This is a genomic window from Parabacteroides sp. MSK.9.14 (assembly GCF_019041495.1).
GTDB classification, from domain to species: domain Bacteria; phylum Bacteroidota; class Bacteroidia; order Bacteroidales; family Tannerellaceae; genus Parabacteroides; species Parabacteroides merdae.
Genome location: NZ_JAHPXO010000006.1, coordinates 1 through 115,343, shown reverse-complemented (window position 1 = coordinate 115,343; position 115,343 = coordinate 1). Strand labels below are relative to the sequence as shown.

Below are 115,343 nucleotides of genomic sequence, written 5' to 3'. Positions count from 1 at the left end.
TCTGTTTGGTCCCGGAAGCGTATTCCACACGTCCGTTTGCGCAGTGGGGGCCTTCTTCGTCAACTCCTTCGGCATTGGGAGCGATGATCTCACCCGTGATTTCGCCTGTGATTTCAAGCACTTTGTCGAACGAGTCCATTGCATCGGCATAATCCTGCGGTGCATAGTCGAACTCTTCTTTATCTCTGTAATTGCGTTCTTTCAGTTCGCAAATACGTTCCATCATCGGATTGTTCAAGTGATACTTGAGTTCCGGAATGTCTGTATAATAATTTGCCATCTCTTTACTTGCTGTTCTGTTTGTAATACTTAATCATCTTCGGAATCACCTCCTCAACAGTGCCGTTGATCACGTAGTCGGCAATCGTGTTGATCGGAGCGTTCTCGTCGTTGTTGATAGAGATGATGATACCTGCATCCTGCATACCTGCGATATGCTGGATCTGTCCGGAGATACCGCAAGCGATATACAATTTCGGACGGACCGTCACACCTGTCTGGCCGATCTGGCGGTCATGGTCACAGAAACCGGCATCAACGGCTGCACGGCTGGCGCCTACTTCGGCATGAAGTTCCTTTGCCAGTTCGAACAACATATCGAAACTTTCCTTGGAACCCATTCCGTAACCGCCGGCTACTACGATCGGAGCACCTTTCAGGTTGTGTTTGGCCTTTTCTATGTGGCGGTCGATGACCTTTACGACATAATCCGTTTCCGGAACATATTTGGCGACGTCGTGTTTTACCACTTCGCCTTTATAACCGGCGTCCAGAATTTCTTTTTTCATCACACCTTCGCGAACAGTCGCCATCTGAGGACGGTGTTCCGGATTGATGATCGTCGCTACGATGTTACCGCCGAAAGCGGGACGGATCTGGTATAACAGGTTTTCGTATGTTTTACCAGCTCTTTTGTCTTCGTGCGAGCCGATTTCGAGGGATGTACAGTCTGCTGTCAGACCGCTTGTCAGTGCAGAAGAAACACGGGGGCCTAAGTCACGGCCGATAACCGTTGCTCCCATCAGGCAGATCTGCGGTTTTTCTTCTTTGAACAGATTGATCAAAACAGAAGAATGAGGAAGGGAAGTGTACGGGAACAGACCGGGAGCGTCAAAAATATGCACCTTGTCCACGCCATAAGGCATCACCTGCTTTTCAATCCCTTCCAGTCCGGAACCGGCCACAATGGCTTCGAGTTGGCAGTTCAACTGGTTGGCTAACTTGCGACCTTTGGTCAGCAGTTCGAGGCTTACATCGGCAATCGTTGTACCTTCAAGCTCACAATATACAAATACATTATTCATATTGTTCAATCTTTTTTACCGTATGAATTGTCAATTATCAATTGTCAATTATCCGATAGTGTGGTTAGCTAACAGTTCAACAATCAAATCTTCCACATCCTTGTCTGAGCTGGTCAGCGTCTTGCTTTCCTTTGCCTGGAACACGATGTTCTGAATCGCTTTGACTTTTGTCGGCGAACCGGACAAACCGCATTGTGCGAGATCTCCGTTTACATCGGCAACACTCCATTCCGGAATATTCAGGTACGGGCGCTTTTCATACAGTTCGGGGTATGGCAGTGCCGATACGCCTTCCGGATGGCAGGCGGGAGCAGGAACTTTTTCCTGCGCGCCCAATGCCCGTTTGTATTTCATCACCAACTTGGCATTACGCGGACGGCAGGGGGCAGCCGAACCGTTGACCGTAATCACGATAGGCAGCGGACCTTCCACTGTTTCGACACCACCGTCGATATGCCGTTTCACTGTGATACTGCGATTCTTTTCGTCTACGTTCAGGATTTCTTCGGCATATGTGACCTGTGTTAATCCTAACTTTTCAGCGACTTGAGGACCTACCTGTGCTGTATCGCCGTCAATAGCCTGGCGTCCTCCGATGATAATATCGTAGTCACCTATTTTCTTGATTGCTGTGGCAAGCGCATAAGACGTTGCCAAAGTGTCGGCACCGGCAAATGCACGGTCGGTTAGCAGATAACCACCGTCTGCTCCCCGGTATAAACCTTCACGAATAATTTCAGCTGCACGCCCCGGACCCATTGTTAACAAGGTTACCGTAGTTCCCGGATAGGCGTCTTTCAAGCGGAGGGCTTGTTCTAATGCGTTCAGATCTTCCGGGTTGAAGATTGCGGGAAGTGCGGCTCGGTTGATAGTTCCGTCCTCTTTCATCGCATCCTTTCCCACATTGCGTGTGTCCGGAACCTGTTTCGCCAATACAATAATTTTTAAACTCATATTATAGGAATATTAGATTTCTATATTGGATATTTGTTCGAATTAACCTTCTGAATACTGACCTGCAAAAGTAATCAAACATTCTTTATATCAAAGAACTTTCGTCTGGAATCTGCACACTTTAGGTTTTTTTGAGCATATCCTTTCTTTTTACTTACCACCTTACTAATCACCATAATTTAGGCACGGATTACACGGAAAACACGGAAAGAAAATAAATTTATCCGTGTCAATCCGTGAAATCCGTGCCTGAAAGATCGTGATAAAGGTGCTTTGGCACCGTTTTGTCAAGTCGAAATCGAGTAATAGGTTTGCGCCGGTTTATATTAAATTTCGCATGCACAAAGTGTTGGAATCAGGTTGCGGTCGCCATACGCATTGTCTACGCGGGCTACATTCACCCAGAATTTGCTGTCGTGCAACCATTCCAGCGGGAAGGCGGCCTTGCTGCGCGGATACTCGTGTTTCCATTCGTCGGCCGTTACTTCATATTCGGGATGAGGAGCGTTCTTTAATACGTTGTCTTCCTTTGAAGCCTTGCCTTCTTCCACTTCCTTGATTTCGTTCCAGATACATTCCAGCACCTCGACGAAACGATCCAGTTCGGCTTTGCTTTCGCTTTCGGTCGGTTCGACCATCAGAGTGCCGTGAACAGGGAAGGAAAGAGTTGGAGCGTGGTAGCCGAAGTCCATCAGGCGCTTGGCGATATCGCCTTCATCGATGCCCGAACGTTCTTTTACCGTGCGGCATTCCAGGATCAGTTCGTGACCGACGCGACCTGTAGCACCTGTGTAAACGATTCCGTAAGTGTCTTTGAATTTGGCTGCCAGATAATTCGCATTCAAGATCGCGGTCTTGGTGACCGTTTCCAACCCTTCTGTTCCCAACATGCGGATATAAGCATATGTGATCGGCAGAATGCCCGCGCTACCGTAAGGTGCGGCGGAGACTGTGTTCAGGTCGCTGCCCCATAATATCGGATGCTGTGGCAGGAACGGGACGAGATGTGCGGCAACGCAGATCGGACCGACACCGGGACCGCCTCCTCCGTGAGGAGAAGAAAAGGTCTTATGCAGGTTTAGGTGGCAGACGTCTGCACCGATAGTACCCGGATTGGTCAGACCGACTTGTGCATTCATGTTGGCGCCGTCCATATACAGCTGACCACCGCAAGCGTGAACAATGTCGCACATTTCCTTGATGTCCACCTCGAAGATACCGTGAGTAGACGGATAGGTGATCATGCTGGCTGCTAAGTTGTCCTTGTTGGCTTCGGCTTTAGCCCGGAAATCTTCCAAGTCGATATTTCCTTTGTCGTCACATTTCACCGTAACGGTCGTAAAACCGCATTGAACCGCACTTGCCGGGTTCGTACCGTGGGCAGAGGCAGGAAGCAGGACGATGTTGCGATGTCCCTGCCCGATGCTTTCCAGATAAGCCCGGATTACGCGCAGACCTGTATATTCGCCGGCTGCTCCGGAATTAGGTTGCAGCGTACAGCCTTTGAATCCGGTGATCTCACACAAGTAAGCCGATAAGTTTTCAATCAGTTCCGTGTAGCCTTCGACCTGGTCTTCCGGTGCATACGGATGTATATTCATGAATTCCGGACGGCTGAGTGGAAGCATGGTCGATGCCGGATTCAGTTTCATCGTACAAGAACCTAAAGAGATCATGGATTGGGCCAATGAAACATCCTTTCGTCCCAGGCGGGTGATATAACGCATCAGTTCCGTTTCGGTATGATATTTTTTGAATACGTCTTCTTGCAGGAATTCGGAAGTACGGGCGAATTTCGGATCGAAATAAGTTTTCTCAGGAACGGCTTCTTTCAGCATGTAGTCCTTTCCGGCTGCCCCTGCGAAGATATACAGCAATACGCCGATATCGGTCGGTCCGGTCGTTTCGTCCAAGCTGATGCCGATCTGTCCGGCATCGAAGTAACGCAAGTTCACCTTACATTCCAATGCGATCTCGCGGAGTGCATTGATGGATACATGTTCCGGCAACTGGATTTTCAGTGTGTCGAAATAGTTTTTGTTCAATTGTTTGTAGCCTAGTTTTTCCAACTCGCCTGTTAGGAAACCTGCAGAAGCGTGGATACGACCTGCGATGTTCTTCAAGCCTTCGGCACCGTGGTAAACGGCGTAGAAACCAGCCATCGTGGCTAGCAAGGCTTGGGCGGTACAGATATTGGAGGTTGCCTTTTCACGTTTGATATGTTGTTCGCGTGTTTGCAAAGCCAAGCGGTAAGCCGTGTGTCCATAGGCATCTTTGGAAATGCCGATGATACGTCCGGGGATGGAACGCTTGTATTCGTCTTTCGTGGCGAAGAATGCAGCGGACGGACCACCGTAGAACATCGGGATACCGAAACGTTGGCTGCTTCCGAACACGACATCTGCGCCCCATTCTCCCGGAGGAGTCAGCAGGACAAGACTCATCAGGTCGGCAGCAACGGCGACACGTGCTCCACCGGCATTGGCACGTACGATGAATTCTTTATAATCTTCGATCGAACCGTCGGCATTCGGATACTGGACGATAGCCCCGAATACATCCGGTGTGAATTCAAATGTTTTGTAATCACCCACAACGACCTTGATGCCTTGCGGGATCATGCGAGTGTTGATAACGGCCAGTGTAGAGGCGAATACGTTTTCGTCGACAAACAACGTATTGGCTTCTGCTTTCACCTGTGCACGGCTACGGCTACCGTAGAACATGGTTGCCGCTTCGGCTGCTGCTGTCGCTTCGTCCAGCAGGGAACAGTTGGCTAGCGGCAGGCCGGTCAGTTCAGCGATAACAGTCTGGAAATTCAACAAAGCTTCCAGACGTCCTTGTGAAACTTCTGCCTGGTACGGAGTGTAGGAAGTGTACCAAACCGGATTTTCAAATACGTTACGTTGGATAGGAGCCGGACATACTGTGTCATACCAACCCATTCCGATATAAGAAGTGAAGACTTCGTTTTTGGATGCCAACTCCGAGATGTGTTCTGCGAACTCACGTTCCGTCATGGGTTCGGGAAGGTTAAGCGGTTCTTTCAAACGGATGTCGGACGGGATGGTCTGATCGATCAGTTCGTCAACCGACTTGACGCCGATGGCTTGCAGCATGGAAGGAATGTCTTCTGCCGAGATACCAACGTGGCGGTTTACAAATTTATTTGTGTCCATAATATTGTGATTTATGATTTATGAATTAATTCTTAATTGTCAGTTACAAATAGGGATTGTTGAACTTCTCATCGATGACTCTTGTTTCCGGTCCATGCCCCGGATAGATTACTGTCTCGTCGGGAAGTGAAAGGAGTTTGTCGTGGATGGCGGCAACCAATACCTCCTGGTTGCCACCCCAAAGGTCGGTACGGCCGATACTTCCGGCAAACAGTGCATCGCCGACGATCGCAAAGCCGTTCTTTTTGTTATAGAAAGCGACGCTGCCGGGTGAATGTCCGGGAACTGTCAGCACTTGAAGTTCGGATGTGCCGAACTTAATGATCTCGCCTCCTACGATATATTTTTCAACCGGGACGTTCTCGACATGCTGACGGAGTCCGAACAACTTGGCCTGTTCGTCCGGAGAGGGTAGTTTCTCGACATCCTGCTTGTTCGCTTCGGGTTTCAAACCGTATGTCTTATATATAAAACCGTTTCCAAATACGTGATCCACGTGCAGATGAGTACAGAGCAAATGCTTTAATGTCAACTTGTTTTCGAGGATAAAGTCGGTTAACTCCTTTTCCTCTTCCTTGCGACAGCAACCACAATCGATCAGTACGGCCTCGCGTGTATCATCATACAGCAGGAATGTGTTTTCCTGGAAATAATTGAACTCAAACGATTTTATTGTAATCATAACGGTACGTAAACAACTTTTTTAGTTTGGAAAAATTCTTCTTTAAAATGGTCACTCAGGTTGAGGCTGACAGCTTGCTTGTGGAATGGCAATATTTCATGCTGCAACTCTCCTCCTTTCAGACAAATCAAACCGTTAGGAAGTGCATTTTGTTGTTCCTTCTTTATATTCTTACGGGCGATTTTTACCAGATCGGCCAGTGGCATGACGGCACGACTCACGACAAAGTCGAATAATTGTTTTTCCTCTTCGGCACGACAATGGCGGAAAGTGACGTTTTTCAGACCGATCGCTTCGGCTACAGCTTGTCCGACCTTGATTTTTTTTCCGATACTGTCTACCAAATGAAACTGTACTTCAGGGAGCAGGATCGCAAGTGGTATGCCGGGAAAACCGCCTCCCGTACCAATATCCATAATTGTCGATCCTTCTCTGAATTTCAGCATTTTCAAGATACCTAACGAATGAAGTACGTGGTGCAGGTACAGGTTCTCTATATCTTTGCGTGAAATTACATTGATTTTGGAATTCCAGTCTGAATACAAATCAAACAGGGCGTCTATCTGTCGCTTTTGCGCATCGGTTAGCGTTGGAAAGTAAGACTTTAGAACCCCCAATTGACAATTGACAATTGACAATTGGGAGGATATTGTTGCACTGTTATCCATAAATTATATGTATGGGATTATTGTTATATTTTATTTGTCAATTGTCAATTAGTTTCGCAATTGGACTGTCTTTTTTCAATAGATATAGGATTTCCGCATAGGGTAAGAATACGTTTGTTTCCCTTACCACGTAAGCGGCGATCTCATATTCATTAAAGGTATACGTGATGCCGTCCTCGTCGACCAGGAAATTACCGTTCGGAAAAATTTCTTCGACACTGAAGAAACCGATGTTTTCCAAATCTTTCGGATTCTCCACCTTGTTTTGTTTGGCGATATGATCGATCAATATCTGTGCGAGGCTGTCCTGGAAGTTCTCGATGAAAATATCTTCTTCTGTGATTGCATTGCCTGTTTTCAAGTTGATCACGTGATTGTTGTAGGCATGCGAACCGTGTGCACCGCCTGTATAGTTTTCGAAACTTACAGTATAGCTCAGAATGTCATTCTGGTTGTAGACGATTTCATCCGATGACATTTCGAAATAAGAGAACCAGGCTCCGACCGGCAGATCGTCCTTCTTTTCCAACTCTGCCTTGAAATCGGCTTCCAGTTCTTTATAGTTGTTCAGATAGTCTTCCGTGTACTTGGCGACCGCCTCTTCTGGAGACAGGTTCTCATAATTCTCGCCGAAGTAGGAGAGGACAAAGTCATTCTGTATCTTTTTCAGAATCTCTTTATCGGAAAATTTGGCAGGATAGGTGAAGTTCAATTGCAAGTTGCAATTGGGATTATCGGGATTATTCAGCAGATGATAGGTCCTATCCACCCGGATAGAATCGAATTTAATATCATTATCGGCCGTTTGCTTCGTGTTAGTATTGCAACCGGTTACGAACATTCCTAAAAAGAAAAGCGCTATCAGGCTTTTACTAATTTGTGTACTCATCGGAATCATAGATTTTAGATAATACTTTTAGATGCAAATGTAAGCTATTATCTTGTAATAAACGAATGGCTGGTTTCTTTTTTCAGCCTCGGAGGCATCAAAAGGGTGAGGAGATAGCAGTGCTGGTGTTGTTTCCTGCCTATGTAACGGTCGTTCCCTACCTATGAAACTACTGTTTCCTGCCCATGAAACGGGAGTACCATGCCAGTGGAACTCTTGTGCCAATAAAATGTAACAGGCTTGGCACTGCGTTCTGGCTTATCATCCGGAAAAGGAATTCTGCTTGGCGAAGGTTGAGTTGTAATAAATGTTTTAAACGAAAATAAACGCTAATTAGGCAACCTTTTGAGAAAAAGGTTGCCTAATTCTATTTGTGAAACGAACAAATCCCCTATATTTGCAGAGTGTGTACGCACACCTCTTTGAACCATGTAAAAAATAACAGGTAACAAATGGCTTATTCTAACTATTATGCGGCTTCTGGGCTTTTCCATGGATCTATGTCGTCGGTAATGGGAACGCAGTTTGACATCTTGATGGTCGGCAGTGATCCCCGCCTTCTTGGTACGGTCTGGGAAAAGGTCGAATCGGAAGTGCAGCGATTAGATAAAATGCTGAACCGGTTCGATCCGGAGAGTGAGGTTTCATTTGTTAACCGGGAAGCCGGGCACTACCCGGTGACGGTGGGGGAAGAGCTTTGGAATATATTGTTGAACTGCAAGCGTTACAATGAGCTGACGGAAGGATATTACGATATAACTTTGCAGGGATTCGACCAGGTATTGCTGACGGAAGAAGATAAAAGCATTTTTTTCTTTTCTGAATCTTTACACATTGATCTCGGCGGGTACGGGAAAGGATATGCGCTTGCTAAAATACGGGAACTGTTGGAAGAAAACGGGATTGGTAAGGCGCTTGTCAATTTCGGAAATAGTTCGGTTCTGGCGGTCGGTACGCATCCGTGCGGCGAATATTGGCCGGTGGGTCTTGACAATCCGTTTACGAAAGAGCGGATTGCCGATTTGAAGTTGAGTGATAGTTCGTTATCGATATCGGGAAATATGCCTTCCCATCCGCGCCATATCGTGAACCCGCATACGGGAACATTCGTGGAGGATAAGAAAATGGTGTCGGTGGTGGCGAAAGATCCGGTGGTGGCGGAGATTCTGACAACTGCCTTTATGATCTGCGGCGACGAGCGTGTTCCGGTAATCGCGTCTCAATTTGATATTTATGAAAAACATGTATATAAGTTATGAAAAATGATGAGAATTCAGTCAATTTAAGCCGGCGGGACTTCTTCAAGGAGTTGGGAATGATTGGTGGAGGCGGTGTGCTGCTTTCCGCGTTTCCCTGGTTGCAGTCCTGTAGTGCCGACGATAAGGTGCAGATCGCAAAGGAAAAGGTGCGGATCGGATTTATCGGTACAGGTTCGCGTGGACAGTACCATTTGAATAACCTGAAGACGATTCCGTATGCCGATGTGGTTGCCTTGTGTGATAATTATCCTCCCCACCTGAAAGAGGCTTCGGCTCTCTATCCGAAAGCCAAGACATATGACGATTACCGGAAGCTTTTGGATGATAGAGATATACAAGCTGTCATGATCGCCACTCCGCTGTACGAACATGCGCATATCACAATAGACGCCTTGCATGCCGGAAAGCATGTCTTCTGCGAGAAATCGATGGCGATGACGTGTGCTGACTGTCTGGATATGTATAATGTGTTTAAGGAATCCGGCAAGGTGATGTTTATCGGCCAGCAGCGCTTGTATGATCCGAAATATATAAAGGCGATGGAAATGATCCATGCCGGCTTGTTGGGAGAGATAAATTCGATACGGGCGTATTGGTTCCGTAATAACGACTGGCGCCGTCCGGTCCCTTCTCCCGATTTGGAACGTAAGATCAACTGGCGTTTATATAAGGAATATTCATGCGGCTTGGTAACAGAATTGGCAACTCATCAGCTGCAGGTTGGAAACTGGGCGCTCCGGATGCTTCCCGAAAAGGTGGCCGGCATGGGGGATATCGTCTATTGGAAGGATGGTCGCGAAGTGTATGACAGTATCAATTTGATTTACCATTATCCGAACGGCGTGAAGATGACCTATGAGTCAATGATTGCCAACAAGTTTTATGGCCTTGAAGAAGAGATTATGGGAAGCAAGGGCACGATGGAACCGGAAAAAGGTAAATATTATTTTGAAGATGTCGAACCTGCTCCTGGTATCATGCAGTTGATCAACCAGATTGAACATAAGATCTTCGATAATGTTTCATTTGCCGGTCCGAGCTGGGTTCCTGAAACTGCATCGGTAAACAAGGGACATCTGATCATGGACAATGTCACAACGATCAGTGGACAGTCATCGGTAGGAGCTGCTGGCGACGGTTCTATCGAGTTGGTTACTGCTTTCTGCGAAGCGGCTATTACTGGAAAACCGGCTCCTAACCTGGTGGAAGAAGCTTACTATTCCTCTGTTTTGGGTTTGTTGGGCTTGCAGGCGATTGATGAAGGACGGGTGATTACTTTCCCGGATGAATATAAAATACCGTATCTAAATTTTGCATGATTATGAAAGAGATCGTATTATCTGTAAAGAGACAAAAAACGGAAATCAAGATATTCTGTGTCTGTATCGCGCTCGCTTATCTGATGAACATTATCTCAATCATAGCATACGGTACAAGCTGGTCCGAGCTTTGGACACAATCGTTGTGGATGCTACTCATTACGTGTGGCTTTTACGGATTGTCGGTTGTACTCCGTTTGCTGTATTATGGACTGAGCCAGTTAAGAAAGTGATTGTTGCTTTTCTTTAGAAAGAGAAGTAACCAAAGGATTTAATATCGTTCTATTGTTTTTTCATCAGGAGAAAGTGATAGAACGATTTTTATATGTTTTTGATTGATTTCTTATCATGTTTTTCTGTCATAATCCTTTCCTTTGCCCAATAAATCTGATAAGCATGAAAAAGACGATTTTATTTTTCTCAATTCTGTTGGCGTCGTGTGCAGGTAAGCAGACGCAAGAGATCCGGACAATGGAACGTTTGTCCACTGCATCTCATAATGATTACTATGTAAGTAACCGGGCTCCGTTGCAACCGTTGCAATTTATTAAGCTGCCCGCCGGAAGTATCGAGCCAGAAGGCTGGATCAGGCGACAGATCGAATTACAGAAGGATGGACTTTGTGGTCATTTGGGGGAGATTAGTGCCTGGCTGCAAAAGGAAAACAATGCCTGGTTGAAAAACGGAGGTGAATGGGGGTGGGAAGAAGTGCCCTACTGGTTGCGAGGGTATGGTAATATGGCGTATGCCTTGAGAGACGAAACTTTGTTGAAGGAAACGAAATTCTGGATAGAGGCCATCTTGTCAAGTCAGCGGGCGGATGGTAATTTCGGGCCGGTGCATTTGAATAACGGCAAGCAGGATTTTTGGCCGAACATGATCGTCCTTTGGATCATGCAATCTTATCATGAATATACGAACGATAACCGGGTGATTGACTTCATGACCCGCTATTGTCATTATCTGCAAACGGTTCCCGATGACGCTTTCCTGTCGAGTTATTGGGAAAATAGCCGCGGGGGGGATAATCTTTGGAGTGTGGTCTGGCTGTATAACCGCACGGGTGACGAGTCACTTCTTCCGTTGGCCGAAAAGATTCACAGGAATACGGCGGATTGGACAAAATCGACTCAGCTTCCTAACTGGCACAATGTGAATGTCGCCCAGTGTTTTCGCGAACCTGCCACTTATTTCCTGTTTACAAAAGATTCGGCGATGTTGGCTGCCAGCTATAATGTCCAGAGTTTGGTACGCCGTGCTTTCGGCCAAGTTCCTGGTGGAATGTTTGGGGCGGATGAGAATGCCCGTATCGGTTTCTTCGATCCTCGACAGGGTACGGAGACTTGTGGTTTTGTGGAGCAGATGGCTTCCGACGAGATCATGCTTTTGATCAGTGGCGATCCTTATTGGGCTGATCACCTCGAAGATGTCGCGTTCAACAGTTATCCAGCTTCTTTGATGCCTGATTACCGGGCGCTTCGTTATCTGACTTGTCCGAATATGGCGATCAGTGATTCTCGCAATCATCATCCGGGATTGGATAATTCCGGTCCGTTTTTGGCCATGAACCCGTTCAGCAGTCGTTGCTGTCAGCACAATCATGGTTTCGGCTGGCCTTATTATGTCGAACATTTGGTGTTGGCGACGCCGGATAACGGGGTAGCCGCCGTTTTATACAATTCTTGTAAGGCAAATGTAAAGGTGGGCGATGGAACGGAAATCACCTTACGTGAACAGACGAATTATCCGTTTGAGGAAATGACACGTTTTACGGTTGGAACGTCCGAAAACGTATCTTTCCCCTTCTATCTCCGCATCCCGTCCTGGTGTAAAAATGCATCTGTCTTGATCAACGGAAAAAAACAGCAAACAAAGCTTGCTCCCGGAACATACGCTTGTATCGAACGGGAATGGAAAGATGGCGATGAGGTAGTCCTGAACCTTCCGATGGAATATGCCGTTCGTCAGTGGCAGGTAAATAAGAATAGTGTCAGTGTCGATTACGGTCCGCTAACCCTGTCCTTGAAAATAGAGGAAGAATACAAGCAAATGCCCAGCACCGAGACTGCTGTTTGGGATTCCAAATGGCAGGAAGGAGCGGATGCCTCCGCATGGCCGACATTCGAGATTCTGCCTGCAAGCCCGTGGAATTATGCCTTGAGAGTCCAGTCACCTATCACGTTGCAACGCAGAAACTGGCCGTCGGACAACAATCCTTTCACTCTCTCTTCCGTCCCGATGGAATTTAAGGCTCAGGGACGTTTGGTGCCGGAGTGGAAAATTGACGAATACGGATTATGCGGAGTCCTTCCATACGAAAACGCCCGCAAGTCCGACTGCCTGGATGAAATCACCTTGGTCCCTATGGGAGCGGCAAGGTTGAGGATTTCTGCTTTCCCAGTGGCAGAGCGGTGAGAATTAAAAAATAATGATCGGTCTCTATTTTTAATTCTCAATTTTTAAGTGCTTCATATATTCTGATGGAGTCTTTCCGTACTGCTTCTGGAAGCAGGTGGAGAAGTAGGCAGGTGACGAAAAGCCGACTTGGAAAGCGATCTCGCTGATGCGGTTCTCTCCGTTCTGCATCAGCAGGATCGCCTTCTTTAAGCGGGCAATGCGGATGAAGTCGTTAGGAGAAAGACCGGACAGACCCTTAACTTTGCGGTAGAGGCTGGAAGTGCTCATTCCCATCGTATCGGCAAGCATCTCAACGGAGAGTGCTTCATTGCTGAGGTGTTCTTCCAAATAATCGTTCAGTTTGCGAAGGAAAATATCATCCACCTGCGAAACGGCGAGAGAGGCTACCGGGGCGAACGGCTTCTCCAAATAGGTTTTGTTCAGTAGCTTACGGCTTTTCAAAAGGTTGCCCACTTGGGCCGTCAGCAGTTCGATAGAGAACGGTTTCTCCATATAGGCATCGGCTCCAGAGTTCAGTCCCTTCAGGCGTGATTGCAGGTTGTGTTGTGCTGTCAGCAGGATAAACGGGATATGGCTGACATTGACATCGTTTTTCATTTCGTTGCAAAGTTCGAAGCCGTCCATGATCGGCATCATGACATCGCTGATGATTAGGTTGACCGTGTTTTTACGGACCAGATCAAGAGCTACTTTCCCGTTTTCCGCTTCTAGCACTTGATATGTTTCCGCCAGTTCGCGGGCGATGAAATGGCGCATATCATTTTGGTCTTCGACAATTAAGATAACCGATTTGCCCGTTTCGGCCAATGTGACTATTTCCGCTTTCTCTTTTCCAGCAGTGGTCTGGAAACTGTCTTCCTGCTGTTCTGGGAGCATCAGGACAAACTGGTTCAAGCCGTCCGGCGTTTGTCGATAGAACAGTCTGCCGCAGTGGAATTCGGTCAAAGAGTGGGCCAGCGACAAACCGATACCGCTTCCTTGCTGGTTTTCTGTCTCTTTGAGGCGGTAGAACGGATTGAATATATTTTCGATTTCACTGTCGGGTATCAGATGCCCGTCGTTGGTGACGAGCAGGGTGAACATGCGCTCTTCACCTGAAGGAGGGAGTAATTCGAGCGATATCCGGCTGTCCGAGTACTTCAGTGCATTGCTGACCAGGTTGCTGACGATCTTCGAGAATGCTTCTCGGTCCAGACAGGCCTCGAAAGGTAGATCCGGCAGCTTGACTGTGAAATTCTTGTTTCCCTGTTCGAAAGCCGGACGGAACGGATGCAGGATCGTTTCCAGCCAGAGGACGACATCGGTCTTGACATAGTTCAGTTTGAACCCGCGGCTTTCCGTCTTGCGGAAGTCCAATAGTTGGTTACTTAGGTCTAACAGTCGCCCAGTGTTTTTCTCGATGATTCGTAGGTTCTCCTGTGTGGCGGGCGTTCCATCCCCTGAACGAAGGATTTTTTCCAGCGGGGCTTTTATCAGGGTAAGAGGTGTCCGTATTTCATGCGTGATAAAGGTAAAGAACTGTATTTTTGCATTATAAAGTTCTTTTTCCTTCTTACTTTCGAATATTTCACGGTTGATGCGGTGTTTTTCTTCCAGTTTGGCTTTTTTATAGTTATACCAGAGTACGATCAGCAGGCATAAGATCGTGAAATAAATGAGTAATGCCCATCCGGTAGCCCAGAATGGCGGTGTCACCGTGATCCGAAGAGTCGTCTCGTTATCTTGCCAAACCCCGCTGCTATTGGTCGATTTTACCCGGAAAACATAGTCGCCGGGTGACAGGTTGGCAAAGGTCACGTCTTTATTCTGCTTCATATAGATCCAGTCTTTGTCACTCCCTTCCAAACGGTAGGCATACTGGATCGCGTCTGGAGATGTATAGCTCAATGCCACATACGAAAGGGTAAAAGTGGAGCGGTTATGCGGAAGTTTCAATTCTCCGTTTTTCATAATCTGGTTGACATTATATTTAGGGGCACCGATGCGGTCGTCCTGCACATCTATGCGAGTGATACATACCGACGGTGAATAAACATCCTCTTTGAAATCGCGCGGATTAAAGGCGATCATTCCGTTTATCGTTCCCATATACATGATCCCATCCGGCATCTTGTAGGCAGAACAATAGTTGAATTGCGTTTCGGGCAAGCCATCCGTGTACGAGAAAGTCTTCATCACATATGTTTCCGGGTTAAAACGAACCAGCCCGTTGGCCGTTGCAATCCAGAAAAGATGTTCGTCGTCTTCTAAAATACGGTGTACGATATTGCTGGGCAGTCCGTTTTCAACCGTGATGCGGTTGAATGAATCCGATATCTCGTTGTAGAGGGAGAAACCATAGGTCGTTGCCACCCAAATCCGTTTTTTCGAATCTTCGAATATGGATGTCACGTTGTTGTCGCCGATGGTCTGTGACCGCTCGCGGTTGGATGTATAGTGCGCTAACTTCTTGTCAGTTTTAGAATAGCGATAAGCGCCGGAGGTGGTCGCAACCCAGATATCCCCTTTGCTGTCTTTGTAGATTTGACGTACCATCGACTTAATCTCTGTTTTCCAAGGGGTGAAACATTCTTCTTTTTTATGGAAGAGGACAAGCCCTTCGGAGGTCCCGATCAGGATTTCGTCTTCGGAGAGTTTGCAAAAGCAGAGTATGAAGTCTGCCGGAAGCAGGTTGTCGGTATTGTTCCGGGTATATCGTTTGATGATTTTCCCGGAAGGGATGTCCAGAAGGTCGATTCCGGTGTTGAATGTCCCTACCCACAACCGGCTGCCGTCGGCAAGCAGGCCGTGGATATTGGTTGCCGAAAGCGGGTGGACTGGGTTGGTACGGGAGAAGTTCGTGATCTTGCCGGTAGTCGGGTTATAGCGGTTGATCCCGTTATCTTCCGTTCCTAACCAGAGGTTGCCGTATCGGTCCGGACAGATTTCACGTACGGCATTTCCCGGCATTCCCGGATGGGTTTTCCCTCCGATAAAATATTTAAACGGGACATATTCTTTGGGCAGGTAGTTGATTCCTCCGAAAAAGGTGGTAACCCATATCCCTCCTTCACGGTCTTTTGTGATCGAATAGGCTGCATTGTCGGAGATCGTATATTCGTTTGTCAACGATTTTTGCAGGTGCGTGATGCTCCGGTCTGCCATATTCAGGATGTAGACACCGGACTCGGATGCGATCCAGTACGTATTCTCACTACACTGCTTGATGTCGCGAACCTGTATATCTGGGATGACTGTTTCCGTTTTCCGGTTGTGCCGGTCGTAAAACTTGAGTCCTGCCCGGTCTGTCCCGACCAGTATTCCCCAATCCGGCACGAGGCAAAGCTTGGTGAGGTTGATCGGATTTTCTTTTTCCTTTTCAGTCAGTATCGGGATACGGGCGAATTTGTCTGCCTCCGGTTTGTAGAAAAACAGGTCGCTGCGTCCGGCGAGGATCGGCTCGCTCTCTTCGTTCATCGTGATGTCTATCATGCTTATCTGCTCCCCTTCGGGGTAGAAATGCGGACTGCTTTCGCCTGAAAGGGCATAGCGGGCGATCCGGTTGTAGCTCATCAGCCACAAATTCCCTTTTTTATCTTCTCTGATTTGTTGGAAATATTCTGGGGCGTTGTTGCTGTCGGAAAAGGTCAGGGGATGGAAAGCATCTGTTTGATAGTCGTAATAGCAGGTGTGGGAATAGGTGCAGACCCATATCCTACCGGTCGAATCTTCGAAAAGGCTGATGATCCTGTCGTTCGGCAGACTTTCCGGCTCGTACGAGTTGTAGCGGTATATCCGGAACTGATGTCCGTCGAAACGGTTCAATCCGTCGTCCGTCCCGAACCACATGAATCCTTTTTTATCCTGTAGGGCACAATAAACCGTGTTGTGCGACAATCCCTGTTTGTTGGTATAGTGGCGGAAATAAAGGTCGTGCGACCAGCCGGACCGGGGGAGGAGGAGCGAAAGCGTGCCCAGTAGAATGATAAGGAATGTTCTCATGCCCTGCGAGTGTTTTTTTTGTAAAGTACAAATGTAAAGGAATTTTGCAAAACACTCAATATCGAGGTACAAATTCGGTTTATGGGTGGTAGTAACTTGGCGTCGTAAATAGTTCAATGCGGCAAACGTAGGGGACTTTCGGTACGATCCGTCCCGCCCTGTCCGGACGGACGTGGGGCGGGATGGAGAGCCGGATCATCTTACCGGAAATTCCGTAATCCGGAGGGTCGTGCATCCGTAAGGGATCAGTTCGATCGTCTCCTCGTCGCCAAAGTCTTTGCCTTGCTGCGTGTAGTAGGGTACCGGACCTGCCGAGCCTCTGACTTGCGTCCAGCCGTTCAGTCGCATTGCCTTCGTTTTGATGCGTATGGGGGCGTTCTCGACATTCCATGGATAGGGGGTGGTAATGTCTGATTTTTCTACCGTGAAAGCATCCTTGATCCGGTCGGGCGAGAAGGAACGGGCCGGCAGGGCGTAGTTCCAGGGACTGTCAGACGTCACCTCGTAATACCATTTGCCGTACACGTCGGACTTATCGCTTTCAAACGCTTTCTTTTCCCATTTCTCGTTCATCTTCAGGGCATAGACCAGCGGTCCCCGTTCGACAACAGCGCTGTTTTCATACCAGCGGCTGACGGTCACCTCCATCGGCAGTTCGAGGGATAGGATATCGCCCTCTTTCCATTCCCGGTTGATACGTGTGACGGTTCCGGGATAGGCATCGACCGTCAGCGGTTTGCCGTTGAGCTTGACCACCGGTTGCTTGCACCAGCCCGGTATGCGCAGGTGGAAGGGGAAGAAGACCTTTTTCACTTTCTTGTCCGTAAACGAAACATGGTAGCGTACTGTCTCCTCGAAAGGATAGGCCGTTTCCTCTTTCAGGTTCACCTCGATTCCTCCTGCCACTCGTGCCGTTACTTGCGAGGGGGCGAAGAGCAGGGAGGCGAGTCCGTTGTCGGCAGTCGCGTACCAGAGGTTCTGGACGAATTTGGGCCAGCCTTGGTGAAGATTGGACGTGCAACAGGGATAGCCGGTCAGCTCGCCGAAAAGCAGGTCGGTGTCGTCGTGCGGGGTGGAGAACTCCCTCCACTCGCGGGTGACGGCGATCTGGTTGGTCTGCTGGTAATACTGGCGGGCGGAGTAGTCGTCGGTCACTTGAGTGGGCAAGGCGTTGTATGCCACGCGCTCCAGGTAGTCGGCCCATTGCATGTCCCCTGTGACCTCCAGTATCGTTTCCAGTGAGTACATCATCTCTACGGCGGTACAGAGCTCTGAGCCTGTCGTCGGTTTGCCGAAGCGCAGCAGTTCGTCTCCTCCCCAAAGGCCGGTAGGCAATCCGATGGTGTGACGGATGTCGTTGACCGCTTGGCGGGTGGCTTGGATTTGCTTGGAGTCTTTGCCTTGCTGGTAATAAACGATCGGTTCCTTGAAACCTTGTGCGAGGTTCACACAGTGCAGGCTGTGTTGGCGTCTGAGATGATTTTGATTTAAAAAGATATCTGTCCAGTTGAACGTCTGTTTATGGATTAACTCGCCTAAATCCAACAGGAATTTGTCGCCGGTGATGTTGTACAGCCAATAGACGACCATCAGGTTATCCCCTCCGCGCTGTTCGCCCCAGAAGGTCCATTTGCCTAACGGGTTTTTGGGCAGTTCGTCCAGTTGGTATCGGAAATATCGGGTCATGAAGTCGATCACGCGCCGGTCCTGCGTAGCCGTGTAGTATTGTTGCATGACTTTCAGCATGACCATTTTGGGCCACCAGTCTTGCGCGTTGTTGCGTTGCAGACCGGGTTCGTAGTCGCGGTCGGTATCGGGGCCGAAGTAGCCGTTGGGCTTTTGTGATGCCAAGGTCCATTCGATCCAAGGTTGTACCTTTTCGATCAGGGCTTGGTCGTTCAGGAGATAAGCCAACGGCAGAAGTCCGTCGATCCAGTACGGACCCCGTTCCCACACGTCACCGTCACCGCCGAGCCATCCGTTTCGGGGACCCATTACTTTCGTGTAGACCTTATCCAAGTGGCCGGTCATTCCGTCGCGCATACGGGTCAGTTGGTCGTGCATCCACCCTTCGGCGCGGATGGTTCCGAGAGGCAGTTGGATGTAGTCTTTTTGCAAGAGCGGGTGTCGGTTGTTCCGGTAACTTTCGGCTGCGGGTTCTTCGCCGGCGGCCGAGACAGTCGCCACCGTGAGGGTGGCGACTGCTGTCAGGAAAATTTTTTTCAATTTGTTCATGGTGATAGGATGATGTTATGTTATTCTTGATAATCGATCCATACTTTCATCTTGCCTGCTTTGCGGTTGTCCCAGGCATAGTAAGGAATGAAATGTAGTGTTTGTCCATTCGATATGGCTTTGATTGAGCGGATGCCACCCAGGTTGTCCGGTTCGTCTTTGACCTCGAATGAGGAGGTGGGCGTCAGTGCGAGGTCGGCAAAGCCTTTCGCGTTGTCCGTCTCTTCGAGGCAGTAGACCAGCGGTCCGCGTTGCAGGGCGCGCTTGCCCGTGTTTTGCCGCACGCGCGGGTCGGCTGATACTTTTTCGACCGGCATGTCCATGTTGAGCACGATCAAGTCGCCGGTTTTCCATTCCTTGATGACGGTATATCCCTTGTCGGTCGTACTGTCGACTTTGTTCCCGTTGACCGACAGGGTGTATGACTTGCACCATCCGGGGATACGGATGCGCAACTCCTTGCCGAGCGGTTGTTCGGAGGTGACGGTCAGCTTGACCAGCCCGTCCCAAGGGTAGTCCGTTTCTTGTTTCATGACGACCTTTTTCCCGTCGATCGTGACTTCGGTGGTGTTTCCGATGAAGAGGTTTACCCACAAGGCCTTGTCCGATGTCCCATAGATATAGTTCCCGATGGAAGGCAGGAAGCGCGAGATCTGGCTCGGACAGCAGGCGCACCCGTACCAGGCCTGGCGGTGATGGTCTCCGTTCGATTCCAGCGGATTGACGTAGAAGAAGCGGTCTCCAGCCAGTGAGACGCCAGCTAGCGCACCGTTGTACATGGAACGTTCCAGTACGTCTATGTATTTCGAATCGCCTGTGAACTGGTTCATGCGTTGGTTCCAGTAGACCATCCCGACGGAAGCGCATGTCTCGCAGTAGGCATCGAGGTTCGGCAGGTCATAGTCTTCGGTAAAGCCTTCGTTGTGCCGTGAAGAGCCGATCCCGCCGGTCACGTACATGTTACGTAGTACTACGTCGTCCCAGAGGCGGTTCAAAGCCTCGACATAAGCGATGTCTTTTTTCAAGGCTGCCACATCGGCCATCCCGCAGTACAGGTACATGCAACGGACGGCATGCCCCGAAATGTCGGTCAGTTCTCTTACCGGGATAACATCCTGGTAGTAGGCTGGGTCCCATTTCCCTTCGCCACCCATGCTCCCGTGTCCGTGTCCGCGTTCTTCGAGCAGCCAGTTGGCGAAGTCGAGATATTTTTCCTGACCGGTTGTCCGGTATATTTTCACCAAAGCCAATTCGATCTCCTCATGTCCCGGCACCCAATGGCGCTTGCCGGGACCGAACAGTTCCATCATGTGGTCTGCCATACGGATGCTCACATCGAGCAGTTTCCGTTTTCCGGTTGCCTGGTAATAGGCGACGGCGGCTTCCATCATGTGGCCGGCACAATACATCTCATGCTTGTCCATGTTGTTCCAACGTTTGTCTTGTCCGGTCAGTGTGTAGAATGTATTGATATATCCGTCCGGTTGTTGGGCTGCCGCGATCTTGTCGATCCATTCGTCCGCTTTCTTTTCCAGTTCGGGGTCCGGGTTGTTGATCAGGCTGTAGGCGATACCTTCCAACGCTTTATATACGTCCGAATCGTCGAAGAAGATACCGGAATGCTTCCCTGTCCCTCTGGCTGCATTTTCAAAATTTTGCATTCTTCCGGTTTGGTTCTCTATTTGGTCGATACAGACAGGGAGTGTAGCCGATGTGTGCTTGGCGAGACGTGGCGACCAGAAGTTGTCCCGGATGTGCACGTGCGAGAAGTCTATCTGGTCGATTATTTTCAAAGGCGGGGTTTCTATTTGGTCTTGTCCGCCGCATCCCCATAGTGCCATACAGGCAAAGAGTAGTACAAAATACTGTTTCATGGTTTTAAAATTTAATGTTATAATTTGCAACTTATTTTTGTCAAAGTAGGAGAGGTGGCTGTCTTTGTCCCGTTGATGAAAATCGACAGTCCGGCTCCTCGTTTATATTTATCACCTGTCTTATCATAAAGCACGCATATTGTTTTGCCACGATAAGTCAGATTGTCCAGGCAAAAGTAATCCCAATATCCTTCCGGTATCAACGGGTTGACATCGAGTTCCTCTTCTTCACTTGGCCGGATTCCGATTAACCCGTTGATGACGAGGTCGCAGAATAAAGAATGATTATAATCTTTTCCGCGTTCTTCGGGTTTTTGGTGACGTGTTGACAACATTGTCCTGGATATCCAATCGCCAGTAAAAGGATTCAGGTTTTCGTCAATCCATGGTGTTAGTATGCCATTCGCGTCTTTCTTATACAGGCTTCGTGCATAAATCGAGAATAAAGTTATGAAATCTCGTGAATCTACAAAAGATTGCGTTTGATTATTTAACAAATTAGCCAATCCGACCAATGTCATCGAGGTCGCGTATGGCCAAGAAGGACCGTTCCACTGGCATTCATGTCCTTCGTAAGCAACTTTGAATTGAGGATGGCATTGTTCGGCAGTTGTTGGCCCGTAAGGAGCGAGAAAATGTCGTGTGTTCATCAGGAATTTCCAGGCGACGGCATAGTCCGCGGAAGCCAGGTCGAATGCCCAAGGCGTATATCCGTGTAGTTCGCGTACGTCTTTTAAAGAAGCGTTTTTTTCAACAGACAGTACTTTTAGAAATTCCGCTTTGGGGTCCCATAAATATTTGAACATGTTTTCTTTGATCCGGCAGGCTTCGGTTTCGAGTGCTTGTGCTTGGTTGTCGTTTTTCCAATGTGCGATTTTGGATAAGGTGGCGGCTTCGGCTGCCATATATGAGTTGATGGTTACCCGAAAACCGTGTCCGCCGATCGAAACTTCCATGCCGTCTTCTCCGTCTTTTTGCCAGAACAATCCTTTTTCAGCTATGAATTTTTTTTTCTTCCACTCTGAATAGTTTTGTAAAAGTTCCGGATATAACTCTTTCAGCAATTGATAATTCCCCGTGATCTGACAATATTGGTAGATTGCATGGGCAACGGGAAAACTGTAGGAATGCGTGTCACCTCCTCCCTTCAGCCAATAGTACGCATAGTCTTTGAGGAAACCGGAATACTTCAGCCACCTGCCTTCCCGAAAGTGGAACCAGGCAGGGCAACAGATGCCGTTGTGCTTTCCGGCCCACGGGACATCCGGAAGGAATTCGGTTACGATGAACCCGTCCGGTGTCTTTTTCAAATGTTTCCGGAAAGTCCACCAGCGGAAATAATAGATTTCCTCTATGTTTTTGTCCGGACATTCGAATAGCGGTATATTGCCGGATAAGAATTCTTTTGCCTGTCCGTTTGAAATATGTTGCACATACAATTCCTTGTCTTGCATGTTGAACCGGTCGATATACGAGCCTATCATGGCGGGATCAAGGACCTGCCCTGTGGTTGTATATGGAAAAGCCGTGACTGTGAGAAGAAAGTATAGGAGAAGGATTACAAGTTTGTTCATAAGGACATTTTTTATTTGCAGGGAAGCTTGCTTCCCTGCGAGGTTTGTAAGTTGATTACGTTTGTTATTTATAATGGGGGTTTTGTTCCAAGTTGGGATTGGAGGTCAAAACTTTTTCGGGTATCGGGAAGACGGATCGGTAATCACCTTGTGGTTTATGCGAGAGCCAGCTTTTTTTCGTGTAAACACCGAATCGGATGGCGTCTCGTCTGCGGTGCATTTCCCATGCGAATTCCCAACCCAGTTCGTCATACATTCTACCGAATCGGATGAGGTCCGTGTTCCCTTTGTCTGTAACGGTGTAGTGTTCCACATAGCCATATTGATATGAACTGTTTTCTTGTAACTGTGCATCGGTTACTATCGCTAATTCGGGATTGTCTTTGAATGCCCGTTTGCGGACTTCCGTGACCAAGAGGCCGGCTCCTGGTTTTCCCGAACGCAATAAGCATTCCGCTTTCATCAGGAGTACTTCTGCGTATCGGAACAGAGGCACATCCGTTTCGGATGAGGATTGCTCGCCTTTTACGATTTCGAATTTGTTCATGCGAAAACCTTCCATCTCACTGGTGTAATTCCCGTCCGGAAGATCTTTCGTATAGACAAGCGGTTCTCCCATTTTGTCGTATGTCCCGTATAGAGGACTTCCGTCTGCAGCTCGTTGTTCGCCCATCAGCCAGCTATCGGCCAGACGGGAATCTTCGGGATCATACGTGTCGATGAATTGAGTGACCCCCATAGCTGAACCGCATCCCCAAGGAGTCGCTTCGGTTTCGTATTTCTTTTTCAGTTCCCCGTGCCAGGAAAACATGTGGATCGAATTACCCCCGGCGATATTTGCATCGAACGGGATGGTGAAAATGACCTCTTTGGATGTTTCCACGCCTGTAGAACGGAAGGGGTCTTTGTAGTTGTCGGACAATGCGAACCTGTTGCTGTTTATGATGTCATCACACTGTTGGATACAGTCGTCCCAGTGTTCTTCGCCTGTATATACCTTGGTATTCAGGTATATGTTTGCCAACAGCGTCTTTGCCGCCCATTTGTTCATCCGTCCGTAAAAATTTCCGCCTTGTTCTTCACTTAAAGAAGGGATGATTTCTTTCAGTTCTTTTACTATGAAGTCGAAGATCTCTTTACGGTTACTTTTGGAGGGTAGTTCCATCGTGGTTGTCGTGACTAACGGAGCGTCTCCGAAATTGTCGCAGATTTGCCAATAATAATAGGCTCTCATGGCCCGTAATTCCGCTAATCCCATTGTTTTGTCCGCTTCGGAAGATGCCGGTAAAATACCGTTTTCTATTTGTTCTATCACTTTGTTGCATAATAAGGCGCCTTGATAGAAGTTGGACCATATTTCTGAGACGTGTCCTTGTTCGGAGTTCCATGTTTGGTAGTGCATACGTCGATAGACTCCGCCATCATCCCTGCCGGAAGCGTTAGGGGGCATGACGATGGCGTCGGCACTGACCTCTTGTGTCGTGAAATATCCTCCATGACTGGGGAAACTTCTGAGTTGGCTATATACGCTGGCAATAGATGGTGAGAAATCGTCGACCGTGTAATTGTAGGTTTGTTCGGTTATTTTGGAATATACTTTTTCATCCAAGTCATTGCTACAGGAAACGATTGTTCCGGAACAACATAACGCTAAAAAAAATTTTGTATAAGTATTCATGATAATTACGTTACGATTAAAATTTGACAGATATTCCTAATGTGTAAGTCCGTGTAGAAGGATAACGGTTCTTATTGTCGACTCCTGGTGCCAAGCCGCTTATGCTTACTTCCGGATCAATGCCGGAGTAGCCTGTGATAGTGGCGAGGTTGGAAATCGTGCCATAGATTCTCAAGCGTTTTATCCAAGAATTGAATTTAAATGTATATCCTAAGGTCACGTTGTCGATTTTCCAATAATTGCCTTTTTCGATATAATAGCTGACATATTGTAATTCTTGGTCGGCCGCTAAAGGAACTTTCCCGTATTTCGTATCGAATGCCGCATTCAGCACGTTCCCTCTTGACAACATGACCGGCGATTCATATTGCAGGCGTGGCATGTTCAGGATGTCGAAACCGAAAGCACCGCGCATGGTCATGTTGAAATCGAAGTTTTTCCAATTTAGGGTGTTGTTCCAGTTCAAGTAATGTTTAGGCAGGCCGTTCCCGATGATCTGTTTGTCTGTCGGTTGTAGTTGTGATATCGGTTTCGGACTGCCGTCGGCTCCTTCTATGATCCAGTGTCCGTTCTCATCGATATCGATACTTTTGTATCCCCAGAAATTACCAATCGGTTGTCCTTCCTGAATGCGGTGGGTTGTCGTTTGTAAGGGTTCTCCCGTAGAACCTTGATCCGAGTAACCGCTGGAGACAAACTGATCGTTGGAAAGTGACAAAAGTTCGTTTTTGTTTGTCGAGTAATTCATGGATGTCGTCCATTGGAAATCTTTTGTTTGGACAGGGATGACCGTGATACCGGCTTCTATTCCTTGGTTGCGCATCGATCCGGCGTTTGCTACCATACGGGAGAACAGGTAAGGAGGAGATGGCACGTCATAGTCCCATAACAAATCTTCTGTTTTGCGATTGTAGTAATCGATATTACCTGTGATGCGATCTTCCCAAAAACCGAAGTCGACACCGATGTTGATCTCTTTTTTCTTTTCCCATCTCAATTCGGGGTTCGCATTTGAATCCGGTCTGATGGTTTTGATCCATTGATTGTTATAATAAACATAAGTTCCGAAGTTCAGCGTGTTCAGTGACATATACGGATCACTTGGAACCGTTCCCGTGACACCATATCCGGCACGTAGTTTCAAGATGGACAAGACATCGGTGTCTTCCAGGAACTGTTCTCCTTTGATGTTCCAGGCAGCAGAAACAGATGGGAAGTTGCCCCATTTGTGATCGGCTCCGAATTTGGTGGAACCTTCGTGACGGAGACTGGCTGCAAACATATATTTCCCTTTATAGCTGTAGTTCAGACGGCCGAAGTAACCGATCAGTTTGCTTTCATTGGCCGTCGAGTATTCCGTTCCGCGTCCGTCTTTCAGTGCCTGCCCTGTGCCCATATTATTATAGGTATAGTCATTGGAGGGAAAATTGAAATTCTGCATGTAAAAATTCTGGTAATGCGTCTTTTGCCAACTATATCCTCCTAAGAGTGTAAACGAATGGTCTTCAAAAATGGTTTTCCTCCATTGTACGGTCAGTTCCGACAAATCTTCATTTGAGCGCGTGGAACCACGGGAAGCATATCCGTTTTTGCCGTCTTTCCAAGTGGATTTGTGTTGCTGGGTCTCGTAATATCCTCTGACTTGGTTATAGGTATTGGAAGAAAACAGATATTTGATATCTAATCCTTCGATTGGTGTATAAGTGATATTGGCGAACATGCGCAGGTTGGTTGCTTGGTTTTCTCCTTCCACTTCGTTCAGGAGGGATACAGGGTTGAAGTATTCGTTTTTAGTGCTTTCCGAATAATTGCCGTTTTTGTCGTACACAGGAGTGGTCGGATTGTATATCAAAGCGTTTCTATATACTTCGCTGTTGTAGCCCCCACCATCGGAACCGGAAAAATAGGTTTGTTTGTAACCGCTCAGGCTTGCGTTCAGTTTCAATTTGTTATTGAACATGCGATGAGTGATTTCTACACGCGGGTAGAACATCTGGTTGTTTGTACGTTTGATCAGGCCGTTCAGACCACGGTATTCGAAGCTGGCCACATAATTGGTCGTACGGCTGCCACCGCGCAGGCTGATGTTGTAAATCTGTGTGAACGGTGTACGGGTCACTTCGTCCAGCCAGTCGGTTGATGCACCGTCGTCTTGGGCTCCCGGCCATCCTTCCTGTACGCGTCGGCGATATTCGTCTGCTTTCATGAACGGCAAGGTCTTTGTGATTTGCTGGGTGGAAAGATAAGCATTGACATCTACTTCCGTAGGCATTTCTCCATTGGCATTCTTGGTGGTAATCAATATGACGCCGTTTGTTCCTCTGGTTCCGTAGATCGCGGCGGCGGAACCGTCTTTCAGGACGTCGATCTGTTCGATGTCATCGGGTGAGACGGAGTTCAGGTCGCCGGGTATCCCGTCGATGAGCACCAAAGGGCTGGAGCTGGCTTTCAAGGTGGTGATTCCACGTAAGGCGATCTGCGAGGTGGAAGTCGGGTTGGCATCCGGCGTAATGATACTTAGGCCAGGAACTTTCCCTTTGATCAGTTGTGCGGCATCCGTAGTCGGTGTTTTTACGAAATTATCGGATTTGATTGTGGAAATGGAACTGGCCACTTCCCCTTTCTTTTGCGTACCGTATCCGACAACTACCACTTCATCGATCTTTTGGGTGTCTTCGATCAGTATGACGTCGGCCGTTTTGTTGTTATCGATAACGATTTCTTTTGTCAGGTAGCCGATGTAAGAAATTTGCAAGATGGCTTTTGGTGGAACTTCCAAGGTGTATTTCCCATTGATATCCGTGACTGTTCCGATAGAAGTCCCTTTTATGATCACGTTCGCACCAATGACGGGTTCTCCGTTGTTGTCGGTTACTGTACCTGTGATGGTCCGGCTTTGTTGGCCGATAAGAGATGTCCTGCCCTTATCGTTCTTTTTCAACAGGAGGATGTACCGGTTGTCGAATTCGTAGGTGATATCAGTATCTTTGAAAGCTTCTTCAAGATAGGATATCATTTTCCCGGATGTGTTTTGGACAGTAATGTAACGTTCTATGTCTACTTCACGACTTTTGAAAACGACCAGATAATCGGTTTGATTTTCAATTTGAGTGATCAACTGGCCGACTGATATCACGCTCTGTTCCAGTTTTATGATTGTGTTTTGTGTTTCCGAATTAAGCGCTATCGTCTGAAAAGTACAGGCGAAAAGCATGAAGGACGGTAACAAAGTTTTCATTTTCATATCTTTTCTAAGTAATAAAGTGAATACTAAATGAATTTTGTAGATAAAGGCTTGTCTGTTGATAACGGATGTTTCCGATATCAATCATTGTTTTTACAGATGTGTTTCCATAGGCATTTTTTTTAGATATTAAACATTCGATTAACTAAGTGTAATGATATTGTTTTCTTCATCCTTTTGTATCTTGAATTTGTGTATTTTTTGTAACATTCTGAGAATATCGTCGATGCTGTCTCGTTGTCGGAATTTTCCAGTATATTTCTCTTGATTGATGGACGGGTTTCTTATGATTATCCGGACATCATAATAGAGTTGCAATTTGTTCAGTATATCAACAAGCAACTCGTCTTTAAAACTGTAAATTCCTTCTTTCCATAAAAAATAGTCATGATGAGAAATCGTGTCCACCTTTATGGTTCCGTTTTTTATGCTTATTTGCTCGTTGGGGCTCAATATGATACTTTCATTTTCTTTCCCTGTAAAATAGATTTGGAGCGAACCTTCTATCAGGCTGGTTCTCACATCGTTGTTTTTTCGGTAGCTGCAAATGTTGAATTGTGTGCCCAATACTTTCGTTTCTATGCCTTGCGATGAGACGATGAACGGTTTGTGTTTGTCTTGAGCTACAATAAAGAATGCTTCTCCGTCTATGGCGACTCTTCGTTCTTTTTTGTCAAAAATGGCAGGATAGGTGAGAGTTGTGTGGGAGTTCAGCCATACAGTAGTTCCATCCTGAAGTGTCAGTTTGATGCGCTGTCCGGCAGGTACGTGCAGTTTGTTTTCGATATTCTCCTGTAAAATTTCGGAATGCTGGTTCACGCCGGCCTGATAAGCGAATATAATGAGTAAAGTGATGATAGCTGCATATTTGAATAGGTAGAATGAAATCTGTCGTATGTGTTTCGCTCTCATTTTACACAAGAACTGGGTGTAGCTGTCTCGAGTAGTCTTTTTCCCGCAGGCGGCATCGGAAAATGATAATAGTGCGTATGTATTTTTGAATTTGATGAATTGTTTTTTCAATTCGTTATCAGATTCAACCTGTTTTAAGAAATCCAGTCTTTCGTCTGCATTCAGTTCTTCTTGAAAATATTTTTCGATTTGTCTTTCCATGCGAATGAAATGTTACATGCTGTAAACACTTACTCCGGAAAAATGTACCAAAAGAAAATCATTTTTTTACGTTGGATTTCGGATTCATCGTCTCGTCCCCAGACTGTCACTCGTAAACATCTCCGCGATTCTATGTGCAATGAAAAAGGAAAAGCCATAAAGGAAGATAGTCCTTTAGTTCGTTCCTAAGCTTTTTATAGGCGATGCTGATTTGATTTCTGACCGTGTTGGTTGAGAGGTTTAGTTCGGTGGCGATCTGTTCTTGCTTTTTCCCTTCCAGTTTGTTCATGATAAAGATTTCCTTGCATTTGGTCGGCAGGCTGTCTAAGGCCCGGTTAATTAAATCTTCAATATCTTGGTCGGAGAAAATATGTTGCTCGAAGGCTTCTAAAGAATCTAAATTCATACGAAGGGTCATGTTATATTCTTCTTGCATATTGTTGATGGTTTCCAGGGCAATCGTTTTATGTCGCAGGTGGTTGAGGCATTTGTTCTTGATGATGGTGAACAGATAAGCGATCCGGATTGTTTGACAAGTAAACATTTCTCGTTTTTCCCAAAGTTCCGCGAACATGTCTTGCACGATATTTTCCGCATCTTGTTCCGATATCACATATTCTTGTGCAAAGCGTTTCATTTTTGGAAAGTAGGAAAGGTAGATGTTTTCGAATAAACGATCTTCTTTTTGTTGGGCGGACATTATTGTCATATATTTATTGTGGCCTTTCAAACAGCCGGAAAAGGCATAATTGTTAAAAAAGAAGTGGGCTGCTGTTCTTTTTCCTGTTAGGTGTCGCCAAACCCCTGTACACGCACGAACAAGCAACCCACTTGATATAGCAGGTCACCTGTGCCTTGCGTGTTGTTAAAAAATTGGCGACTTTAACAGAAAAAAGGCACTTCTGAAATATTCCTTATACAGTCTCTCCAGACATTGCAAATGTAGGTAAATTTTTTGTTTTCCGTGAAAAAGATTAAATAAGCTTCGTATATTTGTACCCGAATTGAAAATAAAAAAGAACGTCGGAATCCGGATGAATACGAATAGTGATGACATATTATTGCTGAAATTGATTAAACAAGGAGATCAGATCGCTTTTCGGCATTTGTTTTATCAGTATGCGGATTCTTTGGAACGTTTTATTACTTATTACATCCATGACCGGGAAAAATCGCAAGACTTGGTTCTGGATATTTTTACCTATATATGGGAAAACCGGCAGAACTTTGAGATAAAACTGACCTTGAAAGCCTATTTGTTCCAGGCGGCACGCAATAAGTCTTTTACCTATATCCGGGACAAGAAGATTCCGGTTTATCTGGAAGAAATGGAGGGTATGGAGATTGTGCAAAACTATGATTCGGAATTGGAGTTGCAGGAACTTCATCATCTGATAGAAGAAGCGGTGTCGCTTTTGCCGGATAAATGCCGCGAAATATTCCGGAAAAGCCGGGAGGAAAATTTGACCAATAAGGAAATAGCCGGACAGCTCCATATCTCGGAGAAGACGGTGGAGGGGCAAATCACGATTGCTTTAAAGAAAATCAGAATTCATTTGGGCGATTCTTATTCTTATTTGTGGTAAAAACGGGCTGGGCAACCGTACCAGAATCATAAAGCGTCCATCCGTTTTCGCCACCGACCCATACAGACTAATTACATACATGTTTTTGCAAAAACAACTATCATACTATCATATCCGCCTGTATATCGGTTTAAACCAATATGTTATGGTATGATAGTTGCCGTTTTGTACTATCTTCATCTATCATAACTATCATGGTGTAAAACGATAATGTCTTGTGTATCAATCATACGATAAAAACAGTGACCGTCCGGAAACAGGTGCAAAACATGTTAAAACGGCTTCTTTTTTCATCAAGACAGGCTTTTCTTTTGTCAAAAACCGTTTGCAAAACCGCTTGAGACCCGGGTGTACCCGCCACGGAGACCCGGGCGCGGGAGAGGTGCAGACCCGGGTCTGCACGAAGCCCAGACGGGTCTGCAGAGAAGTTTATCAGCCATGTTGGAGGTACTTTTATGCCTTGTTTTTGCATCTTATTCGGCGAAAAAGGTCGTTTTATATTTAAATGACCCCGTTTTGTCGATGGTTATTTTTGCATATATAAACATAAATATCATATTATCAGCTATATAAATGAATAGTCATGTAAAAAGTGTGATAGATGTATGATAGTAGAATGATAGTAAAAAACAGCAACTGTCATTTTTTAACGTATTGTGAAACAGTAGTTAACAACCGGATATGATAGTATGATAGTTGGTTTGCGAAATTTTCATAAAAGAAAAGATGTGGTTCCGGATAGCAACTTTTGGTGCGGTTGCCCTGTAAAAACGGGGATTCTTTTAGGGGAGAAAGTGCTTTTTGGAGTCTATATATCCAAGAGGGTGGTACAGAAGATGGGTTCTTGGCTACCGCATGATATATAATAGATAAGATGAAGAAGGCTAAATCATTCTTTTTTTGGGGAACTGTTTGCTGCTGTCTGTTCTGCTTTTTGCAGATATGGTATCCGTTTTATTTTTATTATGTCGAACAATTGCAGGTTTTTCCTCTCACTTGGGCTTGTTTTGAGGAAACATGCCGACAACCTGGCGGGTTGGCTTGCTGGTTGGGTGGTTTCCTTTTGCAATTCTATCATCTTCCTTTGGGTGGTGCGTTGGTTTCGACCGGTTTGTTTTTGGGGATCGGTGTGCTGATGCAACGGATCTGCCGGCAAACGACATCGCCTGTCTTTTGTTATTTACCGGCTCTTTGCCCGATTCTGGCTTTGCTCCCTTTGCATGTCGATGTGAATTACCGGTTGCAGGGGACGGTTGCTTATTGTTGCATGCTTGGGGCTTTTGTACTCTATGTGCGTATTGTCGTACCGTGGAAACGGGTATTGGCGGGTTGGCTGTTGATGGCTGTTTTGTTTGTCTTGGCAGGGCCGGTGGCAACCTTGTTCGTTGCCGGAGTCGTGGTCCGGGAGATGTTGGTGCGGGAGAAGGGATGGCAAGGATGTCTGGCACTTCCGTTCGGGATTGTCCTGATGCTTTGGTGGTCTTATCATTTCTTTTGGCAGCCGGAATACCGAATGATCGTTTTGCCGGATTTTTATTATGAGCCTTTGTTGAAGGCGAATAAGCTCTATTGGGCTTGGTTGGCTTTTCTTTCGGGGCTTTTAATGACTTGCTTCCCGATCGGAAAAGGCAGAGGCGTGTTGGATCGGACTGCTTGGTGGTGGACCACAGTCCAGCTGTTGCCTTTGGTTGCCTTTTTGGGGTGGATGAAAAAAAAAGAGAATTGTATTTGGTTGAAAAACATGGAGTTGTGTTATTATGTGCGGGGAGAACAATGGGATAAGGTCGTTGCCGGATATAAGGCGGCAGTATCGGACATGCGGACTTTGAGCTTGCTGAACTTGGCTTTGGCGTGCCAGGGCGAATTGGGAGATAAACTGTTCCATTATCCGCAGCAAGGCAAAGGCGGATTATTGCCAGAATGGAACAGTACGGTTCCGGGGGCAATCGTGTTGTCGGATATTTGCTACCAAATGGGGGATCTCTCTTCCGCTCAAAAGTTTGCATTTGAAGGATATGTCTCCTCTGTAGATGGAAACCCGCGTCTTTTGCAACGTTTGGTACAGACGAATATCCTGACCGGAGCTTATGCGGTAGCGGAAAAATACATCCGGATATTAGAGCAGACTTTGTTTTACAAAGAATGGGCTGCTGAATGGCGGAAGTATCTGTATCGGGATGATCTTGTGGAAGAAGAACCGTCGTTGGGCGGGAAAAGGCGGGCGTGGGGAAAAGGCGGACAGTATGCCGTGTCTGCAGATTTGTTGGAAGTGTGGGAACGGTTGGCAGTGAACAATCCGGACCGGTCGGTCGCTTTCCAATACTTGTTGAGTTTTCATTTGTTGGGCAAGACTTTGAATCGTTTTGACGAGTTGCATCGGAAGTATTACCGGACGAAGGTGTGGCCTTCCCTTTCCATCCACCAACAGGAAGCCGTGATAGCGCTTTATCAAAAGACTCCCCGATTGTGGCCCGAAAAAGGGGTCGGAATGAAAGTCGAGTTGCGCTACGGTGCGTTCGATCAGGATATGAACACGAAGCATGGCTATGTCAATTTTCGGGATGTCATGGCCGGTTCGTATGGAGATACCTATTGGTTTTATTTGATGTTTAAGAAATAAAGGTACGCGATGAAACGATTTTATTGCTTTTTGGTGGCGGCAATTTTGTTTTGTGCTTGTTCGGAGGATTGGAAAAATGGGAAACGGTTAGGTGAGAAGCCTGTTCTATTTCCTGATTATGCGCAAACCACTATCCCGTACAATATAGCTCCGTTGAACTTCACGGTCCGCGCGGACGGATGTCGTGTGTCGGTCTTGTTGGAAGCAGGAGTGGTAAAATTCAAGGTGGAGGCCCCCGACGGGAAAGTCAGGATTCCGGAAAAGAAATGGAAGAGGCTTTTGCAGGAGGCAAAAGATGATTCCGTTCGGGTTACGGTGGCGCGTAAGAAGGGCGATCGGTGGGAGATTTGGCAACCCGTATCGTTGAATGTGGCGGCAGATCCGGTTGATCCTTATTTGGTATATCGCTTGATAGAACCTGGCTATGCATTATGGAACAAAATGGGAATTTACCAACGTGGAATGGAGTCTTTTGATGAAACGACTGTTTATGAGAACAAGATGACGGACTATAATTGCGTGAATTGCCATTCTTTCTGCGGCCATGATCCGGACAAGATGCTGTTCCACTTGCGTGCCAAGTTGGCCGGGACTGTATTGGTTGATGGAGACGAGGTCGAGTTATTGGATACGAAAACAGATAAGACGATATCAGCTTTTACCTATCCTTATTGGCATCCTTCGGGTCGTTACATCGCTTTTTCCATCAATAGGACGACCCAGCAGTTGCATTCCACTCAGCGGACGGAGGTTTATGACACGGCATCGGATGTGATCGTTTACGATGTGGAGCGCCATACGTTTTTGTCTGTGCCCGGACTCGCTTCGCAGTCAAGTTTTGATACGTTTCCCTCTTTTTCTCCGGATGGTAAGAGTTTGTTTTATTGCACTGCTCCGGCTTGCTTGATGCCTGATTCCATTGGAAAATTGGCTTATAGCTTGTGCTGCATCTCGTTCGACCCTGAATCCGGAACGTTCGGTTCGCAGGTGGATACGCTGTTTGATGCTCGTGCGAATGGAAAAAGCGTTTCTTTTCCAAGAGTTTCTCCGGATGGTCGGTTCATGCTTTGTACTTTGTCTGGTTATGGCACTTTCCCGATCTGGCATAAGGATGCCGACCTGTATATGATCGACTTGAAGTCCGGAGTCGGTTCCTATCCGGAAACGCTCAACAGCAATGATACGGAAAGTTACCATTCGTGGTCGTCCAACGGAAGATGGGTTGTGTTCAGCAGCAGGCGTTTGGATGGATTGTACACGCGTCCTTTCATTGCGTATGTCGGGAAGGATGGCAAAACCGGTAAACCGTTTTTGCTCCCTCAAAAGGAGGCGGACTACTATGCCGGCTTGATGAAATCGTATAATATTCCCGAGTTTGTCACCGGTAAAGTGACTAATCGTTCTTATCAGATTCGCCGTTTGGCAGAACAGGGCGGAATATCCGTTTCTTGTTCAACTTTTTGATTTTTTTACAATAAGTCATTCTTCCTGTTTGCAGGATATTGTCATGGCTTGGAATCGGGGAATTGGAAAAAAATCGATTTGTTTTTAGGGGATGCCTTCATTTTTCGAGTCTCACGTTTCATAAATGGTACGAAGAGACAAAAATATACCGTGGGAAGTGATTATCCGGAAATTCAAGTGTGAGATTTCGGAGAAGGAACAGGCAGAATTGGATGTATGGCTTGCCGATGTGGAAAACCATGCCCGATTCCAAAGTTGGCAATCCCTTTGGTTGTCCATCATGGAAGAAAACATGCGGTATGTTTCCAATGTCGATGCCTTATGGAAAAGGATGGAGGAGCGTATGAGAAAGGCAGAGCCGCGAATGTTCAAGTTGTCTTTGCGTTCTTTTCGTTTGTATATTGCTGCGGTTGCGGTTTTATTTTTCCTGTTGTTCTCTTTTGCCGGTTATATGACGGCCGAATGGTACAAGGCAAGCGATGCCGTATTGGCTTATTCTTCCTTGAATGGAAAATCCCGGATATGTTTGCCGGACAGTACTTTCGTTTGGCTGAATGCCGGATCGACGTTAGAATATTTTGTTTCCCGTTGGACTAAAGAGCGTAACGTCCGTTTGGATGGAGAGGCTTATTTCGAGGTGGCGGCAGATCCGGACCGTCTTTTTGTAGTGGAAGGCGGCGGTGTGGTCGTAAAGGTGCACGGGACGGTTTTTAACATGAAGGCGCGGGAAAAGCAGGACCATGTGGATGTCAGCCTATTGTCAGGGTTGGTCGTTGTTGAAAATCACGGTGTGTCGAGAAGCCTGAATCCGGGCGAAACAGCCGTGTGTAAAAAAAGTGTTCCCAGCATAGAAAAGAAAACCACGGATGTTTCTATCTCTTGCCTTTGGGCAAAAGAATCCTTGCGTTTCGAGAAAAAGACGATTTATGAACTGACCGGATATCTGTCGGAATGGTATGGCATGGATATCCGTTTGGACCCGTCGTTGCCGACCGATCAAGCCTATACCTTTACGATCACACATGAATCGTTGGAGGAGGTGCTTTGCCTGATTGCGAAGATAACCCCGATAGAATATGTTTTTGATGAAGATAATACGGTGAGAATAACAAGAAAATAGTAACAATTAAATCAGGAATGCCTATGAAACACACGTAAAAAAGTAATTCGAAGTTGTAACAATTAAATCAGTAATTTATTAAATCTTAAAAAGGTTATGAAGAAACGAAAGTTCTTTAGTAACAGTGGCATTTTGAAATGGAAGATGCCATTATTGATAAGCATTTTATTTTGGATGAGTTTGTCCGGGACGGCCGAAGCGGAAGTTCAGCTTCGTTCCATCTCGCTCCGGTTGGAAAATGTTTCGTTGAGCGAGGCGCTTTCACGGATCGAAGAGGCAAGCGGTTATTCATTTTTCTATGATGAGAATAAGATTGATTTGTCTCGTCAAGTAAGCGTGAATGCTCAAAACAAGGCTGTTAAGGATATTTTGAAAAATATCCTGTTTTCGACGGGAATGACATTTGAAATATCGAACAACCAAATTGTCTTGGTTCCGGAAAAGAAAGCAGCCGCAAAGGAAGTTTCCGTGGCTGTCGTACAGCAACAAACACATATAGTAAAAGGGATCGTAGTCGACAATTTGGGTGAACCGGTACCGGGAGCCAATGTCGTTGAAAAAGGGACGACCAACGGTATCATTACAGATATGGATGGTGCTTTTTCCTTGACTGTGGCTCCTGATGCCGTGTTGGAAATTTCTTATATCGGTTATGTCACGCAGTCTGTTTCGGTCAAAGGAAAATCTACTTTGAATATAACTTTGCGTGAAGATTCGCAGGCGCTGGAAGAAGTGGTGGTGACCGGTTTCGGTCTGTCGCAGAAAAAGGCGACGCTGACGGGTGCCGTCACGGCCGTCGGTTCGGAAGACATCAGCCGTTCGGTTGCCTCCACGGCTTCGGGTGCACTGGTCGGTAAGATCGCCGGTTTGAACACGCGCCAGACGGATGGCCGTCCGGGGGCTACGACCAGTATCCAGATCCGTAACATGGGTGATCCGTTGTATGTGATCGACGGTGTGCAATCGGATGCAGGCCAATTCAATAATATCGACTTCAATGATATCGAGAGCATTTCTGTATTGAAAGATGCTTCTGCCGCTATTTACGGTGTGCGTGCGGCAAATGGTGTTGTTGTTGTCAATACGAAAAAAGGTAAACGGAACACTAAGAATACGGTTTCTCTGAACGCATACTACGGTTGGCAGAATCCGTCTACTTTCCCGAAACCGGCGGATGCGGCGACCTATATCACCAATTATATCCAGTCTGAAACGGTTCAAGGAAAGACCGACTATACATATAGTAAGGAAGACTATCAGAAATGGTTGGCGGGAAAAGAAAAAGGATATGTGCCGTTTGACTGGTATGACTTCATCTGGGAAACCAATCCTCAGTATTATCTGAATGCCAATATCTCCGGTGGTTCGGATAAGACGAACTATTATGTTTCTGTCGGTCACATGAGCCAAGACGCGATGATTGTAAATTATGGTGGATTTAAACGTACCAATGTTCAGATGAACATAGACACGCAAATTACTTCTCGTTTGAAAGTGGGAGCTTCCATGAATGGCCGTATAGAAGAAAGGAAAAATCCGGGTGTTCCGGAGGCAGATGATTATTGGATGCCTCGTTTTGGGACATATCGAAATTTGCCGACAAAGCGTCCTTTTGCAAATGACAATCCTAAATATCCGACATTGACTTCTTCTAATGCCGCGACGAATTTCGGATGGTTGAATTATGAATTGTCCGGAGAATATAAAGAAACTTGGCGTGTGGCGCAATTACAAGCCACGGCGGAGTATGATATTTTCGATGGTTTGAAGGCAAAGGCTTTGGTCGGATATTATCTGGCATATCAGCAGATGAATAATCAGGAATATACGTATAAATTGTATGGCTATGATGAAGCGACGGATACTTATCCGGTGATTTTCGAGAATAATAATCCTTGGAGAGAAAGACGTGTGGGACACAACGAAGAATTGATGTCGAATATTCAACTGTCTTACAATAAAAGGTTTGGAGATCATAATGTGGCCGCTGTTGCCGGGGTTGAATCGATTAAGCGAGATACGCCGACTTCCTGGCTGCATGCTATTCCGACGGCTAATGCGTTACATCTGATTGATTATGAGACGATGGATACATATAATGATGAGGGTAATGAAACGGAGGCACGTTTGGGGTGGATGTTCCGTGGCAACTATGATTATGCCAATAAATATCTGGTTGAATTTTCGGCTCGTTATGATGGATCTTGGAAATTTCCGCCTGATCATCGTTGGGGATTCTTCCCTTCCGCTTCTGTCGGTTGGCGTATTTCGGAAGAAAATTTCTGGAAGGAATCCAAGCTATCGAATATTTTCAGCGATTTGAAAATCCGTGGATCATACGGTATGGTGGGTGACGATAACGTTTCCGGATATGCGGCGTTCGATTATATGAGCGGTTATAACTATAAGAATGGCGGTTCTGTTATTGATGGGAAATATACGATAGGTTCGGTTCCGCGCGGACTTCCGGTGACGACATTGTCTTGGATCAAGGCTAAGATTCTGGATGTCGGCTTTGATGTTGCTTTTTTGGATAATCGCTTGACGGGGCAGTTCGACTTTTTCCGCCGTCAGCGTGACGGGCTTCCTGCATCTCGTTATGATGTCCTGTTGCCATCGGAAGTCGGTTTCAGCCTACCGAAAGAAAACTTGAATTCGGATGTGCACATGGGGTATGATGCGGCTGTTCGGTGGACAGACCGGGTAGAGGACTTCACATATTCTATCGGCGGTAATATTACGTATTCCCGTTTCTATGATTGGGAACAGTATAAACCGCGTTTCTCCAATTCTTGGGATGTGTATCGCAATTCGTTGAACCATCGTTTCGGTTATCTGAACTGGGGATTGGAAGCAATCGGACAGTTCAATAGTTGGGAAGAGATCGCCACTTATCCGATCGACAATGACCGTCAGGGTAATAAGACGCTTCGTCCGGGTGACATCAAATATAAGGATGTGAATGGTGACGGTGTGATTAATAGTTTGGATGAACGTCCGATTGGATATCGGGAAGATTCCACTCCGATTCTTAATTTCGGTTTGAATTTTTCATTCGGTTGGAAAGGATTTGATTTGGCGTTCGATTTTACCGGTGGCGCGATGGGATCCTGGTATCAGCAATGGGAACAACGTAACCCGTTCCATGATGGTGGTAACAACCCGCAATATTATATGGAAGACACATGGCGTTTGTCTGATATTTGGGATGCAGACAGTGAATTGATACCGGGAAAATATCCGATGTTGTTGATTGGAAATAGTTCGCACAGTAATTATTGGAACAGTACCTTCTGGAAAAAGAATGTCCGGTATGTCAAATTACGTAATTTGGAGTTAGGATACACGCTCCCGAAACATATTGTGGAAAAAGCGTTGATCTCGGATCTGCGCTTTTATGTGGCGGGGACCAACTTGTTGACATTTACCAATGCTCCGGGTATTGATCCTGAATCGACGGAAGGAAATGGTTTGGGATATCCGACAACACGTATTATAAATATTGGTGTAAACCTTAAATTTTAGGTAGAAATGAAGAAGATATATATAATGTCGGCCTTGGCAGTTTGTTTGTTCTCGGCAACGGCTTGTAGTGATTTTTTGGATCGTGAGCCAGATAAGATCATGACGGATGACCAGATTTTTGGTGATGCGGTGATGATTAAATCTGTTTTAGCGAATTATTATGGTCGCGTAACATGGGGACAACACATAAATGATAGCTATTCCATGACTTATATTGATGATGCGGCAAAAATGGATGGAGGACCGGATCAACGCTCTACGTTCGAAGATGATCTTTGGCGAGTGTATGATTATACGTTCATCCGTAATGTGAATCAGTTTTTAAAAGGGTTGCGTGAAACGGAAGTCCTGAAAGATTCTGAGAAAGCTCCATTAGAAGGGGAGGCGCGTTTTTTACGTGCTTGGTGTTATTTCAATATGTGCCGTGGTTTGGGCGGTATGCCGATAATCGGAGATGAGGTGTTTGATTATCAATCTGGTATGGATATAACTACGATGCAGTTCCCACGTTCGACGGAAGCAGAGATGTATGATTATATCATAAGTGAATGCCAGGCTGTTTATAATTTATTGCCGGCGGAGAAACAGATAAATTCTGCTCGTGCAAATAGGTGGACGGCTAAGATGTTGGAAGCGCGTGCCGCTGTCTATGCTGCTTCGATCGCTAATTATAATAATAAAATGTCAACTCCGATTAGAACAGAGGGAGGGGAAGTTGGGATTCCGGCTGATAAGGCATCTGATTATTATAAAACGGCTTTGGCTGCCGCAGAGAATGTGATTAAAGACAGTCCTTATATTCTGCAGGATCGGCGTCCGGACAATAAGGGATTAAACTTTTATGAGGCGACATCCGTAAAAGACAATAATACAGAAGTTATTTGGGCACGGGATTATAAATATCCGGGGCAGACTGTTGAGTTTACGAAATATAATATTCCTAAGTCTCATGCGGAGGATATTGACAATAGTTATGGCGGTCCTGTTTTAAATCTGGTTGAAGCCTATGAATTGCTTGATACGGATACCCCTGGGACGGATAGTAAGGTCGTGACTTCTGAAAATGGGACATTTAAGTTTTATGATTCGTCTGATGCTCCATTCAAAGACCGTGATCCTCGTTTATGGGGAACTATCCTTTATCCGGGTGCGGAATTGAAAAGTGTTCCGGTCGTATTGCAGGCAGGTCAGTTGGTAAAGAATAATGGAGAATGGGAGCTGATAGCTGGTGATTTGGACTCTAAAGACGCCAATGGAAATGCTTTGACTGCATTGAACGGTCCGAAAGAGTCTAATGAACAGTATGTTAATAAGACAGGTTTTTATTATCGTAAATTTATTGATGAAACTCCTGGAGCATCGACGCGTGGTCGTAATTCCGAAATGTGGATGCCTCGTTTCCGTATGTCTGAAGCCTATATGATTGCGGCCGAAGCGTCTTTCGAACTGGAAAACGGACGTGCAGCCGAATTTATCAATGCCGTGCGTAATCGTGCAGGTGTGAAGCCGTTGGAAACTGTTACATTTGAGAATATCGTGCATGAATATCGCGTTGAATTTGCTTTCGAAGACCATCGTTATTGGGATATGAAGCGTTGGCGTTTGGCTGATAAAGTCTGGAATGGAAACAACAATGATCCGCAGGCTCGTCACCGTCGCCTCTGGCCGTATCGTGTGGTTGCACCGGGTGACCCGAATGACGGCAAGTGGGTGTTTGTGGAAGACTTCTTGTTCATGTCTCCGAATGCACGTTATTTCCGGATGCAGAATTATTACAACTTCCTCGATTTGGGCTGGGTTAACAATAATCCTAAGTTGGTAAAGAACCCGTATCAATAATTAAAAATGCATGAGTATGAAGATTATATCTAATATTTTTTCGGTAATTTTACTGCTGGTATTGTTTTCCGGCTGTGGAAAAGATAATTTTGATGCGCCGGAATCCAAACTGGTTGGTAGAGTTACTTATCAGGGACAGGCTTTGAACTTGCGTGGAACCGGCGAAGCAGTCCAGTTGCAGTTGTATCAGGATGGTTATGAGAAGAATGATCCGATTTCTGTTTTTGTAGGACAAGATGGTACTTTCTCCGCTCTTTTGTTTGATGGTGAATATCGTTTGACGACAAGAGACGGGAACGGACCGTGGGTGAATAATCATGAGTCCGTAACCGTGAATTTGAAAGGACATACGGAAGTGAATCTGGAAGTTACTCCGTATTTTATGATTTCGAACGAACAATTGTCTGTTACGGGATCGGCAATGAACGCGTCGTTTATGATTAACAGGATTGTGCCGGATGCGAAGATCAGTCGGGTGATGTTGTTATTAAGCAAGACGCAATTTGCGGATGATGTCAACAACTTGTACCGTCAGGACTTCTCGGATGTCGTTCCCGGTAGCGTGAATCTTTCTGCCGATATTAGCGGTAATACCGAAATAGTAAAGGCAAAAGCCCTTTACGCTCGTGTCGGTGTTTTGGCTAACGGAGCGGATCAGGCTATCTATTCGCCAGTGGTTCGGTTGAAGTGATAAGGTTATTGCCGGATAGGATGCTTGAAAAACGGTTATCCTATCCGGTTTTGCGTATCAAGCTGATTTCATGTAGTTTTGATTGATATTTGAAAGTAAATGATTGATAATTGAAAATGTGATAGAAGGCGAAAGAATACCTTTGCACATGATTTATTATCAAGTCAGTTTGTGTTTAATTATATATATATTTATTAGAAATGAAGAAGGCCTTTCTGATACTATTGATTTGTTGCCAAGGGATACTGCTGAACGTGTCCTGCGGTTCAGGGAGTTTGTTTGAGCCGGATAAAAGGAACGCATTGCGCGCTCCTTCTTATCCGCTTATTTCCGTAGATCCATATACCAGCGTTTGGTCGTTTGCAGATGAATTGAATGCTGATGTGACCCGCCATTGGACCGGCAAGGAACAGGCCTTGTTGGGGGTAGTGGATGTGGATGGTGTTTCTTATCGTTTCATGGGAAAGGAAACACCGGAAGAGGGAGCATCGGTTCGTTTTGCGACTGCTGCCCGACAGTTGTCTGTGAATGTCCTTCCCACGCAAACTTATTATACATTTGAATGTGGTCCGGTTTTGCTCGATGTCGTTTTTACGGCTCCGTTATTGCTGGATGATTTGGATCGGATGTCCATGCCGGTCAATTATATTTCTTGGCAGGTTCGTTCGGCAGATCAAAAGAAGCATGAGGTACGGGTGAGTGTCGAAGCTTTTTCATCTTTGGCCGTCAACACGGAGGATCAGGCGGTCATGGTTGAGAGGGAGGTGGAAAACGGTATTTCTTATTTGAAGACAGGAACGGCTGAGCAGGCTGTTTTGTTACGCAAAGGGGATGATGTCCGTATTGACTGGGGTTATTTCTATTTGGCGGCACAAGTGGAAAAGGAGACGGTGATGGAGGTTGGCGATCGGAAACAACTTGTCTACAGCCATATTTTGGAGGCAGTGTCTTCTTCTCCGAAGGCCGGGTTCCTGATGGTGGGCTATGACGACTTGTATGCCATCCAGTATTTCAAGGATAACCGGATGGCGTATTGGAAACATAACGGTAAGAAAAATATCCGGCAGGCATTTGAAGAATCAGCGAAGGAATATCGTTCGGTTATGGAGCGCTGCCGTCATTTCGACACTCGTCTGATGGAAGACGCGGAAAAAGCCGGTGGAAAAGAATATGCAGAACTTTGTGCCATTGCTTACCGCCAGGCGGTGGCGGCCCACAAACTTATAGAAGATAAAGACGGGAATCTGTTGTTTCTTTCCAAGGAGAATTTTAGCAATGGTTCGATCGGTACGGTTGATGTGACGTATCCGTCTGCCCCCTTGTTCTTACTTTATAATCCGGAATTATTGAAAGGAATGCTGAATCCGATTTTCCATTACAGCGAAAGCGGACGATGGAACAAGCCTTTTGCCGCCCATGATGTCGGAACCTATCCTCATGCCAACGGGCAGACATATCCTTTCGATATGCCGGTCGAAGAATGTGGGAATATGTTGATTCTGACAACTGCCATCGCTCTGCGCGAAGGTAATGCGGATTATGCTCGTGAACATTGGAAGACGTTGGGTGTTTGGGCTAATTATTTGCTGAAAGAGGGACTTGATCCGGAAAATCAGTTGTGTACGGATGATTTTGCCGGACACCTGGCCCATAATGCAAACCTTTCGATAAAGGCGATCATAGGGATTGCCGGATATGGAAAGTTGGCCGAGATGTTGGGAGATAAGGAACAGGCTGTCAGGTATGTTTCAGCCGCTCGCGAGATGGCAGAGAAATGGGAGCGGATGGCTGATGATGGAGATCATTACCGGCTGACATTCGACCGGGAAAATACTTGGAGCCAGAAGTATAATCTGGTTTGGGATAGAGTTTTGGGCTTGCATATCTTTCCGGACAGGATCGCCCGGAAGGAGGTCGCTTTCTATTTGAGTCGGCAACAGCCGTTCGGCCTTCCGCTTGACAGCCGCAAGACCTATACCAAGATTGATTGGATTTTATGGACAGCGTGCTTGGCAGATACGCAGGAGGATTTCTCCCGTTTGTTATCACCCGCCTATAAATATGTGAATGAAACCGAACCTCGCGTACCCCTGACCGACTGGTATGAGGCTACCGACGGCCGGTCCATCAACATGCGTGCCCGTTCGGTAGTGGGGGGCTTTTTTATGAAGATGCTGGAAAAGCAGATGTATAAACCCTCTTTTCGTCCTGAGCCGGCGGAAGAACCAGTGGTGGAAGCCAAGAGCACTTATCGGAATCCGGTGATCGATTACAGTTTGCCTGATCCGACCATCATCAAAGCGGATGATGGCTATTTCTACTTGTATGCAACCGAAGATATCCGCAATACGCCGATCCATCGTTCACGCAACTTGGTGGACTGGGAGGAGATCGGAACGGCTTTCACGGAAGAAACACGTCCGACCTTCGAGCCGAAAGGAGGCTTATGGGCACCGGATATCAATTATATTAACGGACAATATGTATTGTATTATTCCATGTCCGTCTGGGGAGGTGAGTGGACCTGTGGGATCGGAGTTGCTACATCCGACAAACCGGAAGGGCCGTTCATTGACAAGGGACCGTTGTTCCGAAGCAAGACAATTCAAGTTCAAAATTCTATAGACCAATTTTTCATGGAGGATAACGGGAAAAAATACCTGTTTTGGGGTAGTTTCCGCGGTATCTATGGGATAGAGTTGTCGGGAGACGGCCTATCTGTTCGGGACGGAGCCAAAAAGAAACAGGTTGCCGGAACCGCCTACGAAGGTACTTACATCCATAAAAGGGGCGATTATTATTATTTGTTTGCCTCGATAGGGAGTTGTTGTGAGGGATTGAAAAGTACCTATACTACAGTTGTAGGCCGTTCTGACAGCCTGTTCGGCCCGTACACCGACAAACAGGGACGACCGATGATGGAAAATCATCACGAAGTTCTGATTCATGGAAATGATGCTTTTGTCGGTACAGGGCATAACTCGGAAATCGTTACGGACGACCGTGGGAACGACTGGGTTCTCTATCATGCCGTGAGCCGTGAACATCCTACCGGACGAGTCCTGATGTTGGATCGGATCCGTTGGAGAGATGGCTGGCCGGAAGTTGAAGGGGCAAGTCCTTCTTTAGAAGCGGAAGCTCCGGAGTTTATTAATTGAAAATTATAATCATTCACAAATCATAAAGTATAAATCATGAAAAAGACCTTATTTGTATGTTGTGCATTGGCACTGGCCTTGGGTGCACAGGCTCAATGGAAACCGGTAGGAGATAAGATCAAGACACCGTGGTCGGAACAGGTAAATCCGGCGAATGTCCTTCCTGAATATCCCCGTCCTCAGTTGGAACGTGGCGATTGGCAAAATCTGAACGGGGAATGGGAATATGCCATCAAACCGGTTGGCGATGTAGAACCGGCAACATTCGATGGTAAGATTTTGGTTCCTTTTGCTGTCGAATCCTCTCTGTCTGGCGTACAGAAAGAAGTTGGCGAAAACAGCGAATTATGGTATAAGCGTACTTTTTCCGTTCCTTCAGCCTGGAAAAATAAGGACATCATGTTAAATTTCGGTGCGGTGGATTGGAAAGCGGACGTGTTTGTAAACGACATCCTGATCGGTTCTCATAAAGGCGGTTTCACTCCGTTCTCCTTCAACATCACTCCGTATCTGACAGGAAAGAACAACCAGAAGCTGGTTGTCCGTGTATGGGATCCTAGTGATAAGGGATATCAACCGCGCGGTAAACAAACTTCCCGTCCGGAAGGCATTTGGTACACACCAGTAACCGGTATCTGGCAGACAGTATGGTTGGAACCGGTAGCTGCTGCCCATGTGACTTCGGTAAAGTCTATTTCCAATATTGACAATAATACGTTGAATGTGACGGTCGGAACTTCCTGCGACTGCAATTCCGGTATCGTAACCGTGAAGGTGTTGGACAAAGGCCAGGTTGTGGCTACGGCCAAAGGTGTTCAAGGAAAGGAATTGCGTTTGTCCGTACAAAACCCGACACTTTGGAGCCCGTCCAATCCTTATTTGTATGATATGACGGTTTCTTTGTCGAAAGACGGAAAGGTGCTGGATGAAGTAAAATCATATACGGCTTTCCGTAAGATTTCTTCTAAACGCGATGCTGCCGGCATTATGCGCATGCAGTTGAATAATCAGGATTTATTCCAGTTCGGCCCGCTGGACCAGGGATGGTGGCCTGACGGACTTTATACGGCTCCGACAGATGAAGCATTGTTGTTCGACATCAAGAAAACAAAAGACTGGGGCTTCAATATGATCCGTAAGCACGTGAAAGTGGAACCGGCACGCTGGTATTATCATTGCGATAAGGAAGGTATCTTGGTATGGCAGGATATGCCGAGCGGCGATCATGGCTCTTATATTTGGGATCACCATGTATATAACGGTGGAAAAGACAATGAACGTACACCTGAATCCAAGGCCAACTATTATCGTGAATGGAAAGAGATCATGGACCTTTGCATATCCAATCCTTCCGTAGTCGTTTGGGTTCCTTTCAACGAAGCATGGGGACAGTTTGAAACGGAAAAAGCGGCTGAATGGACAAAGACTTACGATCCTTCCCGTCTGGTGAACCCGGCAAGCGGCGGCAACCATCGTCCTTGCGGTGATATCTTGGATCTGCATAACTATCCGGCTCCCGATATGTTCCTGTTCGATCCGAAACGTGTGAATGTGTTGGGTGAATACGGTGGAATCGGCCTTCCGGTAGAAAACCATTTGTGGTGGAACAAACGCAACTGGGGATATGTGCAGTTTAAGAACAGCGACGAAGTGACGGCTGAATATGTCAAATACGCCAATATCCTGAAAGATTATGTGAAACGTGGTTTCTCTGCCGCTGTCTATACGCAGACAACTGATGTGGAAGGTGAAGTGAACGGTCTGATGACATACGACCGCAAAGTGATCAAGATCGACGAAGCTGCTGTAAAGAAAGCCAATCAGTCAGTTATTAACGAATTAAAGTAAAAGCATGAAACGGATTAGCATAGCTTTTTTATCTCTTTTTCTGTGCGTGGCCTCTGTCTGGTCTATGCCGCGTCCCGAATATCCCCGTCCGCAGTTCGAGCGGGCGGGTTGGGTCAACCTGAATGGGGAATGGACCTGCTCGTTTGATTTCGGCGGTTCAGGAATGGAACGCGAGTTTTATAAATCGAAAGGTTTTGACAAGAAGATCACTGTTCCCTTCTGCCCGGAAAGTAAATTGTCCGGTATCGGATATATGGACTTTATCAATCATTTCTGGTATCAGCGTCCGATCACGATCCCGCAGGAATGGAACGGAAAGAACATTCTGCTTAATTTCGGTGCGGTCTACTATAAATCGGAAGTCTATATCGACGGAGTTTTGGCTAACCGCCATTTCGGTGGGACTTCCTCGTTTGCCGTGGATATTACTTCTCTGGTAAAGCCAGGCCAGACACATAGTCTGGTTGTTTATGTGGAGAGCGACGTCCGTGGGGCCAAACAAGCAGCCGGCAAACAGAATCTGCAATACGCCTCTTATGGCTGCAACTACACCCGTACGACCGGTATCTGGCAGACGGTCTGGATGGAAGCGGTCCATCCGGAAGGATTGCAATCGGTTCAGCTTCTGACGGATATCGACCAGCAGCAATTGGTGGTTCGTCCCCGTTTCTATAAGGAAGCAGGTGGAAAATTGCAGGTGACATTGAAAGACAACGGCAAGGTGGTTGCCAGCCGGACGGTTTCGGCAAGCTCTCTGTCTTCTGTGGTCCTTCCGGTCAAGAAGATGAAAACTTGGAGTCCGGAAAGTCCTTTTCTCTACGATTTGGAGTACAAAGTATTGGATAAGAATGGAAATATAATTGATGAGGTCAATGGTTATGCCGGTATGCGCAAAGTGCATATCGAAGGCAATAAGATTTATCTGAACAATAAGCCTTACTACCAGCGCCTGGTGCTCGACCAAGGTTTCTATCCCGACGGCATCTGGACGGCTCCGAGTGACGAGGCGTTGAAACGGGATATCGAACTCTCTATGGAGGCGGGTTTCAATGGAGCACGCCTGCATCAGAAGGTTTTCGAAGAACGTTTCTATTATTGGGCGGATAAGATGGGTTATCTGACTTGGGGGGAAGCTTCCAGCTGGGGGATGGATTGTAACGATACGGAAACGGCTCGTAATTTCATTACCGAATGGAGTGAGATTGTGCAGCGCGACCGTAACCATCCGTCACTCCTGATCTGGACGCCGACCAACGAGGAGTTCTGGCCCGACCGTGTGCAATATCCGCGTTTGATGCACGACCTCTACAACCTGACGAAAATGATCGATCCGACGCGTCCTTTCCATGGGGCAAGCGGTGGAACGCATATCGCAACCGATATCTGGACCGTTCATAATTACGAACAGGACCCCGCCAAGTTGAAGGAGAAACTGTATAACGGTGGCAAACTGATGGAAGCTCCGAAATGGGAAATCCATCTGATGCCGATGAATATCGGTTACAACGGCCTGAAATATACCGACCAGTATGCTTTCCCGGAATACAAGAAGGACATGCCTTACTTGGTGGATGAGTTTGGCGGTATCAAATGGAATCCGTCGCAGCAGATGGAGAGCGCCCAGAATACATCCTGGGGATATGGCGAACCGCCTCGTTCCCTGGAAGAGTTCTATGCTCGTCTGGAAGGCCAGGTGGATGCTGTGCTCTCTCTCTCAAATGATATTTGGGGCTATTGCTATACGCAGCTTACGGATGTGGAACAGGAGCAAAACGGTATTTATTATTACGACCGTACCCCTAAGTTCGACATGAAGCGTATCCACACCATTTTCAGTAAGACACCAGAATCAAAATAATAACGGACTAAAAATCAATTAGGGGGCAGGGAATATCCTTGTCCCCTAATTTTTTTTGTGCCTATTCGGAGCGTTGTTTCTCAAAGTGGTAAGGAAAATGCAAAATGATCCTATCCGGACTCTGCCCGTTCTCAAGAAGCAACTGATCCGGAACATACCATAAACTATCTCGGAAGTCATAGTAAACTAATTCAAGGCATATAGCATATTATTTATATGTAGTACTACTTATCACGAATACGTAGTACTATCTATCATCAATTGGTAGTACTACATATGGGCAATTGGTAGTGACTGCCAATAGATACTTTGCTATATGTTATCATTTAGTTCTTGAGGTGTTTGGAGTTAGTTGATGGCATGAAACGAGTTAGTGTACCGGTTATCTGCAGACCGATGTCATTTTAGTCATTTGTCCAGCCATGTTTTGATACGTTTGTTCATTGGCTTTTCAAAATAGTAGTAGGAAAGCAAACATATTATAATCGGTTTTCTTTCTCCTTGGTTTTATAGGCTTTTCTTAACACTCTGCGGGGGAGGAGCCGTATTGTTTAAATCAATTATAATCTGTAACTTTGCCGGATAAACAGAATTTGTAATGAAATATAATACAGAAGAAAAGAAATTGGTTATGCCCGAATATGGACGCAATATACAGAATATGGTGGACTATTGCATTACCATTCAGGACAGGGAAGAACGTAAACGCTGTGCAGACACAATAATCAACATCATGGGAAACATGTTTCCCCATTTACGCGATGTAAACGACTTCAAACATATTCTCTGGGATCACCTGGCTATCATGGCCGACTTCAAATTGGATATCGATTATCCGTACGAGATCGTAAAGAAAGAAGACCTTTACTCACGTCCTCCGCGTATACCTTATAACAATTCGCGTATACGTTATCGTCATTACGGCAAGACGCTTGAGAAAATGATCCAGAAAGCAACCGAATTCGAACCGGGTGTGGAAAAGGACCAGTTGATTAAATTGCTGGCTACCCAAATGAAGAAATCGTTCCTTACCTGGAACAAGGAATCCGTAGACGATCGGAAGATATTCAAAGACCTCGACGAATTGTCGGAAGGTCAGATCATCTTGGATGAAGAGGTACATAAGCTGGCGGAAAGCCGTGATATACTCGCTCGCAACAATACGAACAACAAGAAAAACTATTCACGTAAAGGCCGATGAGTTCATTTGTCATAGAAGGCGGTTACCGGTTGTCCGGTGAGATTGTTCCGCAGGGCGCAAAGAATGAAGCCTTGCAGGTCATTTGTGCAACATTGCTTACGCCGGAAAAAGTGACAATCCATAATGTACCGGATATCCTGGATGTGAATAACCTGATACAACTCCTGCGCGACATGCAGGTGAAGGTGGAGCATCCGGCTGCCGATACCTATACATTTCAGGCCGATGCTGTCGACTTGAACTATCTGGAAACGGACGAGTTTTTGCGTAAAAGCGGTTCCTTGCGCGGTTCGGTGATGATAGTCGGTCCTCTGGTTGCCCGTTTTGGCAAGGCTTTGATCCCTAAGCCGGGAGGCGATAAGATCGGACGCCGTCGTCTGGATACTCACTTTGTCGGTATTCAGAAGCTGGGGGCTTGCTTCAGTTATGATCCTGACCGCCAGCTCTACGAAATAGAGGCGAAGAAGCTGAAAGGCGCCTATATGCTGCTTGATGAAGCTTCAGTGACCGGTACGGCCAATATCTTGATGGCGGCCGTGCTTGCAGAAGGAAAAACAACGATTTATAATGCCGCTTGCGAACCTTATCTGCAACAACTTTCTTCCATGCTGAATCGTATGGGAGCCCGTATTTCGGGTGTCGGCTCCAATTTGCTGACAATAGAAGGGGTTGAGGCGTTGGGTGGCACTACACATACGATCTTGCCGGATATGATCGAAGTAGGCAGTTTTATCGGAATGGCTGCTATGACCGGTTCCGACATCACGATCAAAAATACAGGCTATGATATGTTGGGGATTATTCCCGATTCATTCCGTCGTCTGGGAATTACGGTCGAACAAATCGGTGACGATATCCATGTCCCGACACACGATTCTTATCAGATCGAGACGTTTATCGACGGCTCTATTATGACGATTGCCGATGCTCCCTGGCCGGGACTGACGCCGGACTTGCTGAGTGTCTTCCTCGTTGTGGCGACGCAGGCTGTCGGCAGTGTGCTGATCCATCAGAAGATGTTCGAAAGCCGTCTCTTCTTTGTCGACAAACTGATCGACATGGGAGCGCAGATCATTCTTTGCGATCCGCACAGGGCGACTGTGATTGGGTTGGGCAATCGTTTCAAACTGCGTGGTTCCAATATGGTTTCTCCGGATATTCGTGCCGGCATTGCTTTGCTGATTGCGGCGATGAGTGCCGAAGGTACCAGCCATATCCATAATATCGACCAGATAGACCGTGGATATCAGAATATTGACAAACGGTTGAACGGCATCGGGGCGCGTATTACCCGACTTTAAACATTCTTGTCATGATTAAGAAAGAAGATGTTTTCAAGATAGGACAGTTTGCCAAACCTCACGGCATAAAGGGGGAGATCGCGCTGGTTACAAACAGCGATGTTTTTGACGATTCGGACGATCCGTATATTATATGTGAGATGGATGGGATCCTGGTCCCTTTTTTCATCGAGGAGTATCGCTATAAGACGGATACCGTTATCCTTCTGAAGTTGAAGAATGTGGACGATGAGAAAGCGGCCCGTGAATTTTCCAACCGCGAAGTCTTTTATTCGCTCGATGAAGTGGACAGGGATGACTTGGTGGGAGATATGACATGGGATAGCTTTATCGGTTATCGGGTCATAGACGAACATCATGGCGAAATTGGCGAGATTACTGATGTCGACGAGTCAACCATCAATGTCCTTTTGCAGATCGACCATAACGGCGAAGAACTGTTGTTGCCTGCTGCCAAGGAACTGATCTTGTCTGCCGATCATGAGAATAAGACGCTGGCCGTTTCCATCCCGGAAGGTCTGTTGGATTTATGAAATTGACGAATACACATGGCACAAAAGCAAAGACGAACAAATAAGAAATCATTCTGGCACCGGATTAGGTTTAAATACAAACTGTCTTTCTTCAATGAAGGAACGCTGGAGGAAGTATGGTCTTTCCGGTTGTCACAGCTTTCCGCATTTGCGATGTTGGCCTTGTTTGCTTTCTTGCTGATCGCTTTTACTGCCTTTATCATTATTAAGACACCGATACGGAACTATCTGCCGGGTTATCTGGATGTGGAAGTTCGTAAGGAGATCATGCAGAATGCCTTGCGTGCCGATTCGTTGGAAAGGATGATCCAGATACAATCTCTTTATCTGAATAATGTGGCAGGTATTCTGTCGGGGACGATGCCGATCGATTCGATTCGAGAGATCGATTCGCTGGCACGAGTGAACCCTGACTATGAGATTCCTCAAACAAAGGAGGAAAAGAAGTTTGTAAAGGATTTTGAAGAGGCGGAGAAATACAACTTGGCTGTCCTGGACCCGAATCCGGTTCCTACTGACGGTGTCTTTTTCTACAAGCCTGTAGATGGAGTGGTTTCTTCTCATTATAATGCCAATATCCGGCATTATGGTGTCGACTTGGTTGCAGCCCCGAAGGAAAGCGTGCTGGCTACGTTGGATGGCACGGTGGTCTTTGCTGGCTTCGATCCGAACTCCGGGAATGTGATACAGGTGCAGCATAGGAATGGTTTTTTATCTATTTATAAACATAACGAATTATTGCTGAAAGAGGTGGGCGACCGCGTCGTCGCGGGAGAGGCCATTGCTCTGGTAGGCAATACGGGGAAATTGTCGACCGGTCCCCATCTCCATTTCGAGTTGTGGTATAAAGGTGGCCCAGTCAATCCCGAAGAATATATAGCATTTTAATACGCATGAAAAGAAACTTGGCCATATTAGGTTCTACAGGTTCTATCGGAACGCAGGCTTTGGAAGTAGTCAGCGAACATCCTGACCTTTTTGAAGTATATGCTCTTACTGCCAATAATCAGGTGGATCTGCTGATTAATCAGGCACGTAAATATATGCCTGAAGTGGTGGTAATCGCCAACGAGCAGAAATATCCCGAACTGAAGGAGGCATTGGAAGACCTTCCCATCAAGGTATGGGCGGGTTCGGATGCCATTGCCCAGGTCGTCCAGTCGGAACCGATCGATATGGTGCTGACGGCAATGGTGGGATATGCGGGGCTGAAACCGACGATCGCAGCGATCAAAGCCGGTAAGGTGATCGCGTTGGCAAACAAAGAGACGTTGGTGGTGGCCGGCGAACTGATCACAGCTTTGGCTGTCGAGCACAAAGTGCCGATCCTGCCTGTAGACTCTGAACATTCTGCCATTTTCCAGTGTTTAGCGGGAGAGTGGGAGAACCCAGTGGAAAAGATATTGCTGACGGCTTCCGGCGGTCCTTTCCGTACCAAGACAATGGAGGAACTGGCTGTCGTGACCAAGGCACAGGCGTTGAAGCATCCCAACTGGAGTATGGGGGCGAAAATCACGATCGACTCGGCGTCGATGATGAACAAGGGGTTCGAGATGATAGAGGCGAAGTGGCTGTTCGGGGTTACGCCGGAACAGATACAGGTCGTGGTGCATCCGCAGTCGGTGATCCATTCGATGGTTCAGTTTGAAGATGGTGCGGTGATCGCCCAGTTGGGGATTCCCGACATGAAACTTCCGATCAGCTATGCTTTCTCATATCCCAAGCGGTTGCACAGTAAAGCACCCCGTTTGGACTTCACTCAATATGCGACGCTTACTTTCGAGGAGCCGGATATGGAACGTTTCCGTAACTTGGCGTTTGCGTTCGATGCAGTCAGGAAAGGTGGTAATATGCCTTGTATCTTGAATGCTGCCAACGAAGTAGTGGTCGCTGCTTTCCTGCGTGACGAGATCGGCTTCTTGCAGATGAGCGACGTGATTGAAAAAACAATGGCGAAAGCCACTTTCATCTCTGTCCCTACCTACGAAGATTATGTGGCGACGGATGCGGAGGCGAGAAAAATTGCGGAGCAATTTTTTAATTGATAGTTAGGAGAGAAAATATTATAAAGAAAGATAATAGATAATAATTAAGAACAAGACGATTGAGGATGGACAAGGGACAAGAAGAAGTATGAAGGTATTTAATTGTCAATTGTTCATTGTCAATTGTCAAGAGACAAAGTATGGAGACATTTTTAGTTAAGGCTCTACAGCTCATTTTGAGTTTATCGATATTGGTGTTGGTCCACGAATTCGGACATTTTATCTTTGCCCGTATCTTTAAGGTTCGGGTGGAGAAATTTTACCTTTTCTTTGACCCGTGGTTCTCGATTTTCAAGTTTAAGCCTAAAAACAGTGATACGGAGTATGGTGTCGGCTGGCTTCCTTTGGGAGGTTATTGCAAGATATCCGGTATGATCGATGAGAGTATGGACAAGGAGGCGATGGCACAGCCGCCGAAACCTTATGAGTTCCGTTCTAAGCCTGCCGGACAACGGTTGATGATCATGGTTGCCGGTGTGTTGTTTAACTTTTTGTTGGCGCTGTTTATTTATTCGATGGTGTTGTTCACTTGGGGGGATACGTTCCTGCCGTTGAAAAATGTGAAGGCGGGTATGGATTATAGTGAGACTTTCCATAACGTTGGATTCCAGGATGGCGATATCTTGCTGAAAGCGGACGATACGGAGTTGGAGCGTTTCGGAGAGGATTGTTTCCGCCGTGTACTCAATGCACAGACCGTAACGGTTTTGCGTGGTGGTGTTGAAACGGTAATTCCCATCCCTGAAGATATGGCACAGCGCGTTATGCGGGATAAGAAAGGATTTGCCTCCTATCGTTTCCCGATGGTCGTGCGCGAATTGGGTAAGACGGAAAGTGGCGAATCACCTGCCGCAGTTGCCGGTTTGCAACCGGGAGACAGTATCGTTTCTATTAATGGCATCGTAACCCCTTCTTTCTATGAGGTAGGTGAAGTGCTTGCACAAAATAAGGATAAGGATGTATTGGTCGGTTTTTATCGTGCCGGTATCCCGCAGACATTGACACTGCATACGGATACGGCTGGGAAAATGGGTATTTATTCTGTTTCGCCTTTTGATATGTATCAGACGGTGACTCGTAAATATGGTTTCTTCGAATCTTTCCCTGCCGGTGTTATGTTAGGTGTGAACACTCTGAAAGGGTATGTCAGCGACATGAAATATGTCTTTACGAAAGAAGGAGCTTCCAGCCTGGGAGGGTTCGGTACGATCGGCAGTCTGTTCCCGGCGGAATGGGATTGGCATTCGTTCTGGATGAAAACGGCTTTCCTTTCTATCATCCTCGCCTTTATGAATATTCTGCCGATTCCGGCTTTGGACGGCGGGCATGTGATGTTCCTGCTCTATGAAGTGATTGCACGCCGCAAGCCGAGTGACAAATTCCTCGAATATGCACAAGTTACCGGGATGTTCCTGTTGTTTGCTTTACTGATCTATGCGAACGGAAACGACATTTTCAGGTTCTTCTTCAAGTAGTGAAGTAAATGATATATGAATAAACAGCCGCTTATCATTCTTTTAACAGAGATGGATAAGCGGCTGTTCTTGTAAAGAGACGTTTGTTTAAGCTGAGGCATCATTCAAAACACCGGTGTTTTGAAAAGGAGGGGTAGAGGGAGCTTAGAACAGGCTGCTGATATCTATGTCTGCCACTCCTGCCGTTGCTTCCGGAAGTGTGATAAGGGCAGTTTCTGGAAATTCCTTTTCCAGATATTGGGTGAGGTATTCCAGGGTGTTGGCGGTTATCAGTTCGTCTGTAGGCGGATAAAGATTGTAAACAACCGTTCGGACCGGAATTCCGTATTGTTTGCAGGCGTAGAGACTTAATAATGTATGGTTGATGCTACCTAATTTGCCGGATGTCACCAGGATAACCGGGTATCCTTGCTCTTTTACATAATCGATGGCGAGCGAATGAAAATCGTTCGGAACCATCAATCCGCCCGCACCTTCCAGCAAGACGTACTCATATTTCTCTTGTAGGCGGCGGGTTGCCTCGGTGATGACGGACAGATCGATTGTCTTCCCGTCTTTCTCCGCAGCCATGTGGGGAGAGCAGGGATAGGTGAAGATGTAGGGGCAAGTTAATCCGGCTTTATCCTCTTCGGTGAAAGGGATTCCCTGTATTTTCCGGTGCATTTCGATATCTTCCGAGACTTCTGTGCAACCCGTTTGAATCATTTTCTGGGTGATGACTTTTTTCCCTTTTTCAGCCAATGCGCATGCAATCATGCCGGTGGCGAAAGTTTTACCGATATTGGTATCGATTCCTGTAATAAATAAGACTGTTCCTTTCATATCCTTTTTTATTTTTTGGTTGCTAATATATAAAACGGGCGGTATGTGAGTGTCACTTGACCGTCGGTTGTCGCGAACTGTTCCACATATTGCCGGCAGAATGATTCCTGCCGGCCTTTTGTCCAACAGCCGTTTCCGGTCGCTGTGACGCCCGTTGCTTTGAGGTGTCTCAGTACGTCCAGTGGGGTTTTGAAGGTAAGGACGATCGTATCCTCTTCCTGATGCAGCAGATTGAAATCTGCTGTGGATAGCCATCCTACAAGTGTATCGGAGGTTGGGTACACAAGTCCTTTTCCTGTCAGTTTTTTGATCTCATGCAGGTTGCCGGGGACAAAAGTGCTGAACAGGAGTAATCCTTGCTGCATCAGCAGTCCCGACAGTTTATGGAGAAATGTTTCCGGTTCTTTCATCCACTGGAAAACAGAGGCGGATGCAATCAGGTCAAACTTGCCGGGAAAGGATAGTGTTTCGGCATCCCCAGCTATGAAGCGGGGAGGAGAACCTGGGAAGAGCTGCTCTATCTTTTCCTGGCAGTCCTCGCAAAGATCATTCAGTATCCATTCGTCAATATGGCATTGTTGTTTCAGCACTCCGGTGAATCCGCCCGTGCCACAGCCAATTTCCAGCATCCGTTTGTAACGGATATTCGCCTGATGAGGGAGGAGAGAAGCGAGTTTCCGACTGATACGGTGTTGGGCATCGGCATGGTTGTCGTAGCTGGACAAAGCACGTGTAAAGCGGATATGTATCTGTTTAGCTTCTATTGCTTCCATATTTCGTTCCATTGTTTCCATAAATAAAAAGGATAGTGCGGAGCTTCTATCTCGGTTATAGGACAACGGCCTTGCCAGAAGGCACGCAGATTCTCGGTAGGAAAGATCCGGTCTTTGGAGGAGATGAGAGCCTGTGTCCATCCGTTAAACAAGGCGGAAGCTGGTGATGCTTTCTTTATTTCGGCGTACAGGTACTCCAATTCTTCCCGGATGTCGGCGAGCGGACGAGGCGGTATCTGCTCGTAGGCTTGCAGAATATCCCGTTTGCCGCACATGCGCCGGTTGAAGCGTCGCATGCCTTCTTCGGTTACGTTATCCAATGTTCCCCGGAAGATCGTTTCCGGGATACCCCACCGGTCATGAACGGGGCAGGGAGTCCCGTTGACGGCAATGGCTTCGGTGAAAGATACAGGCTTTTTACCAAACATGACCGAAGCGGCCCATACACCTAATGACCAAGCTACCAGTCGGATTTTCCGGTATCCGGAAAGGGCTTCTCCTTCAAAATCCATTCCCCGGTAGTCATAGCAAATCCAAAGATCCGTATCCGGTTCCGTTTCCAGCTGCCGGAATACTTCAGGAGAAGCTGCCCAGCCTGAAAAGATGAGAAGAAGTTGGCTGTTGCCTGTTTTTGTTTGTTTATATATGTTCATGCTTTTGATTTATGAATTTTGATTTATGAATGGTGAATTATATTTGTGTGTTTTGATATAAATCATAATTCATTAATCATAAATCGGATCTCCTCTTCAGTTATGTCGGCTGTTAATGAGAAGCGTATCCGCGCTGTCCCTTTGGGGACTGTGGGAGGGCGGACGGGGAGGCAGTAAAAGCCTTTCCGTTGCAGGTAGAGGCTTGTCTGGATACAGTCTTCGTTTTCTCCAATAATGAAGGGAATGATGTGGCTTGCCGATATTTCTCCCCCTTTCCCTTTCAAGGCCTCTGAAAGCAAGTGGCTGGTAACGGCCAGACGATGCCGTTCGTCGGTAAAGCTGGGAAGTCTCTCAAACAGAAACTTTGTCCAGGCGATTTGAGCAGGTGGGAGTGCCGTGCTGAATATCAGAGGGCGCATCGTATTGATCAGATATTCCCTAACCGTCTGGCTGCACAACAGATAGGCTCCCATTGATCCCAAAGCCTTTCCGAAGGTACCGACCAAGAGATCTATATCGCGGATGCAATCCTGCTCTTCGGCGACCCCCAAGCCGTTTTCCCCTCTTACACCGATAGCATGCGCCTCGTCTACATAAAGCCATACATTCGGATATCTTTTCTTTAAGGATACCAGCCGGCCGAGATCGGCGATATCTCCATCCATGCTGAAAATACTTTCCGTGACGATAATAATTTGCTCGTATACATGTACGTATTTAGCCAATAGCTGTTCCAGATGCTCATAATCGTTGTGACGGTAACGTTGGTAAGGTGCGCCGCTCAGCAGAATCCCGTCGATGATACTCGCATGTACCAGTTTGTCCGCCAGGATCAACGACTGTTTATCCGTCAAGGCGGGAAGTATTCCGGTATTGGCATGGTAACCGCTGTTGAACAGCAGGGCGGCTTCGCGTCCGAAGCGGTTGGCCATCAGTTCTTCCAGCTCGGTATAGACCATGAAATTCCCAGTCAGTAACCGGGATGAAGAAGAAGAGAACGGCAGGCCGCTTTCCTGCAACTGTTCGATAAACTCGTCCCGCAGATCCTGCCGGGACGAGAGTCCGAGGTAGTCGTTGGAAGATAGGTTGAGCATTGTCTGCCCCTCTTTTTCGATCCATTTGCCACGATGGACGATATCAGGAAGACTGCGCAGATTACCGGAAGCCCTTAGTTTCTCCAATATGTCGTTATAATCTTTCATCTTATTTTGAATCTAATACGGTTAACAGCCCTTTTGTTAATTTAGACAATTCCTCTTTTTGAATGATAAAGGGTGGCATCAGGTAAACCAACTTACCGAACGGGCGGACCCAGATGCCCTTTTCGATAAAACGTTTTTGTAAGACGGCCATATTTACCGGTTCTTTCATCTCGATCACACCGATGGCTCCCAACACACGTACTTCTTGTACGTCGGGGAAAGATGCGGCAGGAGCCAGCTCTTCCCGAAGCTGTGACTCTATGGCCTTCACCTTTTCCTGCCATCCGCTTTCCAACAGGAGCGAGACCGATGCCGATGCGATTGCACAGGCCAACGGGTTTCCCATGAAAGTGGGCCCGTGCATGAAACACCCTGCCTCACCACTACAAATCATATCGGCTACGGGTGTACTGGTGACGGTTGCCGACAGTGTCATGTAACCTCCCGTCAATGCCTTGCCGATGCACATGATGTCCGGTTCCACCCCGGCCCATTCCCAGGCGAAAAGTCGCCCGGTCCGTCCGAATCCCGTTGCGATTTCATCAAAGATCAGCAATACTTGATACCGGTCACACAGTTCACGTGCCGCTATCAGGAATGTGGGTGAATAGAAGTACATGCCACCTGCTCCTTGGACGACAGGCTCGAGGATCAGGGCTGCGATCTCTTCTGCATGCTTCTCTAACAAGTCTTTTAAAGGTTCAATCGCCTTTTCGTCCCATTTTTCCTCGAATCTGACGGAAGGCTGGGGTATAAAGTATTGTACAGGCAGGCTTCCGGAAAAGATCCCATGCATGCCGGTAACCGGATCGCAGACAGACATTGCGTGCCAGGTATCTCCATGATAGCCGCTTCGGATGGTCGCGAAAGCATATTTTTTTTGTTTCCCTTGTGACTGCCAATATTGGATGGCCATCTTCATGGCGACTTCTACTGCAACGGAACCGCTGTCGGCAAAGAATATCTTTTGCATAGAAGGAGGCAGCAACGGGAACAACTTGGCTGCCAGTTCTACAGCCGGTTCGTGGGTAAAGCCTCCGAACATGATGTGGCTCATCTTGTCCAGCTGTGCCTTGGCCGCAGCATTCAACACCGGATGATTATAACCATGCACGGCCGCCCACCATGATGACATGCCGTCGATCAGCTTTCGGCCGTCTTTCAGGGTGATCATAACCCCTTCTGCTCGTTCGACCGGATAGACCGGAAGCGGATCGATTGTCGATGTATACGGATGCCAGATGTGTTCCCGGTCAAAGTGTAGTAATTCTTCTGTCGTCATCTTTCCCAATCTGTATTTTCGGTTAATGAATATCCTTCGGAGGTGAAAAGAGCTTTGTCTTCCGTTACCCGGCTTCCGATCGTTGTCAGCAGGTCGCCGATGATCGCCGAATTGATACCTATATAAAGAGCCTTGCGCTGTATCTTTTCACTTAGTTGTGCCCGTCCGCCTGAGAAACGCAGGTAAGCATTCGGATTGATGAAACGAAACAAGGCGATCGTAGTCAGGAACTCTTCGTCCGTCAGAGGTTGTGCCTTTTCCAACGGTGTGCCGGGTATTGGTTGCAGGAGGTTCAGCGGGATAGAGAGAATCCTTTCCTTTTGAAGCAATAAAGCCATCTCGATACGTTGCTCTACCGTTTCACCCATCCCGATTATCCCACCTGAACAGATACGGAAACCTATTTCCCGTGCCGTCCGGATCGTTTCTAGTTTCTGTTCCGGCGTGTGGGTCGTACAAAGGGTGCGGAAGTAGGAGGGGGCTGTTTCTATATTGCAATGGTAATTTTCCGTTCCGCTGTCGTAAAGGGCTTGCAGTTGCTCACGGTTTAGGAGTCCCATCGAGGCGCAACATTTGATATCGCAGGTTCGCTTGATATGGCGTACGGTCTCTGTAATCTTTACCATATCTTTGTCCGAAACCTTCTTACCGCTGGTGACAAGTGCAAAACGTCTGATCCCTTGCTTATGGTTATGTCTCGCATGGCGGATACATTCTTCTGCCGGCAACAGCGGGTAAAGCGTCACGTTTGTTTTATAATGTCCGGACTGTGCACACCATTTACAGTCTTCGCTGCAATTTCCGCTTTTGGCATTGATGATGGAACAAGTGTCGAACTTGTTTCCCATGAAGTGACGGGTGATCTGATGAGCTGCTTCGTAGAGGGCTTCCTTATCCGGAACGGCAGCCAGTTCTTTTGCTTGTTCTTCGTTGATCATGCCACCGGAAAGAACGTGTTGTTTGAGTGTTTCAATCATGTATTTGGGTATTTGTATAAACGAAAATCGCGGAAGTCCTTCAGTTTATAACTGGGACCTTCCGCGATTTCGGAAATGTTATCTTTTATTATGTGTGCATACGATGCCGCAGGTCGGTTTGCGATCTGGACAGGACATAAGGCTTGCAGGAGCAGGGACAGGGTGATGTCTTTTGAACAGTCTGGATGAGATGTATTCTCCTTTTCTTCAGTCTCCCCATCGTTTACCTTGTCGAAAGTGAGCACGGACGTATGTACGGAACCGTTTTTTGCCTGGAACCGTTCAGATACGTTTGCCGACAACTGCCCGATCGTAACGGCATGTTGTATACTGATGAAAGCAGCATACCTCTTCCGGCTCCATCTTCTGAAGCGGAGAGCAACAGGTTTATATGTATACTGCTTCCTCATGGTTTATGCTACCTTTTCTAATTTTTTCATGACAGAGAAAATGAATACGGCAGAAACGAGACATACGCCGACCAATACACCCCATACGATCCACAGAGGCATATCTCCCCAAATCCACGCTGCTACGGCTGTCAAATAGTTTCCGATAGCTGTTGCAACGAACCAACCTCCCATCATCATACCTTTGTATTTGGGAGGAGCCACCTTCGAAACAAAGGAAATACCCATAGGCGAAAGTAATAACTCACCGAATGTAAGAACCAAATAAGTGGAAATTAACCAATTGGGTGAAACGAAAGAGGCAGTACCGGCTTGGATTGCTTCGGATTGTGCTTCGGGAGTCAATAGGCCGAATGATGAAAACATCATTAAGATGAATCCGCATGCTGCCACCAGCATGCCGAGACCGATTTTACGCGGTGCCGACGGTTCTTTGCCTTTTCTGGATAATGCCCCGAAAATAGCCATGGAAACAGGAGTTAAAGCAACCACAAAGAATGGGTTGAATTGCTGGAAAATAGGAGCATCTACGGGAACCGAACCATTGAGTGAACTATAGCGGTATCCTAAGAATGCAAATGCAAGTAGAATGACGATACCGGATATTGCTTTGCCTTTTCCTGTAGAAGACTGGAATAAGGAAAATAGACCATAGACGATAAAGATTATGGCAACCAGATTCCATACATCGAACATCATGCTTTCCAAGCCAGTTGAACTTTTGGCCGTGAACTCATCGGCAAAATAAGTCAGGGTAAGTCCGTTTTGGTGGAATGCCATCCAAAAAAAGATGACAACTGCAAACACTAAACACAGAGCTATGATACGGTCTTTTGTTTCTCTCGGAGAGAGTTCTTCCACTTTGGCCGTTTCCTTTCCTGCGCTTGTTTGTTTGATATTTCCTTCCACATGCTTGAATGTACGGCGAGAGGAATAATAGATAGCCATGGATATGATCAGAGAGACGCAGGCCACTCCGAAAGCAAAATGATAAGAGTCGTTTACACTAACCCCTAAATTTTGCTGGGCGTATTCCATGATCTTTACGGCTGCTGTAGGAGCAAACAATGCACCGATATTGATCGCCATATAGAAGATACTGAAGGCGGAATCGCGTTTGGATGCATATTCGGGAGAGTCGTATAAGTTACCGACCATTACTTGCAAGTTCCCTTTGAATAGTCCGGTTCCCGTACTGATTACCAACAAGGCGGAAAACATACAGGCCAAAGCCAATGTCCCACTGCCTAATGGCAATGCGAGCAGAACATATCCGGCAAACATGGCGATGATACCGATTGTCACCATCTTGCCATACCCGAATTTATCAGCTAAGATACCGCCGATGAATGGTAAAAAATAGACTAAAGCAAGGAATGTGGAGTAGATCGTACCTGCCATACCTGGCGATAGACCAAAGTTTGCTTTTAAGAAAAGTACAAAAATTGCGAGCATGGTGTAATAACCAAAACGCTCGCCGGTGTTCGCTAAGGCTAACGCATATAAACCTTTAGGCTGTCCTTCAAACATAGAATTAATTTGTTAGATGATTATTGAATGATTTGTTTTATTGCACCTGTTTCCGGATAGAAATAAACTTTTACCGGAGCTTTTTTATCTTCAAACATGATGGGGGCAAGTCCTTCCCGTGTACCGAACTGGGTAATTTGTGCTTCGCCTTTATAAAGTGTTTTTTTGTTCATGCTGATTTCGATGCTGGCTTTACCTGGTACATTATATATAATGCCCTTCAGTGATTTTTCTTTCTTTTCAGCCTCTTTCGGGTCTAAAACAGGAGCGCGGTCGATGGCTTTTAAGTTCATATACACAGGTGCTCCGCCCAAATCGTCGGCATCTACGATTCCCAATTGGGGGGAGAAGCGGAATAATACTTCTTTATCGAGATTGTCGAAAGGTACAATAGTCACTTCGTAGTCACTGACTTCCTTTGCCCGGATACCTGTGAACAAGTTGGTTAGCGCTTTTTCCTGCTCTTCCAGTTGTTGGATGACCAGCTTCATCGCTTCGCCATCGGGTGGCAGGTTATCGGCATCACCCGTAAGAATGTTCATGCGGCTCTCGCGGATACGGTAGATTTGTTTGGCTGCCACTTCTGCCTGCTTGGCTGTAGATCCTGCCATAAGCAACTCTTCTGACAAAACAGAGGCATCGGTTACTTTTGTCGGAGCCTGATTTTTCTTTCTTGCCGCTTCCAGTGCTGATTCATCGGGGGTATATTCGGCATTGATGGAACAAAGCAGTCCGTCTTCTGTCAAATAAGCATATGGGGCAACTGTTCCCGCTTTAAATTCAACGATGAATGTATTGTCTGCATCGGGTACACCTTTGTTGACCAAGCTGATCTTTCCTAATTCGTAATAGACCTTATCTTCTGTGATAGCGTCTTTTACTCCTAAATATTTTTCTGCGTATTTATAATAGGGACCTGCTTTGCAAGTTACTTTCGTAACTTCTGCATCTACAACCAGAGATGTTTTAGGAAGTGAATAAGTTATACCGAAATTATTTGCCTTGACGGCATTTTTCTTTACAACTTTAGTCTGAGCCATAATGGGTAAACTAAGGAGCAGACTGGCTATAATGATTAAATTCTTCATATTCTAATCTAAGTTTAATCTCTACTAAATGATTGTACAAAACTATGAAATATTTTGTTAGTAACCAACCGGAAAAGCCTCTTTTCCTCATTTATAGATCAGAGAAGAGATAAAGAACGGTCCCAAAGGCGGCGGAAAAGGAGATCGAGATATTAGGCTTGGTTAAATCACCGCCCGGGACTGTTCTTGTATATTAATTAAAATAAGATTTGTTTTAGTGATCGACAAAGGTAAATTTCTCTTCATTATTAAGCACATATTTTTGTTGACAAAAATGTGACAAGTTGTACTTCCTTAGAAATCAGATATGAATTTGTCGAACTTTTCTGTGTTTTGAGGCTCTCCTGTGAACTTTTTATATAATCTTCTGCGACATTGAGACACCCCTGAACTTGTGATATGCATAATGAAGGCAATCTTTTTTATGGGTAATTGCATCTTTACTAAATAACAAATATGTATTTCTTCTATGGAGATTTGTGGGTAAAGTTTTATAAGTCGATTGGTGAAATCTGGATATGTTGCATCAATCAATTGATGTAGTTCTTCCCATTCATTTGGACCAAGTTGTATGTCATTCTCCCTATGAATCCTAATATATAAAGATGAGTTATGAAAATCTTTATCCAACAAAAGAAATGTTCCCTGTTTTTCGAAAATTTGCCTGTTTTCCATTTCAAGCATTAATTTTCTCGCTTCATATAGTTGTTTTTCGACTTCACCCATTTCTTCTTGTTTAGATCGGAGCATTTCTGTTAATTGAGAAATTTGTTTTTCATTGTCTTCTATGTATTGTTGACTGCGTTTGTATTGCTCTTCTTTTAAATGGGCAAATCTCTTTTTTCTATTTTGTTCTTTTTTGAAAAATATGAAACTTAAAATGAAGATGATACTGAAAACGATAATCACTTGATATATCAAAATCATTCTTTGGGTTGCTTCTTTTTCGTATTTACTTTTTTTATTAACAATCCTTTGGTAGTTAAACATACTTTGTGTTAGACGCGTATTTTCAAAATGTAAACTATCTACTATGGAATTGCGTGTTTGTTCATATAGATTGGAATATTTGATGAGATCGTTGATGTTTTTTTCTTTCTGAGCTATTTGAGCCAAGTGGTACAAACTACCAGCACGTGTATGAATATTGGAACTCTTTACACAATGATTAAGATAAAATTTAGCAGAATCTAACTGGTTGGTGGCAATGTGCAGTTCTCCTTTTGACAAATATAAGGAATAGAGTGTTTTTTCATTACCGATTAAAGGCTTTGCTTTTTCTATGCATTGATATGCTTTTTTATAGTCTTTGAGACTGAGATATAGATTCCCTAAATCGGTAAGGATAGAGGCTCTGTTTTTTATTGCGGAGTATGAAATTGCACGTTTATAATATATTATTGAACTATCTGGCTTTTGTGTCAAGGAATATATACGTGCAATGTTTCTTAGGGCAAAAGCAGTTTTTACCGAATCGGGCTCTAACTCCAAATATGACAGGGCCTTTTTATACATGGGTAACGCCATGTCGTTGATATCCTGGTGAGCATATAAAGTACCTAAGTTGTTATAAATGTTAATCAGGAGAGTATAATCTTTTGAATCTTCGCCTATCTCCAAAGCCTTTAAGTAATATTCTTGTGCCTGTAGAGCATCTTGTAAATCGGAATTTACACGCCCTAAGTAGTTTAAGGCGCTGTCCGGTTGTTTTTCGATGGTTTTCTCCGCTTCAAGTAGTATTGGAGCCTTTGGGGTATTATTGCAAGCACCCATGGTCAGGAACAAAACGAGGGCAACAAGCGATGTAATATGTAGTAAAAACTTATTCATTTCTCTTCCCTTTAGTTATGGATTCGAATATACTTGTTTTCGGGAAAAAAATGATTTATTTCCAATAAAATGTTTTAATCATTTTATTTATTTACTTCGATTTATAAGAAAAAAGCCTATTTTTTTTGCTGGTACAGTAGTTGATTCGTGAACTCCATCCCTGCAAATCACTCGATTATTTTATGCAAAAAACGGCTATAAAATAGGTAAAACCGGGTAGTTTTTATTGTCAGATAAGGGACTTTAGTTGCCGGACATCCCCATGTTGCCATCCTTAACACCCGGATGTACCGGCTCTCTACACCCGGATGTTAAGGATGGCAACATGGGGGTGTTTATAGAATTATGTGCTTGTCTTTGCTAAAAAAAGAGATAGCTTTTGTGGAATGAAGAACCGTATTTTGCCAATTTAATACCTATTATATTCGTTTTTACATTTGTTTATTCGATTATTTTATATGCTTTTTAAAAAGTAAGAAGGCAATGTGTTGGTTTTCAATTGTATGACAAAAACGTCGTGTTTCAGACGTGATAGAGACGTGATAGAGGAAAACGTCCTGTATCACTGCCTCTGACGCTTGAATATGAATAGCTACAACCTTCGTAGTGATAGAGTGATAGAGGATTTTCAGGAAACTTCGTATGCCGATCACAATCTTCTTTGAAAACGGAGGGGGATACTTTGGGGGGGGGCAAAATGTACGTGCCCCCCTTATTGAGTTAAATTAATGGGATCTTTTTATTTTATCTGCTTGAACGCTTTTCCCAGCATATCCGTGATGTCACTGGCGATCATGCTTTCTTCTGAACGGTAGACGGCAGCCAGGTCACCGGCTGTCCCGTGAAGGAAAACACCTGAAACGGCTGCCGTTTCGGGCTCTAACCCCTGTGCGAGCAATGCTAAGATGATACCTGTCAAAACGTCACCACTGCCTGCCGTAGCCATACCCGGATTTCCACAATTGTTGAAATAAACGTTTCCGGTAGCCGTACAGATTGCTGTATAAGCCCCTTTCAAGACAACGCAAAGTTGATGATCGGTAGCGAAAGCTTGAGCCTTTTTCAACCGTTCGTATGAATTAGTGCTTTCACCCGCTATCCGGTCGAATTCTTTGGGATGCGGTGTCAGGATGCTGCGTGGAGGAATACGTTTCAATAAATCTTTATTGGCTGCAATCAGGTTCAACGCGTCGGCATCGATCACAAGTGGCTTTTCTACTACTTGGAGTAGCTGTTCCAGAGCTTTGACGGAATCCGGATGTTGTCCCAGACCAGGCCCGATCGCGATTGAGGAGTAGGCTTTGATACCGGAAACAGAGCTGAAATGATCTTGATGTTGATCCAGATCAACCATCGCTTCTGGAAAGGCAGTCTGCAAAATCTGCTCGCCACGTCCGGGGATGTGGACGGTCAGTAAGCCTGCTCCACTTCTAAGGCAGGCTTTAGCGGATAGGAGGGCTGCTCCCATCTTTCCGTGGCTTCCGGCGATCAGAAGCGCATGGCCGAATGTCCCTTTATGGGCAAAGCGGTTACGGGGTTGGAAAACAGCAGCAATATCTTCTTCCGTCACCAATGTGAATTGTGTCGGAGTGTTGGCAATTATTTCCGGGTGTAACAGGATGTCCAGTACTTTCCATTCACCGACAAATTCTGCATTTTCGGGAAGTAGAAACGCTAATTTCGGAAAACCGAATGTCAGCGTCAGATCGGCATGGATAATAGCGTCCGGATCGTTCTTGCGGTTGTCTTCTCCGAACAGGCCGGAAGGAATGTCGATCGCAACGACGGTCGCATCCGACTGGTTGATATATCTTACCATCGCGGCAAATCCTCCGGTTAAGGGGCGATTCAGGCCGGAACCGAACAAGCCGTCTATCACGACATCCCGTTCTTCCAGTTCGGGCGGGACAAAATCGTCCACGACTTCCGTGAATTCGATCTTTTCCATGTGAAGCAACCGTTGCTTGTTCAGCTCACAGTCATCAGAAAGACGCATGGTTGGATTGAACAGATAAGTTTCCACCCGGTAACCGGCATCCGTCAACATACGGGCGATTGCCAGCGCATCGGCTCCGTTGTTTCCTTGTCCGGCAAATACGATAATACGAGTTTGTTTGGAATAGCGGCGGCAAAATTCACTTGTAAATACGGTTGCCGCACGTTCTACCAAGTCGATAGAGCTGATCGGTTCGTTTTGAATGGTATATTTATCGAGCTCTCTGACTTTATCTGTTGAGAATATCTTTATCATAACTATCGGTTGTCTTTGTTTCTTTGTGCATACAAATGTAGGAATATTACTTTTCTTTTGAAAGAAAAGTTTTGCTTACTTTTGAGTCACTGGGATTTTGCTGTGCATGTAATTTGTTTTCATAAAAAAACACTCCCGATTATCTGTTAATAACATGATAATCAGAGAGTGTCTTCTTTTGAGCGGTAGGCGAGGCTCGAACTCGTGACCCTCAGCTTGGGAAGCTGATGCTCTACCAACTGAGCTACTACCGCGTTGGATGGTGCAAAAGTATACAAATCTTTTATTTTTTACTACCTTTGGCTCAAAAAAATTAGAATAATTTATAGGAATGGAAAAGCTAACGCTGATAAAGGTGGGAGGAAAGATTGTGGAAGAAGAGGAAACACTTCGCAATCTGTTGAATGATTTCTCGCAGGTAGAAGGATATAAAGTGCTGGTTCATGGGGGCGGACGTTCCGCTACGAAGCTGGCTGCACAATTGGGTATCGAGAGTAAGATGGTGGGCGGTCGCCGGATTACGGATGTTGACATGTTGAAGGTGGTTACAATGGTTTACGGGGGACTGGTCAATAAGAATATTGTCGCCGGCCTTCAGGCCTTAGGTATAAATGCGTTGGGGCTGACCGGAGCGGATATGAATCTGATGCGGTCGGACAAACGTCCGGTGGGAGAGGTGGACTACGGTTTTGTCGGTGATGTGAAAGAGGTGAATGCGGATCTGCTGGCATCCCTGATTCATCAAGGTATTGTTCCGGTATTGGCTCCCCTTACACACGACAAACAAGGACATATGTTGAATACCAATGCCGATACGATCGCAGGAGAAGCTGCAAAAGCTCTGGCAAAACATTTTGAAGTGACTTTGATGTTCTGCTTTGAAAAGAAAGGTGTCTTGAAAGATGAGAACGATGATGAAAGTGTGATTCCCGAAATAGACCGTACGGCTTTCGAGCAGTATGTGGAAGCGGGTGTGATTCAAGGGGGAATGATCCCTAAGCTCGAAAATTCGTTTCAGGCGATCGATGCCGGGGTTAAGCAGGTGATTATCACGCAGGCTTCGGATATTCATTTGGGGAAAGGTACACGTGTCTTTTAAAGTGTTACTAAATTTGTTGCTAATATTATGTTTTGCAACAAATTTGGGTTGTAAAATGATAATAAGTAAAATTGTTTCGTATATTTGTGGTGTAAATAGTTTAAGTGTATTTTTTAAGACGAACGTTGGGATACTGTACAGGTCTGTTTTTTGGTAACTAATTTGCGAAGGAATATATAACAATATACCTGTACAAAATAGAAGGGGGAGCTTGGGAGAGTTTCCCCTTTTCTGTTACCTTTGCTTCGTGTAATAAAAAGGCGATGGAAAATAGGAAAATAGTTGTGAATATTCGGAACGTCGTGACCCGTTTGCCGGAACTGCGTTTTGAAGAACCTCTCAATTGGATAATAGAAGAGGGACAACAATGGGGTGTTATCGGGCCGAACGGTGCGGGCAAAACATTGATTGCTGACGTCATGCAGCGTAAATTTGCATTGAAGGAAGGCGAAGTTGCTTTCGGATATGAGGGAAATGTCGGTACCCTGGTGAAAAGTATTGCGTTTAAAGATATTTACTCCTTGGCCGATTGCCGTAATTCTTATTATCAGCAACGCTGGCATTCGACTGAAACGGATGAGGTCCCAACAATAGAAGATATATTAAAAGAAGATGCGGGATCGGAAGATTATCATAAAGTGTTATCTTTGTTCGGCATAGAAGAGCTTTTGCCAAAGAAACTGATCTTCCTGTCCAGTGGTGAGTTGAGGAAGTTTTTGATTGTTCGTACGTTATTGAAGCATCCTCGTGTCTTGATATTGGATAATCCGTTTATCGGATTGGATGCTCCTTCGAGGGGTGTTCTGGTGGAGATGTTGCAGCAAATAACGAAGTTGAAATGTGTGCAGGTGGTTTTACTGCTTTCCAATCCGGACGATATACCTGAAATGATTACACATGTCTTACCGGTCAAGCAACGCAAATGTCTTCCTGTTTACAGCCGAGAGGAATTCCTGAAGCAAACGGATCTGATAGCCGATTTATTCCCATTCGAAGGAAAGGAAGATTCCGTTCGGAGCGGGGCGTTTTCACTTCCGGTCGGGGAACAGAAAGAACCTTCCGCTCATCTCGTTACTTTCAGGATGGAACATGTTTCGATCAAGTATGGTAACCGTACGATTCTGAAAGATCTGGATTGGGAAGTGAGAAACGGGGAGAAATGGGCGTTGTTCGGTCCGAACGGGGCTGGCAAATCGACTTTGTTGAGTTTGATTTATGCCGATAATCCGCAGTCGTATGCCAATACGCTTTATCTTTTTGATCGTAAACGTGGTTCGGGGGAAAGTATCTGGGATATAAAGAAGCGTATCGGATACGTTTCTCCGGAAATGCATCTTTTCTATATGGAGAATGTGCCGGTATTGAATATCGTCAGTTCCGGATTTTTTGACTCGATCGGGTTGTTCAGGAAATGCACGGAGAGGCAGCAACAGGTAGCTTTGGCCTGGATGCGTGTATTCGGTATTGAAGAGTTGAAAGACCGTTCTTTTCTTACACTTTCTTCCGGTGAACAGAGGTTGGCGCTTTTAGCGCGTGCGTTTGTCAAAGATCCGGACCTGATTATCTTGGATGAACCGTTGCACGGATTGGATGTGAGCAATAAAAAGAAGGCGGCTGCCATTATCGAGCAGTTCTGTTCGCGTCCGGGAAAGACGTTGATTTATGTCACGCACTATCCGCATGAATTGCCAGCTTGTGTGGATAAACGTTTTGAATTGGTTAAACACGCTTAAGGATTTGTCAGATGAAATACAAACTTGTTGCCTTTTGGTTGATCGTTTTCGGAGCTTTGTTTGCTTTTTTGCAAATGTGTTTCGAGTATCATTTTTACTATATAGAACAGAGTCAGCTGTTTTTGTTTTCCGAGGCGTATATAAGGAATAAACTGCTTCTTCCGGGTGGCTTTTCCATGTTGGTGGCGGAATTCCTGGTGCAGTTTTTTATCCGTCCCTATGTTGGGGCGTTGGTTACTGCGGCCTTATTGACAGGTGTCGGGGTTTGTACGGCTGGTATTGTGAAACGGATCGCGCCTGTTTCGGGGCTTTTTATCCTTTATGTGCTACCGATGTTGGCTTTGCTGTTCATGCATTTCGACTTCAATTACAGGGTACAGGGCACTGTTTGCTACCTGATGATGATGGCTTTGCTCTGTGGGTATATGAGGATACGGAATGATCTTTTCCGTTTGGTGGCAGGTTGTGTGTTGGTTCCGGTCTTGTTTTGGTTGGCAGGATCGATTGCCGTCTTGTTTGCCGGAATGGTTTGCCTGTTCGAAGGGTTGCGTAAGACGCCTAAATGGTATATCTCGTTGATCGGGGTTGCAGAGGTTTTGCTATTGGGTGTTGGAACGGTTTATTTCTCTTTGATGGGTGAATACCGATGGGTTTTTGGTCCGGATCTGTATTACCATTATACGCTCCATCCAAAAGAAATCATTTATTATTCTTGGATTTGTCTGCCTCTGGTCTTTCTTGTCGCTTTCTTTATCCGGAATAAAAATAGCTTGTCCGGAAAGAAATGGCGGGCGGGGATCAGTTGTATTGCTCAATTGGCTATGATTGCTGCCGTTCTGTGGTGGGGAATGCCCAAATATAGCGATGCAAAGACACTGAAGTTGAAAAAACTGGATTATTTTGCCCGTACGGAACAATGGGACAAGACGATAGAAGAATGTAAAGGGAAACTGACAAATTTCTTATATATGTGCCATCTGAATATGGCATTGGCCAATAAGGGAGAACTTTCGGATAAAATGTTCAACTTCGACCAACGGGGACCTCAAGGGTTGCTTGTACAATGGAATAAATCGGAAAATATCTCTTGCATGCTCAGTGATATCTATTTTACGATGGGAGCAACCGCTTCATCGCAGGAAATGGCTTTTGAGGGGTATGTGAGTGCTATGGAGGATGGTAATCTTCGTATGTTGAAGAGACTGGTGCAGACAAATCTGATTTACGGTACGTATCCCGTAGCTGAAAAATATATCTCAATACTTGAGAAAACATATGCATACCGGGATTGGGCCCAATCACAGCGCAAATACCTTTATAATGACGAAGTTGTCGAAAGCGATCCCATATTAGGAACCCGTAGGCGGATGTTGCCGGATCGGAATTCATTGGCAATGATAAAGGGGTTGGCAGGAGATCTGGCGCTTTTCTTGGAAAAAGGACCTGCCAACTCTGCTGCTTTGCAGTATTTGGGTGCAATGTATTTATTGGCTAAGGATCTGGAAGGATTTAAAGCGCTGGTGGAAAAATATTACGGGACAGAGTTTTTGCCCGTATTGCCCGTGCATTTTCAGGAAGCCGTTATTGTGATGTCTGAAAAAGAACCGGATTACTGGAAACGTTTCAATGTCTCCGAAACAATTGTTGCCCGCTTCACCGACTATAAAAAGCAGGTGCTTGCGAACCGCAATAACAGTGCTATTGCCGGGCTGTTGAACCGGTCGTACGGAAATACCTACTGGTTTTACTTTATGTTTAAATGATGCGTAAGAAAATGGAAAGAAAGAATGTATATATATGTATGCTGGCGGCTTTGTTGTCTTGTTCCGACTCGGTGAAAGTGAGCCGTACATTAGACGCGATGCCTGCCATTTTTCCGGATTATAACGGTGTGGTTATTCCTCCTAATATGGCTCCTTTGAATTTTGCTTTGGATGATCAGGATGCCGGATCGCGTGCTGTTTTTTCTTTTGGTGGGCAACAATTCGAGGTGAAAGGAGAAAAGGGTAGCATTGTGATTCCTCCTTCCAAATGGAAGAATTTGCTGGAATCGGCTGCCGGTGACTCCATACAGGTAACGGTCCAAGTGAAACAAGGCAATGAATGGGTGGCCTATTCTCCTTTTACTATCCGGGTTGCTCCAGAAAAGGTAGACTCTTATTTGGCTTATCGTCTGATCGATCCGGGATATGAGTTGTGGAACAAGATGGGAATCTATCAAAGGGATTTGGAGAGTTATACGCAAATTCCTATTATTGAAAATAAGATGAGTGGAAACAACTGTGTGAATTGCCATTCGTTTTGCATGCAGGATCCGAATAAGATGCTATTTCATATGCGCGAGACTTTTCCGGGGACGATCCTGGTCGATGGCGATAAGATTGAAAAGCTGAATACCAAGACGAAGGAAACGATTTCTCCTTTGGTTTACCCTTCCTGGCATCCTTCGGGCAAATATGTGGCTTTCTCTGTGAATACAACCAAGCAGGCATTTCATCTGAATGACAGGAATAGGGTGGAAGTATATGACGAGGCTTCCGATGTAGTGGTGTACGATGTGGAAAAACACGAGATCGTGACGGCTTCAAATATCTTTTCGAAAGATGCTTTTGAAACATTTCCGACTTTCTCTCCCGACGGAAAGACACTCTATTTCTGTACAGCAGAGGCTCGACCTATTCCGCAGGAGTACTCGGAAGTCAAATATAATTTATGTTCCGTCTCTTTTGATCCGGTGACACGTGCTTTCGGGGCGCAGGTCGATACGCTTTACAATGCGAAGAGCGGTGGGATGAGTGCTTCTTTTCCGCGCGTTTCGCCTGACGGACGTTACCTTTTGTATACATTATCCGGTTATGGAAACTTTTCGATCTGGCATAAAGATGCTGATTTATATATGGCGGACCTTCAGACAGGCACGAGCCGTCCGTTGGTGGAAGTGAATAGCGACGATGTGGAAAGCTATCATTCCTGGAGTAGCAACAGTCGTTGGTTCGTATTCAGTAGCAGGAGGATAGACGGTTTATATACACGCCCATATATTGCTTATGTCGATGAAGACGGCAAAGTTGGCAAGCCCTTCCTGTTGCCTCAGAAAGATGCCGGTTTCTATCAGTCCTTTATGAAATCTTTCAATATCCCGGAATTTATAACCGGAAAGGTAAAAGTACGAGGCCGGGTCTTGGCTATTAAGGCAAAAGAGGATAAGGGGACGGATGTCAGGCTTGCTCAGCAATAAGGTTGGATAGAAAGAAAAGAAATGGTGGTGTATCAAAAGAGCTGTAATCCTTTTTTGATACATCACTATAATAATAGGCAATTTCTTTTTATGGAAGCGTAATAAGAATAGAACCACCTTCTCCTGTGTAATCAAAACCTCCTTGCAAAGCTTCTATGTAATAGTAAGGAGCTAATTGGAAAGTCTTGTCATCTAGCTGTTTATTATTTGCCAAACTGATTCCTGCAAAATCACTTGGGTGGTGGGCATAAATTGCATTTGAGGCACTTCCGTCATAATTGATTCCGATAAAGAATTTATTATAATAAATAATGCCATCCTTAATCCAAAATTCGATATAATCGCATGAAGTTGAGGCTACAGCGTTTCCCCATCCGCCATCATCATTTTTCAAACCTTGTTCATATGGTTTCATTACACGATAACGGTCAAAGCCATCCGCTTTTTGAATTTCTACATTGTAAGGCTTTTCTGTAAAAGCCAAAACGTCAGCAAATGTACCTGTTCCCAAAGATACCCAGTTATAGTCTTTATTAACCGTAACTGAAACTGTGTTACTGCCACTTACAGGTTCATTTGTATTATCCAATGTTAGTGTGATATTCAATTCTTTGCCAATTTCCAAAGGAGATACGTTGACTGTGACTTTTGTCATATTTTCACCAGCAGCAAAAGTATAATCGGAAACAGTACAACCGGCTAAGGGGACTTCATCGACCGTAGCAGTCAATACAATGGTCCCACTTGATTCGCTGTCGGCATTTGCACGTACTAGATCTACTGTAAAGGTCGGATCAGCAGGTGAAACCGTGATATTAGCTAAAGAAGCATTTACAAAAACAGCTCTATTTGCTGCATCTGTATTATATAGAGCACATTCTTGTTCATTATCACAGGCTGCAAAGCCCAAGATAATTGATAGAAGAGTGGTTAATGTTGATAATTTTGAAATATATTTCATCGCTTTTATCTTTTAATCAATGAATAAATTTATTTAGTATCACCGACCGGATTTTGGTCTTTGGTCTGGTCCAGACTGGAATTTCCATCAAATTCAGTTTGAGGAATTGTCAATACCCACATATAGCTTTCCGGGTCATTTGCATTGCGATTAACAAGCAAAGCGTCAGTCGGCCAACCCATTTCTGCAGTTCGTTTGAATCCCTGTTTCAAACGACGAATGTCGTAGATACGACCAAATTCGCCCCAAAGTTCGATACGACGCTGTATAATGATTTCTTCCAATAATGAACCTGTATAATCAGAAGTCAATTTTCCCATAGATGTACCGGACTTTTGAGCACAGCTGTAAGACGCGTCACGCTTACTCATCAAATCCATTAAGTATTCGCGTGCACCAGCATCATTTCCTAAACGACATTCTGCTTCAGCAGCAATCAGGTACATTTCTTCTATACGCATCCAAACATAATCTCCCATCCAAGTTTGGATATCGGAAAACTTAAATTTTTCCTGCTGATAACCACCATCTTTATTGTTGGCATCTTTCGGGTTCCACCAGACCAACCGTTCGTCTTCCGTTCCCATTTTTCCATACAAATCTTTGTTGATCTGTTTGCGGGCTTTTGCTCCGTATTTATCGGCATCTGCATCCATGTGTGTGAACAAACCTGCATACATACCGCTTTGGTCAGATATGATTTCTGCCCCCCACATAACATTTGGTGCGCTTACGCTGTTCAAACCTTTAAATTCTGAAACTTTTGCAATCGTGCATTTGCTTACAGCAATAGCTTCTTCCGATGATTTTTTAGCGGTAGCCCAGTCTTCCATCACTAATGCGATACGAGCCTGCAAGCCTAATGCTGTGGCATAGTCGATATGTGAAATGTGTTTGCGGGTTGTACCGTTTAACCGTTCGACAGCTTTATTGATGTCATTCATAATCTGAGCATATGTCTCTTGCACTGTAGAACGTGGTTTTCCTTCTGTACCGGCGACTGTCGGCTCGACATATATAGGGCAACAAGGTTCACCCTCATGTCCTTTATAGGTCCGGGCAAAACTTTGCGCTAACATGAAATAGGAGTAAGCCCGTATTGCATAGGCCTGCCCCATGATATAGTTGACTTCCGTTTCTGTCCCTGCCATAGTTTCCTCTGCATCAAGTATATAATTAGCATTGGAAATCCAAGTATAATAGCAATTCCATAAATCATATGAGCGCCAAGTAGTAGCAGTATATCTGCTTTTTACGTTATATAAGCAATCATACCAGAACCAGCCGCTGCCCATTGCAGCCATGATCATATCTTCTCCCATCACATCGGCCATCAGATTGTAAGCACTGATACCGAAGCATTGGTGTGTATTATCTGTTGGAGACCATGCTGAATACATGGAACGGTAAAGACCGTTCAGTGGAACTAAAGCCGCATTGGCATTTGCTAATAGTCCGCTTCCGGACATTGAATCAGTCGGATTGGTATCAAGAGAACTTTCCAAGCATGACGATAGAGTCGTACAAGCCACCAGACCGACAATCATATATTTGAATATCTTTTTCATCTTGTATCTTATAAAATAATGATTTAACATTAGAAGTTAATTTCTACACCAAAAGAGTATGTTTTGTTTGGTGTATACGAATAATCGGTTTCACCCTTAAAATTGTATTGAGGGTCCATACCTTTCAAATGAGAAAATAACGCCAGGTTATCAATGGAACCGAATACACGGACATTTCCCAGTTTTGCTTTTCTCATCCAGTCTTTAGGCAAGGAATAGCCTAATGTGATATTTTTGATTGCAAAATAAGATGCATTGATTAAGAAACGATCTGTCGTTGTATAAGCACCGTTGATTTCCACACGAGGCACATCTGTAATATCGCCTGGTTTCTGCCAACGGCGTAGCTGATGTTTATTCCAGGTGTTCGTCGCATATTGGGCGTTCATGGAACCTGTATACAGACTGTCATATATTTTACCGCCAATCGAATAGGAGGTTAGGACTGACAAATCGAAGCCTTTGTAAGAAAAGTCTGTTCCAATACTTCCGTAAAGATCCGGAATACGGTTGCCTTGATAATATTTACTGGTTGATGCTTTTGAATAGTCATCGCTGATACGTTCGTTGATGATGTTTCCATTTTCATCCTTGTCGTATACCCAATAGAGTTGAGCGCCTGTAGCTGGATCTACTCCTGCTGATTTAGCCATATAGAACGTATTGATAGGCATGCCCTCTTTGATACTGTAAACTCCCTTGATGATTTCGGGTGCTGTATTAGTCAGCTTCAAGACTTTATTTTTTACAGTTGATCCCATCCAACTTATGTTCCAGACGAAATCATCCGTTCTGATAGCGGTACCTCTTATTTCAAATTCGAAACCCGAGTTTCTCATGTCTCCGACATTGGCATTGTAGCCATTGAATCCGGTAGAAGTTGCCATCGGGTAACTTAACAACATATCGACAGTCTTACGATTGTAATATTCGGCATTGATGGATAGACGGCTTCCAAGGAAGGTCGCTTCGACACCGACATTCAAGTTTCCATTCTTTTCCCAAGACACTACCTGATTTTCCAATGAAGAAACCATACCTCCGATCTGGTTCGAATTCGGCCAATCTAAATCATACAAGCTTTGCCATAAGTAATAATTGCTTGTCTTATCTGAATTCAGGATATTATCATTACCTTGTTGTCCATAGCTTAATTTCAAAGACAGATTATCAATCCATTTAACATCTTCCATGAACGCTTCTTTGGAAATGCGCCAGTTACCACCGATAGACCAGAATGTTCCCCAACGATGATCTTTATGAAAACGAGAAGATCCATCGGTACGCAAAGATGCAGAGAAATAATACTTTTCATCATAATTATAGTTGAAACGTCCTAACCACGATTCGATACGATATTTGTCCGTATAAGAATCGGCTGCATACAAAGTCGTTCCCGGACGCAGTTCAAGGATACCGTCTACCAGGTTTGTTTTTCCAGCCTTCAAATATTCGTAGCTGTAAGCATAAAATTCATGTCCAGCCAAAACATCAAAAGAATGTAATCCGAAAGAACGGTTCCATGACAACAGTTGGTTGAAAGTATAACTTTGCATGCGTGTGTTATATTTGGTCAATAAACCACCTGCTGTAGCCTGGTTTCCATGATACATATTCATATAGCTCATTCGTGATTGGTTGCGGTAATCAAGACCGAAATTCACATTCAGTTTAATTCCCTTGAAAACACCGAAATTATCTTTATCTGAACCAAAAGTCACTCCAGTGCGAAGGCTTGCCACATCATTCTTTTTATTTGATTTGTCGTCAGTCAAACCGCCGACTGGATTGTAATCCGTATAGCTTCCCGGACGTCCGTTTTCTCCATAATCCAATTGAGGTTTTCCATCTTCACCCAATACATTCTTTCCATCCAATCCCTTCACATAGACGGGAAATAACGGTGAAACGAACTGTGCTGAATACCATACATTTGATGTGGAAGATCCGTCATAGTCACTGTAATCCTGCACTGAATTAGACAAGGAGGCATTCATGTTGGCCTTAAACCAATCTGTAATATTAGAATTAACGTTTACACGAGCATTATAACGCTGAAAGCCTGTATTGATAAGAATGCCATCTTCATTCAGATAACCGAGAGAAAACATATATTTTGTTTTTTCAGAACCGCCGTTTACAGATAATTGGTGTTCTTGCCTGAATGCATTATCTCGTTGAACTGCATCCATCCATCGTTCATTCCAGGCTGAAACAGCATCAGCTTGTACCATTCCTGTTTCAGGATTGATCAAATTGTCCCATGTGTAATTCTTAAACGGGTTGTATAGTTCACCACCTAAATTGGCACTTAAACCGGCTCTTGCCATCTGTTGTGCTTGTTCCCATGAATAACCAGAGTTGAATACGTAACCATTACGAAGAGCTTCATAAGTTAATTGCACAAATTCTTTCTGATCGACCATATCATACGGTTGGATAGCACGTGATGCCCATCCTACAGTTGAACGCCATGTTACTTGAGCTTTTCCTTCTTTACCCTGTTTAGTTGTGATCATAACGACACCGTTCGCACCACGCGCACCATACAAAGCACCAGCAGAAGCGTCCTTCAATACAGTCATAGACTCGATATCAGACGGATTGATGGAACTTAAAGAACCATCGAAAGGAATACCATCGACAACATACAAAGGATCTTGTGATGCATTAATTGAACCATAACCACGGATTACAATGGAAGCATCTTCGCCAGGCTGTCCGGATCCTGAAGTTGTCAACAATCCTGTTGCCTGTCCTTCTAACCCTTTTGTTAAGTTTGTAATAGGACGGAGTTCTAATTTTTCATTACTGATCGTAGAGGCCGATCCCGTAAAAGAACTTTTTTTAGCGGTACCGTAAGCGACAACCATTACTTCGTCAAGCATCTGATTGTCCCCCTCCAATACTACATTTACTTTTGGCTTGATTCCAACTTCCTGAGACTTCATCCCCACGAAGGAAATAACCAGAGTCTTTGCAGAACTTAGTTGATGGTTATATTATTGATTATCAAAGTATTATTTGGTTTATCTTTTTAAATCATCATTCTCCTATAAAAGATAACATTCTAAATATATAGCAAACTGATTTATTTGATTAACAATGTGTTAAAATGTTTAGTGAAAGTAGCAACCACATCCTTAACAGTTCTAAACTGTGCTGTAGTTCTACCTGTTTCCTCCTGATTTCTTGATGTAGATTAAACTATCTTGCAGGATTCTGATACACATTTTTAAGCCAATATTCAAAAGCCGGATCTTGGATTTCTATCGTATTGCCAGGCAATATATCGATCAAATCTTTTTCAAGTGTCGCTTTTTTCAAGTTTTTGATATTTGCTGAAGTTCCCAATTGATAGTGCTTCAAAATGTCTTTAGATGAGAAATTAACCACTCCATCGGCGACAGCTATCAAAAAGCTAATTTGACGGGAAGTCAAAGAATCTATTATATTGGTAAACAACAGGCTCAATTGACCGATCAAACTGTTGAACGCCTCATTGACAATAGCTTCCGAACACTCTTTTGATGTACGCAACCAAGTTTGCTGACTTAATTGCTGAGTATAATACGGATGGTTTTTCATTTTATCGGCAATCATACCAGATAATTCATCCGATATTTGCTTTCCGGTATCAGCAAACCGTTGGGAAATAAATGCAACCCAGTCTTTTCGTTCTATTTTTTGTAAGAATAAGATATCGCCAAATTTGTAAAAAGGCATACTGTAGTCATTGAAAATACTCAGTAACATATGACGTTTACTCCCATACAGGCAATAGCAAACAGATGTATGTGTCTGCCAATGAGCACGAAGTTTACGTTGAAAAGCAAGCGAATCTTCATATTCGTTGATATTTTGGAATTCATCAATGCAGACAATGATCTTTTTACCTTTATCTTTAGCGATCTGTTGTGGCAAATCTAATATCTCATCATAAGACAACCGGTTATCTTTAAAACCGATACCAAAAGATAATTCATAGCTCTGACTGCCTTCGGAAAGAGAAACAGTAGGTGCCATTCGGCTCAAATATTTTTTTACTCCTGCTACAAATTCCTCCCAAGCAGAGGTAGATACCCGCATTAAAGCATTAGCATAGGCCGTATAAAATTGTTCTTCCGTTCTACAATTAAAAATATCGACTTGACAGACCAGTGTATTCTTGTTCTCTTCTGACAAAAGTTTGGCACATTTATTTACCAAAGATGTTTTACCCCAGCGACGTGGAGATATAATAACGGTATTAATGAGATTCTTGAAGTTTTGTGTCAACAAAGCAACCTCATTTTTCCTGTCAGTAAAATTCAAGTCATCGGCAATACGTCCGTAAACAAATGGAGCCTCCATAGTATAATTTTTTATATCTAAACAAATGTAGCAACAATAGTTGGAAGGTGCAAATATGAAACTGGTTAATTTGAAATCGATTGGTTTCAAATTAACCAGTTTCACGCACATTGACTAATAATAATGTAGGATATGGAGATACTTATATATAATAGTCACAAAAGAAAATAGGCTGTTATATAAGAATAACAGCCTATTTCTCATTCGAATATTATCCTGTTAGAAGTATCCTTCATTTTGTTTGATATTGGGATTTACATCTATTTCAGACTGTGGTATTGCCAAAATCGTGCGATAATCCTGATAACTCGGAGATATAAGATCGGTGTTGTTCAAGAAATGATATCCACCCTTACGAGTTACCGTAATCCCTAAACGCATGATGTCATAAAAACGATGACCTTCCATCACCAATTCTTTGCGTCTTTCTTTCAAGACCAATGCTTCGGTAGCAGTCACATCTGAAGCGGAAGGAATAGCACGTTTGATGATCGCATTCAAGTATTTATTTGCACTAGCCTGATCAGCAGAAGATTTTTTCAATGCAGCTTCAGCAGCAATCAAATAAATATCTGACAGACGGATTACACGAATATTGTTTACGGCCGTTTTACCATTGATCCCCGGATATTTGTTCATGTAAGTACGTCCTTCGACTGATGCTGCAGTTAGCAAATTACGACGGATGTCATCCGGGTTCTCGTTGATAAGATCTTCAAATTCTTTCGTGTTGGAAACAGCAGCATATCCTTTAGGATCGACTACATATCCAAACATTTCACGATCACCGGCATCCAAATCCGAAATTTCCAGATCGAATACGGATTCCGAAGAGTATCTTCCAGACCATGCTGCAACATAGTCTTCTGTTTTCAGCAAAGAATACGGAGAATTCTTGATTACATCTTCTGCATAAGAAAAAGCTTTATCCCAATCTCTTTTATATAGATTGACACGTGCCAGTAAACCTTTTACGGCCCAACTGTTGAAACGTCCGTCTTTTACTTCCGTCCCGATACATTTCAACGCTTCCTCCAAGTCGTTGATGACCATATCATACCCTTCTGCAACAGTTGAGCGACTGGGAAGATCATCTGCGCTCAAAACATTTTTTACCAATACTACACCCGGAGTAGCTCCATTTTCTACAAAATAAGGCTTTCCGTATGTAATCAGAAGGTTGAAGTGACATAAAGCACGAAGAGCTAAGGCTTCTCCTTTTGCATTATTAAGTTCATCGCCTGCAGGAAGGTCTCCTGTTTCAATTGCATTCAGCAATACATTCGCACGGTTGATAACAGCATACGGATAGCTCCATAAATTTTCCGGCGAGTTATTCTGACGGTGTATGAAACGATAATAAGTGTCGGTTCTTAACCCCCCGGAAGAGATTGTCTGTACGTCTTCACCCCCCACTTCGGCGCGTGATACAAAATCACAACCATAATAGTTGGCACTCTTTAAACTGTAGTATGTTCCGTTAAGTGCTGTTTCCACATCTTGTAAAGTCGTGATAGCATCTGTGCTGACCAATGAATCTGAAGGGAAAGTTTCCAGATATCCATCACAAGATGTAAATGTCACTGAAGCTATTGCTACAGCAGCAAATATAGATTTTATATTTAGTCTATTCATCATTGTTATTATTTATAGTAAAACGAATTCCGGATTACAATCCGATTTCAATACCAAATGTTACTGATTTCAAGTTCGGTAATGCCCAAGTGGCCACACCATTGACCGGCTGTTCCGGATCAATATTCTTATAGGCAGCCCATGTCAGCAGGTTGTTACCGGAAGCGAAGATTCTGACATTTCTCATTCCAGCAGCCTGCATCCATTTTGACGGCAAATTATAAGATAATGTTACAGTCTTCAGGCGGAGATGGTTTGAACTCTTCATATGACGGGAACTTCCGTAACGAGCATATTGATAGCTATTGATACGTCTCGGAACATCTGTAATGTCACCCGGTTTTTGCCATCTGTCCAACTGCTGGATACCAATGGATTGATATGCAGTTTCACCATCTGTATCTGTGTACAGCAGCGCAGGATCATCCATGATATGTCCACCTAAAGAGAATGAAAATAAGGCGCTTAAATCCAAGCCCTTCCAAGAAAGGTTATTTCTCCATCCTCCGGTTACTTTAGGATCCGGTTTTCCGATAATAACACGTTGAGCCTGTGACGGATCTTTAGTCAATCCACGATTGATGGTTCCATCTTCGTTTTCAGTGTTCAATACCCACTGTTCTTCACCCGTTTGAGGATCAACGCCAGCCCATTCACGGCTCCACCAAGAATAATAAGATTCACCTTCTCTCAAGATGGAAGTTCCGCTAATGATGTCTTTTCCTCCATACAGTTTGCTGATCTTGTTTTTGTTATGAGATAGAACTATACCTGTAGACCATTTTACTGCTGTTTCATTGAATACGTCATAGTTCATATCCAATTCAATACCACGGTTATTCATGGCTCCTACGTTTTTCAATGTATTATTGAAACCAGTAGTCATTGAGACCGGAACATCTTGCAACAAGTCTTTTGTTTCACGATTATAGAAATCGAATGCTACACTTAAACGGCCGAACAGTCTGGCATCGAAACCGATATTGAAGTTCTCATTCTTTTCCCATCCCAGATCCGGATTAGGAATAGTCGTAGGAGCAGATCCCGGTTGATCCTGATAGTTAAAGCCATAACCGAACAAACTCAAATGTGAATAGAACTTAGAGGGTAAAGTACCATTTATACCATAAGAAACTCTTAGCTTCAAGTCATCAACATAAGTCAAATTTTTCATGAAAGCTTCCTGGCTCAATCTCCAAGCAGCAGAAACAGACCAGAAGTTACCCCAACGTGTGTTTGCTCCTAATCTTGAGCTACCATCACGGCGGTAATTTGCAGAAATGTAATATTTGTCGTCATAATCGTAATTTATACGAGAAAGCAAAGATAACAGATGATCTTCGCTATATCCGGATGAGGCTGTCATCGGTTCCGACGTATTACCAAGTTCTGGTAATTTATCGTGCGGATAGTTGGCGCCGACTGCTTGGACAAATTGTTCTTTTCTGTCGTCAACATCCCATCCGAGCAAAACATCTAGATTGTGCTTGTCGGCAAATGTGTTGGTATAATTCAATACCGTTGATGAATAGATGTTGTGGTGCTGATATGGATATTTGATCATCAAACCATTGTAAGCCTCACCGTTATTCGAATTCATCGGCCAGTAAGTTGTTGACTGGTTGTCGATAAAGTCATAGCTTATTGTTTCCTTGATTGTCAGCCCTTCGATTATTTTATAAGAAGCCCATAAGGAGTTGGTACTTCTAAGCACTTCGGATGTATTTTTATCCAATCCTTGATCCCTTAATGGGTTAGGCACATTTAATTGATCCAAGGGAAAACCTTCATAAAATGAACCGTCCTCATTATAAATAGGAAGGTTAGGGATTGCATACCAGTTTTTAACGAAATAGGCATTGGCATAAGCCGTTCCTTCCGAAGCCATTTCTGATTTTTGTTTTGAGAATGAGATATTAGCTCCCATCTGCATTTTCCCATCTTTTGATTTATGGGTTACGTTTACTCTACCGGTAAATCCTTCCATACCGGTGGTATTAATCATACCGTCTTCCGTTTTGTAGTTCAATGAAGCGAAGAAATTTGTCAGTTCACTACCTCCCTGTGCTGAAAACTCATAATTCTGGTTGAATGCACTTTTCTTGAATAATGCATCTTCCCAGTTTGAATAGTGATCTCTTAAAGGAGCGAAAGTATCTGCACCTTCTTGTGCGTAAGCTCTTGCTTCTTCTTCTGACATATCTTTGTATAAAATACCTTCATTGTAATATGCTTCATAGGTAAGTTCGTGCTGCTGTTCCCCTGAAACCGTTTCCCTGTTTTTAACAGCCCAGTCGGAAAAACCCCAGTTCGCTTTAAAATTGATCTGAGTTTTGCCTTCCTTACCTCTTTTCGTTGTAATAAGAATTACACCATTTGCAGCACGTGAACCATACAAAGAAGCAGCCGCAGCATCTTTCAAAACCGTGATATTTTCAATGTCGCTCGGATTGATTGAAGACATGATATTGAAAGCTTTTGAGTCATTGCTTACTCCAGATACGGCAATATCTCCGGAAATAACCGGTACACCATCGATTACATAAAGAGGTTCATTTGTGGCGTTCATAGAACCTGTTCCACGAATACGAATGCTTAAACCTGCACCAGGCTGTCCACTGCTCGAATTTACGGTCAGACCAGTTGTTGCGCCTTGCAAGGCTTGTTCAAAAGATGTAACAGGTACATCTTTTAATACTTTTTCCGCATTTACTGATGAAGCGGCTCCGGTAAAAGATGATTTCTTAGCAGTACCATACGCAACAACCATCACTTCGTCAAGCATTTGGTTATCTGCTGCCAACACAACATGTAATGTCGGTTTGATGCCGATTTCCTGAGATTTCATACCCACAAAAGAAACTACCAGAGTCTTTGCAGAACTTGATAATCCATCAATTAAATGATTATCAATATGTTATTTATTGTCTTTTAAAGACTGGTTGTGGAAGGACTATCAAATTGTTATCTTGTTAATGTCTTATATATTAGCTACATATTGTTTTTTTAGACATTAGCGAGAATTCTTTTACAAAATAGAGTATGACTTATTTTCTACTTGTTTCGTGGAATAAATAGCCATTTATTCATGTATATAAGAAAATGTAAACTACCTGTAAATCATCATTTACGGTTCAAGCTTTGTGGAATATGAATTTTATATAGAACAATGCAAAAGATACCGACACTATCTGAAATCGCTCCTTTGACAACTGGTAAACTAAGTCGTTTCATGCCATCAACTAAGTCAAAACACCCCAAGAACTAAATGATAACATATAACAAAGTATCTGTTAGTAGTTACTACTTATTACCTATACGTAGTACTACCTATGGGCGTTATGTAGTACTATGTATTTGCGATAGGTAGTACTACATACGAATAATATGATGTATGTCTTGAATTAGTTTACTATGACTTTCGGAATAGTTTATGCTATGTTGCGGATCAGTTATCCTAAGAGAGCAGGCTGATTCCGGGTAATGTGTCTACAGTCTTTAATTATTTTCTACCCTTGTAGACCCGAGGCGTTTTTTCACCCTTCAGAATTGTCCAAAAACGGTACTTAGGCGAGAGGTTAAAAATAGATAATTTTAAAGGAGGCGAAATCAAGGAGATTTCATGAGAGATCAATCTAAAATATCGATTTTACATGATCTTTTGTTAATTATCATCCCCATTTTTGTAAAATCCTATTAGTTTTTTAGTTGTTATAATAAATTTATTATTACATTTGCCATCTCTTAGGAATATTTATACATTGCTTATATGTATAAAAACAGATAGTGCAAATTAGTTATTTATAAGTTAAACAAAAAAAGTGTGTCTATGAAAAGGTTAACTTTCCTTTTATTCTGCCTATTATTAGGTATTGGGATGGCCAACGCTCAGACGACGAAAGTAACAGGTACTGTTATTTCGGCGGAAGACAACGAGCCCATCATTGGTGCATCTATAGTTGTTAAAGGTACGACTATAGGTACAGTAACAGATTTTAACGGTGCATTTTCTCTGGATGTACCAAGTTCTGCAAAGACTCTGGTAGTTTCTTTTGTGGGTATGAAAGCCCAGGAAATTGGGGTTAAGCCGAAAGTAAATGTGGTGTTGGAGGGGGATAATCAAATGCTTGATGAAGTGATGATTGTCGCTTATGGTACTGCCAAGAAAAGTGCTTTTACAGGATCTGCTGCAACAATTAAAAGCGAGAAAATCACCTCTCGTCAAACTTCGAACGTTACGAATGCTTTGAGTGGGCAGGTTGCTGGTGTACAGACAACGAGCAATAGTGGACAGCCGGGTAAAGATGCAGAGGTCCGGATTCGGGGTATCGGATCTATTTCTGCCAGCAATAAACCTTTATATGTAGTTGACGGTGTCCCCTATGACGGTGAGATTTCGGCGATCAGCACTTCTGATATCGAATCTATGACTGTATTGAAAGATGCTGCTTCTAATGCATTGTATGGCGCCCGTGGTGCTAATGGTGTAATTTTGATTACGACTAAAAAAGGTAAAAGTGGCGAAGCTCGTGTCAGTCTTGATGCAAAATGGGGTGTGAATAAACGAGGAGTACCTAATTATGAAACAATTAATGACCCTGCTAAATTTTATGAATTGAATTATTCTTCTATTTATAATGCAGACTTGAAAGGTTATGCCGCAGCTGGTGATCTGGCCGGTGCCAATGCATATGCTAATCAAGCTTTGCTTTCCGGAACTTATTTAGGATATCAAGTCTATTCTGTTCCGACAGGAGAACTGTTGATCGGTATGGATGGAAAATTGAATCCTAAAGCTACGCTTGGTTATTCCGATGGAACCTATTATTATATTCCGGATAATTGGTCGGATGAAATTTTCGAAAATAATGTTCGCCAGGAATATAATTTAAGCGTTAGCGGTGCTTCTGACAAAATGAACTATTATATGTCTGCTGGCTATCTGGATGATCAGGGTATCGTTCCTAATTCAGGTTTTCAACGTTATTCAGCTCGTTTGAAGGCGGATTATCAAGTGAAACCGTGGTTGAAGTTGGGTGCTAATGTTTCATTTACTCACTATGATAGCCGTGAGCAGGATACAGAAGGCGGAACTTCAAATGCGAACATATTTTATGCCTCTAATATTATGGGGGCGATATATCCGATGTATATCCGTGATGCACAGGGAAATATAATGACTGATAACCGTGGCTTCCAACGTTATGATTATGGAAAGAAAGGACAAGATACGAATGGATCTCGTAATACTATCCCTAATGCTAACCCGTTGGCCAGCTATATGTTGGACAAGATGAAATATTCCGGAGACGTAGTTAGTGGCAAATGGTTTGCAGATGTTGATATCTGGGGTGGCATCAAGGCCAAGGTGAATATTGGAGTGGATGCCAATAACGTTCGGAATACCGATATGGTGAATCCGTTCTATGGACAATATTCGGAAACGACAGGTGTCGGTGGTTTGATTTCTGTTTCAACCCAACGTACATTCAGTGTTAATCAGCAGTATTTATTGACATACAATAAAACGTTTGATGATGTACACAATCTGGATGTTTTAGCCGGTCATGAAAATTATAACTATAAATACCAATATTTGTATGGCCAGCGTGAAAAACTGTATAACCCGAATGTCCCGGAATTGGATAATGGTATTTCAAATCAGTATAATTCATCTTATTCAAAAGATTATGCGACTGAAGGTTGGTTGTTCCGCGTTCAGTATGATTATGATGGGAAATATTTCGGTTCGGCTTCTTATCGTCGTGATGCTTCTTCTTGCTTCCATCCGGATAATCGTTGGGGCAACTTTTGGTCTGTCGGTGCAGGTTGGTTATTGAATAAAGAAGCTTTCCTGGAAAATCAAAGTTGGATTAATATGTTGAAGTTTAAAATCAGTTATGGTTTGCAGGGAAATGACAATTTGATGTATCAAGGTGGTTTGTATCGTAACTACTATCCGTATCAGGATCAGTTTACTTTGGCAAACAGTAATGGAGATTTCTCAACTTCTCTATATTATAAAGGAAATAAAGATATCACATGGGAAACTTCCCATAGTTTTAATACCGGTTTTGACTTTACGTTCTGGGGAGGCAAACTGAGTGGTTCTGCAGAGTACTTCTCTCGTAAGACTACGGATATGCTTTATTTCAAACCGGTTGCGGCTTCGATGGGATATTCCCGTTTTCCGGAAAATGTCGGTTCTATGGTGAACCGTGGTGTTGAAATCGATTTGAATTCGAATATTATCGAAACAAAAGATTTCTCATGGAGCGTAAATTTGAATTTGACTCATTTCAAAAACAAAGTGTTGGAGCTGGCGCCTGAGCTGAATGGCCAGATGATTGATGCAGGTCGTATCTATCGCGAAGATGAATCAATGTATCAGCTTTATTTACCGAAGTATGCCGGTGTAAATCCTGAAACGGGAGAAAGCCAGTGGGCTTTGTTGAAGCCGGATGCTGAGGGCAACACGGTTACGACTTCTTATTCCACTGCTACAGAAAACCGTTTTGCGACAGGAGATATCCTTCCTAAAGTATATGGAGGATTCGGTACAAGTTTTACGGCATACGGTTTTGACTTGTCGATCTCATTTGCCTATCAGCTAGGTGGCCGTATTTTAGACTACACATATCAGGAAATGATGAGCCCGGCTGCTACAGGTAGTGCTTTGCATAAAGACATGCTGAATGTATGGACTTCCGAGAACAAGAATACGGATGTTCCCCGTATGAATGTAAATGATAAATATACAAACCGGTTGTCCGATCGCTTTTTGACAAGCTCTGATTATCTGAGCCTTCAAAATATAACATTCGGCTATACTCTGCCGAAAAACCTGACTCGCAAATTACAGATTGAAGGCGTGCGTTTGTACTTTGTTGCAGATAACGTCGCATTGTTGACTGCCCGTAAGGGGCTGGATCCGCGTCAAGGTTATGTCGCTTCTGATAATGTTTATTCGCCGATCCGTACAATTTCGGGTGGTATATCATTGAATTTCTAATCCGTTAAATTGTTTTTGAATATGAAATTAACAAACAAATATATGATGTTCGCAATAGCCGCCCTGCTGCTGGCATCTTGCGATTTGGATAAATATCCTGAAGGTCAATATGTTTCTGACAATCAGAAAGAAGAAACGATCAAGGACAGACCAAATTTGGTCACGGCCGAAGTAAATGCCATGGCTGCTAAATTGAATGCTTACGGAACGATTTCCGATGATGCGACAACCTATCATAATGATTATGGAGTCCCGGCTGTCTCTATGGCGTTGGAGTCTGGAGGACAGGATCTTGTAGCACTGGTTACAGGATATAACTGGTTCAATACTTCTCAGAATTATTCAGACCGTGTTTATGACAGTTCTACAGATGAACTGATTTGGAAAACTTTTTATAATCATCTGAAGGCCGCAAATAGTGTATTGAGCTTGATTGATCCTGCTACAGAAGATGCTTCTTTGAAAATCTATCGTGGTCAGGCCTTGGCAGCTCGTGCATACGACTATTTGAATCTGGTTCAGATTTATCAGTTTACTTATGCAGGTCATGAAAATGCTTTGGCTGTTCCCATTGTAACGGAAAAGATGTCTGACGAAGAAATGCAGAACAATCCGCGTGCTACTGTCCAGCAGGTATATGATCAGATTATGAGCGATTTGAATCAGGCAGCAGAATTGTTGGCCGGTTTTGATAATGGAGCGAATAAAGACCAATTGGATGAAGCGGTCGTATATGGCTTGCGTGCCCGTGCCAATCTGTTGATGCAGAAATGGGCTGATGCAGCAAAAGATGCAGAAAGAGCTATTGCCGGCGGAACACCGCAATCATTGGCAGAAGTATCTACTCCGACATTTAATTCTGCTACTGCAAATTCTTGGTTATGGGGTGTCATGATCACTCCGGATAATGATGTTGTACAAACCGGTATTATAAACTGGCCTTCTCATTTGTGTTCTTTTACGGGGAACGGATATACTTCAGGTGTTCCTGACGGATACAGAAAAGTGAATACAGATTTATATGACCAGATTCCGGATACTGATATTCGTAAACAATGGTTTTTGTCTCCGGATAGCACATCTTCGTTGATAGACAACGAAACAATAGAAGGATCTTCTATTGTTGAGTATTTCGGTCTTGAACCATATGTAAATACTAAGTTCGGTGCTTATCAGAGTGTGTTTGGGAACACGACTAATGCTTCGGATTGGCCGTTGATGCGTGTGGAAGAAATGTATTTGATTAAAGCGGAAGCTGAAGCAATGAGTGGAAATCTGGCGGCAGGTAAATCTACATTGGAAAACTTCGTGCAAGCCTATCGCGACCCTTCTTTTGTTAGTAAAGCTACTTCGCCACAGCAATTTCAAGATGAAGTCTGGCTGCAGCGTCGTATGGAACTTTGGGGCGAAGGTCATTCGTTGTTCGACCTTTTACGCTTAAAGAAGCCGGTTATACGTAAAAATACGAATTATCATGCTTCCGTACAGTTTAATTTGGAGCCGGAATCCCAGATAATGATCTACCGTATTCCGCAATGTGAAATGGAGACCAATACAGGTATTTCTGATGCAGATAATAATCCGGCGGCTCCACAACCTGCTTTATAAAAGAAATAAGGTTTATATCCGGAAAAGGAATGAAGAGGCGTGTTCAAAAAACACGCCTCTTTTTTTGTCTCTGTCCGGGCTTTTGCAGGATAGCTTTGCTGATAGTTGTTCTTCTATTGAAACACGAAATATAACAAACTTTTAGTTTGTCTCATACGAAACAAAGAACTTATTATTGTTCCTTCGTGTTCTCATTCAGAAAATAATGTATATCATGGAAAAAGTTATTTACAATCTGGTGTTCAATCGGAAAAAGCGGTTGAATGCAGAAGGAAAGGCTTTGATTCAGGTAGAGGCTTACCTGAATAGGCAAAAGAAGTATTTCTCAACGAAAATCTATGTTAAGCCCACACAATGGGATAGCAAGAGAAAAGCTGTGAGGAACCATCCCAATATGGATGAACTCAATCAGTACATTGAGGATTATATTACTTATTTGGAACGGATCGAATTAGATATGGTCCAAAGCGGACGTCCGTTTTCTTTGAAGTATTTGAGGGAAAGGGGAGATTTTGAATCCGTCTCTTCCTCTTTTGTCTCTTTTATGAAAAATGAGATCAATCATAGTAACTTAAGACTTTCCACATTGAAGAACCATTTATCCACTTTGCAGGTTTTGTGCCAGTATCAGCCACAAGTCTCTTTTGATGATCTTACCTTTAATTTCCTTTGTGGTTTTGAACATTTTCTTCTTGAGCAAAAGTACCACCGGAATACGATTGCCAAGCATATGAAGCATCTGAAAAGATATGTCAACCTGGCGATTAATAAGGATTTGTTTGAATTGCAGAAATATCCTTTTCGTAAGTATAAGATTAAATATATGGAGAGCAAGCGTGGTCATCTGACACCTGAGGAATTGGGAAGGTTGGAGAATATCGCTCCTAAATTGCAACGAACGCTCAGACGGACGCTTGATATGTTCCTTTTCAGCTGCTATACCGGGCTGCGCTTTTCCGATATTGTCAATATACGACCGGATAATTTTCATCTGATCGATGATAAGTTATGGCTGGTCTATTCATCGGTCAAGACGGATGTGAACGTCCGGCTTCCTTTGTTTCTGCTATTCGACGGAAAAGCTCTTGCTGTTTATGAACGCTATTGCAAGCGTTATTCAAGAACGTTGTTTGGAGTTTCTGTTTCGGCAAACTCGAATGTGAATAAACAGTTGAAAAGGATTTGCCGGCTGGCGGAAATAGATAAAAGGTTGTCTTTCCACATGGCACGCCATACCAACGCTACCTTATTATTATATAATGGAGCGAATATCACGACAGTCCAGAAGTTGCTGGGGCATAAAAGTGTACGGACAACGGAAATCTACAGTGATATTATGGATATGACTGTTATACGTGATCTGGAAAATATCACATTGAAATAAAATAAGGTAATAGATACGGGGGGCAGTGCATTCTCTGATACACACTGCCCTGATCTTTCATGATTTTATTCAGTGCCCAAGAGTTGTAAATATGACAAAATGTTATCTCATTATGGTTTTTATAGGTGTGTGCTGCCGTGTGTGCTTACTTTTTATCATATTTTCTGTTGTCAAACATTAAAATAGCCTTGAATTTTTACTGTATTTATACTTTGAAAAGTAAATAAAATATGCGACTTTTGTTGGCATGATGAGTCAACCGTTAGCAGAGAGATTACGTCCGAAAACGTTGGACGATTATATCGGGCAGAAACACCTGGTTGGTCCGGGGGCTGTCCTTAGAAAGATGATTGATGCGGGTCGTGTCCCCTCTTTTATATTGTGGGGACCTCCGGGAGTAGGAAAGACTACGCTGGCGCAGATTATTTCGAATAAGCTGGAAGCTCCGTTCTACACGTTGAGCGCAATCAGTTCAGGAGTGAAAGATGTGCGGGAAGTGATAGAAAAGGCAAAAGGCAATCGCTTTTTCAATACCGTTTCACCGATCCTGTTTATTGACGAAATACATCGCTTTAGCAAGTCGCAGCAGGATTCCCTGCTTAATGCTGTAGAGACAGGTGTGGTAACCTTGATCGGAGCCACGACAGAGAATCCCTCGTTCGAGGTCATCCGTCCGTTGCTTTCCCGCTGCCAGGTATATGTTTTGAAATCATTGGAGAAAGCTGATCTGTTGACCTTGTTGAATAAGGCGGTTACCGAAGATATCATATTGAAGGATATGAATATCGTGTTGGCCGAGACGGACGCCATGTTGCGTTATTCCGGTGGCGATGCACGGAAACTGCTGAATATCCTGGAGCTTGTCGTTGCTGCGGAAGAAGGAAATGAAAAGATTGAAATAACAGATGAAAAGGTGGTGGAGCGCTTGCAGGAAAATCCGGCGGCGTACGATAAAGGAGGGGAGATGCATTATGACATCATATCCGCTTTTATCAAATCCATTCGCGGAAGTGATCCGGATGCCGCTGTCTATTGGCTGGCTCGTATGGTTGCCGGTGGCGAAGATCCGGAATTTATAGCCCGCCGTCTGGTTATTTCAGCATCGGAAGATATCGGATTAGCGAATCCGAATGCTCTGTTGTTGGCAAATGCCTGTTTTGATGCCTTGAAGAAAATCGGCTGGCCTGAAGGACGGATCATTTTGGCGGAAACGACCGTTTATCTGGCATGCAGTCCTAAAAGCAATTCGGCTTATATGGCGATTAATGATGCGTTAGAGTTGGTGAACCGTACAGGAAACTTGCCTGTTCCCCTTCATTTGCGAAATGCACCGACAAAATTGATGGCGGAGCTGAATTACGGAAAAGATTACAAATATGCGCACGATTATGAAAATCATTTTGTCAAGCAAGAGTTCCTTCCAAAGGAGATTTTAAACGAACGGCTGTGGAAAGGACAGGAAAATCCGTCCGAACACAAACTAATTGAACAGATGAGGCGTTTGTGGGGGGATAGATATCAGAATTGACAATTGATAATAGACAATTGGCAATTGGGGAATAAGTGTAATTGATAAAGATAATTATCATGTCGTTTTGCTAATAATTATCAATCGTCGATTGTCAATTGTCAATTTATTTTGTACATTAGCCGCCTGTTTTTGGGAAATTAGTTACTTAAATTATATTTAACATTAAAAAAACATTGGTATGAAGAAGCACAATTTTTATGCAGGTCCCTCTATCTTGAGCGAGTATACAATTAAAAATACGGCCGCTGCAGTAGAGAATTTTGCGGGTATGGGTTTATCTCTTCTTGAAATCTCCCACAGAAGTAAAGAATTCGTTGCCGTGAACGATGAGGCGCGTGCGCTGATCAAAGAATTGCTGGATGTTCCTGCTGGCTATGAGGTTGTTTTCCTGGGTGGAGGTGCAAGCATGCAGTTTTGTATGGTTCCTTACAACCTGTTGAATAAGAAAGCTTCTTATTTAGATACCGGTACATGGTCGTCCAAAGCCATCAAGGAAGCTAAGCTCTTCGGGGAAGTCGAGGTTGTGGCATCTTCTAAAGATAAAAACTATACATATATTCCGAAAGATTATACGATTGCCGACGATGCGGATTATTTCCATATTACGACCAATAATACGATTTACGGAACGGAAACTCGCAAAGATCCGGATGTGAAACAACGTTTGGTCGCCGATATGTCGTCCGATATTTTCTCCCGTCCGATCGATGTATCCAAATATGACATTATCTATGCCGGGGCACAGAAGAATCTGGCTCCTGCCGGTGTGACGTTGGCTATTGTTCGTGTGGATGCTTTGGGACATGTGGAACGTCCGATCCCGACAATGTTGAACTATAAGACTCATGTGGACAAGGATTCCATGTTTAACACTCCTCCCGTGCTGCCGATCTATGCTGCGTTGCAGACATTGAAATGGTATAAGGAACAGGGCGGTGTTGCCGCTATGGAAAAGAAGGATATGGAAAATGCCGCTATCCTGTATGATGAAATCGATCGTAACAAGTTGTTCAGAGGGACTGTTGCAGCCGAAGACCGTTCTATCATGAATGTATGTTTCGTGATGAATGACGAGTATAAGGAACTGGAAGACGAATTCAGCAAATTTGCTGCGGCTGCCGGTATGGTCGGTATCAAGGGACACCGCTCTGTCGGTGGTTTCCGTGCCTCACTGTACAACGCAATGCCTAAGAGCAGCGTTGAAGCTTTGGTTGCATGTATGAAGGATTTTGAAAAACAGCATTGATTATGGCAAAGATATTAGTAGCAACAGATAAACCTTTCGCAGCGATAGCTGTGAAAGGTATCCGCGAAGTAGTGGAAGGGGCAGGCGATGAACTGATCCTGTTGGAAAAATACGGTGAAAAGGCCAAACTGCTGGAGGCAGTCAAGGATGTGGATGCAATCATTATCCGCAGTGACGTGATCGATGCCGAAGTGTTGGATGCCGCCAAGCAGTTGAAGATAGTGGTTCGTGCCGGAGCCGGTTACGATAACGTCGACCTGGCTGCTGCGACAGCTCATAATGTTTGTGTGATGAATACACCGGGGCAGAACTCCAATGCCGTTGCCGAATTGGCTTTCGGAATGATGGTAATGGCTGTCCGCAACTTCTATAACGGAACATCGGGAACAGAATTGAAAGGAAAGAAACTGGGAATCCACGCATACGGCAACGTAGGCCGCAATGTGGCCCGTATCGCAAAAGGTTTCGGAATGGAAATCTATGCATTCGATGCTTTCTGTCCGGCTTCGGCCATTGAAGCGGATGGTGTGAAACCGGTCGCTTCACCGGAAGAACTCTATGCTACCTGCGATATCGTTTCTTTGCATATTCCCGCAACTGCCGAAACAAAGAACTCCATCAATTACGCTCTGGTCGGCAAGATGCCGAAAGGGGGCCTGTTGGTCAATACAGCCCGTAAGGAAGTGATCAACGAAGCCGAACTGATCAAGTTGATGGAAGAACGCGCAGACTTGAAATATGTAACCGACATCATGCCCGTAGCCAACGAAGAGTTTGCCGCCAAGTTTGCCGGCCGCTATTTCTCCACTCCTAAAAAGATGGGTGCACAGACTGCCGAAGCCAATATCAATGCCGGTATTGCCGCTGCCAAGCAGATCGAAGGCTTCCTGAAAGAAGGATGTGAAAAGTTCAGAGTAAATAAATAGATTTATCTAAATTATCATGGCACGAATTAAACCTTTCAAAGGAATCCGTCCTCCTAAAGATTTGATCGAACAAGTGGCTTCCCGTCCTTACGATGTGTTGAACTCGGAAGAGGCACGCGAAGAAGCGAAGGGAAATGAAAAATCATTATATCATATCATCAAACCAGAGATCGACTTTCCGGTCGGGACGGATGAACACGATCCTGCCGTTTATCTGAAAGCTGCCGCCAATTTCCGGATGTTCCAGGAAAAGGGCTGGTTGGTGCAGGATAAGGAGGAATGTTACTATGTGTATGCCCAGACCATGAACGGCAAGACACAATACGGCTTGGTTGTCGGTGCGTATGTGCCCGATTATATGAATGGCGTTATCAAGAAGCATGAGCTGACACGGCGTGACAAGGAGGAGGACCGCATGAAGCATGTCCGGGTGAATAATGCCAATATCGAACCGGTGTTCTTTGCTTATCCCGACAATGCCGAACTGGACCAGATTGTCGCCAAATATACATCCCGCAATCCGGAATATGACTTCGTCGCGAAAGACGACGGTTTCGGCCATACGTTCTGGATCATTGACGAGCCGGCTGATATTGCCCGCATCACGGAACTGTTCGGCGAAATGCCTTCCCTGTATATTGCCGACGGCCATCACCGTTCCGCCGCCGCCGCCCTGGTCGGTGCGGAGAAAGCCAGACAGAACGCGGCTCATAAAGGGGACGAGGAGTATAACTACTTTATGGCTGTCTGTTTCCCGGCAAACCAGTTGACGATTATCGACTATAACCGTGTGGTGAAAGACTTGAACGGCTTGTCGGAAGAGGAATTTCTGGCTAAACTGGAAAAGAACTTCGTCGTGGAAGAAAAGGGCGCGGATATTTATAAACCGGTAGCTTTGCATAATTTCTCCCTCTATTTGGCAGGAAAATGGTATTCGTTGACAGCCAAGCAAGGTACATACAACGATAACGATCCGATCGGTGTCCTGGATGTGACGATCTCTTCCAACCTGATTTTAGATGAGATTCTGGGCATAAAAGATCTTCGTTCGGATAAACGCATCGATTTCGTAGGCGGTATCCGTGGGCTGGGAGAATTGCAGCGTCGTGTGGACAGTGGCGAGATGAAGGTCGCGTTGGCGCTTTATCCTGTCACCATGAAGCAATTGATGGATATTGCCGATACCGGTAATATCATGCCTCCCAAGACAACCTGGTTCGAACCGAAACTGCGTTCCGGTCTGGTTATCCATAAGCTCGAATAAAATGATTTCACATTCACAAGCCTGCTTGATGCTTGTGTGATGCCGATTTACAGTGAAGGCTGAGTATGCGGAGGGTGATCCCGCCTGCATACGGCCTTCACTTTTTTTATTTGGTTGTTCGGACACTTTTATGTAAGTTTGTGAGTATTACGCAAAGAATATGAAAAGAATCAGAAACATAGTATTTGATCTGGGAGGCGTCTTGATCGACCTGGACCATCACCAGGCTGTAAGCCGATTTGAGGAAATAGGAGTGAAGGATGCAAAACAGTTGCTCGATCCTTATGAGCAGAAAGGCTTTTTCCTTGAACTGGAGAATGGAAAGATCGATGTCGATACTTTCTGTCGCAAGTTATGCGAGCATACCGGCAAGCAACTTTCTTATGATGAAATCAAATATGCCTGGATGGGTTTTATTGCCGATGTCCCGCAATACAAGTTGGATTTCCTGTTAGAGCTGCGAAAGAAATATAAGGTTTATTTGTTGAGCAATACGAATCCGATTGTCCAGTCGTGGGCGAGGAGCGAGGCGTTCACCCCCGCCGGTCGTCCTATATCCGCTTATTTCGACAAAATGTATACTTCCTATGAAGTTGGGGTGACGAAGCCGGATGCCGCCATCTTCGACCGGATGATAGAAAATGCCCCGCTTATTCCCGCTGAAACGCTGTTTGTCGACGATGCCAAATCGAATATAGAGGTTGGACAAGGGCTCGGTTTCCACACCTATCAGCCGGAAAACGGAGAGGATTGGCGGGAAGCTGTCCTGAATATACTGGCAAAGTAATCTTCCAGTCTGTTTTTGGGGGAGATGTCTCATGATAAAAAAGCTATAGCCTGTTTCCAAAAAGGTTATAGCTTTTTTCTTGGAAAGCTATGGCTTGTAAACGGAAAACCTATAGCTTTTTGGAGGACTTGGAACGTTTTTTAGGCTCCCAAATATAGAAAAGGACAATTTGACCGCAATATTTCCCCTACACTTTTTGGAAGCAATAGATTTATGAAAATATTGTATGTGTTTGATAAATAATTGTTTAGATGGTTTTTCTAAACCTTTGCCTTTCTTTTCCGTATGGAGGCAGTGCATGCTAAGAGTCAGGCTGTTCAAATGGGTCGGAGGTGTGTGGAGGAGAATGTGTTTTTGTCCGGATTTGGTTTTTTCTTCGTCAGGTAGCTCGTTATTTACCGTTCGCTATTTACAAGGAGTATTGCGGTTGTCGTGTAAGAAAATGAGGCTTGTTTGAAAAAGTGTAGGGGAAATATTGCGGTCAAATTGTCCTTTTGTAGGGATGGTTATTTTCAATATATTGATATACAGTGTGCTGTCTGATGATAAGCTTGTCTTTATACTGTATACACCTTTCCAAGGCTTCTTAATGAAAAAGGGGAGCCGATGGGTTTAATAATGAACTTTGGCCCCCCTTTTTTGTATGGTAACGAGAAATATTCCGATTACATGATACCGCGTTCGCGCAGTCTTTCCTGCCATTTCCAAGCCGAAGCCAATGTGTCGGCCAGTGTTTCTGTCGCTTTCCAGCCTAAAACTTTATTGGCACGTTCGGGATTGGCCCAAACCTTTTCGATGTCACCTTCGCGGCGTCCTACGATTTTGTGCGGGACTTTAACGCCTGTTGCAGCTTCGAATGTGTTGATCAGTTCCAATACGGAAACGCCGTTGCCGGTTCCGAGGTTGAAGATTTCCACATTATCCAGAGACTTGCCACCCAACATGCGGTCCATGGCGATCACGTGAGCCTTAGCCAAGTCGACAACATTGATATAGTCGCGGATGCAGGAACCGTCAGGCGTGTCATAGTCGTCACCGAATACACTCAGCTCTTTGCGGATACCCATAGCAGTCTGTGTCAGATACGGGATCAGGTTCTGAGGAACGCCGTTAGGCAATTCGCCGATCTCTGCTGTCGGATGTGCTCCGATCGGGTTGAAGTAACGCAGGATGATGCTCTTGAAAGGAGCGCCGGCATGGATCGTGTCGCGGATGATCTCTTCGTTGATCTGTTTTGTATTTCCGTATGGAGAAGTAGCCGGTTTGATCGGAGCGTTCTCGGTTACAGGCAGATTCTCAGGGTCAGGCTGCCCGTAAACGGTGCAGGAAGACGAGAATACGATGCCTTCGATATTGAATTCCGGCATCAGTTCCAACAGGTTCACCAGTGTCACTACGTTGTTGCGGTAGTATTTCAACGGCTGCTGTACGGATTCGCCTACTGCTTTGCTGGCGGCAAACAGGATGATCCCTTTGATTCCCGGATGAGCTTTTAGTGCTTCGCGGGTTCCTTCCTTATCTTTCAAGTCCAGTTTGATGAATTCAGGACGGATGCCTGTGATGCGTTCGATACCGTCCAATACTTCTATATTGGAGTTAGACAGGTCATCGATGATGACAACTTCATAACCTGCGTTCTGCAGTTCTACTGTGGTGTGTGATCCGATGTAACCAGTTCCACCTGCTACTAAAATCTTCTGTTTCATGAGGAGAGAAAATTTATGATTTATGATTTATGAAAGGATTTATGATTTATGATTTATAGCGGCAAGCGGTATTACCTGTTATTATAAATCATAAATCATAAATCTTTAAACGATCCCCGAGAATCCCATAAACGCCATAGCCAGCAGACCAGCTGTGATTAGGGCGATCGGGGTTCCTTTCATGCCATCGGGGACATTTGTCATTGCTAATTGTTCTCTGACACCTGCAAAGATAATCAAAGCTAATGCAAATCCAATAGCAATAGAGAATGCATATACTACAGATTCTAATAAATTATACTGTTTCTGGATGACCTGGATGGCGACACCCAACACACAACAGTTTGTCGTGATCAGCGGAAGAAACACTCCTAATGCCTGATAGAGGGCAGGAGAAACTTTCTTCAGGATGATTTCCACCATTTGGACCAGAGCTGCGATAATCAGGATGAAGCTGATGGTCTGCATAAAGCCCAGGCCGAATACATCCAGCACATATTTTTGTACGAGGAAAGTCACGAGTGTCGCAATGGTAAGCACAAATGCAACGGCTGCTCCCATGCCTATTGCTGTATCCACTTTCTTGGATACGCCGAGGAACGGACATATACCCAAGAATTGGGACAACACAACGTTGTTGACGAATACAGCGGCGATAAATATCAATATATATTCCATATCTTACCTTGTTTTTATGCTTTACGCAGTTTATTAACAATAGCTATCAGGAATCCCAGTGCGATGAATGCACCCGGAGCCAACACGAAAATCAGCGAGCCGAACTGTTCCGGCATAATTGTCAGGTTGAACAGTTTACCGGTTCCCAACAGCTCACGGACAGCTCCTAACAGTGTCAAGGCAATCGTAAAACCGAGGCCGATACCGATACCGTCGAAAGCCGAGGCCACGACTCCGTTCTTGGCGGCAAAAGCTTCGGCGCGTCCCAACACGATACAGTTGACGACGATCAACGGGATGAACAATCCCAAACTTGCGTATAAGGCAGGAATAAATGCTTCCATGCACATTTGCACAACCGTTACGAAGGTGGCGATTACGACAATGTACCCGGGAATACGGACCATATCCGGGATTACATTTTTCAATGCTGATATGACCATGTTGGAACAGATCAACACGAACATGGTTGCAAGTCCCATACTCATACCATTCATCGCCGAAGAGGTCGTACCCAGTGTCGGACACATACCTAACAGCAATACGAATGTCGGGTTCTCTGTGATGATTCCGTTCATCAATATTTTCAGATTACTCATTGTCGTTTCCTCCCTCTTTAGTTGTGTTATCGGATGATGTGGTTGCTCCGGTCAATCCGTCGGCACCGGAAAAAGCACTGTAGGCGCGGTTCACGGCGTTCAGGAATGCACGGCTGGTAATGGTCGAAGCTGTTATGGCATCGACATCTCCACCGTCTTTGGTTACTTTCAGTTCGCCATCAGACAAATTGCGTTCCAAAACGCTCTGGCGATTTTTGTCCGTACGGAACCATTCTTGCATTTTAGCCCCTAATCCGGGTGTTTCGGCATGTTGCAAGACTGAATAGTTCAGCAGTTTGCCTTCGGTGTCAAAACCGACAATCACGCGGATCTCACCGCCGAACCCTTTCATTGTGTTGCTCTCCACTGCGGCACCGACGAATTTGCCGTCTTGTTTTGCCGGGTAGATTTTCAACGAGTCGCCATCGGCTGTAACTGCCATATAGGCTTCTTCTGTCGGTTTGTTGTCGAATGCCGGAGTGACCGCTTTGATCGCTGCTTCCAGCGCTGCTGCTTTGGTGGCGGCAATCGGACCGGTGGTGTACATATTCACACCTGCTAATATTGCTCCGGCCACTACACAGATGATCGTGAGTGAAAGGAACATATTGGGTAATGTTGATTTTAGTTTTGCCATGCTTATTTCCCTCCGAAATGTTTAGGTTTCATATAACTGTTGATGAGCGGAGTAACTCCATTCATGATGAAGATGGCAAATGACATACCTTCGGGATAAGAACCGAACAGACGGATAACCGTTGTCAGGATACCAATGCCGACACCGTAGACAATCATACCGCTCTTGCTCATCGGCGAAGTCACATAGTCGGTCGCCATGAAGATAGCTCCCAACATCAGACCTCCGGACAACAGATGGACGAACGGGCTTGCGTATTGAACCGGATTCACCAGGTGCATGATACCTGTAAAGACAAATACCGTGACGAAGATGGATACCGGAACGTGCCAGGTGATGATCTTCTTCCATAACATATAGAACATACCTAACAGCAGTGCCAGTGCGCTGACTTCACCAAGGCTACCGCCCATGTTACCGATCAGCATGTCGCTGAGTGTAGGCATTTTGTCGAGTGCACCCTCGTTCATCAGAGAGAGGACGGTTGCCCCTGTTGTTGCATCGGCATAAGATGTCAACTGTCCGACAACGGGCCAGGTGGTCATCTGTGCCGGGAAAGAGATCAGCAGGAAGATGCGTCCTGTCAGTGCAGGGTTGAAAATATTGTTGCCCAGGCCGCCGAACGACATCTTACCGATACCGATGGCTGCCAGCGCACCGATGGCGATGATCCAGATCGGCAGGTTTGACGGCAGGTTGAACGCCAGCAAAACACCGGTCAGGATGGCCGAACCGTCGTAAATGGTCGGTTCCTTTTTCATCAGGAACTTCTGAATCAGATATTCGAACAGGACACAGAAGAAAACCGAGGCTACGGTTACGATCAGCGCACCCAGTCCGAAAAAGTAGAGTGATACCAGGAAAGCCGGAACAAGGGCAATCAGTACACCGTACATATTTTTGCTTATGCTGTCGCCGCCATGAATGTGGGGCGAGGGAGACACGTATAATTTGTTTTCCATATTGCTCTTGTTTTATGACTTTCTTGCACGAATAATACCCATAACTTTGCCTTTACCCAATCGGATCTGGTCTAACAGCGGACGGTGGGCAGGGCAAGTATAACTGCATGAACCGCATTCGATACAGTCCTGGATGTAGCCTCCTTCAGCCTTTTCCCAATCCTTATAGATCGTGAATTTCATCAGGAAGGCCGGATTCAACCCCATCGGGCAGACGTTCACGCACTTGGCGCAACGGATACAGTCCTGCATCGGTTTGCGGACAGATTCTTCCTTGGTCAGGAGCAATACGCCGGAACTGCCTTTGGTTACCGGAACTTCGGCGCTTACCAACGCTTTGCCCATCATCGGACCGCCACCGATAATCTTACCCGTGTTTTCGGGAATACCACCGGCTGCTTCGATCAGCGTGTTGATAGGCGTACCCATACGGACCAGGAAGTTCGACGGGTTGGCAACGGCTTTTCCTGTTACGGTCACGACGCGCTCGAACAGAGGTTTGTTCTTCTGGACGGCTTCGTAGACGGCGTAGGCGGTTCCTACGTTCTGTACGACGGCTCCGGCCGAGATAGGCAGGGCGCCGCTCTTTACCTGGCGACGGATCACGGCGTCGATCAGCTGCTTTTCACCTCCTTGCGGATATTGCACTTTCAGCGGCATGATCTCGATTCCGGGATAAGCGGCTGCCAGCTTCGTCAGGTGGGCGATTGCATCGGGTTTATTGTTTTCAATGCCGATAACGGCTTTGTTTACATTTACGGCTTTCATCAGCAATGTGACGCCCACCAATATCTGTTCGCCTTTTTCCATCATCAGGGAATGGTCGGAGGTCAAATAAGGTTCACATTCTACGGCATTGATGATGATGATTTCTGCCTTGCTTCCGGGAGGCGGCATCAGTTTCACCTGTGTCGGGAAAGTGGCTCCCCCCAGACCTACGATACCGGCTGCTGCAATCTTGTCGACGATCTCTTTGGATGACAACGTACAATCTTTTACCAATGCATCGCTGCGGTCGATCGTTTCTTCCCATTCGTCTCCTTCCACATCGATGTAGATGGCGGGACGCTTGTAGCCGCTTGAGTCGAGGGCGTTATCTATTTTGTTTACTTTACCGGATACCGACGAGTGGATATTAGCGGAAACGAAACCACCTGCCTTGGCGACAAGTGTTCCGACTTTAACCAGATCACCCTTCTTGACCACTGCCTGGGCTGGAGCCCCGATGTGCTGACTGAGCGGTATGATTACCTGCTTAGGAGCAGCTAAAGCGGTAATTTTCTTACCGGCAGACAATTTATTTTCGGGCGGATGTATACCTCCGATTCGAAATGTCCTTAGCATACTATTAGATTTTATTTTTGAATTGTTTCTTCTTTTGTTTCAACTTTAGGAGTTGCTGCATTTGGCGTAGCGTTTGCTGTTGGAGCTTCTGCCTTCGGAGACTCTTTCTTCGGGACTTCAGTCTTTGGCGCATCAGCCTTCGGTGCAGCCGGTTTCGGAGCTGTTGCCGGTTTTATTTTGTCGGCGTCCACAGCCGGAGCTGCCTCTTTACGTGGCGGGAAGTTCAATTCGTGGATGGCGCCGGTCGGACATACGGCTACGCACTTGCGGCATAAGCGACATTTTGTGTAATCGATGTAGGCCACGTTGTTTTCCACTGTAATTGCTTCGAACGGGCATTCCTTTGCACATTTGCCACAGCCGATACAAGCGTTGGCGCATGCTTTCTTGGCTACTCCGCCTTTGTCTTTGTTTACGCAGCTGACGAAGACGCGGCGTGATTTGGGGCCCTTCTTACGCAGTTCGATGATGTTTTTCGGGCAAGCTTTTACGCAAGCTCCGCATGAAGTACATTTGTCTTCGTCCACTTCCGGAAGCCCGGTCTCAAGGTTGATGTGGATGGCGTCGAAGTTACATGCAGCCACACAGTCGCCATAACCTAAGCAACCGAATGAACAGCCGGTCTCTCCGCCGTACAAGGTGGAAGCAATCGCACAACTCTGCACACCGTCGTATTGGTTGGTACGCGGACGGGCGGCACACGTTCCGTTGCAGCGGACAACGGCTACCATCGGTTCTGCACTGGCTGCTTCTTTTCCGAGGATGGTGGCTACTTTGCCCATTACAGGTGCTCCGCCTACGGGGCATAACAGGCCGTCCAACGTGTCGGCTTTTACACAAGCCGTAGCAAAACCACCGCATCCGGGATATCCACAACCTCCGCAATTGGCTCCAGGCAATACCTCCTGGACTTGTGCGATACGAGGATCTTCGTATACTTCAAACTTCTTGGAGGCGGCGTATAGAAAAACTGCGCCGATGGCTCCAATCGCTCCTAATGAAATAACGGCAATTAAAATCATGATATGTTTGTCAATTAAGTTTTTTCAAAGTAAATATGAATCGCTTTTTCAGTTTGTCGCGTAAAAAGTATAATATGCAATAATAAGGAACTAAGAGCAGTAATCCGGTTAACCCGCTTGTGGTTTCTTCCCATTGCATACTTGTACCTGTTACAATAGCCGCAAAAACTATGATGAGCGGAAATACAAATGCAAGAAGTACGGCCTGCAGCCCCAGTGAACTTTGTCCGCATAACTGGACTTCTTCATTTATATGGAATTTTCCAGAGTTGTCCGGAACCTCGATGATCTTTTCTTTGCTCTCGGATGCCGTACACATACTTTTCGCATGGCATCCGGAGCAAGCCGATTGTTGGATGATCCTGACATAGACCGTACCGCCGTCGATCTTCTCTATAATCCCATTGTGATTGATACTTTCGCTCATATTTGTAATCTCGACATTGCAAAACCGAGGCAAAAGTACGTATTATTTGGAAATTATGTCACGATTAACAAAGTTTATTATGGAAATAATAGACTTTGTCTTACCATTTGTAATTAAACCCGAAGCTTAACAGCTCGTTGATCTGAAGATAGCTGTCGAAATCTTCGTTTTTGGCAACACCATCGTCATAGCGAAGGTGAAGATTGATCCGGGTTGAAAAGAACCGGCTGATCTGCAAGTTGAACGTGTTCTCAAACTCTCCGGTAATACGATGATAATCCGTGAAATAATAGAAACGAGATGTCCAACTGACATTTCGGTTGATATTGAATGTCATGTTTGCTTCGAGTTTCGAACCAATTTGGCTTTGGGAGTTCCTGTATTTGTTAACATCGTCAGGAAGTTCGGCGGCATTGTCTTTCTCTTTAAAACCATGTCGTTTCAAATCCATATCTGTCCCCTTTTGGGTACTGTACATATAGTTATAAGAGAATGGAGCCATGTTGACATTCAATTTTATGTTTCGGTGTCTCACCTTTGTAAGGGTTTTGGTTAGTTCGTATTTCATACCGATACCGGTATTGAAGGTCATAGGCGCGAGAAATGCCGATAATTTGGTTTCGCTGTTTTGGGCGTAGTTGGTTACTACTTGTGTGTTGAAACTGATGTCGACTGTGTAGTACCACTTGTTAAATGCTTTGTAACCGAACAGCGTATGGAGACGAAGTATCTGGTCGTTTATCTTATACGAATGTATAGAGTCTGTTTTGTCCGGCAAAGTATTCATGTTCAGTTTGAATTCAAGTTCGTTTGTTACCTGTACTTTGTCTTTATTGTAATCATATTTGAAATATTGCCGGGTATTCATATTGAAGTTCGGATCGCCACCTGCACTCCAGTTCGGTGAAATGTAATTTTGCGAAAACTGCATGGTGCTTTCGAAGTTGGAAGTCCAATAACGGCGTTCCGGGATAAACTTGACCGGAGCGTCCACGTCGCTGAAAGCGTTCGGGTCGCTTTCTATTTTGATTAGTTCGGGTTCGTATGTCGCTTTCTTGATAACATGCGTTTTAACGACATCTGTCGGCAGGTCACGTTCCGAATAACGGAAATATTCCGGATAGTTTACACGTACATAATTATATGCAGTATTCTGCAACTTGTTCTTTAGTATTTCGTCTTGGAACAAAGTCGTATCCGGTTCGAACAATGGGAAGTTGGGACGTTGTTTTGCAATAAAGTCCTTGTCATACAATTGCAGGTCTTCCGGGATAAGTCCTCCCTTGAACAGGATCGGGGTGAACAGCGGATTGACGATTGTAGTATCCCGTAAGGTTGCCCACGGGCTGATGATGGTAGACGGGTCGCGTACCCAATTTACCCAATATTGTGCTTCCGGCGATAATTCTATCTCGTCTTTTTTTAAAAAGCGAAGCAAGTTCTCACTCGGTGCGGCGGGTGATGAGTAGCTGCTATTGAGTTTTTCGAACTGTGCCCTGAGGTCGGGGATTTTATCCAGTTCCGTTTCTTCCAAGTCTAATAAAGGAAATGTATCGGGGACAGCGGTCTGAACCGGTTGATTCGACTGATTCCCGCTAATTATGTTGACATCCTGTGCTCCTACCTGATTACTACTGAATAACAATACAATAAATAACGCTAAAACAGACATCTTTATCATCGTCGTATCTTTTTACATTCATTTAAAATATTGGTGCGAAATTAATGAAAAGTTCTGAGATAGACTAATTTATTTTCGGCGTTGTCGGGAACATATCCGTGCGTTTTTGCACGTAAGATGTACGGGAACGGACAATACGTTTAAAAGCCTGGTGCGTATGTGGTTGTAAATAAGTGAATTCCTGATTTGACATGATCTTTGCCTTATCTTTAGTGGTTCATAAAAAAGATATGATATATGTTTAAACACTATGTAAAAGTCGCACTCCGGCTAATTAAGCGGAGCTTTTTGTTTTCGTCTGTTAATATGCTAGGGTTTGTGTTGGGGATGACGGCAGCTTTCCTGATTTATCTCTGGATTGTGGATGAGTTGACATTCTAGCTTTCCGGTTATCGCCGGCGATCCCGACCGGAAACCTGGATTCCGTCAACGGCAATGAAGTGATGAACCTGTTGATGGAACTGAACCGTGAAGGAACGACCGTCGTGATGGTTACCCACTCCGAGGAAAATGCTCGGATGGCGGGTAGGCTGATCCGTATGATAGATGGCAATATTTTGACAGAAAGCAGAAAATGAAAATCCACTTTTGTGCTTACCCGAAAAAGTTGTACCTTTGTTCCCTCGAAAATCAAACGGAATATGGATAGAATCCGATTAAAAGACAAAGAATTTGAACTCTTTATCCCGGAAGAGGAGATAAAGGATGCAATTGCAAAAGTCGCAGAACGTATCCGGGAGGATGTAAAAGGCACGAATCCGTTGTTTGTGGGAATCCTGAATGGAGCTTTTATGTTTACTGCCGAGTTGATGCGTCAGTTGAACGAACCGTATGAGATCACCTTTGCTCGTTATTCTTCTTATAAAGGGACCAGTACGACCGGTGTCGTGCGTGAAATCATGCCGGTGCAGGCCGATGTGAAAGGGCGGACTTTGATCATGATAGAGGATATTATAGATACCGGATTTACGATGCAATATGTTATGGATAAACTCCGTAAGGATGGTGCTGCCGATGTCAAACTGGCGACCATGTTGTTTAAGCCGGATTCATTGAGATGCAATTTGAAACCCGATTATATCGGCATTCGGATTCCGAGTGATTTTATTGTCGGTTACGGCCTGGATTATGATGAAATGGGGCGGGCTTACCGAAATATATATAAGATAATTGACAATTGATAATTATCAATATATAAAGGAGTGGAGAATTTATCAGATTAATGTATAATAAGAGGCGATGGATGGTTGGATAGTTGGCAGGTAATTGTCAATTGTCAATTATCAATTGTCAATTTAAAAAGTTTACTTTTTATGTTGAACATTGTTATTTTTGGTGCTCCCGGTTCAGGAAAGGGAACACAGAGCGAATTGATTATTAAAGAATATGGTTTGGATCATATCTCTACAGGTGATGTTTTGCGTTCTGAAATGAAGAACGAGACAGAGCTGGGTAAGATTGCTAAAGATTACATTGAAAAAGGACAACTGGTTCCGGATGAACTGATCGTTGACATGCTGGCTAAGGTTTTGGACAGCAAGGTGAACTCCAAAGGCGTCATCTTCGATGGTTTCCCCCGTACTATCCCGCAGGCTAAGGCACTGAAAGAAATGTTGAACAAACGTGGAACCGATGTTTCCGTTATGCTGAACCTTCAGGTAGAAGAAGAAGAACTGATCAACCGCCTGTTGGAACGTGGTAAGGTTTCAGGCCGTTCGGATGACAATCTGGAAACAATCAAGTCAAGATTGGACGTTTATCACAAACAGACAGCTCCTTTGGCAGATTATTATATCGGTGAAGGCAAACATGTCGCCATCAAAGGTATGGGTACAATCGAAGAGATTTTCGGTCGTATCAAGGATGCGGTAAATAATTTGTAATGGATTTATGAATGAGGTTTATGATTTATGATTTGTGATTTATATCTTTTGTCGCTATGAATCATAAATCATAAAACATAAATCATAAATTAAAAATTAAAAGTGGCTGAATCAAACTTTGTAGATTATGTAAAGATCTATTGCCGTTCTGGTAAGGGCGGGAGAGGGTCTTCTCACTTTCGCCGCGAGAAATACATTCCGAAAGGAGGTCCCGACGGAGGCGATGGAGGACGAGGAGGCCATGTGTATCTTCGTGGAAACCGGAATTACTGGACGCTTCTCCATCTGAAGTATGAACGTCATATTATGGCGACGAATGGTGAAAGTGGCGGAGCCAAACGTAGTTTCGGGAAAGACGGTGAGGATCGTGTGATAGAGGTTCCTTGCGGAACAGTCGTTTATGATGCCGAAACGGGCGAGTTTATCTGTGACGTGACCGAAGACGGTCAGAAAGTAATGCTGTTGAAAGGCGGACGCGGAGGATTGGGTAACTGCCACTTCAAGACGTCGACCAACCAGGCTCCCCGCTATGCGCAACCCGGCGAACCGGCACAGGAACGTATGGTGATCCTGCAATTGAAGCTGTTGGCTGATGTCGGTCTGGTCGGTTTTCCGAATGCCGGAAAGTCGACATTGCTGTCTGTCGTTTCAGCTGCCAAACCGAAGATTGCCAATTATCCGTTTACTACGCTCGAACCGAACTTGGGTATAGTAAGCTATCGCGACAACCGTTCATTCGTCATGGCCGATATCCCTGGCATTATCGAGGGAGCCAGTGAAGGTAAAGGTTTGGGGTTAAGGTTCCTGCGTCATATCGAACGTAATTCGTTGCTTTTGTTTATGGTTCCTGCCGATGCGGATGATATCAAGAAGGAATACGAAATCCTTTTAGGCGAACTGGTCAAGTATAATCCGGATTTGCAGGATAAAAGCCGTGTCCTGGCTATCACCAAGAGCGATATGCTGGATGAAGAGTTGATTGAGGCATTGTCCGAAGATCTGCCGGAAGGCGTTCCCTATGTCTTTATCTCCTCCGTTACCGGAATGGGGATCACCGAGCTGAAAGACTTGCTGTGGAAGGAACTGAACAAGGAAACGTTCCACGAGGTAGAGCGTATTGTACATAAGAACATCGATGTAGGCGCACTTTCGCTAGATGATGACGATTTTATCATTCCTCTTGATGAAGATGATCCCGACGACGATGAAGAGTATGAAGAATATGAAGATTGGGACGACGAAGAAGATGAAGATACTTCCAAATGATAAAGTGAAGATGTTGCAATTTCCCGTATTAAGCGAGGATTGCAACATCTCTCATTTTGTGACAACCCGTCAGGGAGGAGTGAGCAAAGGTGCGTATGCATCCTTTAACCCTGGCGAATACAGTGGGGACAATCCGGAAGCTGTCCGAGCGAACCGGAAACTTCTTTCGGATGCAATCAGGATACCATCCGAACGTATCTTCGCGCCTTTTCAGGTTCATGGGGCGGAGGTCCGTTCGATCGAACCTTCTTTTCTTTCCCTTCCATTGGAAGAACAGCAGCTTTATATGCATGGTGTAGATGCCTTGGTGACGGATGTGCCGGAAGTTTGCATCGCTGTCTCGACAGCCGATTGTGTCCCTGTCTTGCTGTATGCTCCCGATGTGAAGGCTGTAGCTGCCGTTCATGCCGGTTGGCGGGGAACTGTATTGCGGATTGCCGGGAAAACTGTTCGCATCCTCATGGATGAATATGGAGCCGATCCTCGTCTCATGAAAGCCGGCATTGCTCCTTCCATCGGTCCCGAAGCCTTCGAAGTTGGCGAAGAGGTCGTCGACGCCTTTCGGGAGGCCGGTTTTGAAATGTCGTGTATCTTGAAGCGCGATGCCGATACCGGAAAAGCCCATATCGATTTGTGGGAGGCCAACCGTCTGCAATTATTGACAGAAGGCCTTTCGGCCGGAAATATCGAACTAGCCGGAATCTGTACCTACGCCCATCCCGACGAGTTTTTCTCCGCCCGTCGTCTGGGAATCAAAAGCGGGCGTATCCTGTCCGGTATTTTCTTGCGTGGTTCCTCCCTGTTTATACAATAAAGGATTACTCCAAAATGGATGCTTTTCATCAGATTTTAGTTGATCATCATATGTCATCATAATGTCTTTTATTGGTTTTTATATAGAGTAGAGGTGATAACACATTTTTTATGGAAAAATAGATGTTTCAGGAGGATATGCAAATAGAAAAATAGTTTTTTGTAAAGAATTGTGTTTATCTTTGTAGTAAATTGAGCGGTGTATAATATATATGGTCCTTTTGCTTATTAAATAAAAAAGTTATGAGACGAACAGATGTAGTAGAACAAATCAGGAAGGTCGTGCAAGAAGTTACTTAAATATGATATCCTAACGCAGACTCATAACGGCGTAAAAAGTATGCTTGGCTTACATTTTGTATCTACAGGAAAGTTGCCGATTAAAATAGGTAAGATATTTGGAACGTTGTTTGAAAAGAAGCATAGTGGAGACTATGATGATTTTGCGTACTGCGACGAAGAATTAGTGAATGAGTTATATCCTCAAACTGAAATATACATTATTACAATTGAAAAATTAATCCTTTCTGACTAAATAGGTTTATTTTTTGTGGTTTTTATAAGTGAAATTCTATGACAAATATTTCAATTTCAGAAGAAATAGCCACGGCCTGTCCGGATTTGCATGTTTTGGCCCTGTCTTGTGATGTTTGCAATTCTGAACCGGACGAAAGGCTTTGGCAGGAGATAGCGGACGAAGAAAAGGCTGTCCGGGAAACAGTCAAGCTGGAACAAATCAACAAATGGCTTCCTATACAGGCTACCCGCCAGGCTTATAAGCGTCTGGGAAAAGATCCGAATCGTTATCGTCCTTCTTCTGAAGCCTTGCGGAGGCGCATTCTCCGTGAATTACCCCTTTATAAGGTCGATACGCTGGTCGATCTCATCAATTTGGTTTCTATCCGTAGCGGATATTCCATCGGAGGCTTCGATGTGGATAAAATTGCTGGTGGCAGTCTGGTGTTGGGAGTCGGCAGGGAAGGTGAAATTTATCATGGAATCGGGCGTGGAGAATTGAATATTGCAGGTCTGCCCGTTTACCGGGATGCAGTCGGTGGGATAGGAACTCCGACGAGTGATGAGGAACGGACAAAAATAGGACTGGATACGACTCACTTGTTAATGATTATAAATGGTTATTCAGGATTGGAGGGGTTGGAGGCGGCAGGAAAGTATGCCGTGGGCTTATTAAGCAAATATGTTTCAGCTATAAACATGGAGGCGGAACTTGTCACAGCCAAAGATCGGACGAAAATAGCGCTATAATTCTGTTATAATAGTGTTAATTATGCTTTCAAAACATAAAAAGCACCTGTCTTTATGCTAAAAAACATCTATATCCTTTTGTTTTAATCGATTAATCTATAAATTTGCTCCCGTTAACGATTAACAAAACAAAAAGAAACATGATCGAATTGATTGGAACAAACGCCGGCCTTGTTTGGAACGCATTGAATGAAGGCGGTAAGATGAGTGTTAAGGCAGTAAAGAAGGCTACTAAGATTAAAGCGGAAAAAGATATGTATGCTGCTTTTGGTTGGTTAGCGAAAGAAGGCAAATTGGCTTTCGAAAACGTCGAGGGTGAATTGTACGTTGCGTTAGTATAAATATAGCGTAGCTGAATCTATTGGAAGGAGGGCTGTTCGGATTTTAGTTTGAACGGCCTTTTGTGTGTCCGGACGTTTTCTGTCAAAAAAACAAACCGATTCGTTGTTTTATTCAATTCTATCCTTTACTTTTGTGTAGAATTTGGTGTGAAATGACCGAAGATCATAAAAGATTGTTGGCTGTATTTGATGTTAGGGTTCGTGATTTGATGGAGTTTTGCGATAGGCAAAAGCAGAAAATCAACGAGCTTGAAAGTTCTTTAGCACAGAAAGAAGGAGAACTTCAGCAGGCAATGAAGACGATCGAAGAGTTGAATGCCAAATGCGATAACATGCTGACTGCACGGGTTGTTTCTGTCAACGAGGGAGAAATGAAAAGTGCCAGGATGAGGTTATCGAAGTTAGTGCGGGAAGTAGACAAGTGCATTGCACTATTAAACGAATAGAGGCGATGGACGATAAATTTCTTATACATGTAGAGATAGCCGGTAAAAGTTATGGTATCAGGATCAACCGGAGCGAGGAGCAGGTAGCCCGTGAGGCAGTCCGGCAAATCAGGAAGAAAATGGACCAGTACCGGAAGAAATATTCCGACGTGGATGTAAAAGATTTGTTAGCCATGGTAACCTTTCAGCTATCGGTGGAAAACTTGAAGTTGGAGGATAAGAATGACACAAGTCCCTTTACTGAAAAGATACAGGAGCTGACCGATGAACTGGAAAGTTACCTGAAGGATAAATAGTTGTAAGAATAAAGAAGATGCGTTTCCGCACTACTTTGCATGGGTGTATCCATGTAAGGCAGTGCTTTTTTTGTATAATAATATAACTGAATTTAAACTATAAGTAAAATGGGTATGACTATAATCATAGCACTTGTGACCTTCGTTGTCGGAGGCTTGCTCGTGTGGTTTGTGATGAGAGTCCTTATGAAGTCAAGGTATGACGCTGTGATACGCGAGGCTGAAAAGGAGTCGGAAGTAATGAAGCAGAAGAAGCTGCTCGAAGTAAAAGAGAAGTTCCTTCATTTGAAAGCGGACCTGGAGAAACAGGTGTCCGCCCGTAATTCAAAGATACAGTCTGTAGAGGCTAAGTTGAAACAACGTGAGTTGAATTTGAACCAACGTCAGGAAGACCTGCAACGCAAGAATAGCGAAGTGGATGCCGTGAAGGAGAATCTGGCGGCCCAACTGGAACTGGTAGATAAGAAGAAGCAGGATTTGGAGAAACTTCACCAGCGTGAAATCGAACATCTGGAAACTCTGTCCGGGCTTTCTGCCGAAGAGGCGAAGGAGCGTCTGATCGAATCCTTGAAAGACGAAGCCAAGTCAGAAGCTACTTCCTACATCAATGAAATCATGGAAGAGGCAAAGATGACAGCCAACAAGGAAGCGAAGAAAATCGTTATCCAGTCCATCCAGCGTGTGGCTACCGAAACGGCAATCGAGAATTCGATTACAGTCTTCCATATCGAATCAGACGAGATCAAAGGCCGTATCATCGGTCGTGAAGGGCGTAACATTCGGGCGTTGGAAGCAGCAACCGGTATTGAGATCGTGGTTGACGATACGCCTGAAGCAATTGTGTTGTCCGGTTTTGATCCGGTCCGTCGTGAAATAGCTCGTCTGGCTTTGCACCAGTTGGTACAGGACGGACGTATCCACCCGGCACGTATCGAGGAAGTGGTAACGAAAGTGAGAAAGCAAGTTGAAGACGAAGTGGTGGAAACCGGTAAACGTACCGTTATCGATCTCGGTGTTCATGGCTTGCATCCTGAACTGATCCGTATGATCGGTAAGATGAAATATCGTTCTTCTTATGGCCAGAACCTGTTGCAGCACGCACGCGAAACGGCGAACTTATGTGCTGTGATGGCATCTGAACTGGGATTGAACCCGAAAAAGGCAAAACGTGCCGGACTGTTGCACGATATAGGAAAAGTGCCTGATGACGAGCCGGAATTGCCACACGCAATCTTAGGTATGAAGCTTTGCGAGAAATATAAAGAGAAACCGGATATCTGCAATGCTGTAGGTGCTCACCATGACGAAGTGGAAATGCAAACGCTGCTTGCTCCGATCGTACAGGTTTGTGATGCTATTTCGGGTGCACGTCCGGGAGCTCGCCGTGAGATCGTCGAGGCTTACATCAAGCGTCTGAATGATCTGGAACAGTTGGCTCTTTCTTATCCGGGTGTAGTGAAGACATACGCTATCCAGGCTGGTCGTGAGCTCCGCGTAATTGTCGGGGCTGACAAGATCGATGATAAGGATACCGAAAACCTGTCAACCGAAATCGCAAAGAAAATCCAGGACGAAATGACCTATCCGGGTCAGGTGAAGATCACGGTGATCCGTGAGACTCGTGCGGTAAGCTATGCTAAGTAGATCGATCATCATTGAATAAGTTTATGGAAGGCCGGGCTGAATAAAGTCCGGCTTTTTTTATTTTTCCGCCAATAATCAGGGGGAGGCTTCACCTTTGTATGCACTGGTTGGGTTATAAGATTGTTGATGGGTGAATGCAAATAGTAAAAGTGCCTTCACCTGTTACGGTTGTCTTCATCTGCGGGTTAGTCGGGTATGGAAGGTACACTATAGAGTGGCAGTCGCTATACTTTTATTGTTAAACTATAAAACCATAGAGCTTTTGGCCTAAGTCGAAAACCTTTTCGCCCTTGGTGAAAAAGGCTTTCGACAATGGGCAAAAAGGCTTTCGACTTAGGTCGAAAATGAAAAGAGGTATAAGGTAAATATTAAATGTTAGTATATTAGGATATTAATATCATTCACAATCTCTTTATTATTCACTTAAATATGTCGCTTTGTATAAGAGGCCGGATCTGGTGTGTCTGGGCGAGACAAGGTGTCTCGTCCTGAAATAGGTTGACTTCATAAAAGTCAACAAAGATGAAAAAAGAG

Annotated in this window: 83 protein-coding genes, 1 tRNA gene and 2 pseudogenes (1 of these 86 running past the window's edge); 44 read left to right on the top strand and 42 right to left on the bottom strand. The window is 44.8% G+C overall.

Annotated features, from left to right (window positions below; genetic code table 11):
- The 7 genes from KTG12_RS05130 to KTG12_RS05100 form a co-directional block, all read right to left on the bottom strand.
- On the bottom strand, nucleotides 1-280 hold the beginning of the coding sequence (locus tag KTG12_RS05130; protein ID WP_022322773.1) for an acyl-CoA dehydrogenase family protein. The gene continues 1,427 nt to the left of window position 1, outside the view; the window shows 280 of its 1,707 coding nt (coding positions 1-280); the start codon lies at nucleotides 278-280; its stop codon lies off the left edge, out of view.
- A 4-nt stretch (nucleotides 281-284) separates the two neighbouring features.
- Nucleotides 285-1,304 carry an electron transfer flavoprotein subunit alpha/FixB family protein gene (locus KTG12_RS05125; RefSeq protein WP_005641447.1) on the bottom strand — a complete coding sequence of 340 codons (1,020 nt, stop codon included), beginning with the start codon at nucleotides 1,302-1,304 and terminating at the stop codon, nucleotides 285-287.
- Nucleotides 1,305-1,352: 48 nt separating this feature from the next.
- Nucleotides 1,353-2,258, bottom strand: coding sequence for an electron transfer flavoprotein subunit beta/FixA family protein (locus KTG12_RS05120; RefSeq protein ID WP_022322774.1), 906 nt, complete (start codon nucleotides 2,256-2,258; stop codon nucleotides 1,353-1,355).
- A 326-nt stretch (nucleotides 2,259-2,584) separates the two neighbouring features.
- Nucleotides 2,585-5,437 (bottom strand): aminomethyl-transferring glycine dehydrogenase, encoded by a 2,853-nt coding sequence (gene gcvP / locus KTG12_RS05115; protein ID WP_005641440.1) that lies wholly within the window; start codon nucleotides 5,435-5,437, stop codon nucleotides 2,585-2,587.
- 43 nt (nucleotides 5,438-5,480) lie between these two features.
- A complete protein-coding gene (locus KTG12_RS05110; protein WP_022322775.1) occupies nucleotides 5,481-6,119 on the bottom strand; it encodes an MBL fold metallo-hydrolase in 639 nt (212 codons plus the stop codon).
- The gene (gene rsmG / locus KTG12_RS05105) at nucleotides 6,116-6,787 is read right to left on the bottom strand and encodes a 16S rRNA (guanine(527)-N(7))-methyltransferase RsmG (protein WP_022322776.1); all 672 of its coding nucleotides are present in this window, start codon (nucleotides 6,785-6,787) and stop codon (nucleotides 6,116-6,118) included. Before rsmG ends, KTG12_RS05110 begins: the two co-directional genes overlap by 4 nt.
- A gap of 37 nt (nucleotides 6,788-6,824) precedes the next feature.
- Entirely contained in the window at nucleotides 6,825-7,685 is an 861-nt protein-coding gene (locus tag KTG12_RS05100) for a DUF3298 and DUF4163 domain-containing protein (protein WP_005641434.1), read from the bottom strand.
- Nucleotides 7,686-8,128: 443 nt separating this feature from the next.
- Between KTG12_RS05100 and KTG12_RS05095 the strand changes: the two genes are divergently transcribed.
- From KTG12_RS05095 to KTG12_RS05080, 4 genes are all read left to right on the top strand, one after another.
- Nucleotides 8,129-8,935, top strand: a complete 807-nt coding sequence (locus tag KTG12_RS05095) for an FAD:protein FMN transferase (RefSeq protein ID WP_046451966.1) — start codon at nucleotides 8,129-8,131, stop codon at nucleotides 8,933-8,935.
- Complete coding sequence (locus tag KTG12_RS05090; protein ID WP_005641430.1) at nucleotides 8,932-10,254, top strand: Gfo/Idh/MocA family protein; 1,323 nt, start codon at nucleotides 8,932-8,934, stop codon at nucleotides 10,252-10,254. Before KTG12_RS05095 ends, KTG12_RS05090 begins: the two co-directional genes overlap by 4 nt.
- Nucleotides 10,255-10,256: 2 nt before the next feature.
- On the top strand, nucleotides 10,257-10,487 hold the full coding sequence (locus KTG12_RS05085) for a hypothetical protein (protein WP_005651122.1): 231 nt from the start codon (nucleotides 10,257-10,259) through the stop codon (nucleotides 10,485-10,487).
- Between the two features lie 163 nt (nucleotides 10,488-10,650).
- On the top strand, nucleotides 10,651-12,669 hold the full coding sequence (locus KTG12_RS05080) for a beta-L-arabinofuranosidase domain-containing protein (RefSeq protein WP_022322778.1): 2,019 nt from the start codon (nucleotides 10,651-10,653) through the stop codon (nucleotides 12,667-12,669).
- A 30-nt stretch (nucleotides 12,670-12,699) separates the two neighbouring features.
- On the opposite strand, the gene KTG12_RS05075 is transcribed toward KTG12_RS05080, so the two are convergent.
- The 8 genes from KTG12_RS05075 to KTG12_RS05040 form a co-directional block, all read right to left on the bottom strand.
- Nucleotides 12,700-16,653 (bottom strand): hybrid sensor histidine kinase/response regulator transcription factor, encoded by a 3,954-nt coding sequence (locus KTG12_RS05075; protein ID WP_022322779.1) that lies wholly within the window; start codon nucleotides 16,651-16,653, stop codon nucleotides 12,700-12,702.
- 195 nt (nucleotides 16,654-16,848) lie between these two features.
- Nucleotides 16,849-18,888 (bottom strand): beta-L-arabinofuranosidase domain-containing protein, encoded by a 2,040-nt coding sequence (locus KTG12_RS05070; RefSeq protein ID WP_005641420.1) that lies wholly within the window; start codon nucleotides 18,886-18,888, stop codon nucleotides 16,849-16,851.
- Nucleotides 18,889-18,908: 20 nt separating this feature from the next.
- Nucleotides 18,909-20,762 carry a glycoside hydrolase family 127 protein gene (locus KTG12_RS05065; protein ID WP_155144088.1) on the bottom strand — a complete coding sequence of 618 codons (1,854 nt, stop codon included), beginning with the start codon at nucleotides 20,760-20,762 and terminating at the stop codon, nucleotides 18,909-18,911.
- Between the two features lie 17 nt (nucleotides 20,763-20,779).
- A complete protein-coding gene (locus KTG12_RS05060) occupies nucleotides 20,780-22,336 on the bottom strand; it encodes a glycosyl hydrolase family 65 protein (RefSeq protein ID WP_005648419.1) in 1,557 nt (518 codons plus the stop codon).
- Between the two features lie 64 nt (nucleotides 22,337-22,400).
- On the bottom strand, nucleotides 22,401-24,014 hold the full coding sequence (locus KTG12_RS05055; RefSeq protein ID WP_216945412.1) for a RagB/SusD family nutrient uptake outer membrane protein: 1,614 nt from the start codon (nucleotides 24,012-24,014) through the stop codon (nucleotides 22,401-22,403).
- A gap of 16 nt (nucleotides 24,015-24,030) precedes the next feature.
- Complete coding sequence (locus KTG12_RS05050) at nucleotides 24,031-27,258, bottom strand: TonB-dependent receptor (RefSeq protein ID WP_005641412.1); 3,228 nt, start codon at nucleotides 27,256-27,258, stop codon at nucleotides 24,031-24,033.
- A 141-nt stretch (nucleotides 27,259-27,399) separates the two neighbouring features.
- Nucleotides 27,400-28,371, bottom strand: a complete 972-nt coding sequence (locus KTG12_RS05045) for a FecR family protein (protein ID WP_005641410.1) — start codon at nucleotides 28,369-28,371, stop codon at nucleotides 27,400-27,402.
- Between the two features lie 130 nt (nucleotides 28,372-28,501).
- Entirely contained in the window at nucleotides 28,502-29,071 is a 570-nt protein-coding gene (locus KTG12_RS05040) for an RNA polymerase sigma-70 factor (RefSeq protein WP_005651130.1), read from the bottom strand.
- A gap of 334 nt (nucleotides 29,072-29,405) precedes the next feature.
- On the opposite strand from KTG12_RS05040, the gene KTG12_RS05035 reads away from it, so the two are divergent.
- The 16 genes from KTG12_RS05035 to rseP all read left to right on the top strand — a co-directional run bounded on the left by KTG12_RS05035 (nucleotide 29,406) and on the right by rseP (nucleotide 54,635).
- A complete protein-coding gene (locus KTG12_RS05035) occupies nucleotides 29,406-29,957 on the top strand; it encodes an RNA polymerase sigma-70 factor (RefSeq protein WP_005641404.1) in 552 nt (183 codons plus the stop codon).
- Between the two features lie 874 nt (nucleotides 29,958-30,831).
- Nucleotides 30,832-32,577, top strand: a complete 1,746-nt coding sequence (locus KTG12_RS05030) for a DUF6057 family protein (RefSeq protein WP_155144091.1) — start codon at nucleotides 30,832-30,834, stop codon at nucleotides 32,575-32,577.
- A 9-nt stretch (nucleotides 32,578-32,586) separates the two neighbouring features.
- On the top strand, nucleotides 32,587-34,041 hold the full coding sequence (locus tag KTG12_RS05025; protein WP_005641393.1) for a PD40 domain-containing protein: 1,455 nt from the start codon (nucleotides 32,587-32,589) through the stop codon (nucleotides 34,039-34,041).
- A 124-nt stretch (nucleotides 34,042-34,165) separates the two neighbouring features.
- Nucleotides 34,166-35,161: a FecR family protein gene (locus KTG12_RS05020; protein WP_005641389.1), complete on the top strand. Its 996-nt coding sequence runs from the start codon at nucleotides 34,166-34,168 to the stop codon at nucleotides 35,159-35,161.
- Between the two features lie 96 nt (nucleotides 35,162-35,257).
- Nucleotides 35,258-38,686, top strand: a complete 3,429-nt coding sequence (locus KTG12_RS05015; protein WP_005641386.1) for a TonB-dependent receptor — start codon at nucleotides 35,258-35,260, stop codon at nucleotides 38,684-38,686.
- Between the two features lie 6 nt (nucleotides 38,687-38,692).
- Entirely contained in the window at nucleotides 38,693-40,525 is a 1,833-nt protein-coding gene (locus KTG12_RS05010; RefSeq protein ID WP_005648399.1) for a RagB/SusD family nutrient uptake outer membrane protein, read from the top strand.
- Nucleotides 40,526-40,541: 16 nt separating this feature from the next.
- Complete coding sequence (locus KTG12_RS05005) at nucleotides 40,542-41,216, top strand: DUF3823 domain-containing protein (protein ID WP_005648397.1); 675 nt, start codon at nucleotides 40,542-40,544, stop codon at nucleotides 41,214-41,216.
- 200 nt (nucleotides 41,217-41,416) lie between these two features.
- Nucleotides 41,417-44,374 (top strand): glutaminase domain-containing protein, encoded by a 2,958-nt coding sequence (locus tag KTG12_RS05000; RefSeq protein WP_005641375.1) that lies wholly within the window; start codon nucleotides 41,417-41,419, stop codon nucleotides 44,372-44,374.
- 36 nt (nucleotides 44,375-44,410) lie between these two features.
- Nucleotides 44,411-46,222: a glycoside hydrolase family 2 protein gene (locus KTG12_RS04995; RefSeq protein WP_005648394.1), complete on the top strand. Its 1,812-nt coding sequence runs from the start codon at nucleotides 44,411-44,413 to the stop codon at nucleotides 46,220-46,222.
- 4 nt (nucleotides 46,223-46,226) lie between these two features.
- On the top strand, nucleotides 46,227-48,080 hold the full coding sequence (locus tag KTG12_RS04990; RefSeq protein WP_122131920.1) for a glycoside hydrolase family 2 protein: 1,854 nt from the start codon (nucleotides 46,227-46,229) through the stop codon (nucleotides 48,078-48,080).
- 598 nt (nucleotides 48,081-48,678) lie between these two features.
- Nucleotides 48,679-49,281 carry a DUF4290 domain-containing protein gene (locus KTG12_RS04985; RefSeq protein ID WP_005641367.1) on the top strand — a complete coding sequence of 201 codons (603 nt, stop codon included), beginning with the start codon at nucleotides 48,679-48,681 and terminating at the stop codon, nucleotides 49,279-49,281.
- A complete protein-coding gene (gene murA, locus KTG12_RS04980; protein WP_005641366.1) occupies nucleotides 49,278-50,582 on the top strand; it encodes a UDP-N-acetylglucosamine 1-carboxyvinyltransferase in 1,305 nt (434 codons plus the stop codon). The genes KTG12_RS04985 and murA overlap by 4 nt, the downstream gene beginning before the upstream one ends.
- 11 nt (nucleotides 50,583-50,593) lie before the next feature.
- Complete coding sequence (gene rimM, locus KTG12_RS04975) at nucleotides 50,594-51,115, top strand: ribosome maturation factor RimM (protein WP_155144098.1); 522 nt, start codon at nucleotides 50,594-50,596, stop codon at nucleotides 51,113-51,115.
- 15 nt (nucleotides 51,116-51,130) lie between these two features.
- Complete coding sequence (locus KTG12_RS04970; RefSeq protein ID WP_005641364.1) at nucleotides 51,131-52,003, top strand: M23 family metallopeptidase; 873 nt, start codon at nucleotides 51,131-51,133, stop codon at nucleotides 52,001-52,003.
- Between the two features lie 5 nt (nucleotides 52,004-52,008).
- Entirely contained in the window at nucleotides 52,009-53,160 is a 1,152-nt protein-coding gene (locus KTG12_RS04965; RefSeq protein WP_155144100.1) for a 1-deoxy-D-xylulose-5-phosphate reductoisomerase, read from the top strand.
- A gap of 140 nt (nucleotides 53,161-53,300) precedes the next feature.
- Nucleotides 53,301-54,635: an RIP metalloprotease RseP gene (gene rseP, locus KTG12_RS04960; protein WP_005641362.1), complete on the top strand. Its 1,335-nt coding sequence runs from the start codon at nucleotides 53,301-53,303 to the stop codon at nucleotides 54,633-54,635.
- A 144-nt stretch (nucleotides 54,636-54,779) separates the two neighbouring features.
- Here the strand turns inward: rseP and bioD are convergent, their stop codons facing one another.
- From bioD to KTG12_RS04900, 12 genes are all read right to left on the bottom strand, one after another.
- On the bottom strand, nucleotides 54,780-55,457 hold the full coding sequence (gene bioD, locus KTG12_RS04955) for a dethiobiotin synthase (protein WP_005641361.1): 678 nt from the start codon (nucleotides 55,455-55,457) through the stop codon (nucleotides 54,780-54,782).
- A gap of 8 nt (nucleotides 55,458-55,465) precedes the next feature.
- Nucleotides 55,466-56,230, bottom strand: coding sequence for a malonyl-ACP O-methyltransferase BioC (gene bioC, locus KTG12_RS04950; protein ID WP_138272918.1), 765 nt, complete (start codon nucleotides 56,228-56,230; stop codon nucleotides 55,466-55,468).
- Nucleotides 56,218-56,883 carry a DUF452 family protein gene (locus KTG12_RS04945; RefSeq protein ID WP_022322334.1) on the bottom strand — a complete coding sequence of 222 codons (666 nt, stop codon included), beginning with the start codon at nucleotides 56,881-56,883 and terminating at the stop codon, nucleotides 56,218-56,220. The genes bioC and KTG12_RS04945 overlap by 13 nt, the downstream gene beginning before the upstream one ends.
- Nucleotides 56,884-56,945: 62 nt before the next feature.
- On the bottom strand, nucleotides 56,946-58,085 hold the full coding sequence (locus tag KTG12_RS04940; protein ID WP_138272919.1) for an 8-amino-7-oxononanoate synthase: 1,140 nt from the start codon (nucleotides 58,083-58,085) through the stop codon (nucleotides 56,946-56,948).
- Nucleotide 58,086: 1 nt separating this feature from the next.
- A complete protein-coding gene (bioA, locus tag KTG12_RS04935; protein ID WP_155144102.1) occupies nucleotides 58,087-59,367 on the bottom strand; it encodes an adenosylmethionine--8-amino-7-oxononanoate transaminase in 1,281 nt (426 codons plus the stop codon).
- Nucleotides 59,364-60,344, bottom strand: coding sequence for a biotin synthase BioB (bioB, locus tag KTG12_RS04930; RefSeq protein WP_155144104.1), 981 nt, complete (start codon nucleotides 60,342-60,344; stop codon nucleotides 59,364-59,366). Before bioB ends, bioA begins: the two co-directional genes overlap by 4 nt.
- Complete coding sequence (locus KTG12_RS04925; protein WP_155144106.1) at nucleotides 60,341-60,754, bottom strand: hypothetical protein; 414 nt, start codon at nucleotides 60,752-60,754, stop codon at nucleotides 60,341-60,343. Before KTG12_RS04925 ends, bioB begins: the two co-directional genes overlap by 4 nt.
- 3 nt (nucleotides 60,755-60,757) lie before the next feature.
- Nucleotides 60,758-62,284 (bottom strand): peptide MFS transporter, encoded by a 1,527-nt coding sequence (locus KTG12_RS04920; protein ID WP_138272922.1) that lies wholly within the window; start codon nucleotides 62,282-62,284, stop codon nucleotides 60,758-60,760.
- 20 nt (nucleotides 62,285-62,304) lie between these two features.
- Nucleotides 62,305-63,372, bottom strand: coding sequence for a DUF4831 family protein (locus KTG12_RS04915; protein ID WP_005641351.1), 1,068 nt, complete (start codon nucleotides 63,370-63,372; stop codon nucleotides 62,305-62,307).
- 294 nt (nucleotides 63,373-63,666) lie between these two features.
- Nucleotides 63,667-65,202, bottom strand: a complete 1,536-nt coding sequence (locus KTG12_RS04910) for a tetratricopeptide repeat protein (protein WP_149936190.1) — start codon at nucleotides 65,200-65,202, stop codon at nucleotides 63,667-63,669.
- Between the two features lie 739 nt (nucleotides 65,203-65,941).
- A complete protein-coding gene (locus KTG12_RS04905; RefSeq protein ID WP_122131927.1) occupies nucleotides 65,942-67,453 on the bottom strand; it encodes an NAD(P)H-hydrate dehydratase in 1,512 nt (503 codons plus the stop codon).
- 181 nt (nucleotides 67,454-67,634) lie between these two features.
- Nucleotides 67,635-67,707 (bottom strand) — tRNA-Gly (locus tag KTG12_RS04900).
- A 77-nt stretch (nucleotides 67,708-67,784) separates the two neighbouring features.
- On the opposite strand from KTG12_RS04900, the gene argB reads away from it, so the two are divergent.
- From argB to KTG12_RS04880, 4 genes are all read left to right on the top strand, one after another.
- The gene (argB, locus tag KTG12_RS04895; RefSeq protein ID WP_005641341.1) at nucleotides 67,785-68,552 is read left to right on the top strand and encodes an acetylglutamate kinase; all 768 of its coding nucleotides are present in this window, start codon (nucleotides 67,785-67,787) and stop codon (nucleotides 68,550-68,552) included.
- Nucleotides 68,553-68,815: 263 nt separating this feature from the next.
- On the top strand, nucleotides 68,816-70,285 hold the full coding sequence (locus KTG12_RS04890) for an ATP-binding cassette domain-containing protein (RefSeq protein ID WP_138272924.1): 1,470 nt from the start codon (nucleotides 68,816-68,818) through the stop codon (nucleotides 70,283-70,285).
- A gap of 11 nt (nucleotides 70,286-70,296) precedes the next feature.
- The gene (locus KTG12_RS04885) at nucleotides 70,297-72,048 is read left to right on the top strand and encodes a DUF6057 family protein (protein WP_155144108.1); all 1,752 of its coding nucleotides are present in this window, start codon (nucleotides 70,297-70,299) and stop codon (nucleotides 72,046-72,048) included.
- A gap of 11 nt (nucleotides 72,049-72,059) precedes the next feature.
- Nucleotides 72,060-73,523: a PD40 domain-containing protein gene (locus KTG12_RS04880; protein ID WP_005651162.1), complete on the top strand. Its 1,464-nt coding sequence runs from the start codon at nucleotides 72,060-72,062 to the stop codon at nucleotides 73,521-73,523.
- 88 nt (nucleotides 73,524-73,611) lie between these two features.
- On the opposite strand, the gene KTG12_RS04875 is transcribed toward KTG12_RS04880, so the two are convergent.
- From KTG12_RS04875 to KTG12_RS04850, 6 genes and pseudogenes are all read right to left on the bottom strand, one after another.
- Nucleotides 73,612-74,484, bottom strand: coding sequence for a hypothetical protein (locus KTG12_RS04875; protein ID WP_005641333.1), 873 nt, complete (start codon nucleotides 74,482-74,484; stop codon nucleotides 73,612-73,614).
- Nucleotides 74,485-74,513: 29 nt separating this feature from the next.
- Complete coding sequence (locus KTG12_RS04870; RefSeq protein ID WP_005651166.1) at nucleotides 74,514-76,052, bottom strand: RagB/SusD family nutrient uptake outer membrane protein; 1,539 nt, start codon at nucleotides 76,050-76,052, stop codon at nucleotides 74,514-74,516.
- Nucleotides 76,053-76,081: 29 nt separating this feature from the next.
- Nucleotides 76,082-79,039 (bottom strand): annotated as a pseudogene (locus tag KTG12_RS04865) (SusC/RagA family TonB-linked outer membrane protein); the annotation flags it as partial.
- 220 nt (nucleotides 79,040-79,259) lie between these two features.
- The gene (locus KTG12_RS04860; protein WP_005641327.1) at nucleotides 79,260-80,405 is read right to left on the bottom strand and encodes an ATP-binding protein; all 1,146 of its coding nucleotides are present in this window, start codon (nucleotides 80,403-80,405) and stop codon (nucleotides 79,260-79,262) included.
- Between the two features lie 219 nt (nucleotides 80,406-80,624).
- A complete protein-coding gene (locus KTG12_RS04855) occupies nucleotides 80,625-82,043 on the bottom strand; it encodes a RagB/SusD family nutrient uptake outer membrane protein (RefSeq protein WP_005641325.1) in 1,419 nt (472 codons plus the stop codon).
- Between the two features lie 31 nt (nucleotides 82,044-82,074).
- Nucleotides 82,075-84,909, bottom strand: coding sequence for a TonB-dependent receptor (locus KTG12_RS04850; RefSeq protein ID WP_122204380.1), 2,835 nt, complete (start codon nucleotides 84,907-84,909; stop codon nucleotides 82,075-82,077).
- A 960-nt stretch (nucleotides 84,910-85,869) separates the two neighbouring features.
- Here KTG12_RS04850 and KTG12_RS04845 point away from each other — a divergent pair.
- The 8 genes from KTG12_RS04845 to KTG12_RS04810 all read left to right on the top strand — a co-directional run bounded on the left by KTG12_RS04845 (nucleotide 85,870) and on the right by KTG12_RS04810 (nucleotide 97,798).
- Nucleotides 85,870-89,052, top strand: a complete 3,183-nt coding sequence (locus tag KTG12_RS04845; protein ID WP_224204326.1) for a TonB-dependent receptor — start codon at nucleotides 85,870-85,872, stop codon at nucleotides 89,050-89,052.
- A gap of 21 nt (nucleotides 89,053-89,073) precedes the next feature.
- Nucleotides 89,074-90,660 (top strand): RagB/SusD family nutrient uptake outer membrane protein, encoded by a 1,587-nt coding sequence (locus KTG12_RS04840; RefSeq protein ID WP_022322879.1) that lies wholly within the window; start codon nucleotides 89,074-89,076, stop codon nucleotides 90,658-90,660.
- A gap of 214 nt (nucleotides 90,661-90,874) precedes the next feature.
- A complete protein-coding gene (locus KTG12_RS04835) occupies nucleotides 90,875-92,044 on the top strand; it encodes a site-specific integrase (RefSeq protein ID WP_005651174.1) in 1,170 nt (389 codons plus the stop codon).
- Nucleotides 92,045-92,291: 247 nt separating this feature from the next.
- Complete coding sequence (locus KTG12_RS04830) at nucleotides 92,292-93,572, top strand: replication-associated recombination protein A (RefSeq protein WP_005641312.1); 1,281 nt, start codon at nucleotides 92,292-92,294, stop codon at nucleotides 93,570-93,572.
- A gap of 181 nt (nucleotides 93,573-93,753) precedes the next feature.
- Entirely contained in the window at nucleotides 93,754-94,821 is a 1,068-nt protein-coding gene (gene serC, locus KTG12_RS04825) for a 3-phosphoserine/phosphohydroxythreonine transaminase (RefSeq protein WP_005648320.1), read from the top strand.
- A gap of 2 nt (nucleotides 94,822-94,823) precedes the next feature.
- Nucleotides 94,824-95,747 (top strand): NAD(P)-dependent oxidoreductase, encoded by a 924-nt coding sequence (locus KTG12_RS04820; RefSeq protein ID WP_005641308.1) that lies wholly within the window; start codon nucleotides 94,824-94,826, stop codon nucleotides 95,745-95,747.
- A 16-nt stretch (nucleotides 95,748-95,763) separates the two neighbouring features.
- A complete protein-coding gene (locus tag KTG12_RS04815) occupies nucleotides 95,764-97,011 on the top strand; it encodes a DUF1015 domain-containing protein (RefSeq protein ID WP_005648316.1) in 1,248 nt (415 codons plus the stop codon).
- Nucleotides 97,012-97,171: 160 nt separating this feature from the next.
- Nucleotides 97,172-97,798, top strand: a complete 627-nt coding sequence (locus KTG12_RS04810; protein ID WP_005641304.1) for an HAD family phosphatase — start codon at nucleotides 97,172-97,174, stop codon at nucleotides 97,796-97,798.
- Nucleotides 97,799-98,463: 665 nt separating this feature from the next.
- On the opposite strand, the gene galE is transcribed toward KTG12_RS04810, so the two are convergent.
- The 9 genes from galE to KTG12_RS04765 all read right to left on the bottom strand — a co-directional run bounded on the left by galE (nucleotide 98,464) and on the right by KTG12_RS04765 (nucleotide 106,854).
- Nucleotides 98,464-99,504, bottom strand: a complete 1,041-nt coding sequence (gene galE / locus KTG12_RS04805) for a UDP-glucose 4-epimerase GalE (RefSeq protein ID WP_005648314.1) — start codon at nucleotides 99,502-99,504, stop codon at nucleotides 98,464-98,466.
- A 105-nt stretch (nucleotides 99,505-99,609) separates the two neighbouring features.
- Nucleotides 99,610-100,182, bottom strand: a complete 573-nt coding sequence (gene rsxA, locus KTG12_RS04800) for an electron transport complex subunit RsxA (RefSeq protein WP_005641298.1) — start codon at nucleotides 100,180-100,182, stop codon at nucleotides 99,610-99,612.
- Nucleotides 100,183-100,196: 14 nt separating this feature from the next.
- On the bottom strand, nucleotides 100,197-100,781 hold the full coding sequence (locus tag KTG12_RS04795; RefSeq protein ID WP_036724630.1) for an RnfABCDGE type electron transport complex subunit E: 585 nt from the start codon (nucleotides 100,779-100,781) through the stop codon (nucleotides 100,197-100,199).
- The gene (locus tag KTG12_RS04790) at nucleotides 100,774-101,418 is read right to left on the bottom strand and encodes an RnfABCDGE type electron transport complex subunit G (protein ID WP_155144119.1); all 645 of its coding nucleotides are present in this window, start codon (nucleotides 101,416-101,418) and stop codon (nucleotides 100,774-100,776) included. Before KTG12_RS04790 ends, KTG12_RS04795 begins: the two co-directional genes overlap by 8 nt.
- A 2-nt stretch (nucleotides 101,419-101,420) precedes the next feature.
- On the bottom strand, nucleotides 101,421-102,380 hold the full coding sequence (locus KTG12_RS04785; protein WP_005641293.1) for an RnfABCDGE type electron transport complex subunit D: 960 nt from the start codon (nucleotides 102,378-102,380) through the stop codon (nucleotides 101,421-101,423).
- Between the two features lie 12 nt (nucleotides 102,381-102,392).
- Nucleotides 102,393-103,724 carry an electron transport complex subunit RsxC gene (rsxC, locus tag KTG12_RS04780; RefSeq protein ID WP_005651185.1) on the bottom strand — a complete coding sequence of 444 codons (1,332 nt, stop codon included), beginning with the start codon at nucleotides 103,722-103,724 and terminating at the stop codon, nucleotides 102,393-102,395.
- An 11-nt stretch (nucleotides 103,725-103,735) separates the two neighbouring features.
- The gene (locus KTG12_RS04775; protein ID WP_046451977.1) at nucleotides 103,736-104,746 is read right to left on the bottom strand and encodes a Fe-S cluster domain-containing protein; all 1,011 of its coding nucleotides are present in this window, start codon (nucleotides 104,744-104,746) and stop codon (nucleotides 103,736-103,738) included.
- A gap of 10 nt (nucleotides 104,747-104,756) precedes the next feature.
- Nucleotides 104,757-105,173: a SoxR reducing system RseC family protein gene (locus KTG12_RS04770; protein WP_005641284.1), complete on the bottom strand. Its 417-nt coding sequence runs from the start codon at nucleotides 105,171-105,173 to the stop codon at nucleotides 104,757-104,759.
- A 100-nt stretch (nucleotides 105,174-105,273) separates the two neighbouring features.
- Nucleotides 105,274-106,854, bottom strand: a complete 1,581-nt coding sequence (locus KTG12_RS04765; RefSeq protein ID WP_005651187.1) for a DUF3078 domain-containing protein — start codon at nucleotides 106,852-106,854, stop codon at nucleotides 105,274-105,276.
- 237 nt (nucleotides 106,855-107,091) lie between these two features.
- On the opposite strand from KTG12_RS04765, the gene KTG12_RS04760 reads away from it, so the two are divergent.
- From KTG12_RS04760 to rny, 12 genes and pseudogenes are all read left to right on the top strand, one after another.
- A complete protein-coding gene (locus KTG12_RS04760; RefSeq protein WP_005641276.1) occupies nucleotides 107,092-107,235 on the top strand; it encodes a hypothetical protein in 144 nt (47 codons plus the stop codon).
- A 23-nt stretch (nucleotides 107,236-107,258) separates the two neighbouring features.
- Nucleotides 107,259-107,432: pseudogene (locus KTG12_RS04755) on the top strand (ABC transporter ATP-binding protein); the annotation flags it as partial.
- 63 nt (nucleotides 107,433-107,495) lie between these two features.
- On the top strand, nucleotides 107,496-108,035 hold the full coding sequence (gene hpt, locus KTG12_RS04750; protein WP_005641272.1) for a hypoxanthine phosphoribosyltransferase: 540 nt from the start codon (nucleotides 107,496-107,498) through the stop codon (nucleotides 108,033-108,035).
- Nucleotides 108,036-108,167: 132 nt separating this feature from the next.
- Nucleotides 108,168-108,737 carry an adenylate kinase gene (locus KTG12_RS04745; RefSeq protein WP_005641269.1) on the top strand — a complete coding sequence of 190 codons (570 nt, stop codon included), beginning with the start codon at nucleotides 108,168-108,170 and terminating at the stop codon, nucleotides 108,735-108,737.
- A gap of 102 nt (nucleotides 108,738-108,839) precedes the next feature.
- A complete protein-coding gene (gene obgE, locus KTG12_RS04740; protein WP_005648295.1) occupies nucleotides 108,840-110,003 on the top strand; it encodes a GTPase ObgE in 1,164 nt (387 codons plus the stop codon).
- A complete protein-coding gene (pgeF, locus tag KTG12_RS04735) occupies nucleotides 109,951-110,817 on the top strand; it encodes a peptidoglycan editing factor PgeF (RefSeq protein ID WP_005641265.1) in 867 nt (288 codons plus the stop codon). Before obgE ends, pgeF begins: the two co-directional genes overlap by 53 nt.
- Before the next feature lie 339 nt (nucleotides 110,818-111,156).
- A complete protein-coding gene (locus KTG12_RS04730) occupies nucleotides 111,157-111,351 on the top strand; it encodes an antitoxin (protein WP_005641263.1) in 195 nt (64 codons plus the stop codon).
- A 38-nt stretch (nucleotides 111,352-111,389) separates the two neighbouring features.
- Nucleotides 111,390-112,082: a B3/4 domain-containing protein gene (locus KTG12_RS04725; protein WP_005651190.1), complete on the top strand. Its 693-nt coding sequence runs from the start codon at nucleotides 111,390-111,392 to the stop codon at nucleotides 112,080-112,082.
- A 140-nt stretch (nucleotides 112,083-112,222) separates the two neighbouring features.
- Nucleotides 112,223-112,423 (top strand): winged helix-turn-helix domain-containing protein, encoded by a 201-nt coding sequence (locus KTG12_RS04720; protein WP_005648289.1) that lies wholly within the window; start codon nucleotides 112,223-112,225, stop codon nucleotides 112,421-112,423.
- A 152-nt stretch (nucleotides 112,424-112,575) separates the two neighbouring features.
- Complete coding sequence (locus KTG12_RS04715) at nucleotides 112,576-112,869, top strand: hypothetical protein (RefSeq protein ID WP_119215417.1); 294 nt, start codon at nucleotides 112,576-112,578, stop codon at nucleotides 112,867-112,869.
- Nucleotides 112,870-112,874: 5 nt separating this feature from the next.
- Nucleotides 112,875-113,165: a cell division protein ZapA gene (locus tag KTG12_RS04710; RefSeq protein ID WP_005648288.1), complete on the top strand. Its 291-nt coding sequence runs from the start codon at nucleotides 112,875-112,877 to the stop codon at nucleotides 113,163-113,165.
- 108 nt (nucleotides 113,166-113,273) lie between these two features.
- Nucleotides 113,274-114,809, top strand: a complete 1,536-nt coding sequence (gene rny, locus KTG12_RS04705; protein ID WP_122298640.1) for a ribonuclease Y — start codon at nucleotides 113,274-113,276, stop codon at nucleotides 114,807-114,809.
- The last annotated feature ends 534 nt before the right edge of the window (nucleotides 114,810-115,343 follow it).

Bases quoted from the DNA above. Each gene is read 5' to 3' on its own strand.
- KTG12_RS05125 (WP_005641447.1), bottom strand. From the start codon at position 1,304: ATGAATAATGTATTTGTATATTGTGAGCTTGAAGGTACAACGATTGCC.
- KTG12_RS05120 (WP_022322774.1), bottom strand. From the start codon at position 2,258: ATGAGTTTAAAAATTATTGTATTGGCGAAACAGGTTCCGGACACACGC.
- gcvP (WP_005641440.1), bottom strand. From the start codon at position 5,437: ATGGACACAAATAAATTTGTAAACCGCCACGTTGGTATCTCGGCAGAA.
- KTG12_RS05110 (WP_022322775.1), bottom strand. From the start codon at position 6,119: ATGATTACAATAAAATCGTTTGAGTTCAATTATTTCCAGGAAAACACA.
- rsmG (WP_022322776.1), bottom strand. From the start codon at position 6,787: ATGGATAACAGTGCAACAATATCCTCCCAATTGTCAATTGTCAATTGT.
- KTG12_RS05100 (WP_005641434.1), bottom strand. From the start codon at position 7,685: ATGATTCCGATGAGTACACAAATTAGTAAAAGCCTGATAGCGCTTTTC.
- KTG12_RS05095 (WP_046451966.1), top strand. From the start codon at position 8,129: ATGGCTTATTCTAACTATTATGCGGCTTCTGGGCTTTTCCATGGATCT.
- KTG12_RS05090 (WP_005641430.1), top strand. From the start codon at position 8,932: ATGAAAAATGATGAGAATTCAGTCAATTTAAGCCGGCGGGACTTCTTC.
- KTG12_RS05085 (WP_005651122.1), top strand. From the start codon at position 10,257: ATGAAAGAGATCGTATTATCTGTAAAGAGACAAAAAACGGAAATCAAG.
- KTG12_RS05080 (WP_022322778.1), top strand. From the start codon at position 10,651: ATGAAAAAGACGATTTTATTTTTCTCAATTCTGTTGGCGTCGTGTGCA.
- KTG12_RS05075 (WP_022322779.1), bottom strand. From the start codon at position 16,653: ATGAGAACATTCCTTATCATTCTACTGGGCACGCTTTCGCTCCTCCTC.
- KTG12_RS05070 (WP_005641420.1), bottom strand. From the start codon at position 18,888: ATGAACAAATTGAAAAAAATTTTCCTGACAGCAGTCGCCACCCTCACG.
- KTG12_RS05065 (WP_155144088.1), bottom strand. From the start codon at position 20,762: ATGAAACAGTATTTTGTACTACTCTTTGCCTGTATGGCACTATGGGGA.
- KTG12_RS05060 (WP_005648419.1), bottom strand. From the start codon at position 22,336: ATGAACAAACTTGTAATCCTTCTCCTATACTTTCTTCTCACAGTCACG.
- KTG12_RS05055 (WP_216945412.1), bottom strand. From the start codon at position 24,014: ATGAATACTTATACAAAATTTTTTTTAGCGTTATGTTGTTCCGGAACA.
- KTG12_RS05050 (WP_005641412.1), bottom strand. From the start codon at position 27,258: ATGAAAATGAAAACTTTGTTACCGTCCTTCATGCTTTTCGCCTGTACT.
- KTG12_RS05045 (WP_005641410.1), bottom strand. From the start codon at position 28,371: ATGGAAAGACAAATCGAAAAATATTTTCAAGAAGAACTGAATGCAGAC.
- KTG12_RS05040 (WP_005651130.1), bottom strand. From the start codon at position 29,071: ATGTCCGCCCAACAAAAAGAAGATCGTTTATTCGAAAACATCTACCTT.
- KTG12_RS05035 (WP_005641404.1), top strand. From the start codon at position 29,406: ATGAATACGAATAGTGATGACATATTATTGCTGAAATTGATTAAACAA.
- KTG12_RS05030 (WP_155144091.1), top strand. From the start codon at position 30,832: ATGAAGAAGGCTAAATCATTCTTTTTTTGGGGAACTGTTTGCTGCTGT.
- KTG12_RS05025 (WP_005641393.1), top strand. From the start codon at position 32,587: ATGAAACGATTTTATTGCTTTTTGGTGGCGGCAATTTTGTTTTGTGCT.
- KTG12_RS05020 (WP_005641389.1), top strand. From the start codon at position 34,166: ATGGTACGAAGAGACAAAAATATACCGTGGGAAGTGATTATCCGGAAA.
- KTG12_RS05015 (WP_005641386.1), top strand. From the start codon at position 35,258: ATGAAGAAACGAAAGTTCTTTAGTAACAGTGGCATTTTGAAATGGAAG.
- KTG12_RS05010 (WP_005648399.1), top strand. From the start codon at position 38,693: ATGAAGAAGATATATATAATGTCGGCCTTGGCAGTTTGTTTGTTCTCG.
- KTG12_RS05005 (WP_005648397.1), top strand. From the start codon at position 40,542: ATGAAGATTATATCTAATATTTTTTCGGTAATTTTACTGCTGGTATTG.
- KTG12_RS05000 (WP_005641375.1), top strand. From the start codon at position 41,417: ATGAAGAAGGCCTTTCTGATACTATTGATTTGTTGCCAAGGGATACTG.
- KTG12_RS04995 (WP_005648394.1), top strand. From the start codon at position 44,411: ATGAAAAAGACCTTATTTGTATGTTGTGCATTGGCACTGGCCTTGGGT.
- KTG12_RS04990 (WP_122131920.1), top strand. From the start codon at position 46,227: ATGAAACGGATTAGCATAGCTTTTTTATCTCTTTTTCTGTGCGTGGCC.
- KTG12_RS04985 (WP_005641367.1), top strand. From the start codon at position 48,679: ATGAAATATAATACAGAAGAAAAGAAATTGGTTATGCCCGAATATGGA.
- murA (WP_005641366.1), top strand. From the start codon at position 49,278: ATGAGTTCATTTGTCATAGAAGGCGGTTACCGGTTGTCCGGTGAGATT.
- rimM (WP_155144098.1), top strand. From the start codon at position 50,594: ATGATTAAGAAAGAAGATGTTTTCAAGATAGGACAGTTTGCCAAACCT.
- KTG12_RS04970 (WP_005641364.1), top strand. From the start codon at position 51,131: ATGGCACAAAAGCAAAGACGAACAAATAAGAAATCATTCTGGCACCGG.
- KTG12_RS04965 (WP_155144100.1), top strand. From the start codon at position 52,009: ATGAAAAGAAACTTGGCCATATTAGGTTCTACAGGTTCTATCGGAACG.
- rseP (WP_005641362.1), top strand. From the start codon at position 53,301: ATGGAGACATTTTTAGTTAAGGCTCTACAGCTCATTTTGAGTTTATCG.
- bioD (WP_005641361.1), bottom strand. From the start codon at position 55,457: ATGAAAGGAACAGTCTTATTTATTACAGGAATCGATACCAATATCGGT.
- bioC (WP_138272918.1), bottom strand. From the start codon at position 56,230: ATGGAAGCAATAGAAGCTAAACAGATACATATCCGCTTTACACGTGCT.
- KTG12_RS04945 (WP_022322334.1), bottom strand. From the start codon at position 56,883: ATGAACATATATAAACAAACAAAAACAGGCAACAGCCAACTTCTTCTC.
- KTG12_RS04940 (WP_138272919.1), bottom strand. From the start codon at position 58,085: ATGAAAGATTATAACGACATATTGGAGAAACTAAGGGCTTCCGGTAAT.
- bioA (WP_155144102.1), bottom strand. From the start codon at position 59,367: ATGACGACAGAAGAATTACTACACTTTGACCGGGAACACATCTGGCAT.
- bioB (WP_155144104.1), bottom strand. From the start codon at position 60,344: ATGATTGAAACACTCAAACAACACGTTCTTTCCGGTGGCATGATCAAC.
- KTG12_RS04925 (WP_155144106.1), bottom strand. From the start codon at position 60,754: ATGAGGAAGCAGTATACATATAAACCTGTTGCTCTCCGCTTCAGAAGA.
- KTG12_RS04920 (WP_138272922.1), bottom strand. From the start codon at position 62,284: ATGTTTGAAGGACAGCCTAAAGGTTTATATGCGTTAGCCTTAGCGAAC.
- KTG12_RS04915 (WP_005641351.1), bottom strand. From the start codon at position 63,372: ATGAAGAATTTAATCATTATAGCCAGTCTGCTCCTTAGTTTACCCATT.
- KTG12_RS04910 (WP_149936190.1), bottom strand. From the start codon at position 65,202: ATGAATAAGTTTTTACTACATATTACATCGCTTGTTGCCCTCGTTTTG.
- KTG12_RS04905 (WP_122131927.1), bottom strand. From the start codon at position 67,453: ATGATAAAGATATTCTCAACAGATAAAGTCAGAGAGCTCGATAAATAT.
- argB (WP_005641341.1), top strand. From the start codon at position 67,785: ATGGAAAAGCTAACGCTGATAAAGGTGGGAGGAAAGATTGTGGAAGAA.
- KTG12_RS04890 (WP_138272924.1), top strand. From the start codon at position 68,816: ATGGAAAATAGGAAAATAGTTGTGAATATTCGGAACGTCGTGACCCGT.
- KTG12_RS04885 (WP_155144108.1), top strand. From the start codon at position 70,297: ATGAAATACAAACTTGTTGCCTTTTGGTTGATCGTTTTCGGAGCTTTG.
- KTG12_RS04880 (WP_005651162.1), top strand. From the start codon at position 72,060: ATGGAAAGAAAGAATGTATATATATGTATGCTGGCGGCTTTGTTGTCT.
- KTG12_RS04875 (WP_005641333.1), bottom strand. From the start codon at position 74,484: ATGAAATATATTTCAAAATTATCAACATTAACCACTCTTCTATCAATT.
- KTG12_RS04870 (WP_005651166.1), bottom strand. From the start codon at position 76,052: ATGAAAAAGATATTCAAATATATGATTGTCGGTCTGGTGGCTTGTACG.
- KTG12_RS04860 (WP_005641327.1), bottom strand. From the start codon at position 80,405: ATGGAGGCTCCATTTGTTTACGGACGTATTGCCGATGACTTGAATTTT.
- KTG12_RS04855 (WP_005641325.1), bottom strand. From the start codon at position 82,043: ATGATGAATAGACTAAATATAAAATCTATATTTGCTGCTGTAGCAATA.
- KTG12_RS04845 (WP_224204326.1), top strand. From the start codon at position 85,870: ATGAAAAGGTTAACTTTCCTTTTATTCTGCCTATTATTAGGTATTGGG.
- KTG12_RS04840 (WP_022322879.1), top strand. From the start codon at position 89,074: ATGAAATTAACAAACAAATATATGATGTTCGCAATAGCCGCCCTGCTG.
- KTG12_RS04835 (WP_005651174.1), top strand. From the start codon at position 90,875: ATGGAAAAAGTTATTTACAATCTGGTGTTCAATCGGAAAAAGCGGTTG.
- KTG12_RS04830 (WP_005641312.1), top strand. From the start codon at position 92,292: ATGATGAGTCAACCGTTAGCAGAGAGATTACGTCCGAAAACGTTGGAC.
- serC (WP_005648320.1), top strand. From the start codon at position 93,754: ATGAAGAAGCACAATTTTTATGCAGGTCCCTCTATCTTGAGCGAGTAT.
- KTG12_RS04820 (WP_005641308.1), top strand. From the start codon at position 94,824: ATGGCAAAGATATTAGTAGCAACAGATAAACCTTTCGCAGCGATAGCT.
- KTG12_RS04815 (WP_005648316.1), top strand. From the start codon at position 95,764: ATGGCACGAATTAAACCTTTCAAAGGAATCCGTCCTCCTAAAGATTTG.
- KTG12_RS04810 (WP_005641304.1), top strand. From the start codon at position 97,172: ATGAAAAGAATCAGAAACATAGTATTTGATCTGGGAGGCGTCTTGATC.
- galE (WP_005648314.1), bottom strand. From the start codon at position 99,504: ATGAAACAGAAGATTTTAGTAGCAGGTGGAACTGGTTACATCGGATCA.
- rsxA (WP_005641298.1), bottom strand. From the start codon at position 100,182: ATGGAATATATATTGATATTTATCGCCGCTGTATTCGTCAACAACGTT.
- KTG12_RS04795 (WP_036724630.1), bottom strand. From the start codon at position 100,781: ATGAGTAATCTGAAAATATTGATGAACGGAATCATCACAGAGAACCCG.
- KTG12_RS04790 (WP_155144119.1), bottom strand. From the start codon at position 101,418: ATGGCAAAACTAAAATCAACATTACCCAATATGTTCCTTTCACTCACG.
- KTG12_RS04785 (WP_005641293.1), bottom strand. From the start codon at position 102,380: ATGGAAAACAAATTATACGTGTCTCCCTCGCCCCACATTCATGGCGGC.
- rsxC (WP_005651185.1), bottom strand. From the start codon at position 103,724: ATGCTAAGGACATTTCGAATCGGAGGTATACATCCGCCCGAAAATAAA.
- KTG12_RS04775 (WP_046451977.1), bottom strand. From the start codon at position 104,746: ATGATTTTAATTGCCGTTATTTCATTAGGAGCGATTGGAGCCATCGGC.
- KTG12_RS04770 (WP_005641284.1), bottom strand. From the start codon at position 105,173: ATGAGCGAAAGTATCAATCACAATGGGATTATAGAGAAGATCGACGGC.
- KTG12_RS04765 (WP_005651187.1), bottom strand. From the start codon at position 106,854: ATGATAAAGATGTCTGTTTTAGCGTTATTTATTGTATTGTTATTCAGT.
- KTG12_RS04760 (WP_005641276.1), top strand. From the start codon at position 107,092: ATGTTTAAACACTATGTAAAAGTCGCACTCCGGCTAATTAAGCGGAGC.
- hpt (WP_005641272.1), top strand. From the start codon at position 107,496: ATGGATAGAATCCGATTAAAAGACAAAGAATTTGAACTCTTTATCCCG.
- KTG12_RS04745 (WP_005641269.1), top strand. From the start codon at position 108,168: ATGTTGAACATTGTTATTTTTGGTGCTCCCGGTTCAGGAAAGGGAACA.
- pgeF (WP_005641265.1), top strand. From the start codon at position 109,951: ATGAAGAATATGAAGATTGGGACGACGAAGAAGATGAAGATACTTCCA.
- KTG12_RS04730 (WP_005641263.1), top strand. From the start codon at position 111,157: ATGCTTGGCTTACATTTTGTATCTACAGGAAAGTTGCCGATTAAAATA.
- KTG12_RS04725 (WP_005651190.1), top strand. From the start codon at position 111,390: ATGACAAATATTTCAATTTCAGAAGAAATAGCCACGGCCTGTCCGGAT.
- KTG12_RS04720 (WP_005648289.1), top strand. From the start codon at position 112,223: ATGATCGAATTGATTGGAACAAACGCCGGCCTTGTTTGGAACGCATTG.
- KTG12_RS04715 (WP_119215417.1), top strand. From the start codon at position 112,576: ATGACCGAAGATCATAAAAGATTGTTGGCTGTATTTGATGTTAGGGTT.
- KTG12_RS04710 (WP_005648288.1), top strand. From the start codon at position 112,875: ATGGACGATAAATTTCTTATACATGTAGAGATAGCCGGTAAAAGTTAT.
- rny (WP_122298640.1), top strand. From the start codon at position 113,274: ATGGGTATGACTATAATCATAGCACTTGTGACCTTCGTTGTCGGAGGC.